The sequence below is a fragment of the Pseudidiomarina aquimaris genome, assembly GCF_003987395.1.
Lineage (GTDB): Bacteria > Pseudomonadota > Gammaproteobacteria > Enterobacterales > Alteromonadaceae > Pseudidiomarina > Pseudidiomarina aquimaris.
The window spans coordinates 173,015-288,357 of record NZ_PIPT01000002.1; the positions used below are offsets into that span (position 1 = coordinate 173,015).

Sequence of the window (115,343 nt, forward strand, 5' to 3'; positions counted from 1 at the left end):
GTAGCTTGTCCATATACCCCTTGAAGCGTTCATTGTGATTACGCTCAAGCAAGTGCACCAATTCATGCACTAGGATGTACTCCAAACACTCCGGTGGCTTTTTAGCAAGCTCTAAATTTAGCCAAATGCGCTTTGCCTGAATATTGCAGCTGCCCCACTTGGTTTTCATCTTTTTAATTCCCCAATCTGCAGCTTTAACGCCGATCTTATCTTCCCAAACAGGCAATAACTCAGCGATTCGCGTTTTAAGTGCATCTCGATAATATGAGTTCAGTACCAGTGCCTTGTTCTCAAGCGTTGTTGCGGGATTGACATATAAATGCAATCGACCACGACCTAGCTTGATTTCATGCTTTCCGGAACGCTCGATAAGATTCAGACGATAACGCCTGCCCCACAGGTAATGACATTCACCGCTAACCATTGCTCGATCAGATTGGCGAGGTTGTTTGGCAAAATCACTCTGCTGTTTCTTGATCCAAGGAATGCGGCTGATCACTGCCATACGGATTGCGGTTTCTGTCATAGATTCAGGAGCAGAAACACGCACACGCCCATCAGGTGGCAACACGCTGATATGAAGGTTTTTAATTGCCTTACGATTTAACTGCATCGCAATAGAACCAATTTCTACCTTAGGCATCAATGGTACTCTTTTTGCGCTTTTGCCAATTCCATTACACCCTGAATATCCACCTCATACCCCGTCGTTTCTTCTCGCACCGCATTGGCAATTTCTCGCTCTTTAAAGCGATCTCCCACCCAATCCGCTTTTTTGGTATAACGAATGGCACTATCTATTTTGGTAGCCAGCAATTCATCTTGACCAAAATTATCGTAAAACGCGCGTTTTGGATTAGAGTCCATCGATGGCGGATAGTTAGCCGCTGTCTGCTCCGGACGTATAACCTTACGAGATAGCTCGCGGATTTTTTCCAGATACTCTTGGTATTCAATCGCTTTTTGGCGACGAAGCTCAATCAGCTCGTCCAATAACACCGACATTTGCTCGTAATACTTGGGGTTAACCGGGTTTTCATCAACGATGGTTTTACGCACGTTATTTTCGATGGTTTCGGCCATGGCTTCCTGATTCTTACGAATACTTTCAGGCAAAGCCTCCACGGCATCAGCACCTTTTTCAACGATAAGCTCAATTAGCCCTAGCTCTTCAAAATCCATCAGTACTTCGCTGTCATCCGCACGAATATACATATCTAACAAGTGGCGCATGGCAGGCTCAAAGCGTTTCATTTCTACCAAATCGCCACTGGCCAGTTTTACTTCGTCACGGACTTTTTCAAAATGAGCAACTTCTGTTCTTATCGAGTCTACATCTTGCGCAGAATAGCCTGCATCAGGCATTTCATTGGCGATATTGGCAAACGCACGCAGCAATTTGGCGACGTTCTGATAAAGCGTTAAACGCAGCGCTTCTTTCTCGGTGAGCTCGTCTTGGTTCAGACCTGACTTGCCACAAAAATAATAAATGTAGTCTTCCGTATTGCGTGGCACTTTTACCGGCTCACACAAGGCGCGCACCATTTCCAGCGCATTATCCAAATCGAGCTTGGCTTGCTCTAAACGATCTTTCAGTAGCCCTGCAACGTCTTCCTTGTCATAACCATCAAATGCGCCTTGAGTATAATCAGAAATCGCTTTATCCAACGAGCGGAACAAATCCTTGTAGTCGATGATATACCCGTATTCTTTATCATCGCCATCCAAGCGGTTCACGCGGCAAATGGCCTGAAACAGATTGTGATCAGCCATCTGTTTGTCGATATACAAATAGGTAGCCGAAGGAGCGTCGAAGCCAGTCAGCAACTTATCGACCACGATCAGTAAGCGCATTTGCCCTGGCTCATCAATAAATTGCTTTTTAACTTCTTTTTCAAACTCTTCGACCCGGTTTGCGGCCTTGTCTTCCGGTTGCTCGAAGTAATCCGCAAGCATCTTGCGGTAAATATCGTACTTAAAGAGCTTTTCCGTTAAACCCTCACCGGTTTCTTCCCCTTTAATGCTTGCAGCAGTCGGCTGAAAACTGGTGACAATAGCCACCTTACCGGCTAAATCTGTTTGGCTGAACATTTCATAAGCTTTACAAGCTTGATAGACACTAGAGCAGACCAACATGGCATTGCCGTAGCCATCCATCAGGCGTGGCTTAGTGTCCATATCCAGCAAGATATCATTCACAATTTGCTGCAAACGCGATTTACTGGACAGCACCTTTTGCATGGTGCCCCATTTCTGTTTCAACTGGGTTTTCGCTAATCGAGATAAGCCGCGAGTTTTGGCTTCAAACCATTCATCGACCTTTTTCTGCGAAGTGACATTTTGGTCAATATCTCGTGCTTCGTAGCGTAAATCGAGCACAACGCCATCGGCCACGGCTTCATCAAATTTATAGGTATGAATGTAAGGGCCAAATACCTCAACCGATTTTTTCTTGTCTTTCTTCATCAGCGGCGTGCCGGTAAAGCCGACAAACATGGCTTCTGGCAGAATGGACTTCATCGCTTCGTGCAACTTGCCCGATTGAGTACGGTGACACTCATCCACAAACACAAACAAATCGCCTTTGGCTTTAAAATCCGATGGTAGCGATTTCTTTAACTCGGCAATAAACTCATCCGTCGCGGTATCGTTTTCCGAATCAGACTGCCGACCAAATTTATGGACTAAAGAGCATACCAACCAAGGGTTGGGCTGATTGAGCGTCGCCACCAAATCGGCACCGCTTTTGGTGCGATAAATATCTTCCTCAACACCGGTGAACACTTTTTCAATCTGCTCATCCAGCTCGGTACGATCGGTCACAATCAATACACGTGCGTCTTTGACATTCTCACGTATCCATTTGGCCAGCCATACCATAGTGAGGCTTTTGCCAGAACCTTGCGTATGCCAAATAATGCCGCCTTCACGTCTTGCGATATGGCGTTTCGCGGCTTCAATACCGAAGAACTGATTGTGGCGGCAGGTCTTTTTGATACCGGCATCGAAAATAATAAAATCATGGATAATTTGTAGCAAGCGCGCTTTGTTACACACGCGGCTCAGGTGGAAATCGAGTTTGTGCTCATAAGGATTGGTAAGGTCTTCCTTCCACTCAAGGTAGTGCTTTTCAGGCGTTTCAATGGTGCCGTAACGCAAGCCTTGGGTGTCGTTACCCGCCATCACTAATTGCATGGTGGTAAAGAAGTTGCGGATGAAGTCTTTCTTTTGGTTATCGAGATTCTGCCGAATACCTTCTGAAACCGACACCGACGAGCGCTTTAATTCGATAACGCCCAGCGCAATGCCGTTCACATAGAGCACAATGTCTGGGCGTTTTTTGTTTTCGCCTTTAATCGAGACCTCTTCAGCAATGGCAAAATCGTTCGCCTGTGGATTCTTCCAGTCAATCAACCATACCGTCTCATTGAGATGGCCAGCGCCTTCTTTGTCTTTCACGCCGTAGCGCAGCAGGCGGTAAACCTCTTTGTTGGCGTAATAGAGCTTTTTACCTTCGCCCAGCGCTGCTGCCGTATCCAATTGGCGAATAGCACGATTGATCAACGCCTCGCTGACACCGCGTTTATTTAGCCAATCAACCAGGATATCCACTTCAATATTTTTATTATTAGCGCGATCCTGCCAATCGCCTAAATAGCGATAACCTAAGTCAGTTTGAAAAAACTGAACGATACGATTTTGGGTAGCGCGCTCACGCTGACCTACGTTACTCATCCTAACCTCTAATCAATTCGAAGCTTGTTCCTCTTGACAGTCAAGCAACGATCAAGCAAATTTTACCCTTTAAAATCAATCTTTTATTACTAATTTAGTTGACTTCAACACCACTCAATCAAGCAGCGGTCAAGCAAAAATTCATTTTCTTCGCCTAGCGATATAACACCGTTTTTAAATGATCATCGGTTAATTCAAACTCTGGCTCTTTACCCGTGAGCGCTTTGGTTAGCGGAACAATTTTTGTTCTCACACCCATTCCTCGATAATCGACATAGCCATAATCACGCAAAACTTCCATGACGATGGTATTCCTTGGTGACCGCTGACCTGCCTTCATTTTTTCAACTGTCATTGAATTTGGCAAAGCACCAGGGCTAATCACTTCAAGGCGATTCGAGTACCCTGACACTTCAATCTCAACAAACCGAGTCCAATCGCGGTGAGCCAGTGAGTTAATCAATGCCTCCCTTACGGCTTCAAGGGGATAAAACCACTTTGTTTCCCGTCTCAGCCCTGCATCTACCTCACCAGACTCCTCAGATATAAAGGGTGTCATCGCTTCCATAAAGCGCTCAATAACGCCGCCATCGACCAGGCGTTTATCACCATTATCGAGATCCCAGCGACCAACCATTGGGCCATCTATAATGTCATCCAGCGCTGCTTGGTATTCCTTATCATCGCCAGTAAATGCCATCACTCTTAATCCAGCTTGCTTTAAGTAACGGCGCGGGCTTTTGCCAAACAGCACCAGTCCTGCAATGGTGCAGCAAATGTTACCTGCCGCCTCCGTTAAAAACCCAAGCCCGAGAAGCCTTGCCTGCCATTCTTCAGGAGACTTCGGTACATCTGGATCACGCAAGATATCCCGAACATAATTCATCAGCCGCGCATCATCCAGACAACTGATATCTGTACGAGGAACGGGCATGACTTCAGTGTGTAACATGCCACCCAATTCAAACAGCCTCATTTGCTGCTCTCTGGTCGCCAGTCTGGACGTTGTGCCTACACGAATGTAGATTTCTTCTTTCCCGCTGTGACGAACGACATAAGGCTTTGAGATACCAATAGGGAAGCTCACAACTGCCACGGTTTTGTCATCATCTAACTTTACCTCTTCATAAAAAGGCAAAATCATAGGATGGATTTTGTTCTGAAAAACATTCATCACCCATTCTTCGAGATCGCCCCTTTGAATACCGCTGATTACCCCATCGTCTTCTACGCCAAGCAGTATTCTTCCGCCTTGGAAGTTGGCCATAGCCACCACTTCTTTTGCCAGTTGTTCAGGGCGAATATCGTCCCGCTTAAACTCCACGCCTGAGTTTTCACCATTGGCAATAATTTCTAATAATTCTGTCTTTAACATGCGTTTCTCCCAAGGGGCACAAGTGCTCAATTAAAACCGTATTTCTCACGGCGCTGATTGAACGCACTTTTACCACCTTCCAAAATATCGGCTGCCAGCTCTTGAACTTTGGGTACATCAATAGCCCCTTGCTGCTCTGACAAAATCATCCCTTTACTATCTTCAACACTCAACACACCGATCCATTCTGCATCACCGAATACGGGGATATTGGCATTATGTGTGGCAAACAGAAATTGGCGGCTTAGTTTTGCTCTGCGAAGCTCTGCGACAATTCGTTCGGCAATAAATGCGTTATCCAAATTGTCTTCCGGTTGATCCAAAATCAAAGGGTCTTGATTGTCCAAAAGCAACAAATGCAAAACAGCGGTACACTGCTGCCCCGTCGATAAGTCATCAATAGGGCGAAATACTGCCTCTCGCTCGCCATGGGTCACATTCAGTTCAATGGCCATCGTATCGGGCAGTTGCAACTCTTCCAGCTCTAAGAGCTTTACTTCTGGCAAACGGGTTAAGGCGGTAATAACCGTACCTGTGACGCCAAAGTTCTGGGCTAATTCTGTTTCTCCCTGGCGAATGGTGGCAGCGAGATTACTGGGTGAAAAGTCGCCATCCAGCACCCAAGCCAAGCGCTTAGGCCCTACGCCCTCTAAACTGCATTCGCTAAGAAAATCAACAAACGCTTGGCGGTTCCCTTCCGGCTGCAAGGTAAGCCGAACCTTTTGTTCCAGCTTGCGCGTTAAGCGTTTCACTGATTTCAAAATACTGGTCGCTCTGGCGCTCGTATACTGATCCAACTCCAACAATAGCTTTTTGCGCTGGCCGTACAACTCGTCAATTTGCGCTTGGCGATGTTGTAACGTGGTTTGCTTGGGTCTGATCTGCTCAATTTGCTTCAGCAGCGTCTGATACTCTGCGCCAATTTGCCGTCCCGTTTTACCTTGGCTTGCCGGAATATCTTTAAAGGCTTTTTCTAAATTCTGCTCTTCAGTCTGCTGTTTTTCCAACAACGCTTTCTTAAGCGGTGCCAGCTGTGTATCCGCATTCAAAGCAAGCTGTTCCAGTTGCACTAGCGTTTGCTGTACACCTGCTTTTAAGGCGTCCAACACCAAGCGCTGCTGCCTAAATGAATCAGCATGCGGCAAGCCATCCAATGCGCTATCACTTAAAAAAACCGTATCGGGCAAGCTGTCTTTAAGGGCTTCAATGGCATCTTTTACGCGAGTCACATCTTCATCGACACGCGCTTTTAACTGCTTTTCTTTTTCCAGCTTAGGAATAATTTTCAGCTTTTCTTCAATCCCTAAGGCTTGATACTGCTTAGCCTGATCCAATAGCTTAGGCAGGCGCTCTACCTCGGCTTCAACATCGTCTTTCTGGCTCAGTGCACGCTTGATGGATTCTCGATTTTCTTTCAGTTTTGCCAGCACCTTGGCAATATCGGCATCAAATTGCTCGTGTTCCCCTTCCAAAAAGCGCTCTATAAGCTGATTACGACTATGTTCATCGCGGGTCATTTCATAGATTTCATTTTGCCCGTAAAGCTCAATGCCCGGCAGCAGATCAGTGGGGTGGTAAGGTGAAACATTGCCTTGTTCATCCACCACCACAGGTTGATTACCATATTTTCGACTCACCGTGAATTTACGACCATGCAGCACGGCTGAGCGCAGCGTAATTTCAACTATCCCCCGCTCTTTGCCAAGGTTAGTATCAATCACACTCTTATGCTGTTTTAACGCGTTTTGCGTTTTAGGCTCTAACGCGAATGCGTAGCGAATACACTCCAACAAGGTTGATTTTCCCGTACCACGTCCACCAATAACGGCGTTAAGATGGTCAGACAACTCAATATCAACGCCGTCCAGATAGCCGCCAACAAAGCGAATACGTTCGATGGCAGAGGCATAGTTTTCCGGCTTATCGGAATTTAAACGAACCCTTGAGCCAGCATCCAAAAAAGCCTGTTTAAACGAGGCAAAACAAGGTTTGGTCATCTTGATTAAACAGGAAGCACCTGCTTCTTTTATTTTTTCAGGTGCCTCAACATCAGCTGCGTTAATCGCGGCCATCTCCCGTTCACGTTTATAGTTAGCGTCTTTGTTCAGGAAAACTTTTCGGTAAAAATCATTTTCAACGCCACGCAAATCTTCTATCGAACCCGGTATCTGCGCCGCTAGAAGATCTTGGTGTTGCCATACATGATTCATCTGACCAATTTTGAGCAAACCATTGTCATTGGTACAGTGTGCCGCGAAGATAAAGCCACCTTGCTGATTCACTTCATCAATCAACTGCTCTGCACTTAACCTCGAAGGGCGAACACCGTCCTGAGGATCCAATAGCCGCAAACTACCCAGAATTCGCTCAAGCTCTTGCGCCGATTTGCTTTCATCAAACAAACAGACAAAATGTATTTTTTCGCTTGAAGCAATCTCAAAGCCGGGAAAAACCACGATACCATGTTGATTAAACAAGGTCCGAATCGAGTCAACACCATCTACCGAGCCATGGTCAGCCAAACCGATAATCTCAATGCCCGCCTCCAGTGCAGCATTTAACAACCGCTGGTTATAGTCAGATTCAGACAGACTCTGTTGTTGGCCACGGTATTGAATATAACCCGCTGGATTGACCTGCAACGCACATTTAAAAAAGCGAGCTTTTTTATAACTTTGCTGTTGGTCAGCCATGTTGTGACTCCTTATTTAGCGGTTGCAGCAAGCGTGTCTTACCCGTCAGCAGCTCCTGCATCATGCCTTGTTTGATTTGGCGGGTTTTGCCAAGGCGTTGTTCCAGCGCCTGAATCTCTTCGTCCATATCGGACAGAATGGTGGCGATGGCGGTTTGTTCTTCTATACAAGGTGCTGAAAATTCAAAATTAACAAAATCCTTTTGATACAAGTGGGTAATAGTCGAGCCTGCGGTAATTCTGTTAATGAAATCGTCAAAAACTCTGGATGTAAGTACGTAGAACAAAAAGCGTTGCATCAAATTATTGTTTTTAGGCCTAACAACGAAAACACCACTATTCAACGTGGCAGGCCGACTGAGTGCAGTGACATAACCAACTTTACCAATAGTTCCATCCTTGGTTATTAATACATCATCATTTCTAAGCTGAATATTTTGATCTTGTTTATAACGCCATTCGCTTACATAGAAACATCTTTCCCATTTCACGGCACCCGAATCAAAATCAGTACCAGTTACTAGATAGATATCTCCTGTTGTTTGGTATTCTTTGGTCGTTAACGCTTGCCAACCAATACGAGCTTTTAAAACCGTATCGCGACCAATTGATATACGTTCCCAATCCTCCGGGATTTCCCCTAACTCACTTGGTTTGGTGCCTTTTGGCTTGCCATCTTCACGCAAAGCAAACTGCGGCAGGCGGGTGCGGCCGGTGAGCAGTTGTTGCATGGTGGCGGTTTTGATGGCCTGTTTTTTGGCGATCAGTTCTTCCAGCTCGCTGACTAGCGCATCAACATCGGATAGCGCATTGGCGATGGCGGTTTGTTCTTGGATTTTAGGTAATGGGATTAGCAAGTCTCCGTATTCATTACCATTAATACCTGGCTGCCCACTTCGCATAGAATTCACAGTGACCCAAGACCAATAGCGTTGAGTCTTTAGGTACTGCGATAGAAATCGTGGCTCTAGTTTTTTTTTGTCTGGAGAAACTTTTATCAAGAACCCCGCATACACCAATACACCATCATCTTCTTTGTATAAGTAAGACTTGCCAACGCTTGCCCCTGTCCTAGCTAGAACAACATCACCGTCAGCTAGTTGGTACAAACCTGAAAACGAGCTTCTAACACCAACCTTTTCAGATGGTTTAAAGTAGCCATCTTCAGAAATATCAGTAATCCGAATGTAGACTGGTAACGTTCCTTCAAGCGGAACGGCTGGCGCATTAATTCCATATTTTGGAGGTTCTTTTAATAAATCTCGCAACCGAGATACCCCCCAATGATCTGGAATTACTCCAACGTCTGTTTGCTTATAGCCCGAGGGAATGGCATTCGTAGCCGCCTCGGCCAGATTCTTTGAACTTTTTTCAGCCACTTCGCTCATAGCGCCCACTCCAAACTCATCGCTTTTATGTGGCCTGCCACTTTATCGCTAAGGTTTTCTACCGATTGGGTAAGGGCAGGCAGGGGTTCGCTATAGCGCTCTTCCAACTCTTTCACACGATTAGCCAGTTGCTGGGTAACTCGCTCGATTTCGGCGACGATATTACTTTCAAGCGTTGCTAGCCATTTGTCGTCCACAATCAGGGTTTTGATGTCAATTTCACTAAGCCGTGGGTATTTCTTAAATACTGCCAAGTCGAGCTCAGCTTGCTTCTCTTTTGCTTTTTTCTTTGCTGCTGCCTCTTTCTTCACTAGAGATAAACACTTTTCTAGAGCATCTATTTCATCAGGATCACTCGGATTAACTTTCAGTTCTTTCAATCGAGCATTGATTAACTTTTGAGTCACCTTATCTTTATCATTTTTAGCTTCCAGCAGCAGGTCTTCTTCGCCGGAATGCAATTCCACAAATTCTTCCAGTGTTTGTGTTGCTGCCTCTACATCAGATTCAAGAATTGAAAGTTGCGCTAGCAAATCAGAAAAAAATCGTTTCTCAACCAATGTGCGTGGTATGACTTCTGCGCGATAGCGCTTCCTGGTTATTTCGAAATCATGACTTTCTTTCCATACATTTTTGCCGTCTTTTTTAGTAGGGAATATTTCACGTATTTGCTTACCACCAGTCCAGCCGTCTTGCACCAGCACATAGACATCGTCTTGCATGGACTCCGCCCAGTAATCCATCAAGATTTGGTAGATGTCGTATTTACTAAGTAGTGGCGTTTGTGCATAGCTTTGCAGCAAATCTTCGCTGATGCGATGGATAATTTGTTTAGGCTGTTCGCCTTGCTCAATGGCGTGCAGATTTGAGCGCTGCGCCCACTCGATAAAGGGTTCAAGGCTTTGTGCAGCAAAAGTTTTGAACTCGTCATGGTTAAGGATGGTGCTTTTCACCTCGGAAGCTTTGACCAAGGCTTCGCTATAACCTTCACGTGATGCTTCGAATAAGCTTGCACGAATACTCGGAAAGACTTGCCAGTAACGCTCTAAAGCATCGATATCGCGGTTTGGAATGCCGCCTTGCAGATGGGCGCTTAAATCGTGCAGGTCTTCGGGTTCGCTGCTGTCGATATAACGCGGAATATTGAGGTTGTAGTCGTTACCAGCGATTTCACTTAACGGTACCATACGCGAGTAACGCGGCAGTTCTAGCTGCTTGGTAAAGACATCGACGATTTTGTGAATATCTTGGCTACGCAGGCGGTTTTTATTGCCGTCTTTGGCAAAGCCTTTGCTGGCATCGACCATAAAGATGCCGCTGCGAGCGTTCGCGTGCTCTTTATCAATCACGATAATACAGGCAGGAATGCCGGTGCCGTAAAACAGGTTGGCCGGTAAACCGATTATGCCTTTGATGTAACCTTGCTTGATGAGGTTTTCACGAATGCGCGCTTCGGCGTTGCCACGGAACAACACACCGTGAGGCAGAATGACCGCGCCTTTACCGGTGCTTTTTAAGCTTTTAATGATGTGCAGCAAAAAGGTGTAGTCGCCGTTTTTTTCTGGCGGAATGCCCCAACTGAAACGGCCAAATTCATCCTCTTGCGGGTTAATGCCGCTGGTCCAGTTTTTGTTGGAAAACGGCGGGTTGGCCACAGCGAAATCAAAAGTCTTAAGTTGGCCGTTTGCCTCTTTCCATTGCGGGTCAGCAATGGTGTTGCCTTTCCAGATTTTGGCGGTGGCGTTGTTGTGCAAAATCATGTTCATACGTGCCAAGGCACTGGTAGCGTTGTCCATTTCTTGACCAAAAATCGACAAGCCACGCGGCGCTTCATCACTGGCTTTTAACAACAGGGAGCCCGAGCCGCAGGTTGGGTCGTAGACGGTGGCATCTTGCGGGGTATTACTATCAATACCAATCACTTTAGAAAGGATGCGTGACACTTCGGATGGCGTATAAAACTGTCCTTTGGATTTACCGGATTCGGTGGCAAAGTGGCGCATTAGGTATTCGTAGGCATCACCCAGTAGGTCATCGCCATCGGCGCGGTTATCGCCAAGGTTTAACCCTTCGAAAATGCCGACCAGCTTACCTAGCCGGTCAACCATTTCTTTGCCTTTGCCAAGCTTGTCTTCATCGTTAAAGTCGGCAACGTCTATCACGCCTTTGAGGTCGTTTTCTTCGGCCAGCGCACTGATGACTTTGTTGATTTTGTCGCCAATTTCTTTGTCGCCTTTCAGCGCAACCATATCGTCAAAGCTGGCACCTTGCGGCACTACAATCATGCCGTAAGGGTCGCCTTTGTATTTGTCAGAGACATACTTCATAAACAGCATGGTCAGCACATAGTCTTTGTACTGGCTGGCATCCATACCGCCGCGCAGCTCATCGCAGCTAGCCCAAAGGGAGGAGTAAAGTTCGGTTTTCTTAATGGCCATGGTTGTTCCTTACAGTACCGAGTATTGGCCCGGCACGATTGAATTTGATTCGTTATAGTTTGGCTGTATCGAGCCCGGCCGCTTTCAGGCGCTGAGTCAGATTGCGCATTTTGCTAAATTCGGTGCCAAAGCTGCTTCGCAGGCCTACCCCCTCACAAAACTCTTTGGCGGTGATGTTCTTTAACTCATCTGCATATTTGATCATTTGCAAATGCAGCTCCGCGGTGTATTGCTTGCGAGGTGCCTCTTGCAGGGCCTTTTTGATTTGTGCGTAGATTTCTTGCTCGTTCATTTGGGTACTTGCCACGGCTGATTTTTATAATTTAGCTAAACTAGCTAAATTTCCTTGCGATAGCAATATATCGGCCTATATTACTAATTATCGAATCACCATCGAATGGAGGCTTTTGTGGCTAAAATTACTGGGCTGGATAATCTGCAGAAGGAACTCAAAAAGGCAGAGAAAGCTTTTAAAGAGCTTGATGGGCACTTAGCACGGGTTGAGTTCGATCCTCACGATCCAAGTAGCGTTGAGGCGGCCATTCAATCTATTCATCAAGAGATCGATAGTCGCATCGCCCCATATGGAAATAGCTCTATCATTCGTCCGCTGGCAGAGCAAATGAAAGAGAAATGTCGTGAAAGTATTCTTAATAAGGCCTCAGAGGCTCGGCTTAAGCACGATGAGGATGAATGATGTCGAGAGATGTATTTTCAGAAATTAATAATGCGGTTTTTGATCTTCAAAGTTCCCATCTACAAACATTTGACAGGCCATTACGGAAACTGGCTCAGTTACTCCGCCCCTCCGACCTAGAGCCTTATAACACTGAGCTCACTAAAGGAGTCGATCTTGAAACCTTCCTTGCAGAGAGTGAAGCATCAGGTGGCAATATGGTTGGAACCGCTAAGCTTGCATTCCCCGACAATGATCGAGAGACGATGGGGTTAACACTGTTATTGATTGAAAAATTAGCTGATGACCCAAGCTTTGCAAGAGGCTTTGCCAATCACTTTTTTTACTCTGGTAATAAAATCATTGCAGGCATACATGCACTTACTGGCCAACTTATTATTCCCTTTGTTCGTGATTACAGAAACTACGTTCAATCAAAAGGGAGCACTCAAACTGTGTTAACTCGACCATTCTCTAAGAAAATATTTATTGTTCACGGCCATGACCAAGGCGCGCGCGAAATGGTGGCTCGTTTTATCGAACGTATCGGTTTAGAAGCAATAATTCTTCATGAGCAAGCAAACCAAGGAAGAACCATCATAGAAAAAGTTGACGCGCACCGTGATGTCGGATTTGCCGTTGTACTCCTGACACCGGACGATGAAGGCCGCGCCAAAGGCGGTAGCCTTGAGCCTCGTGCACGTCAAAACGTTTTACTGGAACTCGGTTACTTTATCGGCTGCCTGGGTCGAGACAAAGTTTGTGCGCTCAAACGCGGTTCACTGGAAATACCTAGCGACTTCGCTGGGGTGGTCTGGGAGACGATGGATGATTCCGGCGGCTGGAAGCAACGTCTTGCTCTTGAACTTGATGCCGCAGGTCACAAAATAGACTGGAATAAAGTTATGCGCACTTGATGTGCGCCTCTCCTAAACCAGCCCAGTTTAAGATCAAACTCGTAAATTCTTATCAGCGAACTTATCTTGGTAATACACGTTTCGAATTACACACGTCCCGAGGGCGGTATTTCCTTATCAAACATTTTCAGTATTTTGGCTGACTCGGTGTTTGACGGCAAATCTGCGCCGTCAGGTGGAGCTTTATCGACACTAGCCATTTGTATACCTTTCTGCCGCACATGAAAGGCAATTTGCTGCCATCGGCGCTGCCAAAGCTCTTCACGTTGCTTGTATACTTCGAGCTCTGTTCTAAGACGTGCTAGCTCTACCTGTAGCTCTTCGGCCTCTTTGGTTGCTTGTTCTTTTGTTTTAACCAAGCCACCCGACAATGCTCGTTTGGCGTGGTCATAGGCTGCCTTAATTTCTGATTTTGCTTGAAGTGATTGGCGACTAAAGCCAAAGCGCTCTTCTGGATAAAACGAACTCATTCGGCAAGGTGATCGGCATACCGTGTGCGTCTAGCATGATTGGTATTTGCTCGCCCGTTTTATGAGTCACATCTTTTATACGCATCGTACCGTCCTTGTTTACAAGGAAATACTAGATAAAACCCTATCTTTACAACTTTTGTATTATACGATTTTATAACGAGGCAACTGAAAGCCAAATAAAAAAGCCCCTTATATGTCTACACACATAAAGGGCGTGAAATTAAAAAATACTTTTATAAAACAGTATTGTCGGGAGTTAATTTAAGTCAAACTCTTAACACTTATAGTTTTATATGATTCAGAACGGAATATCGTCATCAAAGTCATTGTCAGGAATAAACGGGTCATTATTCTGTTGTTGCGGCTTTTGTTGCTGCTGTGCAGGCTGTTGCGCTGGGCGTTGTTGCTGCCCTCCGCCGAAACCGCCACCTTGCGACTGTGCTTGCTGGCCACCTTGATTATATGAGCCGCCTTGCGGTTGCCCTTGGTAGCCAGCGCCACCACCAGCGCCACCACGGCTATCTAGCATCTGCAGATCATTGATCACCACTTCGGTAGTGTAGCGCTCTACACCGTCTTGCCCCTGCCACTTACGGGTTTGCAGGCGACCTTCAACATAAACTTTTGAGCCTTTATCAAGGTATTCGCCAGCGATTTCTGCAAGGCGACGATAGGCCACACAACGGTGCCACTCCGTTTGCTCACGTGGCTCCCCGGTCTGTTTGTCTTTCCAAGTTTCGCTGGTGGCAATCGACAAGTTGGCAATCGCTGTATTGTTTTGCGTGTAACGGATCTCTGGCTTTGCGCCCAAGTTACCGATAAGAATGACTTTATTGATGCCGCGACTGGCCATGCCTTGCTCCTTTCCTCATGATTGATACGGCTTCACGAGCGCCGTAACTTGTTCTTCATTGTAATCAGTTTTGTGTACTTTTAAATAGGCGATTTGTTCGCTGGCAACCAAACGAACTTCTTCGACGCCAGCGCCCTCTGCAAGCTCTGTTGCCAAGGATTCGATCTCTGCATTGCTCAGCTGACGCAATTTGAAACTCACATTTTGCCACTGGGGCGGTGGTGTCATGCCCAAACTGACAAGCAACCAACATAGTAACAGCACCAAGCTAAAAGCGACAACGCCAATCAGGCCTCCCCATTGCAAAATCGCACCGCCTGCTGCACCTCCAACGAACGCACCAGCAAACTGTGAAGTGGCATAGATACCGCTGGCACTTCCTTTGCGGCCTGCAGGAGCAAAGCGCGTTAGTATTGACGGCAGCGTCGCTTCCAAGAAGTTGAACCCAGTAAAAAAGATGAGCACGGCCGCAACATAAATCAGCCAAGACCCCTCACTAAATCCGATAATAGCCACCGCAGCGGCAAGCAAAACAATGGCAATTCGGAAAAACAAAGGTTGCTGGCGACGTTTTTCGGCAATGATCAGCATCGGCACCATAAATACGAACGAGCCCAGTAAAGTTGGCAGGTAGAGCCAAGCATGCTGTTCACTGGCGAGACCACCGGCCACCAACTGGGTCGGAACAACGACAAAAAATGCCGTCAGCAAGCAGTGCAAGATGAAAACACCGACGTTCAGCCGTGCTAATTGTCCGTGTTTGAGAATCAAACCGAATTCTTTGCTACTCGGTAGCAAATCACCACGCGCAGCGCGCACTTCGACTTTAGGAACTGCGAAATAGAACACCAATATGCCAAAGACAGCGCTTATTGCTGTGAACAAGAAGAGTCCAGACAATCCAATGTAGGGGCCCATTAACGGGCCTAATATCAACGCCAAGGCAAATGCGAGACCAATGCACATGCCAATCATCGCCATGACTTTGGGTCGTTGCGAATCGCGAGTAATGTCCGCGGCCAACGCTAATATTGCTGCGGCAATCGCGCCCATACCTTGCAGTGCACGCCCAATCACCACGCCAGCGAGCGAGTCAGCATAGGCTGCGACTAAACTGCCGATGACGAAAACAAGTAAACCACCCATAATCACGGGCCGGCGACCAATCTTGTCGGACAGCATCCCCATTGGGATCTGCAGCAGCGCTTGCGTTAAACCATAAGCACCAATCGCGAGGCCGACCAAGAGTGGTGTGTAATCTGGGTAAGCCTGACCATAAATTGCCATCACCGGCATGATCAAAAACAGGCCTAACATCCGTAATCCAAAGACAGCAGCTAAGGCACCGGATGCGCGGCGTTCGAGGGGACTCAGACGTTGTTCATTCGCAGACTTTGGCATCAATCTCTCATTCTTATGAATTCAATGTGTTCGAGCTAGCGACAAAAATTTGCTGGTGATTGTACCAGAAGGTGGTCACTGTGCGATAATGCTCGTTTCACATTCGCCAACGGAGTTACAGGTTACCCCTATGGACTTTATTGAAGTACGCGGCGCTCGCACCCATAACCTTAAAAATCTGCAGCTTACCATGCCACGCGATAAACTTATCGTGATCACCGGGCTATCCGGTTCCGGCAAATCGTCGTTGGCGTTTGATACGCTTTACGCCGAAGGGCAACGCCGCTATGTCGAATCACTTTCGGCTTATGCACGGCAGTTCTTGTCGCTAATGGAAAAGCCTGACGTCGATAGTATCGAAGGACTTTCACCAGCGATTTCCATTGAACAAAAATCGACCTCGCATAACCCGCGCTCGACGGTCGGCACCATCACCGAGATCTATGATTATCTGCGCTTGATGTTCGCCCGCGTCGGCGAACCGCGCTGTCCGACCCATGACGAGCCGTTAGCGGCACAAACCGTTTCACAGATGGTCGACCAGGTATTGGAGCTGCCAGAAGGCGAAAAGCTTATGATCTTGGCGCCTATTATCCAAGATCGTAAAGGCGAACATACCAAAGTACTCGACAATCTCGCCGCGCAAGGCTTTATTCGTGCGCGCATCGATGGCGAACTTTGTGACCTCAGCGATCCACCGAAGTTGGAGTTGCAGAAGAAACACACCATTGAGGTGGTGGTCGACCGTATTAAGGTGCGCGACGGACTGGAATTACGTCTTGCTGAATCATTTGAAACCGCATTAGAGCTAAGCGGCGGTACTGCGATTGTGGCGCCAATGGACGACGACTCGCAACTCGCTGCGATGATCTTCTCAGCGAACTTCGCCTGTCCGCACTGTGGCTACAGCATGCAAGAGTTAGAACCACGATTGTTCTCGTTTAATAATCCAGCTGGCGCTTGTAGCTCCTGTGACGGTCTCGGTATCGAGCAGTTCTTCGATCCACAGAAAGTCATTAACAACGATGAACTCAGTCTGACCGGCGGCGCCATTCGTGGTTGGGATAAACGCAACTTCTACTATTATCAAATGTTGCAATCACTGGCGAAGCATTATGGTTTCGACCTCAATCAGCCGTTTAACTCGTTAAGTGACGAGCATCGCCAAGTCATTCTTTACGGTAGTGGTCGGCAAGAAATTGAGTTTACCTACATGAATGATCGTGGCGACCGCGTCGTTCGTCGCCACGCCTTTGAGGGCATCATTCCGAATATGCAGCGGCGCTATCGTGAAACCGACTCGACCGCGGTGCGTGAAGAGTTAGCCAAATACCTGGCGGCGCAACCTTGTAAAAGTTGCGGAGGTACCCGTCTACGCGAAGAGGCTCGCCATGTTTATGTGAACAACACCACCTTGCCGGAAGTGGTCGCCCGTTCGATCGGGGATGCGCTAGAATTCTTTACAGGTCTCGAACTCGACGGGCAAAAAGCCCAAATCGCAGAGAAAATCTTAAAAGAGATCAACGACCGTTTAGGTTTCTTGGTGAACGTCGGTCTAAATTACCTCAGCCTGTCACGGAGTGCAGAAACGCTCTCCGGTGGTGAAGCACAGCGGATTCGCTTGGCCAGTCAAATTGGTGCAGGTTTAGTAGGCGTCATGTATGTGCTCGACGAACCATCCATTGGTTTGCACCAACGTGATAATGAGCGTTTGCTCAACACCCTCACCCGCCTGCGTGACCTTGGCAACACGGTCATCGTCGTCGAACATGATGAAGATGCCATTCGCGCCGCCGACTACGTGATCGATATTGGTCCGGGCGCCGGCGTACATGGCGGCGAAGTAGTGGCCGAAGGCCAGCTTGAGGATATCCTAAAAAGTGAGCGCTCGCTTACCGCGGACTACTTGTCAGGTAGAAAGCAAATTGAGGTGCCCAAGGAACGTAATCAACCGAGTGACAAGTGGCTGACCCTTGAAGGAGCAACCGGGAATAACTTAAAAGACGTGACCCTGAAGCTTCCTGTTGGCCTGATGTCGTGTGTAACCGGTGTATCTGGATCAGGAAAGTCAACGTTGATAAACGATACCCTGTTCCGTATCGCACATCGTGATTTGAACAAGGCAACGGCCAACGAACCAGCTCCGTACCGTGACATCGATGGCATGCAGTACCTCGACAAGGTGGTTGATATCGACCAAAGTCCGATTGGTCGTACACCGCGTTCGAATCCTGCAACTTACACCGGTATCTTTACGCCAATTCGCGAACTCTTTGCTGGTACCGAAGAAGCACGTTCGCGTGGCTATAAGCCGGGCCGTTTTAGTTTTAACGTGCGCGGCGGTCGCTGTGAGGCCTGTCAGGGTGATGGCGTCATCAAAGTAGAGATGCACTTTTTGCCTGACGTCTATGTTCCCTGTGATATTTGTAAGGGCAAGCGCTACAACCGCGAAACCTTAGAGATCAAATATAAAGGTCGCAGCATTCACGAAGTACTCGAAATGACAGTTGAAGACGCCCGCGACTTCTTTGCGCCGGTTCCGGCTATTGCACGTAAGTTGCAAACGCTGATGGACGTTGGCCTTAGCTATATTCGTTTAGGCCAATCGGCGACCACACTATCCGGTGGTGAAGCGCAGCGAGTGAAGCTTTCCCGCGAGCTTTCTAAGCGTGATACGGGTAAGACACTCTACATCCTCGACGAGCCGACGACCGGTCTGCACTTCCATGACATCCAGCAGCTCTTGACGGTGCTCCACCGATTGCGGGACCATGGCAATACGATTGTGATTATTGAGCACAATCTCGATGTCATTAAGACGGCGGACTGGATTGTCGATCTAGGCCCTGAAGGTGGTGCTGGCGGCGGTGAAATACTTACAGAGGGAGCTCCTGAAGCGATTGTTAAGTGTGAACGTTCGCATACCGCACGCTTCTTGGCACCCTTGCTAGAGCAGTAAGTAACAAACATTAGGGACGAGCGATGACACACGATGTGATCAGTGGCGGGCAATCGATTCATGCCCCAGATAACCTGAAGAAACTGCTGCAATCCATATTGCAGCAGGCGCTAACCGTGAACGACGGCAAGGTCGCTGATTACATCCCGGCCCTTGCCGAAGTGAAGTCTGATTATTGCGCCCTCACGGTCGCCACACTTGATGGTAAGGTGACCTCAGTAGGGGATGCTTCAACCCCTTTCTCTATCCAGTCGATTTCTAAAATTTTTGGCCTAATGCTCGCAATGGAACGCATGGGCGATAGCTTGTGGGAACGAGTGCAAATGGAACCCTCAGGCCAACCGTTTAACTCAATCGTACAGCTTGAATGGGAACGCGGTATTCCGCGCAATCCGATGATTAATGCCGGTGCGATTTTGGTTAGCGATGTTCTAGTAAGCCATTATTCAGCAAGTAAATCAGCTGTGCTAAGCATGGTGAGAGGCTTATGTAATCGCGACACCGTTGGTGTCGACAGCCGCGTTCACGAGTCTGAGAAAGACCATGGTGCACGCAATGCTGCGTTAGCCTATTTGATGAAGAGCTTTGGCAACATCGAGTCGGATGTCGAAGAGGTGCTTGATCATTACTTTTGGCAATGCGCGCTTACCATGTCAACGGAAGACTTGGCGCGGAGTTTCGCCTTTTTAGCAAATCGCGGCAAATGTCCGCGCAGTGGCAAACAAATCACCTCTCACCGCGACGCACAGCGCATCAACGCACTGCTCAGTACTAGCGGTATGTACGACCAATCGGGGCAATTTGCTTTTACCGTAGGGTTACCGGCGAAAAGTGGTGTCGGTGGTGGTATTGTGGCAATAGTTCCCGACTATGGAGTGATTGCAGCGTGGTCTCCACCCCTCAACAGCTTCGGCAACTCGGCACGCGGCATGGCAATGATCCGGAACCTCGCTAATCAGTTGGGTTTGAGTGTCTACTAGCTTTTAGTGATCGATAAGATATCCACTCGTTTTGGCGGCCAAGGTAACTGATATTTTTTGAGAAGCTGTGTGAGTATTCCCTGCTCAATAAGCGGCTGCAGTACTCGCTGCCAATCCGCCAAGGCAAATCCCTTTTCCGGATTAACCAAGGTGCGAAGTTCGTATTCACCATACGGCGTTGGATTCACAAGTAACCGTTCAAACCAGGGCTGGTCTTGCAACTGTACTAAATACTCATCATGTATCATGACGACGTCCAGTCGGCCATTAAGCAACATACGAATGTTGATCTCATGGCTTAATGACAAATACACGTTGAAGTGTTCTTCAAGCAAGTCTGAATCGGTACGATTGCCTAAGAACGGATAGTGGTAACCGGTAAGCCCGCCAAAACGTAAATCTTTACGCTGGAAAAAAGCTGCGTCGCGTTGATCTTTCTTTTTGACCGCAATAAAACGCTCCGCACCCAGCACCAACACCCTACCCGCCTCGATCTGCGGAAGTTGCTCGTCCCAGCCCCATGTTGGAGATTCAAATAAAATCAGATGGCAACAGCCAGCATCACTTAGGGCTTTAAAACGGGCTTTAGATGGAACGTCATACAGTTCGAAACGATAGTCGTTTTGCGAGGCATTGAGCGCCGTAATAAGGTCACCAACCAGGTGCTCAGTATCGTAGGCAGAGAAATAGGGAGGGAAATCGTACGCAGCAATACGAATTGTCTCTGCGGCGCGACTGGTATTGGTTAATGAAACCGTGAATAGGGTAATGAATAAGATAACTAGGTATCGCACGGCATCCTCAACGAAGCGAAGTCTGCAGCTATATTCGTCAGCACAGCCACAAAAGTCAAGAGCCAAGCAAAGAGCGTTGTTCGATGTTCGCTGTTCGCACGTTCGCTGCGCTCACTTTTCGTTGAAAGCGTTTGATGTTTCATGTTTTGGGTTTAAACGAACAGCGAACAGCGAATAGCAAACATCGCCTTTCACGCATTAAAAAAGGGAGCCGAAGCTCCCTTTTTCATATGCGTCAGATAAACGCGGCGATATTAATCTAAGATTTTAGATACTACGCCGGCGCCTACTGTACGGCCACCTTCACGGATTGCGAAGCGCAAGCCTTCGTCCATCGCGATTGGGTGAATCAAGTCAACAACGAATTTCAAGTTGTCGCCTGGCATTACCATTTCTACGCCTTCTGGCAACTGGACTGCACCAGTTACGTCAGTCGTACGGAAGTAGAACTGTGGACGATAGCCTTTGAAGAACGGAGTATGACGGCCGCCTTCTTCTTTGGTCAATACGTACACTTCTGCTTCGAACTTGGTGTGTGGAGTGATTGAACCTGGCTTCGCCAATACTTGGCCACGCTGGATCTCGTCACGCTTCGTACCACGCAACAATGCACCGATGTTCTCACCTGCACGACCTTCGTCAAGCAACTTACGGAACATCTCTACACCAGTTACAGTTGTCTTCGTAGTATCTTTGATACCTACGATTTCTACTTCGTCACCAGTGCGCACGATACCGCGCTCTACACGACCAGTTACTACAGTACCACGACCTGAGATCGAGAATACGTCTTCGATTGGCATGATGAACGGCTTGTCGATGTCACGCTCTGGCTCTGGGATGTATGAATCCAAAGCTTCTGCCAACTCAAGAATTTTCGCTTCCCACTGCTCTTCGCCTTCCAACGCTTTCAACGCTGAACCTTGAATCACTGGCAAGTCGTCACCTGGGAAGTCGTACTCAGAAAGAAGTTCACGAACTTCCATCTCTACCAATTCCAACAACTCTTCGTCGTCTACCATGTCACATTTGTTCATGAAAACAACGATGAAAGGTACGCCTACCTGACGTGACAACAAGATGTGCTCACGTGTTTGTGGCATAGGACCGTCAGTTGCAGCTACTACCAAGATAGCGCCGTCCATCTGCGCAGCACCGGTGATCATGTTTTTCACATAGTCAGCGTGTCCTGGGCAGTCTACGTGTGCGTAGTGACGAGTAGGAGTATCGTACTCAACGTGTGAAGTTGAGATGGTGATACCACGCGCTTTTTCTTCTGGCGCGTTATCGATGGCAGCAAAGTCTTTCGCGGCGCCACCGTAGGTTTTTGCCAATACGGTTGTAATGGCAGCAGTCAGAGTAGTTTTACCATGGTCAACGTGGCCGATAGTACCAACGTTAACGTGCGGTTTCGAACGTTCAAATTTTTCTTTTGACATGACTTTTCCTTAACTTAAGTTAAAAGTCCGGTCCCGTAGAGAACCGGACCAGACTCTACTTAATCTTTAGTTTGACGAGCGGCAATAACCTGCTCAGCAATGTTGTTTGGTGCTTCAGCGTACTTCAAGAATTCCATCGCATAAGATGCACGGCCCTGAGTCTGCGAACGCAGGTCAGTAGCGTAACCGAACATTTCTGATAATGGAACTTGTGCGCGAACTTCTTTCAAATCACCAGCGGCATCTTCCATGCCTTCGATGATACCGCGACGACGGTTCAAGTCACCAACTACGTCACCCATGAATTCTTCAGGAGTAACAACTTCAACTTTCATCATTGGTTCTAAAATCGCTGGGTTAGCTTGTAATGCACCTTTCTTGAAGGCCATGCTACCGGCGATTTTAAACGCCATTTCTGATGAGTCAACATCGTGGTATGAACCATCATACAACGTTGCTTTTACGCCAAGTAGTGGGTAGCCAGCAAGTACACCATTTTGCATTTGCTCTTGGATACCTTTGTCTACCGCAGGAATGTATTCCTTCGGTACCACACCACCTACGATTTCGTTAATGAATTCGTAGTTAGGCGTTTCGTCGTCAGAAGCGTCAAATTCCATAGGTTCAAGCTTCAACCAAACGTGACCGAATTGACCACGACCACCTGATTGACGTACGAACTTACCTTCCACTTCAACGCCCTTACGGATCGTTTCACGGTAAGCAACCTGAGGTTTACCTACGTTACATTCAACGTTGAATTCACGCTTCATACGGTCAACGATGATATCAAGGTGAAGCTCACCCATACCAGAAATGATCGTTTGACCAGACTCTTCGTCAGTCTTCACGCGGAACGACGGATCTTCTGCAGCCAACTTACCTAAAGCAATACCCATTTTTTCTTGGTCAGCTTTAGTTTTTGGTTCAACTGCAACAGAGATTACTGGCTCTGGGAATTCCATACGCTCAAGCGTGATGACGTTGTTCGGATCACACAAAGTGTCACCAGTCGTAACATCTTTCAGGCCGATCGCTGCAGCAATGTCACCTGCCAAGATTTCTTTGATTTCTTGACGGTCGTTTGCATGCATCTGAACCATACGGCCGATACGCTCACGCTTGCTCTTCACTGGGTTAAATACGGTGTCACCTTGTGACAGTACGCCCGAGTAAACGCGCAAGAACGTCAAAGTACCAACAAATGGGTCAGTCGCGATTTTAAATGCCAACGCTGAGAACGGTTCTGAGTCATCTGATTTACGAATACCTTCAGACTCGTCTTCCAGAATACCGCGAATCGCTTTAACTTCTGTTGGTGACGGAAGATACTCGATAACAGCATCAAGTACAGCCTGAACACCTTTGTTCTTAAATGCAGAACCACACAAAGTAAGCACGATCTCGTTGTTCAAGGTACGCTCACGCAAACCTTGCTTGATCTCTGCTTCTGACAACTCACCTTCTTCAAGGTATTTGTTCATCAGTTCTTCGTTGGCTTCGGCAGCTGCTTCTACCAATTCAGCGTGAAGCTCTTCAGCTTGGTCTTGAAGTTCCGCAGGGATCGCTTCGTAAGTGAAGGTCATACCTGAGTCTTCTTCATTCCAGTTGATAGCTTTCATTTTTACGAGGTCAACAACACCTTTGAAGTTGTCTTCTGCACCGATGTTCAAATGAATCGGAACAGCAGTTGCGTTCAAACGCGTTTTTAACTGACCTACAACACGCATGTAGTCAGCACCAGCACGGTCCATCTTGTTGACGAACACCATACGTGGAACTTCATACTTGTTGGCCTGACGCCATACAGTTTCAGTTTGCGGCTGCACACCAGATGAACCACAAAGCACAACGACCGCACCATCAAGTACACGCAAAGAACGTTCTACTTCGATAGTGAAGTCAACGTGTCCTGGAGTATCGATGATGTTGATACGGTGCTCAGGGAACTGCTGGTCCATACCTTTCCAGAAACAGGTTACGGCAGCAGAGGTAATGGTAATACCACGCTCTTGTTCCTGCGCCATCCAGTCAGTTGTTGCCGCACCGTCATGCACCTCACCCAATTTGTGAGATAGACCGGTGTAGAACAATACCCGTTCTGTGGTGGTCGTTTTACCTGCGTCTACGTGAGCACAGATACCGATATTACGGTAGCGCTCAATCGAAGTTTTACGAGCCATAAATTCCTCTTTAGGTTAACTGTGAGTTTACCAGCGATAATGGGCGAACGCTTTGTTCGCTTCGGCCATACGGTGGACGTCTTCACGCTTCTTCACAGCAGAGCCTTTATTTTCAGATGCGTCTAGCATTTCACCTGCTAGGCGCTGAGCCATGGATTTTTCACCCCGAGTACGCGCGGCATCAACTAACCAACGCATAGCCAGTGCATTACGACGCACTGGACGAACTTCTACAGGTACCTGGTAAGTTGAACCACCAACGCGGCGTGACTTAACCTCGACTGTAGGACGAACGTTGTCCAATGCTTCTTCAAATACTTCTAAGTGCTCTTTCTTGGTCTTTTCAGCCATGATGTCTAAAGCACCGTAGATAATTTTCTCTGCGACAGATTTTTTGCCGTCAACCATGACGACATTGATAAATTTAGCCAACAACTCTGATCCGAACTTAGGATCCGGCAGGATTTTACGTTGACCAATGACGCGTCTTCTAGGCATCTTAATATTCTCCGATTAATTCAGGGTTTTCCCCAAAACATTTAAATTACAGTGTTTGGCCTTACTAACGGAGAACCGTTAAGACTTCGGCCGCTTCGCGCCGTACTTCGAACGACCTTGACGTCGATCGTTTACGCCAGCACAGTCAAGCGCACCGCGCACTGTGTGATAACGAACACCTGGCAAGTCTTTTACACGACCGCCGCGAATCAATACGACTGAGTGCTCTTGCAAGTTGTGACCTTCACCACCGATGTACGAAGAAACTTCGAAACCGTTCGTCAAACGCACACGGCATACTTTACGTAGCGCTGAGTTCGGCTTTTTCGGGGTGGTTGTGTAAACACGGGTACATACACCGCGTTTTTGTGGGCAAGCCTCAAGTGCCGGAACGTTGCTTTTAACAACCGGCTTTTGACGACCTTTGCGCACCAGCTGATTAACTGTTGCCATTCATAACTCCTGATTTTGTTGATGTCGCTCAACAGAGTGAAAAAATCCAATCCCCCGCGACCACGAGCTAAACGCCCGCCAATTACGGGGAGGCCGAATTTTAATGGTCAATAATTGGACTGTCAAGGAAAAGCGACGATTGCAAACCCGAGCAAGCGTCGCTTTACTGTAGGATAACGGTAAGATTTACTCGCTAAGTAGGCGTTTCGCCTGAGAATTCACATCCATGGCTTGGTTGCTAAGTAAGATAACCGCTTCGGATCCATCTGCATAAAAGCCGACGTAACTGGCAAAGCCAGCTGTGCGACCATTATGCCATACCAGCGTGTGGTCTGCGTCGGTTTGTTCGAGCATCCAGCCCAACCCTTGCTCGCAACAAGCGGCGAAATCAACCCGTGGTGTTAACATCAACTCTCGCAATTGACTATCTTCTGCCAGCCTTGCTTGCATACCTTGAACATAGTTAACCATGTCCGGTAAGGAGGCTACCACAGCCCCAGCACCGGCCAAGGCCGAGAAGCGCCACGGGCCGACTTGCTGACCCAAGCTATTGTAGGGAGTGGCGAGCCGAGGCGATACTTCACGATCGGCTGTCGCAAGATAGCTCGACGTCATTCCAAACGGCTCAAAAATCCGCTCCTGCAGCAAACTTTCTAAGCTCATGTCTTGTGCTTTCGCCAACGCCTCACCCAATACCCCGAAAGCGTAATTGGAATAACTATGTTGCTTCTTGCCAAGCGTTTGTTCATTCAGTGCCGCCGTAAGCATGGCAAGGTCATAATGACGATACGGGTCATGTTGATTCGCATTGGCAAACAGATCAGCAGGCAGGCGCGGCAAGCCACTGGTATGGGTCACCAGTTCCAACATAGTGACACCTTCCGGTGCGCCAGGAAAAACGCTGCTTAACTCCGTTTCTAGTTCAAGCACACCTCGCTGCACAGCGTCGGCGAGCAAATAAGCAACGAATGTTTTACTAACCGAGCCAATCTCATACAACGTTTGTTCATCATGGTCCCCAGCATACTCAATGCTAACTTTATCACATAGTAGATGTGCAGTTGCGCCCCCGAAGGTACCGAACTCAGCTGCTTTTACTTGTGGGGCAGGACGCTCGGCGGTGACCTTACTTAAATTTAAAGCGAAAGCCATACCTTGAAACCATACACCTTCATAGACACCTTCATCATTCCGCTCACCTTTGTAAGTGGCTTTCAACATTGGCGCTGACGCAGTGAGTTTCTGGCCGTCGATGTGCACCTCCTGCAACGGTATGCCGTAAGATTCCTGCGCTGGGCTGTCGAGCGTTGCGACGAATCCATCTTTGACTACGGCGATATTAAAGTGCAGCGGCAATTCGGTTCCACTGGCATTCAACACGCCGGCGTACTTGCCCTCAAAAGCGAGGCGTTCACTGTCGGCTGCGGTCAAACGATGCAAGGTAAGAGGCAGTTTAGCTCCCTGCTCAAAGTCCCCAACAATTTGGTCTTGCTGATAAGCACCCGCGAACTTAACACCTAAGTCAGGCACCGCAAAACTTAGTTGCTCATCGGCAAACTTTAGCTCTTGCAGTGGGTACGTTTGCGGACCTTGATTAGGGCTCTGCAACTCAGCGCGTTCTTCAGTCAACGAAAGACCAATCGTCAGCCGCATCCCTTGGGGCAAGTCTAATGTGCCCCGCCACTCGCCGTGAAGCTTGGCAGGTACCTCAGACGCAAAGCTAAAAGGAGCAACCAGCAGTGCCCACACCAGCACCAACCATTTTGCTTGAATCATGTTTCATTCCTTTTGTTAACACTCACTAGGTTCAACATAGCCCAATAAAAAAGGCCAGTCGATGTCGACTGGCCTTTTAATTGTTAGCAGATGTAGCGTGCTAAGTGCTTATTCAGCGTTATCGCCGCTTTCGCCTTCTTCGTTACCGAAGTTCAAAGCGTCGGCCAACTGCTGCTCCGCTTGTTCTGCGGTTAGCTTAGGCGCTTCGCCTTGGGCTAGAGCTTCCATACGCTTGCGCGCACGGTCACGGTGGTAAGCGAAACCGGTACCCGCTGGGATCAAACGACCCACGATAACGTTTTCTTTCAGACCACGTAGTGGATCTTGCTTACCTTGTACGGCCGCTTCAGTCAGCACGCGCGTAGTTTCTTGGAACGACGCCGCAGAGATGAATGACTCGGTTGAAAGTGACGCTTTGGTAATACCCAATAGCTGACGCTCGTAGGTCGCTGGGATCTTACCATCTGCCTCAGCTTTCGCATTCGCAGCCAATACTTCTGAAAGCTCCATCATCTCGCCTTCGAGCAATTCAGTTTCGCCTGGATTCAGGATAATTGCCTTACGCAGCATCTGACGCACGATGGTCTCGATGTGCTTATCGTTAATTTTTACACCCTGCAAACGGTAAACTTCTTGCACTTCGTTAACGATATAGTTCGCCAAGGCGCTGACGCCACGCAAACGTAAGATATCGTGCGGTGCTTCTGGACCGTCGGCAATAACTTCACCTTTGGTCACTTGTTCACCTTCGAAGATGTTCAACTGACGATACTTAGGAATCATCTCTTCGTACTGGTCACCGCCATCAGTTGGGGTGATTAGAAGACGACGCTTACCTTTAGTCTCTTTACCGAAGCTCACGGTACCCGTGATTTCTGCCAAAATTGCAGGCTCTTTCGGACGACGTGCTTCGAACAAGTCGGCAACGCGCGGTAGACCACCGGTAATATCGCGTGTTTTTGAACCTTCTTGTGGAATACGTGCAACCGTATCACCTACTTTCACTTCAGCATTATCTTCAAGGTTGATAATGGCGTTACCTGGCAAGAAGTACTGCGCAGGCATATCGGTACCGGCGATATTCACGTCGTTACCTTTAGCGTCAACCAACTTAACCATCGGACGCATGTCTTTACCGGCACTGGTACGCTGACCGGTTTCTAGCACAACGATGCTCGAAAGACCGGTAAGTTCGTCGGTTTGACGGGTCATGGTGACACCATCAATCAAGTCAACAAACTTCAGACGACCTGCTACCTCGGTAATGATTGGGTGCGTATGCGGGTCCCAGTTCGCAACGATTTCGCCAGCATCCACGCCGTCGCCTTCGTTCTTCTTAAGAACCGCACCGTAAGGTACTTTATAGCGCTCACGCTCACGACCGAACTCGTCGATCAAGGTCAGCTCGGTTGAACGCGACGTGATCACGATGTGACCGTCAGTGTTCTCTACGAACTTAGCGTTGTGTAACTTAAGCGTACCTTTGTTCTTCACCTGTACGCTGTTGGCTGCAGAGTCACGCGATGCCGCACCACCGATGTGGAAGGTACGCATGGTCAACTGGGTACCTGGTTCACCGATAGACTGGGCAGCGATAACACCCACTGCTTCACCTTGGTTAACCAAGTGGCCACGAGCCAAGTCACGACCGTAACAGTTTGAACACACGCCGAAGTCAGTATCACAAGTGATAACCGAGCGTACTTTTACTTCGTCGATTGAGTTCTGTTCCAACACGTCACACATTTTCTCATCAAGAAGTGTGTTGCGCGGAATCAAGACATCGTTTGAACCAGGGGCCAACACGTCGTCACAGACCACACGGCCCAATACACGCTCGCGCAATGGTTCTACAACGTCACCACCTTCAATAAGCGGCTTGATGTAGAGACCTTCTTCTGTACCACAGTCTTCTTCAACGATAACAACGTCTTGTGCTACGTCGACCAAACGACGGGTCAAGTAACCCGAGTTTGCTGTCTTCAATGCGGTATCGGCCAAACCTTTACGCGCACCGTGAGTCGAGATGAAGTACTGCAAAACGTTCAGACCTTCACGGAAGTTCGCCGTGATTGGCGTTTCGATGATGGAGCCGTCTGGCTTGGCCATCAAACCACGCATACCGGCCAACTGACGAATCTGTGCGGCACTACCACGAGCGCCCGAGTCCGCCATCATGTAAACCGAGTTGAACGAGTCTTGCTCTTCTTCTTTACCTTCACGGTTGATCACGATTTCTTTCGAGAGGTTTTCCATCATTGCTTTGGAAACTTTCTCGTTCGCGGTCGACCAGATGTCGATAACTTTGTTGTATTTCTCGCCTGCGGTAACCAAGCCCTGCTCGAACTGTTCTTGGATCTCAGCAACTTCTTCTTCAGCTGCATCAATGATCACTTTCTTCGCCTCAGGGATAACCATGTCATCGATACCTACCGATGCACCCGCCACCATTGCGTAATGGAAACCGGTGTACATAATTTGGTCAGCGAAGATGACAGTTGGTTTCAGACCAAGGTCACGGTATGAACGATTCAACAAGCGGCCGATTTGCTTTTTGCCCATCGACTGGTTGATCATTTCAAACGGCATACCTTCAGGCAAAATCAATGACAAGATGGCGCGGCCCACAGTTGTGTCATACACAGTGGTCGTTTCAGTGCGCTCACCTTCTTCACTGATTTGAACTTCTTGCAAACGCACTTTAACGCGTGCATGCAATTCAGCAACGCCTGTACGGTAAGCTTTTTCAGCTTCCTTAGCGTTTTTGAAGATCATGCCTTCGCCTTTGGCGTTTACTTTTTCGCGGGTCATATAGTACAGACCCAAGACAACGTCTTGCGAAGGTACGATGATTGGGTCGCCGCTAGCAGGTGACAAGATGTTGTTCGTTGACATCATCAAGGCACGTGCTTCAAGTTGTGCTTCTAAGGTCAATGGCAAGTGAACGGCCATTTGGTCACCGTCAAAGTCAGCGTTATAAGCCGCACACACCAATGGGTGCAACTGAATCGCTTTACCTTCGATAAGGACCGGCTCGAACGCCTGGATACCCAAACGGTGCAGGGTTGGTGCACGGTTTAGCATCACTGGGTGTTCTTTGATCACTTCATCAAGCACGTCCCATACTTCTGGGATTTCGCGCTCAACCATTTTCTTGGCTGCTTTAATAGTGGTTGCAAGGCCACGACCTTCCAATTTTCCGTAGATGAACGGCTTGAACAGTTCCAAAGCCATTTTCTTCGGCAGACCACACTGATGCAGACGCAATTTAGGACCAACGGTGATAACCGAACGGCCTGAGTAGTCAACACGCTTACCAAGCAAGTTCTGACGGAAACGACCCTGTTTACCTTTGATCATATCGGCCAAAGATTTCAGAGGACGCTTGTTGGTACCGGTAATAGCACGACCACGACGGCCGTTATCCAATAACGCATCAACCGCTTCTTGTAACATACGTTTTTCGTTGCGCACGATAATGTCAGGTGCGGCAAGGTCAAGTAGACGCTTCAAACGGTTGTTACGGTTGATCACACGACGGTACAAATCGTTCAAGTCTGAAGTTGCGAAACGGCCACCATCGAGTGGTACCAACGGACGTAGATCCGGCGGCAACACTGGCAACACTTTCAGAATCATCCACTCTGGCTTATTACCTGACTGGTGGAATGACTCGAGCAACTTCAGGCGCTTGCTGATTTTCTTACGCTTGGTTTCTGAATTAGTTTCTGGCAACTCTTCACGAAGCTGTTTGATATCGGCTTCAATATCAATGTGTTGCAACAAGCTTAATACCGCTTCTGCACCCATTTTCGCTTCGAATTCATCGCCATGTTCTTCCAACGCATCGAGGTACTCTTCTTCAGTCAGAATTTGACTGCGTTCGAGTGACGTCATGCCGGCTTCAGTTACAACATAAGATTCGAAGTACAGCACGCGCTCGATATCACGCAAGGTCATATCAAGCATCAAGCCGATGCGGCTTGGCAGTGATTTTAAGAACCAGATATGCGCAACAGGGCTGGCAAGCTCGATGTGACCCATGCGGTCACGACGAACTTTAGTGAGGGTGACTTCAACGCCACACTTCTCACAGATAACGCCACGATGCTTCAAGCGCTTGTATTTACCACACAAGCACTCGTAATCTTTGACTGGACCAAAGATACGCGCACAGAACAAACCGTCACGCTCAGGCTTGAACGTACGATAGTTGATCGTTTCTGGCTTTTTCACTTCACCGTAAGACCAGCTGCGGATCATGTCCGGCGAAGCAAGTCCGATGCGAATCGCATCGAACTCTTCAGTCTGGTTTAGCGGTTTTAAAAACTTTAATAAGTCTTTCACGATTTATCTCCTGGCAATTAGCGTCCGGTCTAGTCTCAGTCTTGGTCCAACTCGATGTTGATACCTAGTGAGCGGATTTCCTTCAGCAATACGTTGAAGGATTCCGGCATACCAGCTTCCATGCGCAAGTCGTTGTCGACGATGTTTTTGTACATCTTCGTACGACCGTTTACGTCGTCCGATTTGACCGTCAACATTTCTTGCAACGTGTAAGCCGCACCGTATGCTTCCAATGCCCACACTTCCATCTCACCGAAGCGCTGACCACCGAACTGTGCTTTACCACCCAGCGGCTGCTGAGTAACCAAGCTGTACGAACCGGTTGAACGCGCGTGCATCTTATCGTCAACCAAGTGGTTGAGTTTCAGCATGTACATGTAACCCACGGTTACATCACGCTCGAAGCGTTCGCCAGTACGTCCGTCATACAAAGTGATCTGGCCAGACTCAGGCAAGTCACCAAGTTTCAGGAGTTCTTTAATTTCACTTTCAATCGCACCATCGAAGACTGGGGTTGCGGTAGGCAAACCTTTCTTCAGGTTGTTCGCGAGACGCATAACTTCGTCGTCGCTGAAGGTGCTGATGTCGACTTCTTGACGCGTATCACCTAAGTCATAGACTTTTTGCAGGAATTCACGCATCTCAGCAACTTTAGCTTGTTGCTTCAACATCTTCTCGATCTTGGTACCGATACCACGAGCCGCCAAACCTAAGTGCGTCTCAAGGATCTGACCAATGTTCATCCGCGATGGTACGCCCAGCGGGTTCAGAACGATATCGACTGGGTTACCCTCAGCGTCGTATGGCATATCTTCAACTGGCTGAATAGTTGAGATAACACCTTTGTTACCGTGACGACCGGCCAGCTTATCGCCTGGCTGGATGCGACGGCGAACCGCGAGGTACACCTTAACGATTTTCAACACGCCTGGCGCAAGGTCATCACCTTGGGTGATCTTACGGCGCTTGTTCTCGAACTTGCTGTCGAAGTCGTTACGCAGTTCTTCATACTGTTGAGCAATTTGCTCGAGCTGCTGCTGCGCATCTTCGTTCTTCAGGTTTTGTGTGAGCCACTTGCTTTGCTCAAGACCGGCAAGTTTTGACTCGTCAAAACCGTTGGCCAGCAACAAGCTACGTGCACGCTCATAGATACCGCGCTCAAGGATCTTGAACTCGTCGGTCAAGTCTTTCTTAACCTGTTCAAGCTGCATGTTCTCGATGTCGAGGGCACGCTTATCTTTTTCGACGCCGTCACGGGTGAAGACTTGTACGTCAATAACAGTACCGGTCACGCCGTTAGGTACGCGCAGTGAGCTGTCTTTAACATCAGACGCTTTCTCACCAAAGATGGCACGTAGCAGCTTCTCTTCTGGGGTCAATTGCGTTTCGCCTTTAGGCGTCACTTTACCTACCAGGATGTCACCACCGCCTACTTCAGCACCTACGTAAACAACACCTGATTCATCAAGCTTGTTCAGCGCTGATTCACCCACGTTTGGAATATCTGAAGTAATTTCTTCAGCACCCAACTTGGTGTCACGAGCCACACAACTTAATTCTTGGATATGGATAGTGGTCAAGCGATCTTCTTGTACCACACGCTCCGAGATCAAGATGGAGTCCTCGAAGTTATAACCGTTCCAAGGCATGAACGCGACGCGTAAGTTTTGACCCAAGGCCAAGTCACCCATATCGGTTGATGGACCATCTGCCAATACATCACCACGCATCACCGGTTCACCAACGTTAACGTTAGGAATCTGGTTAATACAGGTGTTTTGGTTCGAGCGGGTGTACTTAACGAGGTTGTAGATATCGATACCGGCTTCACCAGGTACCATCTCTTCTTCGTTAACTTTAACCACGATACGGCTGGCGTCGACTTTATCGACCACACCGCCACGCTTGGCGACCACAGTTACACCTGAATCCACAGCTACTGTGCGTTCAATACCGGTACCTACGAGCGGCTTATCAGCGCGCAAGGTTGGTACCGCTTGACGTTGCATGTTTGAACCCATCAAGGCACGGTTGGCGTCATCGTGCTCAAGGAACGGAATCAAGCTTGCAGCGATTGAAACGATCTGCTGTGGTGAAACGTCCATATATTGGACTTGTTCTTTCGACATCAATGTCGTCTCACCTTTGTGGCGACACGGCACGAGGTCTTCAGTCAACTCACCTTTATCGTTGGTCTTCACGTTCGCCTGGGCGATTACGAATTGACCTTCTTCGATGGCTGACAAGTAATCTACGTCATCAGTGACAACACCATTGTCTACGCGACGATACGGAGTTTCTAGGAAACCGTATTCGTTGGTACGCGCAAAGGTCGACAAAGAGTTGATCAAACCGATGTTTGGACCTTCAGGGGTTTCGATAGGACATACGCGACCGTAGTGCGTTGGATGTACGTCTCGAACCTCAAAGCCTGCACGCTCACGGGTCAAACCGCCCGGACCAAGGGCAGAAATACGACGCTTGTGCGTCACTTCTGACAACGGGTTGTTTTGGTCCATGAACTGTGACAATTGGCTTGAACCAAAGAACTCTTTCACCGCAGCACTAATCGGCTTGGCGTTGATCAAGTCTTGCGGCATGATGCTATCAAGGTCACCAAGGCTTAGGCGTTCTTTAACGGCGCGCTCTACACGAACCAAACCAACACGGAATTGGTTCTCAGCCATTTCACCTACTGAACGGATACGACGGTTACCGAGGTGGTCGATATCGTCCACTTCGTCGACACCGTTACGGATTTCGATCAGCTTACGCATGACATCGATGATGTCTTCGTTGGTCAAGGTGCCTGGGCCAGTTAAGTCATCACGACCTAAACGACGGTTGAACTTCATACGACCTACCGCTGACAAGTCATAACGGTCATCACTGAAGAACAAGTTATCAAACAAGGCTTCCGCCGCTTCTTTCGTTGGCGGCTCGCCTGGGCGCATCATGCGGTAGATTTCTACCAACGCTTCCAAGCGGTTGTTGCTTGGATCGATACGCAGGGTTTCGCTCATGTACGGACCATGATCAAGGTCGTTCACGAACAAGGTTTCAAATTTCTTAAAGCCAGCTTCACGCAGCTCAGCCAACAACTCAAGCGTTAGTTCAGAGTTTGCTTCTGCAACCACTTCGCCGGTCTTCTTGTTGACGTAATCTTTCGCGAGAACTTTGCCAACCAAGTACTCAAGTGGTACTTCCATTTCTGGCTGGTTAAGACCTTCGATTTGCTTAATGTGGCGCGCAGTAATACGACGACCTTTTTCGACGATCATCTCGCCGTCATCGTTCTTGATGTCAAATTTCGCGGTTTCGCCGCGGAGACGCTCTGGCACCAACTGCATGAATACTTTCTTACCACGGAACTGGAAGTACGTGGTTTCGAAGAACATCTCGAGGATTTCTTCCGTCGTGTATTCAAGCGCACGCAAAATGATCGACGCCGGTAATTTACGACGACGGTCGATACGTACAAATACGTTGTCCTTTGGATCGAACTCAAAGTCTAACCAAGAACCACGGTATGGAATCACGCGTGCGTTATAAAGTACTTTACCTGACGAATGGGTTTTACCCTTGTCATGGTCAAAGAACACGCCCGGCGAACGGTGTAACTGAGAAACGATAACACGCTCGGTACCGTTAATAACAAAAGTACCGTTTTCAGTCATCAATGGGATTTCGCCCATATAGACTTCTTGCTCGCGCATATCTTTAACGGTGCCTGCCGCTGCTTCTTTATCATAAAGAACCAAGCGCAGTTTCACTCGCAATGGAGCAGAATAAGTAATACCACGAATTTGACACTCTTTGACGTCAAAAACTGGCTCACCAAGGTGATAGCTCACGTACTGCAATTCCGAATTACCTGAATAAGCGGCAATCGGGAATACTGAGCGGAAAGCTGCTTCCAGACCATTATTACCTTCTGGATCCAGCTCAATAAATTTTTTGAATGAATCTAATTGGATTGACAACAGGTAGGGTACCTCGAGTACATGAGGTCGTTTACCAAAATCCTTGCGAATACGTTTTTTCTCAGAGTAGGAGTACGCCATGGGGTTCCTCAGCTAGCTGATTGATGACCCTAACCACCGGGGAGTCGATGGTTAAAAACAAACTAGTTACAGCTTGTCGTTCCCGTTTTTGTCACCGCGAGCATGCACCCCAATAACGGGCAAAAATGATACATGCTTAACAGCGCAAAAAGCCTGGTGACTCAAAAAGTCACCAGGCCTAGGCCTATGCGGCCAGTTTTTGTGTCAGTCGTTGATTATTTAACTTCAACTTCTGCACCAGCTTCTTCAAGCTGCTTTTTCAGTTCTTCAGCTTCGTCTTTCGCGATGCCTTCTTTAACGGCTACCGGTGCAGACTCAACCATAGCTTTCGCTTCTTTCAGGCCAAGACCAGTTGCTGCGCGAACTGCTTTGATTGCGCCAACTTTGTTTGAACCAGCTGATTTCAATACTACGTCGAATTCAGTTTTCTCTTCTGCAGCAGCGTCGCCGCCTGCAGCTGGGCCAGCAGCTACTGCAACAGCAGCAGATGCGTCAACACCGAATTTCTCTTCAGCAGCTTCGATCAGTTCTACCAGTTCCATTACTGGCATTTCAGCGATTGCATTCAAGATATCTTCTTTAGTAAGAGCCATAACTCTAAACTCCTGGGTTAAAAATTACAAAAAAATTGGTTAAAAAACCGCTTCTATTTAGCGTCTTTAATTGCCGCCAACACACGCACAAACTTAGTAGGTACTTCGTTAACTGTACGAACGAACTTACTAACAGGTGCTTTGAAGGTGGCCAGCAATTTCGCCAATGCTTCGTCACGCGTCGGAAGTGATGCAACTGCATCAAGTTTGTCTGCGCCCATTACACCGCTACCGATGTGGAGTGCAGTTACTTTAAGGTGCTTGTTCTCTTTAGCGAAGTCTTTGAACAAACGAGCAGAAGCGCCCGGTGCATCCAAAGAAAAGCCGTAAACAAGTGGACCTTTCAGTACTTCGTCCATGTCTTCGAACTGCGTACCTTCAAATGCGCGCTTCGCTAGAGTATTCCGAATAACCTTCAGATATACGCCTTGCTCACGAGCTTGACGACGCAGGACAGTCATGTCCGCAACTTCCATACCGCGATACTCAGCAACAGCGACGGATAGAGCGTTCGAAGCAACTTCGTTAACTTCTTTAACGATTGCCTTTTTTGCTGCTAAACCTAGTGCCACTGATATCACCTCTTTTTTTAGTTCTTGGCAGAGCCGCGAACTATCGTTACACATAGGTAGACCGGAATTGCATCTACCACGTTGTCACGGTGAATCTCTTACCCAGAGAGTCTGAGCCGGATTTCACCATCTGCGCAGGAAATTAAGTGTCGCTAATCATTTCTTCTCAGAAATCACCGCGAGACACCTGCGGTCTTGGACGGGAGCCACATTCACTAAGCTATTACACGAAGTGGCGACTCCAACCCACAAACCTTAGTTGCTGCCGAGTGAACCCTGGTCGATGGCAACGCCAGCGCCCATAGTTGTCGACAAGCTAACTTTCTTGATGTACTGACCTTTCGCTGAAGAAGGCTTCGCTTTCTTCAATGCAGCCAGCAATGCTTCCAAGTTTTCTTTCAATTTGTCGTTATCGAAATCAACTTTACCGATAGTCGCGTGGATGATACCCGCTTTATCGTTACGATAACGAATCTGACCCGCTTTCGCGTTCTGAACTGCCGTCGCAACGTCAGGTGTTACGGTGCCAGTTTTAGGGTTTGGCATTAGGCCACGTGGACCTAAGATTTGACCCAACTGACCGACTACACGCATTGCGTCAGGTGAAGCGATAACAACGTCAAAGTTCATTTCGCCTTTTTTCACTTGCTCAGCAAGATCTTCCATACCGACCAAGTCAGCACCAGCTTCTTTAGCTTTGTCTACGTTTGCGCCGCTAGTAAAAACAGCTACGCGAACGTCACGACCGGTACCGTTTGGCAATACAGTTGCGCCACGAACGTTTTGATCAGATTTACGAGCGTCGATGCCGAGGTTGACTGAAACATCAACGCTTTCTTTGAATTTTGCAGTTGCCAATTCTTTCAACAGAGTGATTGCTTCGTTGATTTCGTAATCACGAGCTTCAACTTTCTCTTGAATCAGGCGAGCGCGCTTGCTTAATTTAGCCATCTTACAGACCCTCCACATTCAGGCCCATCGCACGAGCAGAACCGGCGATAGTACGTACTGCTGCATCAAGGTCAGCCGCTGTTAAGTCTGGCTCTTTAACCTTGGCAATCTCTTCCAACTGAGCACGGGTAACAGTACCCACTTTCTCAGTGTTAGGACGACCTGAACCACTCTTGATACCTGCAGCTTTCTTCAACAAGAATGCAGCTGGAGGAGTCTTAGTGATGAACGTGAAAGAACGGTCTTCGAATACTGTAATTTCAACAGGAACTGGTGCGCCTTTTTCAAGCTGATCAGTTGCTGCGTTGAACGCTTTACAGAATTCCATGATGTTCACACCGTGTTGACCAAGTGCTGGACCAACAGGAGGTGACGGGTTTGCTGCACCAGCTGCAACTTGCAGCTTGATGATAGCGCTAACTTTCTTAGCCATGTTATATACCTCTTGGTTTGGGTCTAACGCCTTGTAAGTCTTCAATTTTTGCGACCATCAACAGGCCTCAAAAACCAAGGGGTGACTTACTCAAACGGCTCCCCGACGTAAAAAAGGAGGCGAAGTATAGCCGTTTTCGCACTCCAATGCAATACAAGGCGGACAAAAAACGTCCGCCGATGTTCGATGTTCGATGTTCGATGTTCGATGTTCGATGTTCGATAGTAACGAGAAACGCTTTAGTCTCAGCTTTCAACAAACATCAAACAGCGAATAGCAAACAACGCTTTTGTGTTTTAGGCTTTTTCTACTTGGCCGAACTCGAGTTCTACTGGCGTTGCGCGACCGAAGATCGAAACAGAAACCGTCAAACGGCTCTTCTCGTAATCTACGCTTTCAACGGTACCATTGAAGTCAGCAAACGGACCATCATTGACACGCACCACTTCACCTGGTTCAAACAAGGTTTTCGGCTTCGGCTTGTCTACAGACTCTTGCAGACGGTTAAGAATGGCGTCGGCTTCTTTCTGCGTGATTGGCGTTGGGCGATCTTGTTTACCACCGATAAAGCCAAGCACACGAGGGATGCTTTTAACCAAGTGCCACGACTCATCGTCCATCGCCATTTCTACCAAGACATAACCCGGGAAGAATTTGCGTTCGCTTTTGCGACGCTGGCCGGCTTTCATCTCAACCACTTCTTCGGTTGGCACGAGGACTTCACCGAACTTGTCTTCCATGCCATGCATTTTGATGTGCTCACGCAGAGACTGCGCTACACGCGATTCAAAACCTGAAAAGGCTTGTACTACGTACCAACGCTTCTTAATTTCGCTCATCGCTTAAAACTCCAGTCCGGTGAAGAATCCTACTACGCGTACCAGAATCGCATCCATGCCCCACAGAATCAATGACACAATCGCAGTAGCAACTACCACGATAATGGTGGTCTGAGTGGCTTCTTGGCGCGTCGGCCATACGACACGGCGTACTTCGGTGCGGCTTTCTTTGGCAAAGCTACGGAAGCGGCGACCCTTACCGGTCATACCCGCTACGATACCTGCAACAGCCACCAATACGACGACTGCGATAGCGCGATAAAGTACAGAAACTGTTTCACCGTAATAGTAATTACCTAATACAGCGGCAGCCAAAAGCGCGATAGCGATAATCCACTTGATGCTATCGAAAGAACTGCTTTGCGTTTCGGAAGTAGCACTCATTATTCAATCCTGTATTTAGAAAAACCGTTGTTTGCTATTTGCTGTTTGCTGTTCGAAAAAGCGTTCTCAACAAACAACGAACAGCGAATAGCAAACAGCGAATTTATGTTGGCAGGGGTGGAGGGATTCGAACCCCCAACCGTCGGTTTTGGAGACCGCTGTTCTACCAATTGGAACTACACCCCTGCAATTCACCGTCAGATGACGGAAAATGGACGCTGTATTATACCGATCAAGGCGCTTAAAACAAGAGCAAACGAAGGGCGTTGTTTGCTATTCGCTATTCGCACGTTCGCTGCGCTCACTCTTCGTCTAAAACAAAGAGCGCTTTGGCTTTAAACGAACAGCAAACAGCAAATAGCGAACAACGCTTTAGGTTTAAACGAACAGCAAACAGCGAATAGCGAACAACGCTTTTCCGAAATTAAAAAAGGGAGCCGAAGCTCCCCTTTTATAGCCTGACCCGTAGTAGAACTACGGGCTACGCGGCGATATTAATCTAAGATCTTAGATACTACGCCGGCGCCTACTGTACGGCCACCTTCACGGATTGCGAAGCGCAAGCCTTCGTCCATCGCGATTGGGTGAATCAAGTCAACAACGAATTTCAAGTTGTCGCCTGGCATTACCATTTCTACGCCTTCTGGCAACTGGACTGCACCAGTTACGTCAGTTGTACGGAAGTAGAACTGTGGACGATAGCCTTTGAAGAACGGAGTATGACGGCCGCCTTCTTCTTTGGTCAATACGTACACTTCTGCTTCGAACTTGGTGTGTGGAGTGATTGAACCTGGCTTCGCCAATACTTGGCCACGCTGGATCTCGTCACGCTTCGTACCACGCAACAATGCACCGATGTTCTCACCTGCACGACCTTCGTCAAGCAACTTACGGAACATCTCTACACCAGTTACAGTTGTCTTCGTAGTATCTTTGATACCTACGATTTCTACTTCGTCACCAGTGCGCACAATACCGCGCTCTACACGACCAGTTACTACAGTACCACGACCTGAGATCGAGAATACGTCTTCGATTGGCATGATGAACGGCTTGTCGATGTCACGCTCTGGCTCTGGGATGTATGAATCCAAAGCTTCTGCCAACTCAAGAATTTTCGCTTCCCACTGCTCTTCGCCTTCCAACGCTTTCAACGCTGAACCTTGAATCACTGGCAAGTCGTCACCTGGGAAATCGTACTCAGAAAGAAGTTCACGAACTTCCATCTCTACCAATTCCAACAACTCTTCGTCGTCTACCATGTCACATTTGTTCATGAAAACAACGATGAAAGGTACGCCTACCTGACGTGACAACAAGATGTGCTCACGTGTTTGTGGCATAGGACCGTCAGTTGCAGCTACTACCAAGATAGCGCCGTCCATCTGCGCAGCACCGGTGATCATGTTTTTCACATAGTCAGCGTGTCCTGGGCAGTCTACGTGTGCATAGTGACGAGTAGGAGTATCGTACTCAACGTGTGAAGTTGAGATGGTGATACCACGCGCTTTTTCTTCTGGCGCGTTATCGATGGCAGCAAAGTCTTTCGCGGCGCCACCGTAGGTTTTTGCCAATACGGTTGTAATGGCAGCAGTCAGAGTAGTTTTACCATGGTCAACGTGGCCGATAGTACCAACGTTAACGTGCGGTTTCGAACGTTCAAATTTTTCTTTTGACATGACAGCCTCTCTTTGGACAACGTACGGTGGTTAAACACCTAAATTGAGTCAAATTTACGTAACCGATGAGAATGTTTTCGAGGGGGCTGGCCGAAGAGATGGTGCTGATAGGCGGATTTGAACCGCCGACCTCACCCTTACCAAGGGTGCGCTCTACCAACTGAGCTATATCAGCACTTACAGATTATTGGAGCGGGTAGTGGGAATCGAACCCACATCATCAGCTTGGAAGGCTGAGGTAATAGCCATTATACGATACCCGCATGCCTTGAATCGGGCCACCTCAAACCATTCTGAACTCACCGCATTCAAACAGACAATGCAAATTGGTGGAGGGGGCAGGATTCGAACCTGCGAAGGCTGAGCCGTCAGATTTACAGTCTGATCCCTTTGGCCACTCGGGAACCCCTCCAAACAAATTTTGAGTTGGTGCCGGCAGAGAGAGTCGAACTCCCGACCTACTGATTACAAGTCAGTTGCTCTACCAGCTGAGCTATGCCGGCACCCCGGTTAGGTGGAGCGCATTCTATTGTATCGATTTTGATGATGCAATAGTAAATGCTGATTTTTTTACGATTCCGCGACTGTTTGGTTAATTTGCGAACGGATGTTGCAAAATAATCGTTTCAGCGCGGTCTGGGCCTGTTGAAATAATATCCACAGGAACCCCAGTAAGTGCTTCGATTCGCTTGATATAAGCAAGCGCCTCGGTTGGTAAATCTTTGTGCTCAGTAATGCCTACTGTGCTTTGTTCCCAGCCTGGCATACTTTCGTAAATCGGCTCGACACATTCGTAGTCTTCAGCCGCCATCGGTGGGTACTCAGTGATAGTACCATCAGGTAACTTATAACCGGTACAAATTTTTAATTCTTTTAAGCCATCAAGCACGTCAAGCTTGGTCAAGCAGAAACCACTGACAGAGTTAATTTGTACTGCACGTCGTGCGGCAACAGCATCAAACCAGCCAGTGCGACGCTTGCGACCTGTGGTCGCGCCGAACTCGTGACCTTTCACGCCCAAGTGTTGACCTACATCGCAATCGAGCTCGGTAGGGAATGGGCCACTACCGACACGCGTGGTGTAGGCTTTGACGATACCTAATACATAATCAATGTAACGCGGGCCAAAACCGGCACCGGTCGATACGCCACCAGCGGTGGTGTTTGACGATGTCACGTACGGGTAGGTACCGTGGTCGATATCCAGCAATGTACCTTGCGCACCTTCAAACATGAGATTCTCGCCGGCTTTGCGAGCGTCATCAAGTAGCGCTGGAATATCTGCAACCATGCCTTCAAGTTGCGCTGCCACTTCGCGACAGTAAGCGAGGACTTCGTCTACATCTACCGCATCAACTTTGTAGTAGTTGACCAAGGTAAAATTGTGGAACTCAACCACTTCACGCAATTTTCCTTCGAAGCGCGCAAAGTTGAACAGGTCGCCAACGCGTAAGCCACGACGCGCCACTTTGTCTTCGTATGCAGGACCAATACCACGACCGGTGGTACCGATGGCTTTATTGCCACGAGCTTTTTCGCGCGCTTGGTCGAGCGCAATATGATAAGGCAGAATCAATGGGCACGCTTCGCTGATCAGCAAGCGCTCACGAACAGGAACACCACGCTTCTCGAGCATGGCAATTTCTTCCATCAAGGCTTCTGGCGATAAAACCACGCCATTACCGATGACACACTTCACGTTGTCACGCAAAATGGCCGATGGAATAAGATGAAGTACGGTTTTCTCGCCCTCGATCACCAAGGTGTGTCCGGCGTTGTGTCCGCCTTGATAACGAACTGCCAACGAAGCTTTATCGGTAAGTAAATCAACAATCTTACCTTTACCTTCGTCACCCCACTGCGTGCCGAGAATTACGACGTTTTTACCCATGATTAGTGCTACCAGCGTTACTGTTGAAAAAACAGGCGGCGATTTTAACAGGTATTTGCCGCCTTCGGTAGCCCATCAAGCTCAGCTTAACGCTTTTTTCAAACGCTGATAGTCATCAACATCATGGTAAAGCGCAAAACCAAATCTAAGCCGCTTGCCGCGGTAATCGGTTTCGACACCAGCTTGCTGTAACTTATCAGCAAGTTGCGCAACTTCTTCTGCAGACGAGAGCTGGAAAGTTAAGAAATGTCCGTGATGACTAAGATCATCGACCAACAGGTTCTCTCGCTTCAATAGTGGGTGTGCAAGTGAATCAATCACTTGCAAGAAGGCTTGTTGAAGGTGCTGCACATACTGGTGGATCTGAGCAACACTGATGTTGTCTTCACGCCACCACTGTAATACTGCTTCAAGGCGATATAGCGCCGTAAAATCCATGGTTGCTCCTGCAAAGCGCAGGCCATCGTTCGCATATTCCACGCGTTGCTGTTGCGGCTTCGCCAAATTAGCAAAATCGGCGAACCAACCTGTATATTCAGGTCGCAAAGGCGTGTTACGCGGCACACTCATAAAGCAACACCCCTCGCCGGCCTGCAAATACTTGTATGCACCGGCAACATAGAAAATCCGGTCAGCAACCGCGCGTAAACGGGTTGGCAGCGCCCCACAGCCGTGATAGCCATCGATGATCACTTGTGTCGTTGTTGGTATTTCGTCGATCCAGGTTTCCACCCAGGGGGCAACTACCCCCGAATTAAAAAACACCTGACTACAAAAGACCAAATCGAAAGGCTGTGATTGCAAAGCCCGTCGCCAGCGTTGTGCAAAATCGCTGTAGGGCTCACAGGCAATGCGCACTACCTCAACGTTACCGCGCTCTTCGAGGCGCCGAACTTGACGCGAAAAACTGTGAAACTCACCGTCGCTCGTCAAAATCCGCAGCGGCTGCGCAGGGTCGCAGCAAGTGATGACGCGATACAGTAGTTCATGGGTGTTACCAGCAAATACAAACTGCTCCGGTGCAGGATGGTCAAGTAGCTCAGCAAGCAAGTGCTGAACACTCGGAATACGCTCACCGAAAATTGTGTTCCACTTATGGTCGACGCCTCTGGCGCTGTCGTCCCAATACGCAAGCTGCGCCGCACGGGTCACGTCAGGCCAATAGTGATGGCTATGAGGTGAGCAGTGGAGCGAGTCAGGATGCTGCTCAAGAAAATACCGATAATGCTTCTTATACGACATAAAAGATCCAAGAGCGATGTTTGCTGTTCGCTGTTCGTTGTTTGTTTAAACCAAAAAACTCGGAAGTAACAATATCCTGCTTTCAACGAAAAGTGAACGCAGTGAACGTGCGAACAGCGAACATCAAACATCGCCTTTCGCTCATAAAAAAAGCCGGCGCGGGGCCGGCTCTCGATTAACTTCCTGAAATGCTCTTCAGGTACTTGAAGAAATCGCTATCGGGCTCGAGAACGATCACATCATTACCCTTCGCAAAACTCGTCTCATAAGCTTGAAGGCTGCGCAAGAACTGGAAGAATTCCGGATCTTGTTGATAGGCTTCAGCGTAGATACCTGCTGCTTCTGCGTTACCTTCACCGCGGATTTGGCGCGATTGACGCTCTGCATCGGCAAGCATAACCGTAACACGGGCATCGACGTCTGCGCGAATGAACTCAGCCTGCTCACGACCTTCTGAACGGTGCTCACGAGCAACTGCTTCTCGCTCGGCGCGCATACGCTGGAAGATCGACTGGCTGACTTCGGTCGGCAAGTTGATCTGCATCACGCGTACATCGATAACTTCAATACCCAGCTCCTGTGCACTGTCGGCGCCACGAATCAAAGCTTCACGCATCAAGTTATCGCGCTCACCTGAGACAATTTCCTTGATGGTGCGACTACCGAACTCGGCACGCAGGCCACTGTTCACACGTCGCGTTAACAATGCTTCTGCTTGTGCTTGGTTACCGCCGTTGGTCGACAGGTAATAAGTAGCAAAGTCTGAAATGCGCCACTTCACGTAGGTATCTACGATAAGGTCTTTCTTCTCGCTTGTTACAAAGCGGTCCGGGTCGCCGTCAAGGGTTTTGAAACGAGCATCTAGTCGCTTCACTTGCTCAATGAGCGGCAATTTGAAATGAAGACCCGGTTCGTAGACCGTCGGCATACCGGTATCAGCATCACGCTGTACTTTACCAAATTGAATCACGATCGCCCGTTCACCTTCGTTCACCACAAATAGTGAGCTGAAGCCGAGGATAACGGCGATGATTACAAGTACTGCAATTAAGTTTTTCATAGCTTAGCCTCGACCTCCGTCGTACCGATCACTGGTGCGGCCGGTTGAATTCGTTGATGTCCCCTGACGGCTACTGTTATTGCGCGTCGAGTTACTTGAGGTTGAGTTTTGTCCTTCGTTACCTGACATGCTCGGTGCGCTGTCGGTATTGCGACGTTGCTGTTCAAGGATCTTGTCGAGCGGTAGATACATCATGTTGTTGCTACCTTCGACGTCGACCATCACTTTCGCAGTGTTGGCATAGATCTTTTCGAGCGTTTCGAGATACAAGCGGTCACGGGTAACTTCTGGTGCTTTCTTGTATTGCGGCAACAATTCGTTAAAACGCGCGACTTCACCCTGCGCTTTCAACACCTGCTCTTCGCGATAGGCTTGCGCTTCTTGGAGTACACGGCGTACTTGACCACGCGCTAGCGGCTCGACTTCACGTGCGTAAGCTTCGGCTTCACGAATGAAGCGTTGCTCGTCCTCTTGTGCAGCGATGGCATCGTCAAACGCATCTTTTACAGCTTCTGGTGGCCGCGCTGGCAACAGGTTAATGTCAACGATTTGGATACCAAGCTGATAAGGTGCGATGATATTTTCCAGTAATTCAAGGGTGTTGGTGCGAACATTTTCACGACCGACGGTGAGCACTTCATCCATCGTAGTGTGGCCAACGACATAACGCAGTGCACTATCCGTCGCTTGGGCAAGACTGTTATCGGCATTCTCAACGGCATACAAATAATCGCGTGGGTTGATAATGCGATACTGCACGTCAAGCTCGACATGCACGACGTTCTCGTCTTGGGTCAACATAAAACCTTCAGACTGGAACTGGCGTACGTTGCTCACGTCAACGGTTTCCACGCTATCGATAAAGACTGGACGCCAATGCAGACCAGACTCAACGAGGTTGTGGAAGTTACCAAACCGCAAGACAACGCCGCGCTCTGCTTCTTTTACGGTATAAAAGCCGGCAATAAACCAAACGACTACTAACAACACAGCAATGATGCCGAAGCCTTTGCTTGGGAAACCGCCACCAGAAGATGACGAACCGCCGCCTTTTTTACCTGAGCCGCCGATACCAAATTTGCTTAAAAGATTGCGTACCGCTTCATCAAGATCCGGTGGACCTTGATCGCGACCGCCTTGGTTTTTCCATGGATCACGGTCGTTATTGTTACCGTTTCCCGGTTGATTCCAGGCCATTGACTACTCCAACTGTAGGTCGAACTATAAATGAATTTTGTCGTCTTTAATGAGCTATTCTACAAAGCCTTGCAAACTATCGCCATACTCATCGGCAACTTGTTTGCATAAACGTTGCCAATCGACCGCTGACATGCGCACTTTTAATGCCAGTGCGCCATCGTCACAGGCGGCTTCTTCAGTGACGCTATTCAAAGCGTAGAGTCGCCCTCGTAACTTGCCCATCGACGGCGGAATTTTAAGCGCAACGTTAACCATGGCGGGTCGTAACCGTTGCTCCAGCGCTTGTTTCAGTAACTCAACACCCTCGCCGGTTTGCGCCGACAGCCAGACCCGAATCGGTTGGTTCTGATCGTCGTAATCAATCCGCGCTTCGCCCGCATCAATGCGGTCGATTTTGTTACAAATTAATAATTGCGGCACTTCATCTGCGCCAATCTCATGCAATACTTCGGTGACCTGCTCAACATTCTCTTGTTGGCGCTCATCACTTATATCGATAACGTGCAGCAAAAGATCAGCGTCTTGGGTCTCTTGTAAAGTTGCCTTGAATGCAGCTACCAGTTCATGTGGTAGATGCCGAATAAAGCCTACGGTGTCGGCCAAAATAATCGGGCCCACGTCAGGGAGCTCGAGCTTACGCAAAGTTGGATCGAGCGTTGCAAACAATTGGTCAGCAGCGTAGACATCCGACTCAGTAATGCGATTAAACAAGGTCGATTTGCCAGCGTTAGTATAGCCAACCAGCGATACTGTTGGTATTTCAGCTCGTTGCCGCGCACGGCGACCTTGTTCACGTTGCTTTTGTACCTTTTGCAAGCGCCCTAAAATATTTTTAATCCGTCCACGAATCAAACGACGGTCGGTTTCCAGCTGCGTTTCACCTGGACCCCGTAAGCCGATACCACCTTTTTGCCGCTCCAAGTGTGTCCAGCCCCGCACAAGACGCGTCGAAATGTGTCGCAACTGCGCCAGTTCGACCTGCAACTTACCTTCATGGGTGCGTGCCCGCTGGGCAAAAATGTCCAAGATGAGTCCGGTGCGATCAAGCACGCGACACTGACAGAGCTTTTCTAAGTTACGCTCTTGGGTAGGTGACAAACTGTGATTAAAAATGACAATGTTGGCGTTATGCAACTTCACGGCTTCAGCGATTTCTTCCGCTTTACCGCTACCAACAAAAAACCGCGAACTCGGTGTCGAGCGCGCGGCAGTGACCACCGCTAGCGTCTCTACGCCTGCGGAGGAAACAAGTAATTTGAGTTCAGAGAGGTCTTCCCGATCGTTTTCAGCCGGGAAATCAACGTGCACCAGGATAGCCTGTTCACCACTTTCAAACCTATCAAACAAGCTACCACTGCTCCTTCAAGAATCTTAGGTTAGTCAATCGCCTCATCACCCGCCGCTTCTTGCTGCGGCAAGTAGTTTTGCGGAATTCGCGCCGGTACTACGGTCGAAATCGCATGTTTATAAACCATCTGACTGACTGTATTTTTCAGCAAGATAACAAACTGATCGAACGATTCAATTTGCCCCTGCAACTTAATACCATTTACCAAATAGATAGATACCGGTACGCGCTCCCGACGCAAAGCATTCAAAAACGGGTCTTGTAAAGTTTGCCCTTTAGCCATTTTCGCATCCTTTTTCTTTTTATTGTTTTAGTCCGGCAGCTTACTACAGACCACAGATGCCAGTCCGCTCTACTATAGTCTAACGTTTTTCAATTACCAGCTGCGCTGATGTTGTTTTTCGAACTTACCTTAACTATAAGGCCTAATTGCCCGCTTTCAAGGTTTGTATTAGGTAAAGTTTTGCTGCGCTTCGCCGCAGTAGCCCAACACTTGCTCGACAAGGTCCGGAGCCAAGCTATCGAACCAGCGAACATCATGCCATTTGCGTAACCAGGTCAGTTGCCGTTTGGCCAACTGGCGGGTCGCAAAAATGCCCTTATCAACCATGGTCTCGTAATCGATATCGCCGTCTAAATATTGCCATGCTTGACGATAACCAACGCTCCGTAGTGCTGGTAAATCAAGATGCAAGTCACCACGTTCACGCAACGCTTTGACCTCATCTAGAAAGCCTTGTTCCAACATTTGCCGAAAACGCAATGCGATACGCTCGTGCAGAACTTTTCGATCAAGCGGTGCTACAGCGATTTGCACCGCCGGATAGGGCAAGGCTCCACTGCGGGTTTGACTAAGCTCAGTTAATGACCTGCCACTAATTTCGTAAACCTCTAGCGCACGAATGAGTCGCTGGGGGTCATTTGGGTGAATACGCGCAGCACTCGTGGGGTCTATACGGCTGAGCTCGGTATGCAAGGCCTCGCTGCCTTCGTCGTTGAGCCGCTGCGTCAATTTTTCACGCACCGCAGGATCAGCCTCCGGCAGCTTCGACATACCTTCCAATAGGGTTTTGAAGTACATCATCGTACCCCCCACCAACAAGGGAATACGACCCGCAGCAAGAATCGACTCGATTTCGCGCCGCGCATCGAGGGCAAATTGCGCTGCTGAATAGCGCTCACCGGGATCACAAATATCAATTAACCGATGCGGGGCTCGGGCAAGTTCCGCGGCTGTCGGTTTCGCAGTACCAATATCCATACCACGATAAATTAAGGCCGAATCAACCGAGATAATATCAGCGCCCAGTTGCTGACTTAACTCAATCGCCAGTCCTGTTTTTCCGGCTGCGGTTGGGCCATAAAGACAAATCACATAGGGCTGGCTCATCGTAGCGACTCCGGTAGTTCAGGTAGATCGACCGCAAGTGTGTAAGCTCGACTTGAGCTTAACTGTTGCTGCCAAACCTGCCACCAGTGCTCAGCTTGTACCTGGCTGTAAAATTGGTTGAGTTGTAAGCGCGCGAACCATTGCCAAAACTCAAGTGGTGGTTCAACGCTTTGCTCCAACATTTCAATGACCGTCTCAAGGCTCTTGCTGATGTCACTATGGCGCAGTGCGCTCGGTACTTGCTTTACCTGCCAATGACGGCCCTCTTGCGCTAATAATAGGCCCAATTGAGCAAGTCGTGATGACTCAATTTTTTCGATGCGCTCCACGAGCTCAGGATTCGTCAATTTCACCGGAATCAACAAAGGTTGCCCAGCTAGGCCGACTTGAAACTGTTGTTGCCACTTTACGGCATTTGCCTGTTGTTCGACCGCTTGTAAATTGAGAAGTGCGAGCGGTTCTACTCCACCCACCTCATGAGCTTGTTCCTTAATCAGTGCGAATCTACCGGCCAGCACCGTTATGACGCGCGCCTCGTCTGTCGCTTCCCGCGTCGCCATCGGCGGGCTGATGGGGTGGCTTGATTCCGTCGGCACGCCGTGTTTCGCAGGCTGTAGCCCGGGCAAGGGTGAATTTGAGCGCGGTTGCAGCTCCGCGACTTGTTGCCGCAATCTTTCCGGCGCAGCTTGATAGTGGTGCGCTGCGCTTACGTTGTGCTGCGTCCGCAAGCCTTCGCGCACTGTTTGTAAGACAAAGTCATGGATCTGTCGCGCATGATGAAAGCGCACCTCATGTTTGGCTGGGTGCACATTCACGTCGACGTCTTGCGGCGGCAGCTCTAAGTACAAAACAAATGTCGCAGAGCGGTCATCGTTCAGGCTATCACCGTAGGCTTGGCGAATGGCGTGATTCAGCATTCGGTCGCGCATCATGCGGCCGTTCACATAAAAATATTGGGCGTCACCCTGATGGCGGCATTGCTCAGCCGCAACGACCCAGCCCCATAACCGCACACCCAAATGTTCCGCCTCAATAAAGCTTGCATGGTCGGTAAAGCTGCTGCCAATGACCTTGGCGATGCGTTGTAGTGCGTCCGCATGAGTCACTGCCGGATAGTTACGCACGGTTTTTTGGTTATGATTGAGAACAATACGCACATCATAGCGGCTCAGGGCAATGCGCTTCAGCAGATCGTCAATGTGCGTGAATTCCGTTTTATCCGTGCGCAAAAACTTACGCCGTGCGGGCGTGTTGAAGAACAGGTCCTCGACATCAACGGTAGTGCCATCGGGATGACTTGCCGGCGCCAGCTCGGCACTCATGTCACGCCCTTCAACCCAAGCGCGCCAAGCTTGCGCTTGCGCGGCTGGTTTTGAGGTAAGAGTTAACCGCGCCACTGAGCTAATACTCGCTAGCGCTTCCCCACGGAAACCGAGACTTTGAATCGCCTCAAGATCTGCCAGTGAGCGGATCTTGCTGGTCGCGTGACGCGCCAGCGCGAGTGCGAGCTCATCTTTCACAATACCCGCACCATTATCGCGAATACGGATGCGCCGGCGTCCCCCTTTTTCGATATCGATAATGAGCTGATCTGCACCGGCGTCGAGACTGTTTTCAATGAGCTCCTTCACCACTGATGCGGGACGCTCGATGACCTCGCCTGCGGCGATTTGGTTTGCCAGGCTAATCGGGAGTAACTGTATGGGCATGGCTAAACCTATTCGGGACTCGGGATTTCGAGCACTTGGCCAATTTGAATGACCGAACTGTTTAAATTATTCCGCGCTTTAATGGCCGCGATAGAAGTGTTATAGCGCTGCGCTAGGATCGATAATGACTCACCCGAACGCACGACATGACGACTGGCACGGTTGTTTGCAAACATGGTGCCATCCGGTGGACGACGCATAAAGTAACTGCGCACCCCCTGATATATCGCTCGTGCGAGCTTTTGTTGGTGTTGATTACTACGCAACAATTGTTCTTCAGTGGGATTCGTAATAAACCCAGTTTCCACCAACATCGACGGCATCGCCGTTGAGGTAAGTACTGCTAAGCTAGCGTGTTGGGGTTTCGACTTGTGCATGCGAGTGATCTGTTTTAGCTCACGCAACACATCGTTGGCTGCTTCGTAGCCACTTGCCATGGCATGATCCATGCTCATCGAGATCAGCGTCTCGTTGAGAAAGTTGTCCTCGTTCTCAACCGCTGGCACACCGCCGAGTACGTCTGAAAGGCGTTCTTTGTTCTCCAACAAGCGACCCATTTCGGTGCTTGCGCGACGATTCGATAATACCCAAATCGATGCACCGCGCGGCTGCGGAGATGTAAAACCGTCGGCATGCACTGATACCAACAGATCGGCTTTAATGCGCTCGGCCTTACGCGGGCGCTCATTCAAATTGATATAGTAATCATCGCTACGAATAAGGTATGCCTGCATACCTGGGTCGTCGTTAATCATTTTCGCGAGGGCGCGCGCGACTTTTAACACCACATCTTTTTCATAGGTACCCGAAGGTCCAATTGAGCCGGGGTCCTCACCACCATGACCGGCATCTATCGCTATCGTCACTTTGCGCTCTTGCAAGTCGTCTGCACTTAACGCTGCGGCATCGCGTTTTAACGAAGCTCCCGGTAGGTCTACCACCAAACGATGCCCGTGCATCTGTTGCGGCGGTAAAACTTGAATCACTGGGTCAACTTGCTTATCGAGCTCAAGCACGATGCGCGTGCTACCAGGCAGCTTAGGTGTGCTGGTTCGAATCTTACTGAGTAGCAGCGACTTTGACTCAAGCTGCTCGAGGTTCACGTTCAGTTCGGTACTTGGGAAGTCGATGACGAGACGATACGGATGCGATTGATTAAGTGAAAAGTAGCTATACTCTGGTGCACCAGCCATGTCAAAGACCACTCGGGTGTTATCTGGCGACGGCCACATCCGAATGTTTTTGATTGTATTTGCCGCTTGCACGGGTAGCACAAAAGCCACCAACACCAGCGTCATGACCTTAGCAAAAAAACGTTGCATTAGAGTGTTTCGAGGAGCTCTCGACCTCGTGTAGTTAGCGCACCTATTGTCATATCACGTGCTTCATCAGCATAGGCGATGACAATCTTAAGATCTGGCTCTGGTAGCACGCCTTTTCCGCGTTGCGGCCACTCCGCCAGAATTATTGTATTACTGTCAAGGTAATCACGAATGCCCATAAATTCAAGTTCTTCAGGATCAGCCAAGCGGTACAAGTCAAAGTGATGCACCTGCCAAGGCGTCAAGTCATAACTCTCAACCAAGGTATACGTCGGGCTTTTCACTTTCCCTGCATGTCCGAGAGCTTGAATAAAACCCCGACTAAAGGTCGTTTTACCAGCACCCAGCTCACCGATTAAATGAATCGTTAGTGGCGCTTCACCCTCACTTTTCTTTTCTTTTACCGCATTTGCAAGACGCGTGGCCAAGGCCAATAGGTCGCCTTCTGACGCCAAGAAAAACTGCTTTTCACTCATGGATTAACTAACTTCCGTAACGGCCCAAATAAATCACTCGGTAGTGTACCACGTTCCCCTGCAATTGCAGCGTGCTCACCTGCTACCGCATGCAACCAGGTCGCAACTGGCAACACTGCCTCAGCAGGCAAACCCTGCCCCACGAGGCTACCAACGATACCGCTCAGCACATCGCCTGCGCCCCCTACGGCCAGCGCAGGACTGCCACGCTGACAAATTCTCAAGCGCTGTGCATCGGCATGAGCCATCAGCGAACCCGCCCCCTTCAACACAACAAACGCCTGAAAACGATGACTTAATTCTTCGACCGCAGCATAACGATCTTGTTCCACATCGCGGGTTTCACATTCGAGTAGACGTGCAGCTTCGCCCGGATGTGGCGTCAGCCATAAAGAAGCGGAGCGCGGCAACCAAGCGTTATGCTGACTCAGTAAGTTCAAGCCATCGGCGTCGAGCACTACAGGGAGGTCACTTGCTAATACCCATTTGCACAAACGCTCAGCCCAAGCACTGGTACCTAAACCGGGTCCCATCACCACCACATCACAACCGTTGAGCAAGGCCATGACTTGTTCGCGCGTTTCGGCTTGGGTTTGTTTCACCATAAATTCAGGTTGTGCGCTGGCGATAATCGCCTGACTTTCCGGTTGTGTCAGGATTGAAACTTTACCCGCACCAGAACGTAGCGCTGCTTGGCCGGCGAGCACTGCCGCCCCAGTCATGCCGAGACTTCCGCCGATAATAAGCACGTGCCCATGTCGACCTTTATGACTGCTACGCTGCCGCGGCGGCAAGTGGCGTGCGACCTCTTCTTGTTCGATGAGCGTGGCGAACGGGCGCTCTAATTGGCGAAAAGCCGCCGCAATACCAAGTTCGGCAAGCTCTAAGCGCCCCGCAAAATGTCCACCCTGGCCAGTCAAAAGTCCTGGCTTCCAGGCAATAAAGGTCACCGTATAGTCCGCCTCCACGGCTATCGGACAAGGCATACCGGTATCGCTTTGCAGCCCCGTCGGACAGTCGATACTCATCACCCATAATTTGTGAAAGCCCTTGGCATCATTAAGCGTTTCCACGACGCGGGCATACAACGGGTCCAAATCACGTGTTAATCCTGTTCCCAGCAGGGCATCAACAATGACATCTTGTTCAGCGAGATGCGTGCGATCGAGTTCTTCCAGCGGCTCAACTTGACCCTGCTGATCGCGCCACGCTTGCGCGGCTTGTTGAGCTAACTCGGTTTTTGCTTCACCGGCCACAACGGTAACTTTATAACCCACACGACTGGCGAGACGCGCAAGTACCCAGCCATCGCCGCCATTGTTTCCCGGACCACACAAAATCATGACGCGGGCGGGCGCCGGATGCTCTCGCTCGAGTGCAGCCAAACAGCTCTGAGCGGCACGCTGCATCAGTTGCGAGGGACTCACCCCAAGGTTCTTCGCTGCTTCTAATTCACGCTCACGAACTTGTTTGGTACGAAAGACCAACTGCTGCATACTTAATTGCATCGGTGCATCTCCACTGTTTTTTTGTTATTTTTGAGCACTCGCCTGTAAGCATAAGACGAATTACATGGATTTCCAGCAACTTGCGTTAGATATCAAAAAATGGGGCCAAGAACTTGGCTTTCAAAAGGTCGGTATCACCGATCTTGATCTAAGTAGTGAACGCGCTGCGCTGCAACAGTGGCTGGATGCTGGCATGCATGGCGAAATGGACTATATGGAGCGTCACGCCGAGCTAAGGACCCGTCCCGACCAGCTCCATGAGGGCAGCGTGCGTGCTATTTCGGTGCGGATGAATTACTTGCCCGCCGAAGCTGGCTTTGCGAAAACCCTGAAAAACCCACGCCTAGGCTACATCAGTCGTTATGCCCTAGGGCGCGACTACCACAAGCTTATGCGTAAACGTCTGAAGCAATTAGGCGAGCGGATTAAAGCGGCCTGCGCAGACTTGGACTATCGGCCCTTCGTCGACTCCGCGCCTATTCTCGAACGCCCTCTTGCAGTTAAAGCAGGATTAGGTTGGACCGGAAAGCATACGCTTGTGCTGGATGAGCAAGGCGGCTCTTGGTTTTTCTTAGGCGAATTATTGGTAAACCTGCCGCTACCCGTTGACGAGCCGGTCGAAGAAAAATGCGGTAGCTGCAAAGCTTGTATCACCATCTGCCCAACCCAAGCCATTGTCGAACCTTATAAACTCGACGCACGCCGCTGTATTTCATACCTGACGATTGAATTGAAGTCGGCGATACCGGAAGAATACCGTCCACTTATGGGCAACCGTATCTACGGCTGTGATGATTGTCAGCTGATCTGTCCTTGGAACCGTTATTCGCAACTCACCGCAGAGGACGATTTTGCCCCGCGTAAAGATCTTCATGCTCCAGAACTCCTCGAATTGTGGAGCTGGGACGAAGAGACCTTTCTGAAGCGTACCGAGGGCTCTCCCATCCGTCGCATCGGCTTTGCCTCTTGGCAGCGTAATTTGGCTGTGGCGCTGGGCAATGCACCACATGACCCAACGATTATCGAGGCGCTACAGATGCAACGCGGCAATGTGAATGACATGGTAGATGAGCATATCGACTGGGCGTTGCAGCGCCAGCATAATAAAGCGGCCACCACCACCAAACAGTTGCTTCGCCTAACGCGAGCTATTGAAAAAGGCTTGCCGCGCGACGCTTAATTGGATGGCCTACCTAATCGCGTTGCTGCAAACGCTGTAATAGGTCACGAAAGTAATCTGCGCCCTGCTCGTCTGCCACTTCGATATTGCGCTCGGGGATGGTTTCAGGATTGGGATAGCGTGCAAGCACCTTTTCTAAACTCTCCTCTCTTAACAGGTGTAAAACAGGGAAAGGGGCTCGATTGGTATAGTTGCTGACATCGTCCGCCGCCGTATCAGCGAATTGATAGTCGGGATGGAAACTAGCGATTTGCAAAACACCTTCAAGGTTAAACTCACGCAAAGTAAGCTGCGCATAGTCGAGTAAATCGAGGTAGTCCTCGAAGTCTGTAAAGCCTTTACCAAGCACCAGCAACGTCGTTTCGATGTGATCATTTTCGAGCAACTCTTGCATCGCACTAGCCAAGTCGGTGAGCGCAACCTCAACCGTTTGTGCGGCACTTTCGCGGTAAACAACCCGTTGCTTTTCGACTTCGCGGTGCGCAAAGGGGCAAAAATTGAGGCCTATGACCACTTCTGCAACCCATTGCTGCACCGCGCTGCAGGCCGGACTTAATTCGCTGGTGGCGGTGTGCCCCTGACTAGGTCGCGATAAATCTTCCACTGTCCGTCCTCTTTCTTCCAGCTCACACTGCCCGCACAAATGCAAATTAGAGCGCTTTAGCAGCGTACTCTAGAGCTCCTTTTATCGCCGCTACCTGTGCATCAACGCATTCGACTGGATTGGTGTTGGCGCTATCTGGGTAGACCTCGGTCGTGGTTACGAAACGCGCGTCAGTAAGCCCCATGCACAAGCCTAAACCTTTGCCGTCGTATTCAATCACCCCTTCTTGCACCATTGGGGCGCCGATTAAGCAGCCATCTTCGTCTGCCGGAGCGATATGCGTGACTGGCTTGACGGTTTCAATAATTGCACGCTGGAAATCGGGCTCTGAGCGTTGACTATCAGCCACTAAATAAAAGCCATCAGGAATGTTCCAGTTAGTATTGACGGTACCGTCGCGTGCCGCTTTGGCCGGACGGAATTCGCTGTTGTCGGTGTCTGTTGTTTCGTGCAAATCAATATGCACATCAGGCGCAAGCTTATGTTGATTCAAGTAGGTCATAATCAAGGCACATTCTTGCGCTGGGCTGTTCGCTTTGAACGAACGGTTCGGATCAATAGCGTCGGGGTTCCAACGGTTGATCGTCTCGTAACCCCAAGGACTCAAACAAGGGGCGACGATAATATTGAAACGTGCTAAGTGATTGACCGCCTCGGTTTCAAGAAAATACAAGGCTCCATGTACGCCGCTCGTTTCGTAACCATGTACCCCGCCAGTAACTAATACCGTCGGCAACTCTGCACGCCACTTGCGACTGCGCACTACGAACAATGGATAAGAATTACCCGCGTAGTTCAACTCACCGTAGGTTTCCACATCGAACTGTTCACGCAAGTGATCGATACGGCGTATCACATCATTTTCATAGTCACGCTGTTTGGTTTGCTGCGCGTACCATTCTTGCTTTTCTGCTTCGCCCCATGGCTTTCCTTGGGTACCGATTGGATAATCTTGGCTCATATTGCTTACCGCTCCTTTTTGCAGGTTCGCTAACGCTCAAACTGTGGCGCTATAGTCTAGGCGATTTCAGCTAAAGCCTCCAGTACTCGCGTCTGTACTTACAATTGCACCCACCAAATGAACCAGCCGGCAGCCAGTGCGCAACCAGCAATAGCGCCGCTGGCGAGGCGCATATTTGGATGGCCTAAAGTCGCCACAAGCCCAACCTTCACTGCGGTATTGACACTGGCAGCAAGCAATATCGCGGGCACCGCTACCGTATTCGAAAGACCATTACCGGACATCTTGGCCAGCGAGAGCGTGATAGCATCGACATCAGTCAAACCGGAAATGGCTGCTACGGCATAGATACCAAGCGCATCAAAATATTCATGGGCATAGTGAGCAAGGATAAGAATCACCACAAGGAGCGCAGCAAACTTGAGTGCTGTGACAATATCAAACGGGTTGTCGATACCAATATGCACCGCCTTGGCCCCTTGCCGTGCGCGTCGAATTAGGTAGAACACACCCACATAGGTCACCAACATCATCGCCGTCAGTGGCCAGAACAAGCTGCGTAATAACTCTTGGTTAAGCACGGCGACTTCGAGAAGCATACGCGGGAACATGGTCCCTGCAGCAAGTAAAATCGCAGCTACGAGTAATTTATGGCCCTGTTGTTGCACCTTACCGATTCGACTCAAACTCAGTGTTACTGCGGTTGACGAAGCCAAGCCCCCAAGGAGCCCCGTTAATAAAATACCTCGGTGGCTACCGAGGACTTTAATGGCAAAATAACCAACAAACGAGATGCCGGTAATCAGTACCACCATCCAGCCAACCAAGTACGGATTGATAACATTGCCAGGGCCAATACCCTCATTAGGTAGCAATGGCAATAACACCACACTAATTAGCAACATCTGCAGAATCGCAAATAATTCACGCTGCTGTAGGCGTTCCAACCAACCGTGCAAGAGGGGTTTCAAACTCAGTAAGAAGGCCGCAATAACGGCGGCAGGTACGGCGATCTCAACCAAGCCGATGGCACATAATGACCCCAATAGGAAGGTCAGCAGCAACGCGAGCTCGGTAGTGATACCAAAATCGGACGTTTGTCGCGCTTCGAGCAAATGTGCGACAACAACTAATGCGGTGATACTAAAGAAAACAGCAACCCACAACACCAACACAAAAGTTTCGGGTAGAACATGCGTTAGCAGCGGCAATAATCCGCCTAACAGGCTGGTTATAGCGAAGGTTCGCAGGCCAGCAAACCGCTGGCCTTCACTTTTGTCGCGCTGGCTCCAGCCGCGCTCGAGGCCGATGATGAGACCCACTGCGAGCGCATAAGCGAGCGCAAGAAAGTCCATGCACTAGGCCCACAAAGCCATAGCGCACTGCACTAATACGGCGATGTTCGCCACCGCACCTAGCACAAAGAACCAACTCCGCGGGCTCGGGTTCTTTTCGGTCGCTATCGCATAGTAGAGCACCATGTGCAGAATTCGCGCCAGTGCGAATAACATGACCCAATAACCAAACCACACTGAATCTAGGCCAATAAACATGCCTAAAAACACGGTGAACAAAAACATCGGGACATTTTCGAGCGAGTTCATAAACGTACGGTGGGTACGAAACACGAGTGAATCATGGCTAATATCTTCCGGCACCTTACCCGGTATCGCACCAGGTTGTTTGGCTTTCACTGCGGCAGCGGTTGCCCACTGCACCAATAATGTAGCGATAATTATCCAAATTCCGGTGAGTACGACAGGATCATAGGTGTTCATAGCTGTTCCCTTATTCGAGTGTGATTATTCGGGTTTAAATAAGCCGATCAACGTATCGTCGTTGTTTGTCGCTTGTTGTTTGGGTTCTTCTTTATCTTTAAACGTATGCTGACAGGCCACACACTGCACCTGTTCTTCACGCACATTCCCCTCTGGGTCAGTACTGATGGTTAGCTGCAATGTATCTGCAGCACCGCAAGCTGGGCATTCAGCGCCAGCAATAAATCGTTTCCGTGTGCGTGCCATATTCACCTCGTGTTGCTTCAGGTATAATTGTCGCAGATTCAAAGATCAACACCAAGCACAAGGTTCTGCATGATTTCTATCCGCGGCATGGCGCTAATGCGCGGCGGCAACGTCCTGCTCCAAAATACTGACATTACGATTTTCCCCGGCCATCACGTTGGCGTAGTGGGACGTAATGGCACCGGCAAGTCCTCGTTATTTGAGTTGCTGCGCGGCGAATTGCAAGTCGAGCAAGGTGACTGTGAGGTCCCCAAACAATGGCGTATTGCCAGCGTCAAACAAGAAACGCCCGGCCTTGATCAAGCAGCCTTAGATTATGTGCTTGATGGTGATACTGAACTGCGGGCGTTGGAAGATCAATTGAAACAAGCGGAAGCTGCAGATGATGGCCACGCCATCGGGCGTCTGCACGACCAGTTAGCAACAATTGGTGCTTACGAGGCCCCAGCTCGGGCCGCTTCATTACTGGCGGGACTCGGCTTTAGTGACGCACAATTCCAGCAGCCCGTGAAGGCCTTTTCGGGTGGTTGGCGCATGCGCTTAAACCTTGCCCAGGCATTGATTGCGCGTGCGGACTTGTTATTGCTCGACGAACCGACGAACCACTTAGACGTCGACGCTATTTTTTGGCTGGAAGATTGGCTACAAAGGTTTCCAGGAACCCTGCTGCTGATTTCGCATGACCGCGATTTCCTCGATGCGGTCTGCCAACAGATTGTTCACATTGAACAGCAAACTGCGACGTCCTACAGCGGAAACTACTCAAGCTTCGAGCGACAGTACGCTGAACAAATTGCCCAGCAACAAGCGCAGTTTGAGAAAGAACAAGCGCAGCGTAAGCATTTACAAAAGTACATCGACCGTTTTCGTTACAAAGCTAGCAAGGCACGGCAAGCACAAAGCCGCATCAAAGCCCTAGAACGGCTAACTGCAAGTGCTCCTTTGGTAGCAAATAGCCAGTTTCAGTTCCAGTTTCGGCCCCCCGAACAACTGCCAAACCCACTCCTTACCCTCGATAATGTGCAGGCGGGTTATGGTGACACGGTGATTCTGCAATCCATTAAATTCAATTTGGTACCCGGCAGCCGTATTGGCCTGTTGGGGCGAAATGGTGCCGGTAAATCAACCCTAGTCAAGCTGCTTGCCGGTGAAATTAAACCACAAAAAGGCACCTTAGAACTTAACTCCGGAATCAAGCTGGGCTACTTTGCGCAACATCAATTAGAGCTGTTGGATAGTAACGCGACCCCACTTCAGCATATCCAACGTCTTGATGCGCAGGCCACAGAACAACAATTACGTGACTTTCTGGGCAGCTTTGGTTTTTCCGGTGATCAAGCCACGCGGCTGGTCGCGCCCATGTCGGGCGGCGAGAAAGCACGCTTGGTTTTAGCCATAATCGTGTATCAAAAGCCCAACCTACTCTTGCTCGATGAGCCGACCAACCACCTTGATTCCGTCATGCGAGAAGCCTTGGTCTATGCCTTGCAAGACTTTGAAGGCGCTATGGTGATTGTTTCCCACGATCGGCACCTGTTGCGCACGACGGTTGACGAATTCTTCTTAGTTGCCGATGCCCAAGTGCAACCATTCGACGGCGACCTTGATGCCTACCATGAGTGGTTACAAAGCCAACAGAAAGCCCCTGCAGAAACACAAGAAAGTCCATCATCGCCGAAAGTTGACCGCAAAGCGGAAAAGCGCGAAGCGGCTGAGCGACGCCAACGCCTCAAGCCATTTAAAGATGCGGTCGCAAAATACGAAAAAGAAGTCCACAAACATGAGCAAGCACTGGCTGAAATTAACGCTAAGCTTGCCGACAATAGTTTGTACGAAGCTGAGAACAAGCCCAAACTCACCGAGCTATTGCAGCAGCAGGCCAAACTCCAACAAGCGCTGGGACAAGCGGAAGAACAGTGGATGGAGGCAGAAGAAAATTTGCAGTCAGTAGAGGCGGAAGACTAATGCAGATCCCATGGCAACAACTTGACGAAGCGACCCTCGAGGCAATCATTGAAGCCTTTGTTTTGCGCGAAGGCACTGATTATGGTTTAGATGAAAAGTCCCTCAACGAGAAGGTTGAAGACGTACGCGACCAACTTCGCAGCGGCGAAGCAATTTTGGTGTGGTCGGAATTACATGAAACCGTGAATATCATGCCTCGGGCGGATTTTCAGGATGCCCCCGATGACGAATGAACACGTCCTGCCACGGCACTTTAGGATCGCCTAGTATCAGGAAGTTGGGATTGCCTAATTCGACTTCTTCATTGTAGGTCAGCGGCTTAAAGGCTTCACTGACAATACTGCCGCCAGCTTCGCCCACAATCACATCGGCCGCCGCTGTATCCCATTCGCCGGTTGGCCCGACGCGTAAAAAACAATCCGCTTGCCCTTCCGCTATCAGACAGGCTTTTAAGGAACAACTGCCAGCCGGCAGCGTGCTTAGGTCGCGGTCGGGATTCATGCGTTGCATCACCCGTTCACGGGGTTGGCGACGACTAATAGCGAGGATGACAGGGTCCGTTGCAGGCTGCCGCAGTTGCCGCACCTGTAATCGCTGCTCACCGTTAATATCACGCCGAAAAGCTCCTGCCCCACGCTGCGCAAGATAAAGCTTGTCGCCCGCAGGCCAATAGATGACACCTAAATGCGGTTGATGTTTTTCAACCAAGGCAATAACCACGGTAAAGTCGCCACTGCGTGCAATGAACTCTTGCGTACCGTCAATCGGATCGATTAACCAATAACGTTGCCACTTTTGGCGTTCCGCAAGACTCAGATGCGCTCCCTCTTCCGAGAGTATAGGTATATCAGGTGTGAGCTCGGTTAATTTTTCAGTAATCAAGCGATGCGCCGCATAGTCAGCGCTAGTTACCGGAGACTCATCAGCCTTTTCATAGGTGGCGTAAGCCTGTTCTTCGTAGAGCTCCATAATCAAGTCGCCGGCGCTTTGCGCGATACGCGCGGCGCCTTCAAGTAATTCTGTGTACTCTTTGGGGCTCACTTTTCTAATTCCCTCAAGGTCATTAACAGCGCCGCAATGCTTCGCGCTTCAGTAAAATCCTCTTGCGCCAACAGCGCTTCAGCCTTGCTTAAGAGCCATGGCACTTGCTCAAGTGGCTCCGGCTCATCCCCTTCCAACTTCTCTGGGTAGAGGTCCCGCGCGATAAAAATATGCATGGTCGCTGAGAAAAATTGTGGCGCCATAGTTACACTTTTCAGTGGCGTCAGTTCCCGAGCACCAAAACCGATTTCCTCTTTGAGTTCTCGGATGGCGGCCTGCTCTGGCGTTTCACCTGGATCAATGAGGCCTTTGGGAAAACCCAATTGGTAATTATGTAAGCCAGCGGCGTACTCACGCACCAGCATAATTTGCTCGTCATCAATAAACGGCACAATCATCACTGCGCCACGACCGCTGCTCTGCATACGTTCAAACTGCCGCTCCACGCCATTACTGAACTTCAAATCCACCGCCTCAATGCGCAACAGGCGACTACGAGCTACAATTTGACGTTGTAGGATTTCAGGAATTGGTTTTCGGGCCATGCTTTACCGCCAACGAAATGTTTTCTGGAAATAGCCGGAATAAGCTTGCCTTACTAGCTCTGCACCGGCCGTTTCGGTTACTATAGCGGCTCGTTATAGGCGGTACAACCAACAGGAGCTTTTCATGAGCGAAGTTACGACACAATTTGACGCTGTGGTTATCGGCAGTGGACCTGGCGGCGAAGGCGCAGCCATGCAGCTGGTCAAAAAAGGTCGCAGTGTTGCCATGATCGAAAAACATGATTCGCTCGGTGGTGGTTGTACGCATTGGGGAACCATCCCATCAAAAGCCCTACGCCATTCGGTCAGCCGTTTAATTGAATACAATACGAATCCGCTATTTATGGGAGCCTGCGCACCGCATAGCATGTCTTTTGCAGCGATTCTTAAACATGCCCAAGGCGTGATTCAGAAACAGGTACAAATGCGCAGCGGATTTTATCAGCGCAATGGCGTTACCGTACTCCACGGCACCGCCAGTTTCGAAGACTCCCATACCATCAAAATCACCCAAGACGATGGTACGGTCGAGTATATCGGTACTAAGCAAATCGTCATTGCTACAGGCTCGCGCCCTTATCATCCACCTGATGTCGACTTTTCTCACGAACGAATTTACGACTCAGACACGGTACTGTCGCTGAAGCACGAGCCAAAAAGCATCATCATTTATGGTGCAGGTGTCATTGGTAGCGAATATGCCAGTATCTTTCGTGGGCTAGGCGTTAAAGTTGACCTTATAAACACCCGTGATCGCTTGCTGTCGTTCCTTGATGCGGAAATTTCTGACGCCCTAAGCTACCACTTACGCAACAACGGCGTAGTGATCCGCCACAACGAAGAATACGAACGCATTGAAGGCCATGCAGACGGGGTGACCCTGTTCACCAAGTCAGGCAAGCGTTTGGATGCGGATTGCTTGCTCTATGCCAACGGCCGTTCAGGTAATATCGAAGAATTGAACGTTGCCGCTTTAGGGTTGAAGCCGAATTCACGCGGCCAACTTGAGGTTTCAAATCAGTATCAAACCGAAGTTGAGAACGTCTTCGCCGTCGGCGATATTATCGGCTATCCTTCACTTGCTTCAGCTGCGTATGACCAAGGCCGCATTTGCGCTACCGCTATGCTAGAAGGCGACTGCGAAAAACGCCTTATCAGTGATATTCCGACTGGCATTTACACGATTCCGGAAATCAGTTCAGTTGGTAAAACCGAAGAAGAATTGACGCAACAAAAAGTGCCTTACGAAGTGGGCCGCGCACAATTTAAACATTTAGCGCGTGCACAAATCTCAAACATGGCGGTCGGTAGCCTGAAAATTCTATTCCACCGTGAAACCAAAGAAGTGCTGGGGATTCATTGTTTTGGTGAGCGGGCTGCGGAAATCATTCACATCGGCCAAGCCATTATGGAACAAAAAGGTGAAGGCAACACGATTGAGTATTTCGTCAACACCACCTTTAACTATCCAACCATGGCTGAAGCCTACCGGGTCGCCGCACTAAATGGTTTAAATCGCATTCGCGACTAACAGTTCGCGGCTTTGATGCTTGGTAGTTCGATGCGGACTGCCAAGCCACCCAGCTTACTGCTGCGGCCAAAGGTGATGCGTCCTCCGTGGCGCTCAACGATACGCTTCACAATCGCTAAACCAAGCCCTGAACCTTTACTCGCGCGAGCTTTGTCACCTTGCGTAAACGGCTGCAAGACATGCTCTATTTGCGCCGCTGGAATGCCTTCGCCATCATCACTTACGGTGACCCAAACTTTTTCTTTATCCGCGCTGTAGCCGGTTTCAATCAGCACGCGGCCACCGCCATAACGCTCAGCATTTTCCAGTAAATTCAACAGCACTCGTTTGATTGAGATGGCCCGCACCGGGATCTCTGGCATCTCGCCATAATTCACCATAATATCCGCTTGCCAGGTTTCAGGGACGTGGCCGACGACGTCCTCAACGAGGTAATTCAGGTTCTCACAATCTGAATCGGCATGCGTGTCAATCCGCACGTAATCAATAAACTGGTCGATGATTGCATTCATATCATCTATATCACCGATGATTCCTTCGGCGAGATAGTCTTCATTGGGCGGCATCATTTCGGTGGCCAGCCGAATCCGTGTTAACGGCGTGCGCAGATCATGTGACACTCCCGCCATGAGCAGTGCGCGATCTTGCTCAAGTTGTTTCACGCCTTGCGTCATCTGATTAAAGGCCCGCGTCACTGCAATCACCTCGGTTGAACCACGCTCCGGCAACTCATCTGGGTATTCGCCACGACCGACTTGCGCAGCCGCAGCCTCCAAAGATTTCAATGGCTTATTCTGCCAGTTGGTAAACCACATCCCCCCCAACACGCTCAGTCCACCAATCAAAATAAGATAAAACAACAGCGGGGAAAAACGCGCTTCATCAAAGGTATCGAGACGAATGCGTAGCCAATAGCCATCGAGAGATTCGGTGCGGATCCACACATAATAAATCTCCCCTTGGGCGATACGTACTTCAGTGTCGGCCGCAAGATATTGACTCATTTGGTCGGAGAGAAAGTTGTACGTCGAGGCGTTGGTCAAGTCATTGGCCAGTGCCTCACGCTCGGTGAAGCCATCAATTCCGACCGCGTCGGTATAGCGCTTCGCCAACAATCGCTTTTCAGCTGTTGAGAGATCTTGCTCGCCAAGCCAGCGGTCGAGTACGATAATACCTTGTACCTGTTTGGCGACCACGGAACTAATTTGCTGCAAGCTGGGTTTGACCACATACAAGCCAACCATCACGTAGGAAACGATTTGGTTGATCAGTAGCAAGAATGCGATCAGCGCTACGGTTCGCGCAAACGCTGAGCGCGGAAAGAGTCTCATAAGCTAGGCTTTTTTACTGCCATCAGGCACGAATACATAGCCGAGTCCCCATACGGTCTGGATGTAACGCGGGCTGGTTGGGTCAACTTCTAACATGCGGCGCAGGCGTGATACTTGTACGTCGATGCTGCGCTCTAACGCGCTGTAGTCACGACCGCGTGCTTGATTCATCAGTTTATCGCGAGACATCGGCTGACGGGGGTGTGTGACGAGGGCTTTCAGGACCGCAAACTCGCCGCTGGTCAATGGCATCGGTTCGTCACCTTTGAACATTTCCCGCGTGCCCAAGTTCAAGCGAAATTCGCCAAACACGATCTCCTCATCATCGGCACTTGGCGCCCCCGGAATTTCTTTACCACGACGCCGCAATACCGCACGAATGCGCGCCAACAACTCCCGAGGGTTGAAGGGCTTCGCCAAGTAGTCATCTGCACCGAGCTCAAGACCAATGATACGGTCGACTTCATCGCCTTTGGCCGTCAACATCACAATTGGAATTTCGTTATTGGCGTGCCGTAAACGTTTGCAAATCGATAAGCCGTCTTCGCCGGGCAGCATTAAATCCAATACCATTAGATGGAAGTTTTCGCGTTCTAACAGTCGGTCCATTTGCTCACTTTGCGCTGCCGAACGCACGTAAAAGCCTTGCTCAGTGAGGTAACGTTCCAGCAAACCACGCAGCCGAGCGTCATCATCGACCACTAAAATTTTGAATGTTTCTTGTGACATGCGAGCGATGCTCCCAGTGTTATCTTGTTGTTGTCACTATAAAAGAAGGCACCCGTTTTGCCAACGCATCAACTGTGTCGGGCATCCTGTTTTTGTATCTAAATATGTTAACTATGCCAGCTCGTGCTTTAAAACCTTGCCATTGGCATTGCGCGGCAGGGCATCTAGTTCCAAGTAACTGCGCGGCAACTTGTAGTCGGCGAGACGTTGCGCGAGAAATTCGGTCAGTTCGTCCTGCAGATTGCTCATTTTTTCGCGCAATACGACGTACGCTTTAACCGACTCGCCCCACTGCTCATGCGGGATGCCTCTAACCGCCGCCTCTGCCACCGCAGGGTGCTCACTTAGAGCGTCCTCAATTTCGCGAGGATAGATGTTCACACCGCCACTGATGATAATGTCTTTCTTGCGATCTTTAATCCAATAGAAGCCATCTTGGTCACGTACCGCAATATCACCGGTTTTCAGCCAACCATCGCTGGTGAAGGTGGCTTGCGTTGCTGTAGGGTTTTGCCAATAACACTGCATCATGCCCTCGCCAAAAATCTCGACTTCACCTGGTTCTTCCACCCCAGGTTCATTGCCCGCCTCGGTGCGCAGTCGTACTTCGGTGTTAAAAGCCGCACGGCGACCGACCGAACCAGCCTTCTCGGCATGCTCGTCAGGTAGTAATAGAATTCCTGAGGGACCCGCCTCAGTGAGTCCGTACACACAATAAAAATCTGAAGAGCGGAAGGCGCGTTGCACTAACTTCGTGTGTTCGGTGGACATCGCCGCGCCGCCATAGATCCAGTGCGTCACGCTACTCAAGTCAGTCTGCTCAATGGCGGGCTGCTGTGCGGTAAGCAAGTACGCCACGGGCGCGCCAAAAAAGTGCGTCACGCGATGTTTGGAAACGAGGTTTAAGAGTAAGTCTGGAGTGAACGTTGGCGCGACTACATGCGTGGCACCGACCAAGGTACCAGCTAAAAGAAATAGGTTCAGCGGCGCCGAATGAGTAAAAGGCATTAAGTGCAATAACTTGCTGCGCGGCGACATCGCCATTTCGAGGGCAATCATGGTCGCCACCGATTGAATGGCCTTTTGTTGAAACAGTACACCTTTCGGCCGTCCGGTAGTACCAGAGGTGTAGAGCAGAATACATGGGCTTTCAGCACTTGCTTCAGTCTTCGGCAAAGACGTTTCTTTTGCCCAGCCAGGTTGCCATTCATCCAACCACAATGCCGGCAATCCAGAGGTAACCAACGTTTTTAACGCTTGATCTGTCATGCTGCAAGTAAGCACTAACTTAGCGCCTGAGTCCTCCATGATATAGCTTAGCTCTGGTGTTGTGAGTCGAACATTGATAGGTACGGCGATCGCATCCAAGCGCTGAATGGCAAAGAAGCCAAGCACGAAGGCAATTGAGTTGGGGATCACCAAGGCCACGCGATCGCCGGCCTGCACCTGATATTCCTGCTGCAGCCAAGCGGCTAGCTCTTCTACTTGGGTATTGAGTTCAGCCCAACTTAACTGCTTAGCATCATCAGTGATGGCCAAGGCATCGCCGTATTTGCGAGCATTACGCGCGAGCATTTCCGATAGAGTCATGGAGAGTCCTTGTTATTCTTCATTGTTCTCAGTTATTCATGAGGCCACGCGCGACGTAAAATCGTCTTTGCCGCTGTTGCGTCAGTCAACCTACCATAGCCCATATGAGATACCTCACCCAAGCGACTTTGACAAAAGGCGTCGGCGACAGCATTGGGCGCATGTTGTTGTAACAGAGCGGCTTGCATCGTGCGCGCCATATGCTCCACCCATTGCCGGGCGAAGAACGGTTGCGCCTGCGCTTGCGCAAGGCGTTTGGGTAACTCAGCAATTGCTTTATCAAGGGCTTTATTTGCGCCTTTTACCTGTAGTAGCTCAGCTTGCAGGGCAGCGTAGGACTCAGGCTGTCGCTCCACCGCCCGCAGAGCATCCAGACACTGAACGTTACCACTGCCCTCCCAAATTGCGTTGATCGGAGCTTCACGATAGAGCCGCGGCATGATGCAGTTCTCCATCACGCCGCTACCACCAATCACTTCCATCGCTTCATAGGCATGTTCCGGGGTACGCTTGCAGATCCAATATTTGCCCGCCGGAACCACGATCCGCGCCAGCGCTTGTTCATGTTCATTGTCACGCTGATCGAGCGCAGTGGCCATGCGCATTGTCAATGCCAGTGCTGCCTCACTTTCTAGGGCTAGATCGGCAAGTACGTTTTGCATGAGTGGCTGGTCAATGAGTTGGGCACCAAACGCCGCACGGTGCTGACAATGGTGCAGCGCCTGCACTGTCGCCTGGCGCATACCGGCGGAGGAGCCGATCATGCAGTCGTAGCGGGTCATTGCCACCATTTCGATAATGGTTCGAACGCCGCGCCCTTCCTCGCCAATCATCCACCCCATAGCACCGCGCAGCTCGGCTTCGCTTGAAGCATTCGCTACATTGCCCATTTTGTCTTTCAAACGTTGAATTTGCAGTGGGTTCTTCGTGCCATCGGGGCGCCAGCGTGGCATGAGGAAGCAACTCAAGCCGTGTTTAGTTTGCGCCAGCACCAAGAACGCATCGCACATTGGTGCCGAAACAAACCATTTATGCCCCACCAGCTCATAGAGTTGTCCTGGCCCTTCAGTGCCCACCGCATAAGCACGGGTGGTGTTGGCGCGCACGTCTGAACCGCCCTGTTTCTCGGTCATCGCCATCCCTATAGTGACCGCCTGCTTTTGCTGATCGGGAACGTTACGCGGGTCATAGCTAGGCGCCAAGAGTTTCGGCAGCCACTGCTTAGCAATGTCTGGCTGGTGTTGCAAGGCCGGCACGGCGGCAAAAGTCATGGTTATGGGACAGCCGTGCGCCGCCTCAACTTGCGTGTGCATATAGTATTGCGCCGCCCGCGCTACATGGGCACCAAGCTGCGGTTTTGCCCATGGCGACGCATGCAACCCATGCGCGGTAGCTATCTGCATGAGCTGATGATAAGCGTCATGATACTCTACAAGGTCCACCCGATGGCCAAAGCGATCGTGGGACTGAAACTGCGGCCTATGGGCATTTGCCTGAAAGCCCAAGGCGATGGTGTCCGCTTGCCCAGCCAAAGCTCCCATCGCGGCGATATCAGGCTCTGCCCAATTCGCATGTCCGCGCTGCACTGCCTCTTGCAGGGCTAGATCCGCATGGAAAAGGTTATAATTTTCCAATGCCGGTGGCTGGTTTAATACCTCATGGGTCGTCGCTAAAAACTGCTCAGCTTTTTGCCACTGGGTCATGACGCCTCCAATCCTTCGTTTGTATCTGTTGAGTAAACTATAACTTAGGCCTAGGCTTGTCACTTGTCGAACGAGATATCCATTCGTTTGCGCTAAATTAAGATTTGCTTAAGTTTCGAAATGTAGCATTGTTATAGACATCACTTGAATCGTGGAGAAACTATGCGCCTGCTGCTCGTGGAAGACGACACCCTGATCGCTGAAGGCATCGTTACTGGACTCAAAAAGCTAGGCTATCATGTGGATCATTGCGTCAGCCAACGGCAAGCCGAAAGCGCCCTGAGTACCGATACATTTCAACTGCTGATTCTTGATTTAGGCTTACCCGATGGGCTTGCCATTCCTCTCATTGCAAAACTTAAAAGCCGCGGTTTGCCAACTCCAATCCTCGTTCTCACTGCATGGGACGACGTCGAAAAGAAAGTTGCAGCGCTTGATGCCGGAGCCGATGACTATGTCGTCAAGCCCTTCGATTTACGCGAACTCGAAGCACGTATACGGGTGTTGGTCCGGCGTCACCAAGGTCGTCAATCGGATGCGATTCACTGGCGCAACTTAACCATGGATCTCGCCAGTCATGATGTACGGGTGGATAACGATATCGTCGATCTAACGCGACGTGAGTGGCTTTTACTGAAAGAGTTCATGCTGAATCCCAAACGGATCTTATCGCGCGAACACTTAGAGTCTGTACTCTACGGTTGGGAAGCTGAAATTGAGAGCAACGCAATTGAAGTCCATCTGCATCACTTGCGCAAAAAGCTGGGCCGCGATTTACTCCGCAACGTCCGTGGTGTCGGCTATATTTTGAACCAAGATTACCAAGGACAGCAAGTATGAAGTCCTTATCTTTAAGACGACAACTCTTAATCAGTACAAATATCGTGGTCATTGCGGTCTTGGCATTAGGTGCATGGCTCAACTACCGCATGACCCTACATGAGCTAGACGAAGTCTTCGATGCAGAGTTGGCTCAAACCACACGCGTTTTGAAAAGCCTGATCCACGACCCAGGCTTTCTCGATCAAACCGGTTCATTGCGTATCATCGAATTGCCTCAGCTACCCGGAAATTACGAAGAAGAAGGTGACGAACGCCAAACGGACGGACACCCTTATGAGCGTAAGCTAGCCTTTCAGGTCTGGGACACAAAGGGTAATTTATTATTGGCGAGTGAAAATGCGGTTGGCACACCGCTTTCCCAGCCCACGCGCGGCTACCACGAAGTCGTGCGCGGCGATTATACTTGGATCGGCTTCAGTTATTTCGACCGCCAGACACAAAGTTGGATCTATACCGCACAGCGTGAAGATGTACGCGGTGAACTTTCCGCCTATATTACCGAAAACCAGCGCTGGATAGTATTACTCACATGGTTGCCTTTGTCGCTGGCCATCCTCTTGACGATTATCTGGTTTATGCGGCCAGTCAAGCAGTTCGCACAACAGTTGCAGCAACGCGATGCCCATGACTTACGACCACTCAATGCGCACCTACCGAGCGAGCTAGAGCCTATTCAGGCGAATATGAATGCGCTGCTTGCACGCGTGCACACTTACCTAGAGCGCGAGAAAAACTTTATTGCCGACGCCTCGCATGAATTACGCACGCCACTCGCTGCGTTGCGCTTGCATGCGGCCCAAATCGACCCTGCGGATCCCGCTAGCATTCGCGCGGTACAGCAAGCGACGGAACGATTAACTCATCTGGTGAATCAATTACTGCTCTTAACCAAGCTAGAGGGTACTCAGCTAAGTCGCTCGCAACTCACCCCAGTATCACTCGAAGCCTTGGTGCATGAAAGCATTGCTGAGTTACCGGAGGCCGTTACCGCAGAATGTGAATGGCAGTTAGCTGTTGCGACACAGCCACAAGTATTGGGGTTACCGACCCTCCTGGCCGTGATGCTTCGCAACCTATTACAAAATGCCGCTAAATATGCTGGCCCGCAAGGTCAAGTGACCGTTAACACCCAACCAACACCAAACGGCGTGTCTCTGCTGATTTGTGATAACGGACCGGGCGTTCCAACGGCAGATCTTAACCGGCTCGGCGAGCGCTTTTATCGGCATCCAGAAACCCGTCATATCGAAGGCGCGGGACTCGGCTTATCCATTGTCAAACGCATCGCCGAGTTGCATACTATCGAGCTGATTTTTTCCAGCCCAAAAGATAGCGGGCTGTGTGCGCAACTCAACTTTAATTTGCTCGTAGACAATTAAACACAACGTCCATTATGCCTAGAACCAATCTCATCACCCGCAATGGCTATGCCAAACTTCAGGCAGAACTCGATCATCTATGGCGTGTTGAGCGACGTGAAACCACAGAAAAAGTTGCCTGGGCTGCCAGTCTGGGCGACCGCTCGGAAAATGCCGACTATAAGTACAACAAGCAGAAGCTGCGGCAAATCGACCGTCGAATTCGGTTTTTACGCAAGCGCCTAGAAGTCCTCAAAATAGTTGATTATGCGCCTGCACAAGATGGCAAAGTGTTCTTTGGTGCGACCGTAACGGTGGAAAACGAAGACGGTGATGAAAAGCGTTTTTCCATTGTTGGACCGGACGAAATCTACGACGATAAATCTGTGGTTTCCATCGATGCCCCCATGGCGCGCGCGGCACTTGGTAAAGGCATCGACGACGAGTTTGCGGTTCGTACACCAACGGGTCAGCACTTTTGGCTGATTACCGCTATCACCTACGAACGCACCCGCACCGCCAAATAAAAGTGTAACTTAAGCTTTTCTTAAGTCTTCTCGCACAAACTCTGCTCAGTGCTATCAAAGGAGCAACGGTTTGCGAGCAGCGTTACAACACTTTTTTCATGGCTTAAATGCCTATCGGCCACTCTTATACATACTTTTGCTGGGCTTGCTAGGACTTAGTCTGAGCCGCATGGCGCTATTTGCAGCTTATGCGGAACGCATCCAGCAAATACCTGACTGGCCACTACTTTTGTTGACCGGCGTACGTGCCGACTTAATCGTCATTGGCTACATGTTGGCAATACCACTGCTCATTGCACCACTGCTTTTGTTGCCCCCGCTACGAAGCCTCTGGCAACGCTTTTTACAAGCTTGGCTGGTGGTTAGCTTGCTACTATTGTTTTTTATGGAGGCCGCGACCCCCGCATTTATTGCGCAATATGACGTGCGCCCTAACCGTCTATTCATTGAATACTTACTCTATCCACGCGAGGTCCTTGGGACGCTTTGGAATGGCTTTCGCGGCTGGTTGCTGCTGACACTGTTGTTCACTGTGGTTACCGTTTGGCTCTTGCGCCGCTTGGCACGTAGCCAGCGTGTACAACCCAAGTGTACACGGTATTCCGCCGCAATTTTGGTGTGGCCTTTCCTCGTTGTGCTCACGGTCATCGCAATCCGCTCGACCTTCGATCATCGCCCCGCGAACCCAGCCTTTTTTGCCCGCACCGGTGACGCGCTGGTAAATTCATTAACCATTAGCTCAGCCTACTCGGTCGAATTTGCGCTCTACAACATGCAACACGAAGCATCCGCTAGCGACCAGTATGGCAAAGTAGACGCCGACGATTTAAAAGCTTTTGTCGCAGATATCGACTATTTGCAAGAAGTTCAGTTTCCTTACCCTGAATATCCCACAGTACATTGGCAACAAGCTTCGCGAGACCGCACACAACCGCTTAACATTGTCATTATTTTGCAAGAAAGTTTGGGCTTTGGCTTTTATGAACGCGGCTTGACGCCCGAGCTCGCGCGTTGGTCGGAAGAAGGCTGGTGGTTTGAGCAGCTCTATGCAACGGGTACACGCTCCGTGCGGGGTATTGAAGCTGTGGTCGCTGGCTTTTTGCCGACGCCAGCCCGCAGCACCGTCAAATTAAGCTTGTCGCAACGCAACTTCTTTACCCTAGCTGATGTGTTACAGCGCCAAGGCTACCAAACGGAATTCATTTACGGCGGTGAATCGCATTTCGATAACATGCGCAGCTTCTTTACCGGCAATGGCTTTTCTTCGATTATCGATGAGAACGATTACAGCGCACCTCAATTCGTTTCAACCTGGGGAGTCAGTGACGAGGATCTCTTCAACAAGGCGCATGAACGCTACAACGAATTGCACCAACAGCAAAAAGCTTTCTTTTCGTTGGTTTTCACCTCATCCAATCATGAGCCCTTTGAGTTGCCACAAAACAAGATCACGCCGGTAAGCGGTGTTCCACTGCAAAGTGTCGAAAATGCTGTGAAGTATGCGGACTATGCCTTAGGCAACTTTTTGCAGCAGGCGAAAAATAGTAGCTATTGGGATAATACCTTGTTTTTAGTCGTGGCTGATCATGACAACCGAGTCTATGGCGACGCACTGGTTCCAGTGGATAAGTTTCATATTCCAGGCCTAATTCTAGGCGCAGACATTAAGCCACAACGTCTTCGCACCATCGCTAGCCAGGTTGACCTTGCGCCAACCCTATTATCACTTGCCGGCGTTTCGGCCTACTTACCCACATTAGGCCAAGACCTCAGTGCTGAAACGGCTCCGGCCAACCGTGCCTTTTTGCAGTTTAATCAAACCTTTGCCTATTTAGATGGCAGCACGCAACCGGCCAAAATAACTGTTTTACGACCCGACGCAGAACCGCTCGCTAGTACCTATGATGTTGCGCAACGACAACTTGGCGAGCTTCAGCCCGCTCCAGCCGAAGAAGCAGCACAAGCACTGGCATGGGCAGCTTTACCTTCGTGGTTGTACCGCGAGCAACGCTACTTTGTGCCACTCGCCGCAGAGGATGCGACAAATCAACGTAAGGAGGTCGCAAGCAGCGCAGAATGACTGCTATACTGCGCGGCAACTCAAGAAGACGTAACCAAGAGAGATTTTTTATGAGCTCGATTTCTCAGCAAATCGCGACCGAATTAGCAGTGAATGCCCAGCAGGTCCAAGCGGCCATTGCCCTGCTCGACGAGGGTGCAACGGTGCCCTTTATTGCGCGTTACCGAAAAGAAGTAACCGGCGGATTAGACGATACGCAACTGCGTAATTTGGCCCAGCGGTTAACCTATTTACGTGAGCTTAATGACCGCCGTGACGTGATTTTGGCTAGTATTCGTGACCAAGAAAAACTTACTCCAGAGCTCGAAAAAGCCATTCTTGCCACACAATCCAAAACTGAATTAGAAGACCTTTATCTACCCTACAAACCGAAGCGTCGTACGAAAGGCCAAATTGCGATTGAAGCAGGTCTAGAACCGCTTGCCGATCAGCTACTGCAAGACCCCAGCCAAGACCCGGAAGCACTCGCTGCAGGTTTCCTCAATGCTGACGCAGGTTTTGCTGACAGCAAGGCGGTGCTTGAAGGCGCGCGCTTTATTTTGATGGAGCGGTTTGCTGAAGATGCCGCATTATTGAAGAAAGTTCGCGATTATCTGTGGAATAACGCTGAAATTACTAGCACTGTCGCAGCAGGTAAAGAGCAAGAGGGCGCCAAATATCGCGACTACTTTAGCTTCAGCGAAGCCCTGAAAAAAATTCCTTCGCATCGTGCGTTGGCGCTGTTCCGTGGCCGTAATGAAGGCATCCTGCAATTAAAGCTCGATGCCGACCCGCAACAGGAAGACCCGAAAGCGCGGAGCTACGGTGAGCAACTGGTCGCAGAACACATTCAGTTTAGCCCTGCAGATCGCGCCGCCGATGCTTGGCTGCAACAGACCATTCAGTGGACCTGGCGCATCAAGCTGCTCTTGCACATGGAAACTGAACTATTTGGCAGCGTGCGCGAGCGCGCTGAAGCGGATGCAATTAAGATCTTTGCCAATAACCTCAAAGATCTGTTGATGGCAGCACCCGCCGGGGCGAAGACCACCATGGGTCTTGATCCGGGCGTTCGCACAGGCATCAAGGTTGCGGTAGTAGATAGCACCGGCAAGGTACTGGGCACCAATACGGTATTCCCGTTCCAGCCGCAAAACCAGGTCGACAAGGCTATGCGAACGCTCGCTGGTATGTGCAAACAACACAAAGTCGAACTGATTGCTATCGGTAACGGTACTCACTCGCGTGAAACCGATAAACTTGTTACTGATATGCTTAAAGCGCAAAGCGATTTGAAAGTAAATAAAGTGATTGTGAATGAGGCAGGCGCGTCGGTTTATTCGGCTTCTGAATTGGCCGCACAAGAGTTTCCAGACCTTGATGTATCACTACGTGGCGCCGTGTCGATTGCTCGTCGCCTGCAAGATCCACTCGCCGAGTTAGTGAAGATTGAGCCGAAATCTATCGGTGTTGGGCAATACCAACATGACGTAAGCCAAGCGCAGCTTGCCCAGAGTCTTGATGCTGTGGTTGAGGACTGTGTTAACGCTGTGGGTGTCGATGCCAATACCGCATCGGTTGCCTTACTTGCGCGCGTAGCCGGTTTGAATAAAACGCTCGCCCAAAATATTGTTGCCCACCGTGACAGCAACGGCCGGTTTGCCGATCGTAAAAGTCTACTCGACGTTGCCCGCATGGGGCCGAAATCGTTTGAGCAAGCGGCTGGCTTTCTACGCATCATGGATGGCACCCAACCTCTCGATCGCTCGGCCGTGCACCCTGAAGCGTATTCACTGGTAGAGAAAATCGCCGCTGACCATGACAAACAAGTGGCCGAACTCATAGGCGACAGTCCATTCCTGAAAGGTTTGAATGCGCAAAACTACACCGATGAAAAATTCGGTTTGCCGACCGTCCGCGATATCTTGCGTGAGCTTGATAAGCCGGGTCGTGATCCGCGCCCCGAGTTTAAGACCGCGACGTTTAAAGAGGGCGTTGATACCCTGCAGGACTTGCGTCCTGGCATGACACTTGAAGGGGTTGTCTCAAATGTAGCTGCCTTTGGCGCGTTCGTTGACATCGGTGTGCATCAAGACGGCTTAGTGCATGTGAGTGCGCTGTCGAACAGTTTCGTCAGCGACCCGCGTGAGGTCGTGAAAGCCGGCGACATCGTGAAGATGAAGGTGCTTGAAGTTGACGTTCAACGTAAGCGCATCAGTCTCACCATGCGTTTACAAGACGACGCACCTGCTGCACCGACGCAAAAAGCTGAAACGTCAAAGGGCAAAGCGCGCCCTACGAATAAGCAGCCAAAACCTCGTTCTGGGGGCAAGAGCCCGCAGCCGGCTGCTAATTCAGCAATGGGCTCTGCGTTTGCGGAAGCTTTTGCGAAGGCAAAAAAATAGCCCGATACAGCAATACCGAGCTATCTTGACCGACAAGGCGAGGCTTTTTAGCCTCGCTTTTTTATTGCTGCCGTTTAAGCAGCGAGCTGTGGACTGCGCAACATTTGCTTAAAGTTACGCTTATGCTCCTCGAATGCTGAGCGCAGCTCGGCGACCTTGGCCTGCATGTCATCCATGCTTGGTACGTGGCCAGCCAAAGCTTTGGTCTTGCTGTCGAGCAGTTGTTTCCGTGCCAGATAATACTCACGTAAACGTAACATCAAGGCGTCGTATTCATCATGCAATTTTTGCAGGGTTGTCTCGCAGCCAATAGCGGCTTTTGCCTTGGCTTTTTTAAACTGCATTTCCAGCTTGGCTTTTTCAATCTGGTAACCATTGGTACGCTTGAGGTTACGCGTCAGCCCTAACCAAGAACAACTACGAATTAGCCATTTGGTCGGGTCAAACTGCCACCAGCGGATACCGTTGCGATAATCAGCCGAGAAAATATGGTGGAAATTGTGGTACCCCTCACCAAAGGTCAACAGCGCCAGTACACCATTGTCGCGCGCAGTGTTACGGTCGGTGTAGGTCTGCTTGCCCCAGATATGCGCCAAGGAGTTAATAAAGAACGTGGTGTGATGGTTAATCACCAGCCGCGCGAAGCCAACTAAGATAATCGCGCCCCACACATCACCAAGCATCAGACCAATCGCCAGCGGCCAACCAATCGTGGTCAATAGGGTCAATGCTAAGTAGTGACGGTGCTGCCACATAACCACTGGATCTTTCTGCAGATCTTTGACGTTGTTGTAGTCATGATAACGCGAGGCTTGATATTCACGCAGCATCCAGCCGATGTGCGAGTACCAAAAGCCGCGCTTCGCTGAATAAGGGTCATTGTCGTTATCGTCGACATGCTTATGGTGTTCTCGGTGATCTGACGACCAATGTAAGGCACTGTTTTGTACAGCAAGCGCACCACCTAAGGCAAATAGTATGCGCAGTGACCAATGCGCATCATAAGTACGATGTGACCATAAACGGTGGTAACCCGCGGTGATTGAAATTCCGGCAAAGGCGATGGTGCCAACCAGTGCAAACCACATTCCTGCGGAAAAACCATGGGTCAATCCGTACCATGGAACACCAATGGCAGCGACAAGAAATGTGATGGCAAAAACAAGGGTATTGAGCCAAATGACTTTTGGCTTAGCAACTGAAGACTTCGACATAAAAAACCTATATTAAAAAAGCGGCATGTCCGTATTTCCGAAGAAACAAATTTTTAGCGAACATGTGTACGCTGAATTTACGCATCTTTGCTCCGCCTTGCAACCATTATTTGCTCTAAATCGACGAATTGCGTGTACAAGCGTTCACTGACATAATCTCTCTTTTAGGCATCAAAGCACAAAGGAAGTTCAACTATGGCAGGTGTACGCGCCGCGCAAAAAGAAAAAACTCGGCGAGCTCTGATTCAAGCAGCAATGAATCAGCTCAGTGCTGAGCATGGGTACGCGTCGTTGAGCTTGCGGGAGGTTGCACGCGAGGCGGGTATTGCCCCTACCTCGTTTTATCGCCACTTTCAAAACATGGAAGAACTTGGGCTTACTTTGGTCGATGAAGGCGGTCTTGCATTGCGCCAACTCTTACGCCAATCACGTCAGCAAATTGCCAAAGGCGGCTCCATCATTCGCGCTTCGGTGACGACCTTTATGGAGTTTGTTAGCCATAACACGGCTATCTTTCGGCTATTACTGCAAGAAAAATCCGGTAACTCGCGTGAATTCCGATTGGCCGTGCAGCGTGAGGTTGAGCACTTCACCGCCGAACTCGTCGACTATCTGGTCGATGAACAAGACTTTGAGCGCAACCTTGCCGAACTGCAGGCTGATGCCATTGTCCGCATCGTTTTTAGCGTAGGTGCCGATGCGCTTGATGCCTCCGCGGCCGAACGTCAAGAACTCTTAGAAAACACTATTGCTCAAGTACGTATCGTCGCGCGCGGAGCTGCTGTTACCCGTACATTGGCCAAGTCAGCGAAATCATAATCAGCGCCACAACGGACATGACGGCTGATAGCGGTAGACCTAAACGCCAGTAGTCAGAGAATTTATAGCCGCCAGGTCCCATCACCAAAATATTCGATTGGTGACCTATCGGCGTTAAAAATGGCAACGATGCACCAATCGCGACCGCCATGAGGAACGGGTCTTGCGACGCTTCCAACGTATTCGCCATGCTCAATCCGATCGGCGCCATTAACACGGCAGCCGCAGCATTGTTGATGATATTCGACAGCAGCATGGTCACCACGAGCAACAAACTGATGGCCACCATACCTGGGGCGTCCTGACTAACCCATAGCGCCATGCTTGCTATGGTATCCGCCGCACCACTACGCTCAAGCGCCCCGCCGAGTGGAATGGTGGCGGCCAAAAGAACGATGATTGGCCATTCGATATGTTCATAGAGCTCTCGAATAGGGATGACGTTCGCAAGCACCATCAATCCCGCCGCCATGCTAAAGGCCACGGGAACACTTAAAAAGTTCAAAGCACTTGCTAGGATTGCCCCAGCAAAAATACCGAGCGGCATGAGTAATTGACGCTTTTTCCCGAGGCGCAAGCTACGTTGCGCTAAGGGAAAACAACCAAAGCGGTTAAACACATCGTTTAAGACTTCGGCGTCACCTTGCAGGAGTAGCACATCACCAGGCTTAAACCGCACATCCGACAGACTGGGCTTTAACGGCTGGCCTTCACGCGCGACGGCAAGCACATTCACGCCGAAGCGGTGACGTAGTCGCAAGTCGGCAGCCGAACGCCCTATCAAACGCGAATCATGGCCAACGATTCCCTCAATGACCTTGATTTCGTCAGAAACTAAAAACCGCGTGTCGATTTCTTCTTCGGCGTTGAGTTCAAACTTAGTGACATCCAAAATTTGTTGCAGGGTACTCGCGTCCGCTTCAACAATCAGCACGTCTTCCGCCCGCAAGCGTTGATAGCGCGGCGGGGCGGTAATCATCTGCTTACCACGTTTAAGCGCCACGACAGCAAAGTTCTCTTTGATCTTCGACTCAAATTCAAACAGCGTATGACCAACTAATGTTGCCCCTTCAGGCAAATAGAGTTCGGTCAAGTAAGCACTCACGTCATAGGGCGAGGTTGACGTATCACGACTTTTACTGCGCGGCACCAACCAATGTGCGGTCAACCACATCATCAACAAGCCTGCGACAGCAACGGTAAGACCCACCGGGGTGAAGTCGAAAATACCAAAAGGCTCTGCGCCATGGCTGGCTCGAATGTCAGAAATGATGATATTTGGCGGCGTACCGATCATAGTGATGGTCCCCCCCAAGAGCGAACCAAACGCCATTGGCATCAACATCAAAGAAGCGTGCCCTGCACCATTGCGAGACAACTGCAGAGCCACCGGAATCATGATGGCCATCGCACCGGTGTTGCTGATAAAAGCCGAGACAAAGGTCGTAAGGCCCGTCAGCACGATCATCTGTAGCCAGACGCGGTCACCCATTTGCTTAACGCCGCTAGCCATGGTGTCGACCACACCGGAACGCCACAACGCATGGCTGATAACTAAAACTGCCGCAACGGTAATAACCGCTGGGTTGCCGAAGCCTGAGAACACTTCTTGCCGCGGCACCAAGCCGGCAATATAGGCAGCAAAAAGCGCGCCCATTGCGACAAAGTCATAGCGCCAGCGGTCCACCACAAAAAGCACCAAAGCTGTGATGAGGATGACCCCAATCCAGATTTGATCGGCCATACTAAGTTTCCTTGTTATGCTTGGTTATGCATAGTCTTGCTTAGAGTGGCTTGATTTCGTGGGAAGTCAACCATTTTACTGCTACTATGTTGAAGAAAAATAACACTATAGGAGAGAAAGATGTTCCTTCGTATTGGTCTCACAGCGCTTTGTGCAAGCCTTAGTTTGTCAGCGTTTGCGCGTGACATAACACTACAAGAAACCGTCACCACGCAGTCGATCAACAGCGTCGCGGTAAGTGAAGACGGACAAGTCGCAGCTTTTACTCGGGTCCTACCGCGTACCCCCTATGTCGATGAAGATGGCGGCAGCTACGTTGAACTGTTGGTCGTGCGCGGCGAACAAGACCCTGTGCCATTTATTACTGACAAGCAAGGCGTGGGTGATGTCAGTATTCATGGCGACGCGATCTATTTCACCAGTAAACGAGATGGTGACGACCATACCAGTCTTTATAAAATCTCTCTCAACGGTGGTGAAGCGCAAAAAGTTTTCAGCCATAGCAACAGTATCTACAGTTACGCACTGAGTGCAGATGGTCGTTACTTGGCATTTCGCGCCCGCTCTGAGGCCGACAAGAAAGCTAAGGAACTGGCGAAAAAAGGCTTCAAAGCTGAAGTATATGAAGAAGAGAACGAATTTACCCATGCCTGGCTCGTCGATCTAACCAACGAAGAGCCGATGGCCGCGCAAATTACCAATGACCGTCAGGTTCATTCGATTGCGTTTCGTCCTGGCCATGAACAACTTCTTCTGCGCACCGCACCAACCGCGCTGGTTGATGACAATTACATGAGCAGTCAGTACGAACTGGTTTCTTACGCTGGCGCGCAAGAAAGTGCATTTGAGACGGTAGGTAAACTAGGCAAAGCTGAGTTTTCTCCAGATGGCCGTTACTTGGCGGTGATCGGCTCAGCGGACTATAACGACCCATCAGATGGCCGTTTGTTTGTATTTGATTTACAAAACCAAAACACTGTGCGCGAGGTTTTGCCTGACTATCCGGGTCATGTGCAAGACATCGACTGGCGCCGCAACGACGAGCTTATCTATCTCGGTCACATGGGAACCGAAAGTGAAGTGCGCGCGATCACCATGCAATGGCTCGAAACCCGCACGCTCCTTGAGCCCGGCGAAGCTATCGTGGTCGATATTGAAGCAACGCCACAACAGCCAGGTGTGTATGCTCGCGCTCACCGCGCAACGCATCCTACCGAATTATTCCGTATTGAAAACCAAAGCATGATTCGCCTAACTGACTCCAATCCTTGGTTAGCCGACATCACTATGCCCCGCCAAGAAACCATCACCTACGAAGCACGTGATGGACTTGAGTTAGAGGGGATTTTGGTTTACCCAACGGACTATCAGGAAGGCACGCGCTATCCGTTGATCACCGTCGTGCACGGCGGTCCAGAAGCGCATTACAGCAACGGTTGGCTGGATCGCTACGCTAGCCCAGTGAAGTATGCAGCGCAACAAGGTTATGCACTGTTCTTCCCTAATTACCGTGGCAGCACCGGTCGTGGTGTCGAGTTTTCCAAACTTGGCCAAAACGATTATGCCGGTAAAGAATTCGATGACATTGTCGATGGCAAAAACCACTTGGTTGAGTTGGGATTAGTCGACGGTGAGAAAGCCGGTATCACTGGCGGCTCTTACGGCGGCTTTGCTTCAGCTTGGGGCGCAACGGCACAAACCGAACATTGGGCGGCGAGCGTCATGTTTGTCGGTATTAGCGATAATATTTCGAAGTTCGGTACCACCGATATCGCCAAAGAAATGCATGCAGTGCATGCTCGTAGCTATCCGTGGGAGAAATGGCAGTGGTATCTCGAGCGTAGTCCTATTTATCACGCCGAGAAAGCCCGCACGCCGATTCTAATCATGCATGGCAAGGAAGACACGCGCGTGCATCCAAGTCAGTCCATGGAACTCTACCGCTATTTGAAAACACACGGTAATGTTCCGGTGCGCTTGGTACTCTATCCTGGTGAAGGCCATGGTAACCGCCGCGTTGCCGCGCAGCTGGATTACAGCATGCGTTTGATGCGCTGGATGGATAGTTTCCTGAAAGAAGGCGCTACTGAGGCACCTGCTCATGAACTCCCGCACGCAGAGCAACTTAAGTAATACTCCACAGGACCCGCTTTACCGGCGGGTCCAATTTCTTTGGGCCCTCCTTTGGGTCATGCTCATTACATTTCTAATTCTGGGGGCGTTCAATTACGCCTTGAACGATATCCGCTGGATCGCTCACATGCATTGGACGACCAGTATCTTGAGCGTTGTTCTTATTTATTGGCATTGGCAACGCCCCGACCAGACTTTCTATGTTTCGTGGGCGGTCGTCATTGTCTGCGCTCTTGTATTAGCAGCGTATGTTGTTGTAATGGAAGGACGTGACTACTCACTGATTTGGTTAACTATCTATCCACCCGTGGTGTTTTTCCTACTGGGTCGCCGCTGGGGCTATATCTTAAGTGTCTTGGTTGCCGGGGGGGGCCTTATTTATGCAGGAAACTCAGCGCCCAGTTGGCACCCTGCCGAATTTACTGGTAATTCTTTACTGAATATAGTCCTAGCACTTGCTGCTCTGATCACTATGTTGCGCCACATTGAACGCACCCGTTCAGAGGCGTTCCATTATTTGCATGAGCACAGTCAGCGGCTGGAATATATTGCGGTTACCGACCCGCTAACAGGTCTCGTCAATCGTACCAAGCTTGACCACGCGCTTTACCGCGGGCTGCAGAGTGCGAGGCAAGAGCAAAAAGCTTTGTCGGTTATCATTTTGGATATTGACCATTTTAAGAAAGTGAATGACACCTACGGGCATCAAGTGGGCGATCGTATCCTTATTCAGCTTGCCCAAGTTCTGCGCAGTAATACACGCGGCTCAGATACCCTAGGCCGTTGGGGTGGTGAGGAGTTTTTATTGATTGCCGAAAGTTGCTCGCGCCCACAAGCAAAAGTGCTTGCCGAAAAGATTCGCCACGCCGTTGCCGCCTTTATTTTTTACGATGACATCCGCATTACCGTAAGTTTAGGCGTCGCTAGCTTTCAGCCCGACGATGATGAAAGCTCACTAATGCGACGCGCAGATAAAGCTCTGTACGCCGCAAAAGCAAATGGCCGAAACTGTACGATTACCGAAGCAGAACTAACTCAGCTTGCGCCCAATTAAGGCGCGCCCCATCATGCGCCAAGAGGGCTCTTTGCCGTACATCGTGATCCCCATACGGAACACCCGTACTGCTGCCGAGCGAATCAGGTAGGTTGCTAACACCAATACGGCGAGGCTACCAGCGACTTCCCACCAGGCAACGCCGCCATCGGCAACGCGCACAGGCATGACCGCAAACGAGGTTAACGGGAACCAGCTTAACACTTGCGCCAAAATGCCTTGTGGACTGTCCATGATGCCGAAACCAGCGCCAACGAATAAAGCCGGAATCAACATCACCGCAGTACGACCCGAGTGATTAGGATCGTCGATGGTCGCAGCAAAGCCGGCCATCATGGCATTAATCATTACTAAGCCAATCAGCGCAAACAGTACACTGATAGTAACTACGCTTGGGCTAATCGGTGGCAGATTAGTGACGCCACCTTTGATGACACTCATGAGCACCGTCACCAACACCATAATGATGACCACCGTCAGCATGCTTTTTAGGCAATGCAGCGTGATACCAAGAATCTTCCCGTCCATCCATTCACTGGGGGTGATGAGCGTCAATAATTGCTCGGTAACCCGTTGTTGCTTTTCTTGGGTAATCGCCGTCATCATTAAGCCGAAACTACCAAAGACACCGACCATAATACTGACGAGAATCAGTAACGGAATCGCTGTACTTGCCTCAACATCTTGCGACGCATCATCGCGACTTATTGTGACTGTGACAGCCACAGGGGTATTCACCAGCTGCACTTGCTCGGGACTTAATGGCAAACCACTCAACTTGCGTTGTTGCAATACTGCCTGCACCACTTGCTGCACACGTTCTTGCCAACTCGCACGGTTGCTCGCCCACAATTGAGCGCCATAGCCTTGCTCAGCGTCAGCACTTATCTCCAGCACACCGCTGTAGGTTTCATTGGCTAAAGCTGTGCGTGCCGCCTCTAGGTCAGTGACTGGCTGCCACTGGATTTGCGGTATATTCGGTAATTCAAAAGGCGCCACGACCGCCACCGTATGAGTCTCTTCCAATGAAGATTTGAGGACACCCCAACCGGCTGAAATACCGAACAGTGCAGCCATTAACACCAGCGAAAACAGCTCTTGCTTCCATTTAAAGAAACGACGAAATTCAAAACCGCCTATTTGCGCAACTTGTTGCCAACGTTTCATGCTTGCACCGCCTGTAAATAAAGTTCATGGAGACCATAATGCTGTCGACTGAACTGCACCACTGGCGCCAGAGACTGCAACCGCGTCAGCAGTTGCGCTAAGTCAATTTGCCCGCCACAAGTAAGTTCAAAGGTGTTGTTGGGATGAGCAACAACCGTGTTCATATCGCCCTCTAGTTCAGCAAGTTGCGCTTCATCGATGGTGTCAGCAAACTGCACACGGATGCTCTGCTGCGGCTGTAATGTCGCACGGACCTCGGCTAACGAACCTTGCGCGATAACACGACCGCGATTCATCAACACCAGTTGGTCGGCCATGCGTTCTACCAAGGCCATTTGATGCGCACTTAAAATCACCGTTTTACCGGCGCTTCGCAGCTCTTCTAACACGCTTAAAACGAACTCTTGATTGACCGGATCTAAACCTGAAAAAGGCTCATCTAGAATCACCAATTGCGGACTGTGCAACAAGGTAGCGATAAGTTGTACCTTTTGCTGATTACCCTTGGAGAGTTGGCGCATCGGCTCACTCGCACGTTCGCTTAGATCGAAGCGTTGAAGCCAATTTGCGATGCTTTTTTGTGCATCATCTCGAGCCATACCACGAAGCTTAGCAATGTAGCGCAAGTTATCCTGCACTGTGCGGTCGAGGTAGAGCCCGCGGTCTTCTGGCAAATAGCCGAATTGAGTCGTTGCCAGTGTGGCGCTGGCCACATCACCCGTTTGGTAAGAAATACTGCCGCTATCAGGCTGCGTCAAGCCGACCATCATGCGCACCAGCGATGACTTCCCTGCACCATTCGGCCCCAGTAGCGCGAGAATCTCACCACCGCGTGCGCTTAAACTTACCTCATCGACCGCACGGACCGTAGCGTAATCCTTGCAAACGCCTATTACATCGACCTGCATTGCTTCTTCCCTCATTCGCCTTTTTGAAAGTAACGGTTGGTAGTTTAAAGGAAGGAAGACGCGCTTGGGTTAATAAAATGTGAACAAGTATGTCAAAAAAAAGCCCCGCTTGGTGCGGGGCTCTTCGCAGTAACCTTGTGCGAGCTGTTACAGTTGCGGACCTGCAGCAACCAATGCTTGACCTTCTTCGTTGTCAGTAAACTTCTCGAAGTTAGCAACAAAGCGACGCGCCAAATCATGCGCTTTTAATTCCCACTCGCCAGCATCCTCGTAGGTGTTACGCGGATCAAGAATTGAAGTGTCTTCAACGCCGGCCAATGCGCTTGGCATGGCTAAATTAAAGTATGGCAGATTAACGAATTCTGCATCTTCAATGCTGCCGTCAAGAATCGCATCAATGATGGCACGCGTTGCTTTGATCGAGATCCGTTTACCGGTACCGTTCCAGCCAGTGTTTACCAAGTAAGCCTCAGCACCAGCTGCTTCCATGCGCTTCACCAACACTTCTGCGTATTTGGTTGGATGCAATGACAGGAATGCCGCGCCAAAACAACTTGAGAAAGTGGGTGTTGGCTCGGTGATACCTCGCTCGGTACCTGCGAGTTTCGCGGTAAACCCTGATAGGAAGTGATACTTGGTCTGCTCTTTAGTCAGCTTAGAAACTGGCGGTAATACACCAAATGCATCAGCGGTTAAGAAGATGACCTTCTTCGCATGACCCGCTTTTGAAACTGGTTTTACGATGTTATCGATGTGATAGATGGGGTAAGAAACGCGGGTGTTTTCAGTCTTCGAACCATCATCGAAATCGACTGTGCCGTCATCAAGAACCGTTACGTTCTCAAGCAGCGCATCACGGCGAATCGCATTGTAAATATCTGGCTCGGCTTCTTGCGATAAGTTAATCGTCTTCGCATAGCAACCGCCTTCGAAGTTAAACACGCCATCGTCGTCCCAACCGTGCTCGTCATCGCCGATAAGCTGACGCTTAGGATCGGTCGACAAGGTGGTTTTACCGGTACCAGAAAGGCCGAAGAAAATGGCCACATCGCCTTGCTCGCCAACATTCGCTGAGCAGTGCATTGAAGCAATGCCTTGGAGCGGCAAAAAGTAGTTCATCATTGAGAACATACCTTTTTTCATTTCGCCGCCATACCAAGTACCACCGATAAGCTGGATACGCTCGGTAAGGTTAAAGGCCACGAAGTTTTCTGAATTAAGGCCGTGTTCTTGCCACTTCGGGTTAATACACTTAGCACCATTCATCACCACAAAGTCAGGCTTAAAGGTTTCCAGCTCTTCTGCAGTAGGACGAATGAACATGTTTTTGACGAAGTGCGCTTGCCATGCAACTTCAGTAATGAAACGTACTGATAAGCGAGTATCAGCATTGGCACCACAGTAGGTGTCCACAACAAATAAGCGCTTACCTGACAATTGTTCGGTAACAGTACCTTTCAAGTCAGCCCAGATTTCTGGTGAGATAGCTTTGTTATCGTTTTTGCCTTGGTCAGCCCACCACAGGGTGTCTTTTGTCGTCTCGTCACGGACGATGTATTTGTCCTTCGGAGAGCGACCGGTAAAAATGCCGGTATCAACGGCAACTGCACCAAGTTTGGTTACGGTGCCTTTTTCATAGCCTTGAAGGTCGCTGCGGGTTTCTTCTTCGAACAACACATCATACGAAGGGTTATGGACAATTTCAGTGACGTCTGTGATGCCGTATTGGCGTAAATCCAGATCAGTCATGTCATGGACTCCTGCGGGTCTGGTCTGAGCAAATTAAAATGAAACGAAAACGGGCCGCGATTTTACCTCGAAACGCGCAAAAATGGTAGCCTACGAGGCCGGCCACCATTTAACTTATCGGTTTCTTTACGATTTTTGTTTCGCTGCAATTTTTTGCTGGAGTGCTTCCGCGACCTCAGGAGCCGTAAATTGACGTACATCACCATGATGCAGCGCCACTTCTTTGACTAACGTCGACGAGATGAATGAATTCTCTTCTGAAGGGGTCAGGAACACGCTTTCTAGGCCGGGGTAGAGGCGTCGATTCATGTTTGCCATCTGGAATTCGTACTCAAAATCCGAAACGGCACGCAAACCACGGATCAGCACCGTCGCGCCGTATTCTTTGGCAAAATCCACCAACAGACCGCTGAATCCAACCACAGTCACATTCGGTAAGTCAGCGGTGACTTGACGCACCAGTTCGACCCGTTCCTCTAGGCTGAACATAGGATTTTTACTGGGATTGTTCGCCACACCAACGACAATTTCACTGAACAAGCTTGCAGCCCGTTCAATCAGGTCAGCATGACCATTGGTGATAGGATCAAAGGTTCCTGGGTAGATAGCACGCTTGTGCATGAATTTCCTCCAACACAAGAAATGAGGATGCGCGATGCCCCGCAAATCAGGTAAACTATAGCTAATTTCTAGCGATTACGTCTGCGTAAGCTTAATTCAAGCTCGGAGAATTACATGAAGAACGATTTTTATCAACAGCTCGACGCCCAACTTGAAGAACTCCAACAAGAAGGGCTCTACAAAAAAGAACGCATCATCACCAGTGAGCAAGCAGCCGAAATCAAGGTTGGTGATGGCCAATCGGTGCTTAATTTCTGTGCCAATAACTACTTGGGCCTTGCCAACCACCCTGACCTCATTGCAGCGGCCAAAAAAGGTTTGGATGAACACGGCTTTGGTACCGCTTCAGTGCGTTTTATTTGCGGCACGCAAGATATTCATAAAACCCTAGAAAAGAAACTAAGTGATTTCTTGGGTACTGAAGACACCATTCTTTACTCATCATGCTTTGATGCGAACGGCGGTCTCTTTGAAACGTTGATGGGCCCTGAAGACGCAATTATCAGCGATGAGCTTAACCATGCTTCAATCATCGATGGCATCCGACTAAGTAAGGCGAAGCGTTATCGTTACAAGAATAACGACATGGCGGACCTCGAAGCACAGTTACAGCAAGCCAAAGCCGATGGCGCACGCCATATCCTGATTGCCACCGATGGCGTATTTTCGATGGACGGCGTCATTGCCAACATGAAAGGTATATGTGACCTCGCGGACCAGTATGGCGCTTTGACCATGATGGACGATTGCCATGCTACCGGTTTTCTTGGTGCCAAGGGTAAAGGTACCCACGAGTACTGCGACGTCATGGGTCGCGTTGATATTATCACCGGCACCTTAGGTAAAGCCTTAGGCGGTGCCTCTGGCGGTTACACCTCGGGCAAAAAGCAAGTCATCGATTGGTTACGTCAGCGTTCACGCCCCTACCTATTCTCGAATTCTGTAGCACCAGCGATCGTCCAAGCCTCGATTCGCGTACTTGAGATGTTGGAACAAGGCGACGAGTTACGCCAACGTTTGTGGGATAACGCTAACTATTTCCGTAGCGAAATGACGAAAGCGGGCTTTACTCTGAGCGGAGCCGACCATGCCATCATTCCAGTCATGATTGGTGACGCTAAACTTGCTTCGGAAATGTCCGACCGCTTGTTAGCCGAAGGCATTTATGTGATTGGCTTCTCGTTCCCAGTAGTGCCACGCGGAAAAGCACGTATTCGTACGCAGATGTCTGCGGGGCATAGCCGCGAACAATTACAGCGTGCTATCGACGCCTTTATTCGTATTGGTAAAGATCTCGAAATTATTTAACCGGTCGCTGCACCTGCGGAGGCAATTTTTATGAAAGCTTTAGCCAAATTACACGCCGAACCTGGTATTTGGATGACCGATGCCGAAAAACCTGAGTACGGTTACAATGACTTGTTGATCAAGATTAAAAAGACCGCTATTTGCGGTACTGACGTGCACATCTACAAATGGGACGAATGGTCGCAACAAACTATTCCGGTGCCTATGGTCGTCGGGCACGAATATGTCGGTGAAGTCGCCGCAATGGGCGATGGCGTCCGAGGCTTCGAACTTGGCGACCGCGTCTCCGGCGAAGGACACATCACCTGTGGCCACTGCCGTAACTGTCGCGCTGGGCGTCGCCATCTGTGCCGCAACACAGTTGGTGTTGGGGTAAACCGCCCTGGCGCTTTTGCCGAATATCTGGTTATTCCTGCGGAAAACGCATTTAAATTACCAGACGATATCAGCGATGATTTGGCTGCCATCTTCGACCCATTTGGTAACGCCGTGCATACAGCCCTGGCCTTTGACTTGGTTGGCGAAGATGTACTTATTACCGGTGCCGGCCCTATCGGCATCATGGCCGCAGCCGTTGCGCGTCATGTTGGTGCCCGTCATGTGGTGATCACCGATGTGAACCCTTACCGCCTCGACTTGGCACTCAAAATGGGCGCCACTCGTGCGGTTGACGTAAGCAAAGAAAAGCTCAAAGACGTCATGACCGAACTTGGCATGAAAGAAGGCTTTGATGTCGGCCTCGAAATGTCTGGCGTACCGTCAGCCTTTTCACAAATGCTTGAAACCATGAACCATGGCGGCAAGATTGCCATGTTGGGAATTCCGCCGCAAAGCGTTGCTATTGACTGGAACCAAGTGATCTTCAAAGGTTTAACTATCAAAGGCATCTACGGTCGCGAAATGTTTGAGACCTGGTACAAAATGGCAAGTCTCTTACAATCGGGACTCGATTTATCGCCGATTTTGACGCATCATCTACCTGTAGATGAGTTCGAAAAAGGCTTTGAAATCATGATCTCAGGTCAATCAGGAAAAGTCGTTCTCGACTGGGAAAACGCATGAGTGACTGGACCCATATGAATGTCGCCACAGCCTTTGAGCTGTGGCAGCAAAAGAAAGCAGCATTTGCCGACATTCGCGATGCGCGCTCGTTTGCTATGGGCCATATACCCGGCGCGGTACATTTGACGGATGCCACGCTGAACGACTTTCTCGCGGAACTTGAAGACGACCAACCGGTCATCGTCGTTTGTTATCACGGCAACAGTAGCCAAGGGGCCGCTGAATATCTCGCCCATCAAGGCATCGAACCGGTCAGCAGTATGGATGGCGGGTTTACCGCTTGGGCCCAACAACACCCGGACGCCGTGGAGCGCAGCTAGCCATGCAAAAATTACTGGTAACCCGCAATGCAGAAATGATGAAACGCCTGCACACTTATCTACAACGCCGCGGGATACCAGTCACAGTTAGCGAACATGGTAACCAGCTTGAGTTATGGCTTACGCAGTCCAGTTACAGTGCGCTGGCGAAAGATCTAATCAACGAATTCAAAGCCGATCCAGATGCCGCGGAAGCCGAACTCGAAAGTGCCCCTGCAGCAACGCAACCCGCGAAAGTCAGCGCATCAATGACCCAGCAACTGCTACAACAAGCAGGTCTCGTCACTATTATTTTTGCCGCGTTGGTCAGCTTGATTTTTGCCCTGCTCAATACGCAGCTCGCGACCGCTGTGTTCGATTCACTGCGTATTAGCGATACCTTCACCGACTTGCCATGGAACCAGCCGTGGCGTTTTCTGACGCCAGTGCTGCTGCACTTTAGTTTGTTGCACTTCTTATTCAACGTGTTCTGGTGGTGGTATTTAGGGGGGCGCTTTGAGCGTTTTTACGGCTCCACCTATCTGCTAATTGCCTTGGTTTTCTGTGGCGTGTTCTCGAACGTCATGCAATTTATGGTCAGTGGACCCTATTTTGGCGGCCTTTCCGGCGTGGTCTACGGGTTGTTTGGCCTAGCCGTAGTGGTTTCATGGCAACGCCCTCGCCATCCGCTCTTTCTGCCGATGGGACTGATCGCTTTCATGCTCGTCTGGTTACTGTTGGGCTATACCGATTTACTTTGGGTAAGTGTCGCCAATACCGCCCACTCAGCTGGTTTGATTGCCGGCCTAGTACTAGGTGTAGCCCTGCGCTACATTGAATATTTCCGCAAGAAAAAACAGATCTCCTAATGACAAGCTTCCCAGATATTACATTTCCCGTGGTCACCACGGGTGGTGAGGCCGCATGGCAACACACTTCGAGTGAACATTGGTCGCGCTTGGCAAGTGATTGGTTGTTGGATCCCAGTTCACTGACTGCGAAGTTGAAAGAGCAGTGCCAGCAGTTTCAAGTGCAACTTCTTGGTCAACGCGAAGCGCCTCTGCTAGCTGACGAACAAGCTTGGTTGGGTCCGCAGAAAAGCTGCATTGTGCGCGAAGTCATTCTGTGGTGCGACGGCCAACCCTGGGTGTTCGCCCGCAGCGTATTTCCATTTAGCGCCCTCGCCCAACAACAGCTACGCTTAGAAGACTTGGGAACAAAGCCGCTTGGAGAGCATTTGTTTAAGCAGCCCGATCTGACCCGCAGCGCGGTCGAAGTTTCAAGCTTCGACCCTCACACCAAAGTCGGGCAACTCCACCAGCAGCTTGGTTTTCCCTCGGCGACCTTGTGGGGGCGCCGTAGTCGCTTCACCGCCGCTGGGCAGCATGTCTTGGTTGCGGAAGTTTTTATTGGCGCCTCTCCACTGGCGCAGGAGTATGTAAATGATTGATGCATTGTGGCGCCTGATGCGCGCTGACCGCCCAATTGGTACGCTGCTTCTAGCTTGGCCGATGCTTGCCGCATTGCTCATTGCGGGAGAAGGCAATCCTCCATTAAAAGTGGTTGTGCTATTTTTGCTTGGTGCCTTCGTGATGCGCTCTGCCGGCTGTGTCATCAACGACTTTGCTGATCGCGCTATCGATGGTCATGTCACACGCACTAAGACGCGTCCACTGGCAACCGGCGAACTGCAGAGCTGGCACGCATTAGCACTCTTTATTGCCTTGCTGGTGATCGCTTTCGTCATCGTTTTACAGTTTAACAAGGCCACAATTCTCTTGAGTTTTGCCGCTGCGGGGGTTGCCACCCTGTACCCATTTTGCAAGCGCTTTACACAGTTGCCACAAGTGGTGCTAGGTATTGCCTTTAGCTTCGGTATTTTGATGCCATTTACTGCCTTAGACCAGGGACTTCCGCTCAGCGCCTGGTTGCTGTTTGCGGCCAATATTTGTTGGACGGTTGCCTATGACACCGAGTATGCAATGGCTGATCGCGAAGACGACCTAAAGATCGGCGTTAAGTCGACAGCTATCCTCTTTTCCGGCTATGACCGCATTGCTATCGCGGTTTTGCAAATCGCGACACTCGGCTTACTGTTTTGGCTGGGCCATTTGTTGCAATTGGGTGTGCTATTCACGGCCGGTCTGATTATTATTGCGCTCTTGTTCGCTTGGCAGCACCGCTTAATTTGGTACCGCGAGCCGAGCAAATGCTTCCATGCCTTTTTACACAATAACCATGTTGGCTGGGTGCTTGCGGCGGCAGTCGCCGCAAGCTATTGGTACGGGTCTTAATTTTGCGCCTGTAGACGGCGCTGCACTGATTGGCGAATGGTTTGCATTACCGCAGTATCAAGCAACCGATCGATAGTGTCACTTAAGGCAGCCACGTCGCTATGCGCAACGAAATTACCATCGCTATTCACCTCAATAAGATCTTCACGTTTCAAGGTGGAAATCAAAGCACTGAGTAACTTCTTATCGAAGAATTCCGGCGCATTGACCCCATGCATGGCACTTAAGCGTTCGGCGAGTTCAACCGATGCTTGCTCAAGCTCAGCTCGGCCTTGAGCGCCACCTTGCTGTAATAATTCAAAGAGGATCGCATAGCGTTGCAGCGTTTCACTCGCCGCGCGAGCCAACAACTGTAGTTGGAAAAATTCTGAACTCTCCCGTGACGCCGCACGATAATGCTCATTATCTAGCGCATGTAGCAATCCCGCGTTGACCATGTGTTCAACGATGGCTTGCGACCATAACGCCATGGCATCGGCGTCATGACTTAGGAATAGTTCCTCTTTCAACAATGGCTGCAGTTGTCGTAGCAAATCACTAAGCTGCTCGACTTTGAAGGTCCGATGGGCACAAGCAAACGCCGCGATCATGGCTGGCACAATCACCATGTGCATAATGTTGTTGCGGTAATAGGTCATCGCAATGGCAGTGGTGCCATCAAGACGAATCATTTCGCCCATGGTATCGCTCACCACGGTGAACTTATCGTGCCGTTTCGCTAACTGCCAAAGCTCCTCGCCCGACTCTGCCGGCACATAGGCAAATTTACTATAGGGAACGTCACGAAGCAGACGGGTGTAAACATCCAACTGCGCTACCAACTCCTCGCGCGACAGCGTATGTTGCTCAGCGCTGAGTAAAGCTAGCGCAGTCAGGTTTACGCTGTTCATGCCAGCGGCATCGTTGATGCGTTGCATGATTTGCTCAGCAAACAAGTTCACTGTCGGGGTTAGCCAACGCGGACGTGCGGGCTCTTCTGCGCCGAGGGTGATCGACTCGCGCCAACTCGGAGTTAATTTGTCGAGGGTCTGCCCCACATTAATGGGTTCGCCAAAGGTCACATAACCATGGCCAAAGTTACGTAAATGGCGAATGCTGGAAAGCACCTGCCAAACAGACTCTTTCTCTTTTGACTTCCCTTTCAACTCTTTTAGGTAGGTCCCGACTTCCATCACATGTTCATAGCCCAGATAGACTGGAACGATCGACATTGGCCGCTGCTGGCCGCGCAGCATGCCTTGCAACGTCATAGCGATCATACCGGTTTTCGGTTGCAACAAGCGTCCGGTCCGACTACGTCCACCCTCGGTAAAGTATTCTACGGGATAGCCTTTTTGGAACAAACGGTCGAGGTATTCGCGGAAAATGGCCGAGTAGAGCTTATTGCCTTTAAAGCTGCGACGAATGAAGAAAGCACCACCGCGGCGGAACAACGGCCCCGCTGGGAAAAAGTCGAGGTTCACGCCCGCTGCGATATGCGGCGGCACCAAACCTTCTTTGTAGATGACATAGCTGAGTAGCAGGTAATCCATGTGGCTGCGATGACAGGGTACATAGATAACTTCGTGCCCAGCTTGCGCTAAGGCACGAATACGATCGCCACCTTCAACATGGATGCCGTTATAAATGCGGCTCCACATCCAGCCCATAATTCGGTCGAGCATGCGCACTAACGTATCACTATAGTTGGCGGCAATTTCGTCTAAGTATTCGTAAGCGCGTTTGGTCGCCTTTTCGTGAGTGATTTTTTTGCTGCGCGCCTCGTCGGCAATGGCCTTTTGTAAGGCTGCACTTTGCAGTAGCTCTTGAATGACCCGCTCACGGTTAGCGACTTTCGGTCCAGCCACCGCATGGCGCAGTCGTACGAAATGTACGCGTGCAACTCGCGCCAGCTTGTGCGCGACTTTGCGCTCAGCACCAAACTGATCAGTCATCTGGCGCAAACTCACAGGGCGGCTGCCCCGCACTAATATATTGCGCCCAGAAAACATGACGAGCCAAAACTTACGCCAGCGCCCTGGATTATCAAGATCCGCCACCATGGTATTGCCTTGGCGTGGCTCCTGACCAGCTTTACGGCCCCAGAACAACCCAATCGGCACCAATTGAACGTCGAGCTGACGCTCTTTTTGGTGACTCTTTAGTAAATGTAGAAACTCATCGATTGCCGCTTCGTTAGTATCGGCTTTAGCCTGCTCTAAAAACATGACGCGGGCATGCCGTTCACCGTTGATCAAAAGCGGTTCAAATAACTCGGGTAGTCCCGCCTTTTTTAACGCCCGATTGGCGACAATAAGGTCGGTAATAGAGGTTGAGCGCATCACGTAAACGACGTGTTGCGGATCGCCTACAGCAGCAATGTTTTCATCAAAAATCGTCTCAAACCGCGTCAACCAACGAATCGGCCAGTACAATACCTTCGCGACAAAGGCTTTCCAACGCATGCTTTTCCCCTACTATTTCTACTCTATAAAAGGATACCATCGATTGCCTCGATTTGCTGTTAGAAAAAAAATGCACAAAAAAGTTGCGATTCAAAAACACCTGTATATACTCACAGTATTACTGTATGAATAAACAGGTACTGATATGCGACCTTTGACGCCCCGACAGCAAGAGATTTTGAACCTCATTAAGGACACGATTGAGGCAACTGGTATGCCGCCAACCCGTGCAGAAATCGCACAACGGTTGGGCTTCCGTTCACCTAACTCAGCTGAAGAGCATTTAAAAGCCCTCGCCAAAAAAGGTGTGATTGAGATGCTCCCAGGTATGTCACGAGGTATTCGCCTGATCGGTGCCAACGATGAAGAAATTCCCGAAGGTTTGCCACTGATCGGCCAGGTCGCTGCCGGTGAACCTATTCTGGCGCAACAACACATCGAAAGCCATTATCAAGTCGATGAGAACCTTTTCCGCCCGCATGCAGACTTTTTATTGCGTGTAAACGGCATGAGTATGAAAGATATCGGAATCCTTGATGGCGACTTACTCGCTGTCCACAAAACCCATGAAGCACGCAACGGCCAAATTATTGTCGCCCGAGTTGAGGACGACGTTACGGTCAAACGCTTCGAACGCAAAGGAAACATCATTCTCCTACATCCAGAAAATGAAGAGTTTTCACCCATTCAAGTCGACCTTACCCATCAATACTTTACTATCGAAGGGTTAGCGGTTGGCGTGATCCGAAATGGAGCCTGGTTATGAGATACAATTATCCACACGCAAACCTCGAGTTTGCCGTAGAAGCCCTCAACATTAGCGATGAGAGCACCTTATCAAGCGAAGATTTTGCAACCATGATGCCGCGTATTCAGTCACTTGCTCTGCGCACCAAACAGTGGGTTACGGTGATTGGTGGCTCCCGTCAGGTGATTCAGCAGTTGGTTAACGCGGGCGTAAGTCGATCGCGTATTCGTTGGGTCGCAGGGCGCGATGCTGACCAACGGGAATGGGCTACGGAGCAAGCGCTGCTTGCCGGTACCTCCAGTGTTGTATTGAGCTTTTTAGACGCTCTATCGTCGCCGCGCGTTGCACAGCGATTGAAGATGGCCAGTAAAGTCAGTCAAACCCACAGTTTCGTTTTCCGCTCTCTACCTTCTCAATCCCCACTCCACTAAAATTGGGAAGGTTCCCTGCAAGGCTGCTTCGGCAGCCTTTTTTTTCGCCGTCAGCTAAAAAATTCTTAACTTTAGCGGTGGCTTTTTCAGCTACTCATGGTATTTTGATCGAGCAGCTTACTGCTAACACAATAAATAACAATAATTATTGATACAAAACAACAAAGGGTTAGTAGGGAAAGCGATTTTCTTGTCTGAAATGCTGTTCCTTTTTCTGCTCACCTCGTTGTTCTTCAGGCTCGCACTTCGGTGTATTCGCGGTAAAGTCCGCGTCGGAAGAATGAGAGGAGATGTCGCGTGAGTATTAAACTCATCACTGCGCTAACAGCTATGATCCCCATGGCTGCGCAAGCTCGTTCTCAGTTAAACCTCCCACAGGGGGTCACTGAGATTAGTAATCGTGTTTACGATCTGCACATGACGATATTTTATATCTGTTGTGTGATAGGTCTCGTTGTCTTTGGGGCCATGTTTTGGTCCATGATCCGCCACCGCAAGTCTAAAGGTCGCAAGCCAGCGACGTTCCATGAGAACGTCAAGGTCGAAATCCTTTGGACTGTCGTACCTTTCTTGATTCTGATTGGTATGGCCATTCCTGCTACCTCTACGTTGATTGCGATGGAAGACACTTCCGAAGCGGAGCTCACAGTATTGGTGACCGGCTCGCAGTGGAAATGGCATTACAAATATTTTGATAGTGATGTGGAGTATTTCAGTTTACTCGCCACGCAGCGTGAGCAAATTGAGAACAAGTTCGATAAAGGTGAAAACTACCTACTCGAAGTTGACCGCCCACTGGTAATCCCTACCGACCGTAAAGTTCGCTTCCTAGTGACTTCAGATGATGTTATCCACTCTTGGTGGGTTCCTGACTTCGCAGTCAAGAAAGACGCCAACCCTGGTTTCATCAATGAAGCTTGGACCAAAGTTGATGAGCCTGGCATCTATCGTGGTCAGTGCGCTGAACTCTGTGGTAAAGACCACGGCTTCATGCCGGTTGTCGTTATCGCCAAAGAGCCAGCAGAATTTGATGCTTGGTTGAACGAGCAAGAAGAAATCGCACGCCGAGAGAAAGAAGAAGAGCAACGTCTGCTGGCCATGTCGATGGACATGGACGAGTTGATGGAGCTTGGCGAACGCGTCTATCTCGGTAGCTGCGCAGCTTGCCACCAAGGCAACGGCGAAGGTATCCCAGGAGTCTTCCCAGCGCTTAAAGGTTCACCCATGGCATTGAATGACATGCAAGGCCACATCGATATCGTGGTTAATGGTAAGTCAGGCACGTCAATGCAGGCCTTTGGTAACCAGTTAAGCCTGCGCGAGCTTGCCGCAGTTATTACCTATGAGCGTAACGCTTGGGGCAACGATACCGGTGAAACGGTCCAAGCCGCTGACGTTAACGCATTCATGAACGAATAAGGGAGACCTGACTATGAGCACAGTTGTTGGCGAAGTTGATCAGCACGACGATCACCATCATCATGCGCCGTCGGGTATTACCCGTTGGCTATTTACTACGAACCACAAAGATATTGGCTCACTGTATCTTTGGTTCTCATTTATTATGTTCCTTGTGGGCGGCTCGATGGCGATGGTTATTCGCGCCGAGTTGTTCCAGCCTGGACTGCAACTTGTAGATCCGCACTTCTTTAACCAGATGACCACTGTTCACGGCCTTATCATGGTCTTCGGTGCTGTTATGCCAGCCTTTACTGGCCTAGCGAACTGGATGATTCCAATGATGATTGGTGCGCCTGACATGGCGTTACCACGGATGAATAACTGGAGCTTCTGGATCCTGCCATTCGCATTTGCCATCCTTTTGGCCTCATTGTTTATGGAAGGTGGCGGCCCTGCATTTGGTTGGACGTTCTACGCACCCCTGTCGACCACTTACAGCAGCGACTCTACCGCGTTGTTCGTGTTCTCAGTCCATATCATGGGTATTTCATCGATCATGGGGGCGATCAACGTCATCGTCACCATCATGAACATGCGTGCGCCTGGCATGAGTTACATGAAGATGCCGTTGTTCGTCTGGACTTGGTTTATCACCGCGTTCCTGCTTATAGCTGTTATGCCAGTCCTGGCCGGGGCGGTGACCATGGTTCTCACCGACAAGTATTTCGGCACCAGCTTCTTTGATGCGGCCGGTGGTGGTGACCCCGTATTGTTCCAGCATATATTCTGGTTCTTCGGACACCCCGAGGTGTACATCATGATCTTGCCGTCGTTCGGTATCATCTCGGCAATTATTCCCGCTTTCTCCCGTAAACAGCTGTTTGGCTATGCCTCGATGGTTTACGCCACCGCAGCGATTGCAGGTTTGTCCTTCTTAGTTTGGGCTCACCACATGTTTACCACCGGGATGCCGGTCTTTGCCGAACTGTTCTTTATGTACTGTACGATGCTGATTTCGGTGCCCACGGGGGTCAAAGTCTTCAACTGGGTTGCGACTATGTGGCGTGGTGCTATTAGCTTTGAAACACCCATGTTGTTCGCCCTTGCCTTTGTGATTCTATTCACTATCGGTGGTTTCTCAGGCTTGATGTTGGCGATCACCCCAGTCGACTTCCAGTACCATGATACCTACTTTGTTGTGGCTCACTTCCACTACGTACTGGTGAGTGGCGCTATCTTCTCGATTATGGCGGCAGCTTACTATTGGCTACCGAAGTGGACCGGTCATATGTACGACGAGAAGTTGGCGAAAACACACTTCTGGGCATCACTCATTTCCGTTAACGTGTTGTTCTTCCCAATGCACTTTGCCGGACTCGCGGGTATGCCACGTCGGATCCCTGACTACTCCATTGCCTTCGCTGACATTAACCAAATCGTCAGTATTGGTGGCTTTGCCTTCGGTCTTTCACAGCTGATCTTCCTTTGGGTAGTTATCAAGTGTGTGAAAGGCGGCGAGAAAGCACCGGCGAAGCCTTGGGAAGGCGCTGAAGGCCTTGAGTGGACAGTGCCATCACCCGCGCCATACCACACCTTCGATACTCCACCAGAGGTGAAGTAAAATGAGTGAACGACCAACTCAACCTGATAACACGCGTATCGTCCGTCGGCTTTTGCTGACGGTCGTAGGCATGTTCGCGTTCGGTTTTGCGTTGGTTCCACTGTACAACGTGTTCTGTGATATCACTGGATTTAACGGTCGCTTTACCGATGGGCAAGCGGCCGCCAACACTAAAGCAGTGGATACTAGCCGAACGATTAATGTGCAATTTATTACACGTGTGAATAAAGGCATGCCATGGGGCTTTGAACCTGAGGTTCATTCGGTGCGCGTGCACCCGGGTGAAACCAAAGTGGTGAACTTCTTAGCCAAGAACCCGACTGGGCAAAATATGGTCGCGCAAGCGATCCCGTCCGTCGCGCCTGGTGAGGCTTCGCTCTATCTCAACAAAGTCGAGTGTTTCTGCTTCAACCAGCAGCCACTTGCGGCAGGTAGTGATACGGCAATGCCGATGCAGTTCTATCTCGACCCCGAGATCCCCGAACATATTCACACGGTTACCCTGTCTTATACGATGTATGACATGACAGAAAACGCTCAACCTGATGCACTGGCTGCGCTCGCGCAACCAGTGAACTGAGGATTTTGCAATGGCAGAACAAAAACACGAAAAATATTACGTGCCAGCCTCAAGCCCATGGCCGATTGTCGGCGCCATTGGCTTAGGTCTCATTGCTTTTGGTGCCGGCCACACAGTGATCGACGCCAGTAAGGATGCTGACGGCTGGGGTATTAATGTCTTACTCGGCGGCATCGCCGTCATTTTAGTTATGTTATTTGGTTGGTTCCGCGACCAAATCAATGAGTCCATGTCAGGACTCTACAGCAAGCAACTTGGTCATTCCTATCGCCAAGGTATGGCATGGTTTATCTTCTCCGAAATCATGTTTTTCGCGGCTTTCTTTGGCGCCTTATTCTACGCCCGCGTGATTGCCGTTGAATGGCTCGGTGGCGCCAGCAATAACGCCATGACCAACGAAGTCTTATGGCCCGGATTTGAAGCTATTTGGCCGTTAACCGAAACGCCTGGTGGTACTGAGTCGGGCGCGATGGGTTGGACCGGCTTACCGCTGTATAACACCATAATCCTGATCATCTCTTCATTTACCTGTCACTTTGCCCATGTCGGCTTAGAAAAGGGTAAACGTAAACAGCTGACAGCTTGGTTGGGTATTACCATCATTCTCGGCTGTATCTTCCTGTACTTGCAGGGCGCTGAGTATGTTCACGCCTATGAAGAGCTCGGTTTAACTTTGGATTCAGGGATATACGGTAATACCTTCTACATGCTTACCGGTTTCCACGGCATGCACGTTACCTTAGGAACGATCATGCTTATCGTGATGTTCTTACGGGTACTGAAGGGCCACTTCACGCCAGAAAGCCACTTTGCTTTCCAAGCAACCAGCTGGTACTGGCACTTTGTTGATGTGGTTTGGGTGTGCTTGTTTATCTTTGTCTACGTACTTTAACGAATTGCGCATGGCCGTACTAAACCACGTACTAAACCAAGGGTTTAGTACGGTCGCGGATTCGGATCGAGCAAGCCAGTTGCGAGAAGAATAACAATAATAAGTATGGCGAGAGCCGATGCGCCCACGCGGCGCCCTAAATAACGCGTCATGGATGGTTTATTTGGATCGTCGCGCAGCATCGCTAATAACGCGCGCATCAGATTGAAAACCATAAATAACATGAGTAGTACTAAGATGATTTTTGCAGTAACGACCATTCTTCATTCCTATTTCGGTAAGAGCTGATGCGCCGTAGCACCCTTCTGGTTTCGCTCACCACTGTGCTGGCAATTGGCTTTCTGGTCAAGCTTGGTTTTTGGCAGCTCGATCGCGCTGCTGAGAAGCAAACACTGTTCGATGACTTTGCCACCGCCAAGAACCAAGCCGAGTCAGTGGACTTCGCAATGTTACCGCGGCAGACCCAAAGCTTAGAGCGCTATCAACCAGTGCAACTCACAGGAACCTTCGTTGATACCTACTTACTGCTAGATAATCAAATTTATCAAGGGCAGGCCGGCTACCATGTGATCGGCTTGCTAAGCGCCAATGACCGGCCGCAACTGGTACCTGTCAACATGGGCTGGGTGCCTGTTGGATTGGACCGAACCCAGCTGCCACAGTTGCAATTGCCAAGTGACACCATTACCGTCAAAGGCTGGTTTTATCACGCATCTACTGCCGGCTTTTCCTTAGCCGATCAGATCGTGGAGCCAAATGGGCCACCGTGGCGCGTGCAGCAGCTAGATTTTGCTGTGATTAGCGACATGCTTGAGCTTCCCATGGCTACCTTTGTGGTGCTACTCTCCGAAGCAGAAGATTACGGCTGGCCAAGAGATTGGCAGCCACAGGTGATGCCACCCGAGAAACATCAAGCCTATGCTTTGCAATGGTTTTCGCTGGCTGTTGCCTTACTTATTGTGGTACTTCTCGTCCGCCGTTCCATAACGAAAACAAAAAAGGAAGGGACATGACTTCAGTTAAAAAATCCCGCGCCACCCTGATAGGCGTGGTACTCGCCTTTGCGCTACCCGTCATTGGCGCTAAGTTTGTGCTCGATCAAAGCTGGTATCAAGGCGCGGCAACCAACAAGGGAACCATGCTGGTGCCACCTATTAAATTAGGTGAACAACTCAACGCGCGGTTACCCGAAGGCTGGCATGTAGCATTAATTGCCGATGACAATTGCGGCGCCCAATGCGAGCAAGGCCTGTATGCGATGAACCAGCTTGATGTAGCGCTCGGGAAAGAGAGTGACCGCGTTAAGCCGCTGGTATTCAGTCGTGCGCAGCTGGCTTTTGATTTGGGCCAGACGCCAATGGTGCAGCCTTTTAATGATAAAGAGATTATCGACAACTTAAGTGCACTGCCGCCGTATCGACTCTTTATTATCGATCCGTTGGGCAACGTTATGTTGCACTACCCCACTTTTGCTGACGAAGAGCAAATGCGCGCTGAAGCGAAAAATCTGCTCTCTGATCTGCGAACTTTATTGAAGCTTTCTCGAGTAGGATAACCTCATGCGTCTTCTGGTTAATATTAGTATTGCTTTAGCGCTTGTTGTGATTGTACTTGGCGCCTATACGCGCCTTACCGATGCAGGCCTAGGCTGTCCGGATTGGCCGGGTTGTTACGGTCATCTAACCGTCCCGACTGGCGAAGAAAAAGTGAGTGCCGCACAGCAGTTGTTTCCGGATACTCCGCTGGAACACCAGAAAGCATGGAACGAAATGATTCACCGTTACGCTGCTGGTTTACTTGGTTTGATGATATTAATCATCGCTATTACGGCAGTCGTGCGCCAACGAAAGCGTGCTGAAACGCCGGTTAAGCTGCCGTTGCTATTGCTAGCCTTAGTGACCTTCCAAGCAGCTCTTGGAATGTGGACGGTCACCTTAAACTTGCAACCCTTGATTGTTATGGGGCATTTGCTTGGTGGCTTCACTACCCTATCGTTGCTCTATCTCTTGCGCTTACGTTTGCAACGACTGCACCTACCTATGGGCGATCCTAAGGCCCGCGCGATTAGTGGCTTGGCGCTTGTCTCCCTGCTGGTCGTCGTCGCCCAAATTGCTTTAGGTGGTTGGGTCGCCGCGAACTATGCAGCGCTCGCCTGTACCGACTTGCCGATTTGCGAAGGTAATTGGTCCGCAAATCTTGATATCGCCGGTGCTTTCTCTGTGCCAGAGGCTGTTACCTATCAATATGGTGCGCATGATTATGCGGAACGCATGACCATGCACGTTACCCACCGAATTGGTGCGATTGTTACGCTGTTAGTCGTTGGTTTTATGCTGATTCGCGGCTACAAATCTGCGCAATCGTCGAAGATTCGTAGCAGCCTCAATTGGGTTACGATCGCCTTAATCCTACAAATCGCCTTAGGGATTAGTAACGTGGTACTCATGCTACCCATCGGCGTTGCTGTCGCACACAATCTAATGGGTGCATTACTCCTACTAAGTTTGGTAGGCTTAAATTATAAAATCGCACGACACGCTTAATTAGCAGTCAAAATAATAATAATAGGTCAGTGCGTAAGGAAGTTAGTTGTATGACCGAGATGACATATAAACGTCACGCCCAGTGGCGCGACTATTTAGAACTTACAAAGCCCCGGGTGGTATTGTTGCTATTGTTGACCGCACTCGTCGGTATCTGTTTAGCAAGTCCTACCTGGGTCGGCTGGGATATTGTTGTTCCTGCCATGGTAGGCATTGGCCTGATGTCGGGCTCCGCCGCTGCCGTGAACCACTTGGTCGATCGACATATCGACGCGCGTATGGCGCGTACACTGCGCCGGCCGCTTCCATCAGGGAATCTCTCACCACGCCACGTGTTAACTTTTGCGGCACTCATTGGCGCCTTAGGTTTCGTCGTTTTGGCGCTGTGGGTCAATATGCTCACTGCATGGCTTACCTTCGCTAGCTTGGTTGGTTACGCTATTGTCTACACCATGTACTTGAAGCGGGCGACGCCACAAAACATCGTGATTGGCGGCTTAGCAGGAGCAGCCCCCCCGCTACTTGGTTGGACCGCTGTAACTAACGAGATTCATCCACACGCAATCTTGCTAGTAATGATCGTTTTCACTTGGACGCCCCCGCACTTTTGGGCCTTAGCCGTGCATCGTGCGAAGGATTACGCCAAAGCAGAAATCCCAATGCTACCGGTAACCCACGGCATCGAATTTACCAAAACTTGCATACTGCTCTACACCATCTTGCTCGCGATCATCTGTCTGTTGCCTTATATTGTTGGCATGTCAGGTTTGATTTATTTGATCGGCTCTAGCGTTCTCAGCATTTGGTTTTTGGTCTATGCTTGGAAACTCAAATTTGCGCCAGAAAAGCACACAGCCTATCGCATGTTTACCTTCTCGATTTGGCAGCTAATGGCACTCTTTGTGCTATTGTTAGTAGACCACTATGTTGCAACACCAGCACTTCAGTTGGCTAGTTAGCAAAAGGATATGAGGTTTTCGGAATGCAAAAATTATTAGTTTCGGTGGTTGCCATTATTGCGCTGGTTGCAGGCGTTGTGATTTTTAATAGCTTACCCAAACCACAACCACAGGCTTTGGTGTACAACCCACCTCGCGCACTTGAGCCATTTATGCTTGAGGGCCATAACGGTTCACAGCTCACAAACGCTGACTTGACCGGGCAATGGACGCTGTTATTCACGGGGTACACCTCGTGTCCAGATATCTGCCCCACCACCATGGCAGATCTGCGCAAAATAATGCCGCAGTTGACCTCGTTTACCGAACGGGACGTGCGGGTGTGGATGATTAGTGTCGATCCTAAGCGCGATACGTTGCAGAAACTTGCTGACTACAACACTTATTTTGGCAAAGAATTTATGGGCGTACGTGCGGAACACAAGAACTTGTACCCATTTGTTAACGGCTTAGGTTTGATGTATTCAATCCCAAGCGAAGGCGAAACAGATTATTTAGTCAATCATAGCTCCGCTATCGTCTTAGTGAATCCAGACGGCGAGCGCCATGCCATCTTCAAAGCGAGCCATGAGGCCGGCCAACTACCAACCGTCGACATGGAACAATTGGTGCAGGATTTCCAACTAATTACCCAACAGTATAATTAATCCGGCCAGCGCCCCTGTGCATTGGGGCGCACTAACGGCACCGAATACCAATAGAAACGTCCACTTTCACTCAGGCTTGGAACCGTGCAGTTGACGCGCGAACGCCCTACCGGAATGTCCTCTACAGTAAAGTAAGCTTCTTCGTCCTGCCATTCAGGCTGAAATTGCTGACCTTGATAGAAACAGTTCATTTGCGCCGCTCTAAAGTCCTCGATAATCGCCGCAAAACGGATCTCAACCGAATTCTGCTCATGACCTAGAACCATATTTTTCGGTTCTACGCTTCGAACGGGTAACGGTAAGCTGGCAATCTTGGTCGCAAGGGTCTTCAAGTCAGCGTATTGAGCGGAAGCCGGAAAGCGTGGCACTTGCGCTAACGGGCTGTGTGTACCCCACGGGCCGCTATGTTGACCAAACGCCACGAAGTCATGCTCAATCAATAACTCAGCCAGCGCTGGATTGTACTCGCCGTAAGGATAAGCGAAGAAACGCGGCTGCGCGCTGCCCATACCCTCCTCCAGCGCCTGCTGGGCCGCCAAAATATCGTGCTCTTGCCGTGCTAACCATTGCGCTTCAGATTCGCCGTCGCGGCGCCAGGTCATGTGTGCATGACTATTGGAATGATTGGCTATCTGCGCGCCATAGCTTTCCAATTCTCGTAACTGTTCCCACGTCATATAGAGCCGCGGTGTCTCGGCCATGAGCGCAGGATTTACAAAAATCGTGAATGGGTAGCGATAACGCTTAAACACTTCAAGACCATTGTCATAGACATTGCGCCAGCCATCGTCAAAGGTCAGCGCGACTAACTTGTCCGGCACTTCACCTGACGCTATAAGTTGTTGCGCTTCGCCTAATGAAACGACGTTATAGTCATGCTCTTTAAGATAAGCAAAATGCGCTTCAAGCTCTGCCGCTGTTACCGAAGTCACACGCGGTGTATCATCACCGATATGGTGATATTGCAGCACGACGACTCCATGTGCTGTTTGCGTCTCATTTGCTTGTAAAGGACCTACTGCTCCAATCATGACCAAAGCTAGCAGAACAACTACCAATCGCATTGTCGATCTCCGAAAGTTTTGGGGTACTTGGCCGGCGCACAAGAAGATCGTTGCCATCGCCTTACCGATGATTATCTCCAACATTGCCGCGCCCCTATTGGGCCTCGTTGATACTGCCATCATAGGTCATCTGCCCGACTCAATCTACCTGAGTGCAGTCGCACTCGGCGCGATGATCGTGAGCTTTATCTTTCTGCTGGCGGTATTTTTGCGTATGACCACCACCGGCGAAATCGCGCGGGCGTTTGGTCGCAAAGATGAAAGCCAACAACGCTTGATAGCGATCCATGCACTGACCTTCGCGTTGCTATTAGGTGGTGCTATTTTGCTCGCCAAACCATGGCTCATCGATTTCGCTTTCTGGCTGATTCAACCCAGTACTCAACTCGCAGGTTACGCTGCTGACTATATCGCCATTCGTCTATGGGCCGCGCCTGCAGCACTTATTAACCTCGTTGTCCTTGGCGTATTACTCGGGCGCCAGCAAAGCAAACAAGCCATGCTGCTCGTGATATTTACCAACGCAGTCAATGTCGTTGCCGACGTCATCTTAATCATTGGTTTAGGGCTTAACGTTGAAGGTGCGGCCTGGGCTTCTGTTGCCGCTGAAGTCAGCACCGCGATACTCGGCCTTTATATGCTGCGGGGTCTGCTACGACTGGAGTTGAGCTGGCAATTACAAGGCAACTATTTCGCGCGTTTTTTTGGCATGAACCGTGACGTTTTTATCCGCTCGCTGGTCTTGCAGTTGTGCATGGCCACCATGACCGGTTATGCCGCCCGTTTTGGCGACCTTTATGTTGCCGTCAATGCCGTGCTGATGCAGTTTTTGATGTTAATTTCATTAGGCTTAGATGGCATAGCGTATGCAGTCGAAGCTCTGGCAGGTGCAGCTGTCGGTCGCCGCCGTAGGGCCGAGGTTAATTATTGGCTGCGCCTCACGCTGCTATGGTCAGTGGTGTTTGCCGGCATTTATAGTCTGACCTTTGCCATGGCCGGTGAAGCCATTATTCGCTTGCTGACCGATCTTCCGGACGTGATTACCACCGCTTTACGGTATTTACCATGGGTGATTCTGCTGCCCCTGCTTGGGCATTGGAGCTACTATTTTGACGGGGTATACATTGGTCTTGGTTGGACTCACGCAATGCGTGACACGATGCTTATAAGTGCTTTACTGGTATTTTTACCAAGCTGGTGGCTCGGTCAAACATTACTGACAAAAGAAAATGCCAACCACGGTTTGTGGTTGGCATTGAGTGCTTTTCTTTTAGCCCGTGGGGTTACCCAGTGGCTATTTCTACTCGCTCGCCGGCGCCAAATCATCCAATAAGATGAGGCCTGGCGGCAAACCACCACCGGTCGCATCAACTGCTGCCGCAGTATAGATACCACCACCTTCAAGTGTTAGTGGTACTGGGCCAATCGCAGCTGTCTTGGTACCGGTTGCAGTGACAGTCACGACATAGTCACCCGGTAGCAATGATACATAGCCTGTTGACACTAGACCTTCAGCGTTAAATGGAATGTCAGTGAAAGCTGGATCTGCAGTGCTGATGTCGTCGGTTGCGGTAACATAGATATCAACGTTACCCGCGCTTGGTGATGCGTGCACCAACTGAATTTGCGCGTCCGTCGCAATACGACGCTGCATTTCAGTGACTGCGGCTAAGGTCAACGAACCGTCAGCAACAGCACCTACCGCATAGACGCTTAGCTTGTCACTGGTTGCCAAGCTTAACGGCACGTCATCAAGTACGGTCGCACCGCCAGCAACATTTACATCAACAACATAGTCGTCGGCTGGTAGGTTAATAAAGCCAGTCGCTTCCGTGAAAGCTAAGTTAGTGATCGCTGGATCGCCATTATTTACCGCTACATCCACAGCTGGGGCATCGGCACTTGCGTGGACAACACGAATCTCAGCACCCGCATTGACGTCAGGTAAAATGGCCGCGCCCTCACCGTCAGCAACTTGCAGCATAATCGGTGAGCTACCCGTCATGGTATTGGCGACTGCGGCAACAACTAAGTCAGCACCATCAGGTAGTGTGATCGTACCGCTGTCATAGACAACTGTTGCTGGCTCGCCAGCTACAGTAATACGCACTTGGTAGTCCGCTGCTGGCACTTCAACTTGACCAGAATTATCTTTGTAAGCCAGCGTTGTAACCGCTGCTTCAGCGCTTAAATCAGCACCTGGTGCAGTTACATAAATATCCACCAACGGAGCATCAGGAGCAGCGTGTACAACTTCAACCCGCGCATTACCTGCGGTGACGTCAGTATCTTCATTTGCAAAAATCAGCGGCTCGATCGAACCGTCGCCGACTTTACCTACCGCGAAAACTTCATAGCGTAAGTTTTCACCCAAGTTAACGTCAGCAGGTCCAATCACGGTTGCAGTTGATGCGTCGGCGAGAATACCGTCGACTTGGATGCTGTAAGAGCCTTCATCAAGCTCGAGTACGCCAGAAGATGCACCGTAAGGTACGCCTTCGAGTACTGCGTTACCATCCACTAAAACGTTTACGTCTGGAGCGTCCGCAACACTATGGTGTACACGAACAAAGGTTGATTGCGGGGGTGGTGTTGGAATATCAACGACCGGATCTGGGTCGTTACTATCACTACCACAAGCTGCTAGCATAAGCACCGCGACAGCGGGTATACTAAGTTTTGTGATCCCATTCATAGTTTGTTCCTCGTTGTGTTATCGGCAAATTCCACATACGCAGGGACAAATTGTTTGGGATCACTTTTTCACTTATACAACTTTTAAAATTTACACAGTCTTAATAATAAGAATGTTCGCCATGCTGGTGTTCAGTAACGTCTTTCACGCCTTTCAACTCTTCAGGAAAGCGCTGTAACAACTCTTTCTCAATGCCTTCTTTAAGCGTTACATCGACCATGCTACAGCCGTTACAACCACCACCAAATTGCAAGATTGCGAAACCGTCGTCAGTGATCTGGTTAATCGCTACCCGTCCACCATGGTTGGCCAACTGCGGGTTAATTTCCGCTTGAATCACGTATTCAACGCGTTCAATCAACGGCGCGTCGTCATCAACCTTTTTCGCTTTCGCGTTAGGTGCTTTCAAGGTGAGCTGCGAGCCTAATTCTTGCTCTTCAAAATCAATAACAGCATCTTGCAAGAACGGCGCACTGCCTGAGTCCACCACCGCATCGAAACCGCTAAATGGCAAGGTTTCGTCGTCCGGTTCGACCGAGTCAGGCGGGCAATACGAAACGCCACACTCTGCTGACGGCGTCCCCGGGTTCACCACAAACACACGGATATTAGTGTTATCCGGCTGTTCGGCAAGCAATTTGCGAAAATGCGCTTGCGCGCTTTCAGTAATACGAATCATGGGGTTACCACCTCACTGCTATACTTGAGTGTTTTAGTAAGGTATATCTTATCGCAAAAATCGGTCATTGCATAGTAAGCAGCTTGGGGTAAGGCGTGTCTTTTGCTAGCTTAGAGCGGTGTTTCAATCATTTAGGAAAGAATTATGCGTTTGCTCAAGATGTTTGCAGCAGTGCTTCTTTTGGTTTCAGTGTCAGCCTCTGCCACTACGTTAAAAGATTATCTGCCGACCGATGTGACTTATGACCCAAGCATTCCAACGCCTAAGGAGATTTTAGGTTATGAAGTTGGAGAATGGCACGTTCGCCATGATCAGTTGGTGCGTTACATGGAGGTTCTTGCAGAGAAAAGCGACCGCTTCACTATTGAAGTAACAGGTCGCACGCATGAGCAGCGCCCATTGCTGCTCTTAACGGTAACCACTCCAGAAAATCACGCAAACATCGATAGCTTACGCGATGCGCACACTGCAATTGCAGACCCGAACCGCAACGGCGATCCGGAAACAGCTCCCCTAGTCCTTTACATGGGCTACAGCATTCATGGTGACGAGCCGAGCGGCAGTAACGCAGCCTTACTTTATGCCTACTACTTAGCGGCGGCACAAGGCGAGAAAATTGAGGCGGTACTGCGCGATACCATCATCTTGCTCGATCCTAGCTTGAATCCTGACGGCTTGGCTCGTTTCGCGCAGTGGGCAAACCAGCATCGCAGTCAAAACCTAGTTGCCGACCCACAGCATCGCGAACACGTACAAGGCACGCCGCGTGGCCGGGTCAATCATTATTGGTTTGACTTGAACCGTGACTGGTTGTTGTTACAGCATCCGGAGTCGCGCGCACGCATCGCTAACTTCCAAAAATGGAAGCCAAACGTGTTAACCGACTTCCATGAAATGGGTACCAACAGCACGTTCTTCTTTCAGCCGGGCATTCCGACGCGTCGCAACCCAAATACCCCAGAAGAGAACGTAACACTTACTGCTAAACTGGCCGAAGGCCATGCAGCTGCGCTTGATGAGCAAGGCCGCTTGTATTTTACCGAAGAATCTTTTGATGACTTTTACGTCGGTAAAGGTTCAACTTATCCCGACGTACAAGGCGCCATCGGTATCTTGTTTGAGCAAGCCTCGAGCCGCGGACACGCGCAAGACTCCATCAATGGCTTAGTTGAGTTCCCGTTCACTATCCAGAACCAGTTCACCACATCGTTGACCACCATGTACGGTGCGCACGCCAACAAGGTGGCGTTCTTGGATTATCAACAACGCTTCTTTGACAGTGGCCTAGAGCTTGCTGATGATGCAGATTTCAACGGCTACGTGTTCGGTGACAGTACCGACCCTGCGCGGTTAGCTGGTATGTTAGAGATCCTCGACCAGCATGAGATTCAAGTGTACCCGCTGACCTCAGAGGTCAAAGAAAACGGCAAAACATTTAAGCCGGGTTCGAGCTACTATGTGCCACTAGAGCAGCCGCAGTACCGCCTGATTCGGGCCATTTTTAGCACCCAGCAAAGCTTCCTAGATAACACCTTCTATGATGTTTCAGGTTGGACCTTGCCATTAGCCTTCAATGTTGAATTTGCCGCCACTGACAGCCGTGTGCGTCATAGCGAGCAAACTTGGCAACAACCGCAAGCGCCAGCCGTTAGCATCGCAGCTGACGCCTATGCTTATGGTTTCGATTGGCACAGCTACTTTGCACCACGTGCGCTGCAGGAATTACTCGCAGCAGATATTCACGTGCGCCAGGCTGCACAAGGCTTTACCGCAAAAACCGGCGACGGTCAGCACCAGTTTGCGTCGGGCGCCGTTGTTGTTACCAAAGCTTACCAAAGCAAACCTTGGCAAGAAGTTCAAGAACAGCTGCTTGAAATCGCCACGCGCAATGGCATTGCCTTACATAGCATTAGTTCTGGCCTAACGCCGCAGGGTATGGATCTTGGTAGTCGCAACCTGAGCCCAGTCGAGCCCGTAAGCGTAATGATGCTGGTAGGTGATGGTGCCAACATGTACGAAAACGGCGAAGCATGGTACTACCTCGACCGCCATGTCAGCATCCCCGTCTCGATGATTGATACCGACCGCTTTAACCGTGTCGACCTTGAGCGTTACACTCACATTCTCTTGGTGGATGGCAGCTATCGTACACTGGATGACCGTAGCGTATCGCGCCTACGTGATTGGGTGCGCGCAGGCGGTACCGTCATCGGTCAACAAGGCGGCGCGAAGTGGCTTGCCGAGCAGAAATTACTGGCGGCTAAGTTTGTCGAAGGCGCAGCTTTTGATGAGAAATTTGATAGCAGCGCACTGAGCTACGCTGATCGCGATAGCTACTATGGTAAGCGTCGTGTTGCCGGTGCCATCTTCGGTGCTAAACTCGACTTGAGTCATCCACTGGCTTTCGGCTTCCCACGTACCAAGTTGCCGGTTTTCAAAGATAGTCTAAACGCGATGGAGATCCCTGAATCGCCGTTTATTACGGTGGCTCGTTACCAGGAAGAGCCGCTATTAAGTGGTTATGCTGCAAAAGAAAACCGCGAAGTCATGAGTGAGAAAGCAGCCATTGTTGCCCACCGCTATGGTAGTGGTCGTGTGGTTGGTTTGGCTGATGACATGAACTTCCGTGCCTTCTTCTGGGGTACAGCTAAGCTACTGAGTAATGCCATCTTCTTATCGCCAGCCATTGACGCCTACGCTCAAAGCGATGAAGATGCCGCAGCGGCAGCAGCCGAGGCAGCAGAAGAGAGCCACTAAGCACACCCTGACGCATGCGGCTCGGTATAACATAACGTCCATGCGTCAACGGCCTTTGCACCCCGTCGCTGTAGTGCTGCAGCGGCGGCGGTCACCGAAGCACCACTGGTCAGCACGTCATCGACCACAGCAATCGTCAAACCACGCACATCTCGAGTGCAATGCATCGCATTTTGCATACTGACCCAGCGTTGCTGACGCCCTAATTTATGCTGCGCAACCTCATCGCGAAGTCGCCTGAGTAACCCCGCACTATAGGGAAGTTGCAGCTGCTCCGCTAAGACGCGGGCTAATAACCCAGCTTGATTGTAACCACGACGTTGCCATCGTCTTCGGGTCATCGGCATTGCCACGATCAGATCTGGCCAGGCCACCTGATACTTCTGATAACACGCAATAAGCTGGGCTGTCATCAGCGGCGCTAACCAACGCACAAGCTCGGGTGAGCGATGAAATTTATAACGTTGCACTAAGTGCCGGCTTTCTGCTTGCCATGCCAAGACAGCGAACCAATGCCGACCAAAGCTTTGTGCTTGCCGTTGCCCGCGCCAATGCAAACAGGCTGGAGGTAAACGCGGTAAATCGGCAAAACACGCCTTGCAAAAACCATTGTGCTCATTGGCTTTCAGTGGTAGTAAACAAAGCCAGCAGCAGCCCGTTTGCAGCTTGGCAAAAAACCTCGGTAAAGTTACCATGTGCTCCTCCATGAGCGGGTTGGAATATCTAATGGTAGATCAGGTTTGGACTGAGGTCAGTGGTAGCGGGGAGGATATTGTCGTCCTCCATGGCTGGGGCTTGAATGCGAATATTTGGACACCTATCGTGTCACAGCTTAGCCAACAAGGACGCCTGACGCGGCTGGATTTACCGGGTTACGGCGAGTCACCATGGCCGCAAAACGAAGCCATTACCTTTGCCAAGCTATGCCAGCTTACCTTAGCGGCGTTACCTGAGCGCTGCCACTTAGTAGGGTGGTCGCTCGGCGGCTTGGTCGCAACGCAGCTGGTGCTTGATGCGCCTGAGCGCTTCCAGAGCCTAACCACAGTCGCCTCCTCGCCGTACTTCCCAGCGCAAGAGCCAGATTGGCCTGGAATTGAGCCCAGCATTCTGAATCAATTCGGCAAGCAGCTCAGCAAAGACTTTCGCCGCACGGTTGAGCGGTTCTTAGCGCTGCAGTCGCTAGGAAGCCCGCATGCGAAAGCGGATGTAAAAGCAATCAAAGAGTGGCTATTTAGCAAGCCTATGGCGAGCGTTGAAGTCTTAGATGCTGGACTCGATATGCTTGCACAAGTCGATTTACGCGCGCAGTTGAAACATATCGAGATACCCTTTTTTCGCATCTATGGGCGTTTGGATGCGTTAGTACCAGCAAAGATCGATAAACAAGTGCAGCAACTGGCGCCAGCAAGCCAAAGTTACATTGCCCCGCATTGCAGCCATGCGCCTTTTATCAGTGACCCTGAGGCTTTTTTAGCGGCTTGGACAAGCTTCTTTCAGGACCTTTCTCAACGTTGACACTGCGCGCAGTAAACGGTACTCCGCTGGCCTAAGCGAATTTCTTTTAATTCGCTTTTACACACCATGCATTGCTTGCCACCGCGTCCGTAGACGTTTAAGTGCTGCTTGAAATAGCCTGGGCTACCATCAGCTTGGGTAAAGTCCTGTAAGGTGGTTCCGCCTTGCGCTATCGCCGCAGTCAAAATCTCTTTAATAATTGGAACCAGCTTCTGGTAGCGCGCAAGGCTAACTTTCCCTGCCGCGCGCTTCGGATGGATCCCCGCTTTAAACAACGACTCATTGGCGTAAATATTGCCGACCCCAACGACAACATGGTTGTCCATAATGAAGGTCTTGATGGACTGCTGCTTGCCCCGTGACTGACGATGCAGATAATCTGCCGTAAAAGCTTCGGTAAGTGGCTCGGGGCCAAGCTCACGAAGTAAAGGATGGTCTAGGCCGGGATGTGCATCACTCACTAACACACAGCCAAAACGGCGGGCGTCATTGAAACGTAGACATTGGCCATTCGTTAGCTGTAAATCAAAGTGATCGTGCTTTACTACCAAACTATCACTTGGCACTACGCGCAACTTACCCGACATGCCCAAATGCAGAATTAGATAGCCCTTATCTGTATGCAAAATAAGGTATTTCGCTCGCCGCTCCACCTGAGTAATCAGCGCACCAGCAAAGTTTTCCACGTGCTCAGGTATGGGCCAACGCAGGCGCTTATCTCGCACCACGACTTTATCGATCTGCTGCCCTTCAAGATGCGGCGCAATGCCCATCCGGCTGACTTCAACTTCGGGTAACTCTGGCATTTAATTTCTCTTGTGTTTAAGCTCGAGGTTCATTATATTCCGCCGAAAATTCGGAGGTACATCGCTCATGACTTTAACGGATGCTCGACTTGCGGCCGACGACTTCGCCACCGACGCGATTGATATCGACCAATTGGCTGAGCACGGCTATGTCATTGTACCGAATTTCCTGCCACGCTCCCAATGTTCGGCGCTTTATGACTATGCGCAACAATTGGCACCGCAGGCCTGGCAGCAGGCGGGCATCGGCCGCTCCGACAACTACACCACCAATACCGCGGTACGCCAAGATAAAATCCGCTGGTTAAGCGCACAAGAACCCTTAGAGAACGCATATCTAGAGATGATGGATCAGCTTCGGGTGCAGCTTAATCGTGAGCTATTTATGGGCTTATTCGACTATGAATGTCACCTAGCCCATTACCCGCCAGGTGCGTTCTATCGTAAGCACTTAGACGCATTCAAAGGGCGCAGCAATCGCATCTTGACCACGGTCTTTTATCTCAATTCTGAATGGCAAGAAGCCGACGGCGGCCAGCTTGTTATCTATGGCGAGCGTGGCGAAGTGCTTGAGACTGTACTACCGGAAGCCGGCAAGCTAGTGGTGTTTCTCAGTGACGTGTTTGTTCATGAAGTTCTCGCGGGCCTGCGAGATCGCTTCAGTATTACCGGCTGGTATCGTCTTAATACCAGCATCGGTGGCTTGGTCGACCCTACTTCATAAAGTCAGCTGGCAGATACAAAAAACCCAGCCG

General features: G+C 50.0%; 97 protein-coding genes and 5 tRNA genes (1 of these 102 cut by a window edge). 37 read left to right on the forward strand and 65 right to left on the reverse strand.

All coding sequences use genetic code 11. The annotated features are described in order from the left end of the window. The 7 genes from CWE21_RS03815 to CWE21_RS03845 all read right to left on the reverse strand — a co-directional run. Positions 1-643, reverse strand: partial view of a M48 family metallopeptidase gene (locus CWE21_RS03815; RefSeq protein ID WP_126833143.1) — the 5' portion only. Its footprint begins 71 nt before the window's first position; the window shows 643 of its 714 coding nt (coding positions 1-643); it begins with the start codon at positions 641-643; the stop codon falls past the left edge of the window. Next, positions 643-3,735, reverse strand: coding sequence for a type I restriction endonuclease subunit R (locus tag CWE21_RS03820; RefSeq protein WP_126833144.1), 3,093 nt, complete (start codon positions 3,733-3,735; stop codon positions 643-645). Before CWE21_RS03820 ends, CWE21_RS03815 begins: the two co-directional genes overlap by 1 nt. A gap of 154 nt (positions 3,736-3,889) precedes the next feature. Further along, positions 3,890-5,110 carry an RNA-binding domain-containing protein gene (locus tag CWE21_RS03825; protein WP_053034688.1) on the reverse strand — a complete coding sequence of 407 codons (1,221 nt, stop codon included), beginning with the start codon at positions 5,108-5,110 and terminating at the stop codon, positions 3,890-3,892. Between the two features lie 26 nt (positions 5,111-5,136). Then, positions 5,137-7,803, reverse strand: coding sequence for a TrlF family AAA-like ATPase (locus CWE21_RS03830; protein WP_126833145.1), 2,667 nt, complete (start codon positions 7,801-7,803; stop codon positions 5,137-5,139). Next, positions 7,796-9,190, reverse strand: coding sequence for a restriction endonuclease subunit S (locus CWE21_RS03835; protein ID WP_126833146.1), 1,395 nt, complete (start codon positions 9,188-9,190; stop codon positions 7,796-7,798). The genes CWE21_RS03830 and CWE21_RS03835 overlap by 8 nt, the downstream gene beginning before the upstream one ends. Beyond that, positions 9,187-11,628, reverse strand: a complete 2,442-nt coding sequence (locus CWE21_RS03840; RefSeq protein WP_126833147.1) for a type I restriction-modification system subunit M — start codon at positions 11,626-11,628, stop codon at positions 9,187-9,189. The genes CWE21_RS03835 and CWE21_RS03840 overlap by 4 nt, the downstream gene beginning before the upstream one ends. Positions 11,629-11,680: 52 nt before the next feature. Continuing rightward, the gene (locus CWE21_RS03845; protein WP_126833148.1) at positions 11,681-11,920 is read right to left on the reverse strand and encodes an HTH-like domain-containing protein; all 240 of its coding nucleotides are present in this window, start codon (positions 11,918-11,920) and stop codon (positions 11,681-11,683) included. A gap of 117 nt (positions 11,921-12,037) precedes the next feature. On the opposite strand from CWE21_RS03845, the gene CWE21_RS03850 reads away from it, so the two are divergent. Both CWE21_RS03850 and CWE21_RS03855 read left to right on the forward strand, forming a co-directional pair. Next, positions 12,038-12,325: a hypothetical protein gene (locus tag CWE21_RS03850; RefSeq protein WP_126833149.1), complete on the forward strand. Its 288-nt coding sequence runs from the start codon at positions 12,038-12,040 to the stop codon at positions 12,323-12,325. Continuing rightward, positions 12,322-13,221, forward strand: coding sequence for a TIR domain-containing protein (locus tag CWE21_RS03855; RefSeq protein WP_241970214.1), 900 nt, complete (start codon positions 12,322-12,324; stop codon positions 13,219-13,221). The genes CWE21_RS03850 and CWE21_RS03855 overlap by 4 nt, the downstream gene beginning before the upstream one ends. Positions 13,222-13,307: 86 nt before the next feature. On the opposite strand, the gene CWE21_RS03860 is transcribed toward CWE21_RS03855, so the two are convergent. From CWE21_RS03860 to CWE21_RS03875, 3 genes are all read right to left on the reverse strand, one after another. Then, positions 13,308-13,691 (reverse strand): protein kinase, encoded by a 384-nt coding sequence (locus tag CWE21_RS03860; RefSeq protein WP_126833150.1) that lies wholly within the window; start codon positions 13,689-13,691, stop codon positions 13,308-13,310. Between the two features lie 301 nt (positions 13,692-13,992). After that, the gene (gene ssb, locus CWE21_RS03870; RefSeq protein WP_126833151.1) at positions 13,993-14,547 is read right to left on the reverse strand and encodes a single-stranded DNA-binding protein; all 555 of its coding nucleotides are present in this window, start codon (positions 14,545-14,547) and stop codon (positions 13,993-13,995) included. 15 nt (positions 14,548-14,562) lie between these two features. Next, positions 14,563-15,948 (reverse strand): MFS transporter, encoded by a 1,386-nt coding sequence (locus CWE21_RS03875; RefSeq protein ID WP_126833152.1) that lies wholly within the window; start codon positions 15,946-15,948, stop codon positions 14,563-14,565. A gap of 130 nt (positions 15,949-16,078) precedes the next feature. On the opposite strand from CWE21_RS03875, the gene uvrA reads away from it, so the two are divergent. Both uvrA and glsA read left to right on the forward strand, forming a co-directional pair. Continuing rightward, positions 16,079-18,907, forward strand: coding sequence for an excinuclease ABC subunit UvrA (gene uvrA / locus CWE21_RS03880; RefSeq protein ID WP_126833153.1), 2,829 nt, complete (start codon positions 16,079-16,081; stop codon positions 18,905-18,907). A 23-nt stretch (positions 18,908-18,930) separates the two neighbouring features. Continuing rightward, the gene (gene glsA, locus CWE21_RS03885; RefSeq protein WP_126833154.1) at positions 18,931-19,887 is read left to right on the forward strand and encodes a glutaminase A; all 957 of its coding nucleotides are present in this window, start codon (positions 18,931-18,933) and stop codon (positions 19,885-19,887) included. On the opposite strand, the gene CWE21_RS03890 is transcribed toward glsA, so the two are convergent. The 31 genes from CWE21_RS03890 to CWE21_RS04040 all read right to left on the reverse strand — a co-directional run bounded on the left by CWE21_RS03890 (position 19,884) and on the right by CWE21_RS04040 (position 54,038). Beyond that, positions 19,884-20,681, reverse strand: a complete 798-nt coding sequence (locus tag CWE21_RS03890) for a type 2 periplasmic-binding domain-containing protein (RefSeq protein WP_126833155.1) — start codon at positions 20,679-20,681, stop codon at positions 19,884-19,886. The two genes, glsA and CWE21_RS03890, sit on opposite strands and share 4 nt — an antisense overlap. A gap of 254 nt (positions 20,682-20,935) precedes the next feature. After that, positions 20,936-22,120 (reverse strand): elongation factor Tu, encoded by a 1,185-nt coding sequence (tuf, locus tag CWE21_RS03895; protein WP_126833156.1) that lies wholly within the window; start codon positions 22,118-22,120, stop codon positions 20,936-20,938. 59 nt (positions 22,121-22,179) lie between these two features. Continuing rightward, positions 22,180-24,303 carry an elongation factor G gene (gene fusA, locus CWE21_RS03900; protein ID WP_126833157.1) on the reverse strand — a complete coding sequence of 708 codons (2,124 nt, stop codon included), beginning with the start codon at positions 24,301-24,303 and terminating at the stop codon, positions 22,180-22,182. Positions 24,304-24,330: 27 nt separating this feature from the next. Next, positions 24,331-24,801, reverse strand: coding sequence for a 30S ribosomal protein S7 (gene rpsG, locus CWE21_RS03905; protein ID WP_126771749.1), 471 nt, complete (start codon positions 24,799-24,801; stop codon positions 24,331-24,333). 78 nt (positions 24,802-24,879) lie between these two features. Beyond that, the gene (gene rpsL / locus CWE21_RS03910; RefSeq protein WP_126833158.1) at positions 24,880-25,254 is read right to left on the reverse strand and encodes a 30S ribosomal protein S12; all 375 of its coding nucleotides are present in this window, start codon (positions 25,252-25,254) and stop codon (positions 24,880-24,882) included. 186 nt (positions 25,255-25,440) lie between these two features. After that, a complete protein-coding gene (locus CWE21_RS03915) occupies positions 25,441-27,030 on the reverse strand; it encodes a serine hydrolase domain-containing protein (protein ID WP_126833159.1) in 1,590 nt (529 codons plus the stop codon). Positions 27,031-27,138: 108 nt separating this feature from the next. Next, positions 27,139-31,377: a DNA-directed RNA polymerase subunit beta' gene (rpoC, locus tag CWE21_RS03920; protein WP_126833160.1), complete on the reverse strand. Its 4,239-nt coding sequence runs from the start codon at positions 31,375-31,377 to the stop codon at positions 27,139-27,141. A gap of 35 nt (positions 31,378-31,412) precedes the next feature. Further along, positions 31,413-35,441, reverse strand: coding sequence for a DNA-directed RNA polymerase subunit beta (rpoB, locus tag CWE21_RS03925; protein ID WP_126833161.1), 4,029 nt, complete (start codon positions 35,439-35,441; stop codon positions 31,413-31,415). A gap of 215 nt (positions 35,442-35,656) precedes the next feature. Further along, complete coding sequence (gene rplL / locus CWE21_RS03930; protein WP_126771758.1) at positions 35,657-36,034, reverse strand: 50S ribosomal protein L7/L12; 378 nt, start codon at positions 36,032-36,034, stop codon at positions 35,657-35,659. Between the two features lie 53 nt (positions 36,035-36,087). Then, positions 36,088-36,606 (reverse strand): 50S ribosomal protein L10, encoded by a 519-nt coding sequence (gene rplJ / locus CWE21_RS03935; RefSeq protein ID WP_126833162.1) that lies wholly within the window; start codon positions 36,604-36,606, stop codon positions 36,088-36,090. Positions 36,607-36,861: 255 nt separating this feature from the next. Then, the gene (rplA, locus tag CWE21_RS03940; RefSeq protein WP_126833163.1) at positions 36,862-37,557 is read right to left on the reverse strand and encodes a 50S ribosomal protein L1; all 696 of its coding nucleotides are present in this window, start codon (positions 37,555-37,557) and stop codon (positions 36,862-36,864) included. Position 37,558: 1 nt separating this feature from the next. Then, positions 37,559-37,990 carry a 50S ribosomal protein L11 gene (gene rplK, locus CWE21_RS03945; protein WP_126763538.1) on the reverse strand — a complete coding sequence of 144 codons (432 nt, stop codon included), beginning with the start codon at positions 37,988-37,990 and terminating at the stop codon, positions 37,559-37,561. A gap of 296 nt (positions 37,991-38,286) precedes the next feature. Next, positions 38,287-38,829: a transcription termination/antitermination protein NusG gene (gene nusG, locus CWE21_RS03950; RefSeq protein WP_126833164.1), complete on the reverse strand. Its 543-nt coding sequence runs from the start codon at positions 38,827-38,829 to the stop codon at positions 38,287-38,289. 3 nt (positions 38,830-38,832) lie between these two features. Beyond that, positions 38,833-39,213 (reverse strand): preprotein translocase subunit SecE, encoded by a 381-nt coding sequence (gene secE, locus CWE21_RS03955; protein WP_126771766.1) that lies wholly within the window; start codon positions 39,211-39,213, stop codon positions 38,833-38,835. 109 nt (positions 39,214-39,322) lie between these two features. After that, positions 39,323-39,399, reverse strand: a tRNA-Trp gene (locus tag CWE21_RS03960). A gap of 308 nt (positions 39,400-39,707) precedes the next feature. After that, positions 39,708-40,892: an elongation factor Tu gene (gene tuf / locus CWE21_RS03965; RefSeq protein ID WP_126833156.1), complete on the reverse strand. Its 1,185-nt coding sequence runs from the start codon at positions 40,890-40,892 to the stop codon at positions 39,708-39,710. A gap of 99 nt (positions 40,893-40,991) precedes the next feature. Then, positions 40,992-41,067 (reverse strand) — tRNA-Thr (locus CWE21_RS03970). Between the two features lie 13 nt (positions 41,068-41,080). Continuing rightward, positions 41,081-41,155: transfer RNA gene (locus CWE21_RS03975), tRNA-Gly, on the reverse strand. Between the two features lie 64 nt (positions 41,156-41,219). Then, positions 41,220-41,304, reverse strand: a tRNA-Tyr gene (locus CWE21_RS03980). Between the two features lie 15 nt (positions 41,305-41,319). Continuing rightward, positions 41,320-41,395 (reverse strand) — tRNA-Thr (locus CWE21_RS03985). A gap of 89 nt (positions 41,396-41,484) precedes the next feature. Next, positions 41,485-42,783: an adenylosuccinate synthase gene (locus CWE21_RS03990; RefSeq protein WP_126833165.1), complete on the reverse strand. Its 1,299-nt coding sequence runs from the start codon at positions 42,781-42,783 to the stop codon at positions 41,485-41,487. Between the two features lie 81 nt (positions 42,784-42,864). Beyond that, positions 42,865-44,025, reverse strand: a complete 1,161-nt coding sequence (locus tag CWE21_RS03995; protein WP_126833166.1) for an aminotransferase class V-fold PLP-dependent enzyme — start codon at positions 44,023-44,025, stop codon at positions 42,865-42,867. 175 nt (positions 44,026-44,200) lie between these two features. Next, positions 44,201-45,085, reverse strand: coding sequence for a protease modulator HflC (hflC, locus tag CWE21_RS04000; protein WP_126833167.1), 885 nt, complete (start codon positions 45,083-45,085; stop codon positions 44,201-44,203). A 3-nt stretch (positions 45,086-45,088) separates the two neighbouring features. Then, positions 45,089-46,282, reverse strand: a complete 1,194-nt coding sequence (hflK, locus tag CWE21_RS04005; protein ID WP_126833168.1) for an FtsH protease activity modulator HflK — start codon at positions 46,280-46,282, stop codon at positions 45,089-45,091. A gap of 54 nt (positions 46,283-46,336) precedes the next feature. Further along, on the reverse strand, positions 46,337-47,632 hold the full coding sequence (gene hflX / locus CWE21_RS04010) for a ribosome rescue GTPase HflX (RefSeq protein WP_126833169.1): 1,296 nt from the start codon (positions 47,630-47,632) through the stop codon (positions 46,337-46,339). A 29-nt stretch (positions 47,633-47,661) separates the two neighbouring features. Continuing rightward, the gene (gene hfq, locus CWE21_RS04015) at positions 47,662-47,916 is read right to left on the reverse strand and encodes an RNA chaperone Hfq (protein WP_126753540.1); all 255 of its coding nucleotides are present in this window, start codon (positions 47,914-47,916) and stop codon (positions 47,662-47,664) included. A 168-nt stretch (positions 47,917-48,084) separates the two neighbouring features. Further along, the gene (gene miaA / locus CWE21_RS04020) at positions 48,085-49,023 is read right to left on the reverse strand and encodes a tRNA (adenosine(37)-N6)-dimethylallyltransferase MiaA (RefSeq protein ID WP_126833170.1); all 939 of its coding nucleotides are present in this window, start codon (positions 49,021-49,023) and stop codon (positions 48,085-48,087) included. Further along, on the reverse strand, positions 49,020-50,732 hold the full coding sequence (mutL, locus tag CWE21_RS04025; protein WP_126833171.1) for a DNA mismatch repair endonuclease MutL: 1,713 nt from the start codon (positions 50,730-50,732) through the stop codon (positions 49,020-49,022). The genes miaA and mutL overlap by 4 nt, the downstream gene beginning before the upstream one ends. A gap of 8 nt (positions 50,733-50,740) precedes the next feature. After that, positions 50,741-52,054: an N-acetylmuramoyl-L-alanine amidase gene (locus tag CWE21_RS04030; protein ID WP_126833172.1), complete on the reverse strand. Its 1,314-nt coding sequence runs from the start codon at positions 52,052-52,054 to the stop codon at positions 50,741-50,743. Continuing rightward, a complete protein-coding gene (tsaE, locus tag CWE21_RS04035; protein WP_126833173.1) occupies positions 52,054-52,530 on the reverse strand; it encodes a tRNA (adenosine(37)-N6)-threonylcarbamoyltransferase complex ATPase subunit type 1 TsaE in 477 nt (158 codons plus the stop codon). Before tsaE ends, CWE21_RS04030 begins: the two co-directional genes overlap by 1 nt. Next, positions 52,527-54,038 (reverse strand): NAD(P)H-hydrate dehydratase, encoded by a 1,512-nt coding sequence (locus CWE21_RS04040; RefSeq protein WP_126833174.1) that lies wholly within the window; start codon positions 54,036-54,038, stop codon positions 52,527-52,529. The genes tsaE and CWE21_RS04040 overlap by 4 nt, the downstream gene beginning before the upstream one ends. Positions 54,039-54,102: 64 nt before the next feature. On the opposite strand from CWE21_RS04040, the gene queG reads away from it, so the two are divergent. Then, positions 54,103-55,218, forward strand: a complete 1,116-nt coding sequence (gene queG / locus CWE21_RS04045; protein WP_126833175.1) for a tRNA epoxyqueuosine(34) reductase QueG — start codon at positions 54,103-54,105, stop codon at positions 55,216-55,218. Between the two features lie 13 nt (positions 55,219-55,231). Here queG and CWE21_RS04050 read toward each other — a convergent pair whose 3' ends face one another. The 5 genes from CWE21_RS04050 to CWE21_RS04070 form a co-directional block, all read right to left on the reverse strand. After that, positions 55,232-55,822 (reverse strand): DUF1415 domain-containing protein, encoded by a 591-nt coding sequence (locus CWE21_RS04050; protein WP_198675053.1) that lies wholly within the window; start codon positions 55,820-55,822, stop codon positions 55,232-55,234. A gap of 46 nt (positions 55,823-55,868) precedes the next feature. Next, positions 55,869-56,783 carry a M14 family metallopeptidase gene (locus tag CWE21_RS04055; protein ID WP_126833176.1) on the reverse strand — a complete coding sequence of 305 codons (915 nt, stop codon included), beginning with the start codon at positions 56,781-56,783 and terminating at the stop codon, positions 55,869-55,871. Between the two features lie 98 nt (positions 56,784-56,881). Then, positions 56,882-58,138, reverse strand: coding sequence for an MgtC/SapB family protein (locus CWE21_RS04060; protein WP_126833177.1), 1,257 nt, complete (start codon positions 58,136-58,138; stop codon positions 56,882-56,884). Between the two features lie 3 nt (positions 58,139-58,141). Continuing rightward, positions 58,142-58,561 (reverse strand): MAPEG family protein, encoded by a 420-nt coding sequence (locus CWE21_RS04065; protein ID WP_126833178.1) that lies wholly within the window; start codon positions 58,559-58,561, stop codon positions 58,142-58,144. Positions 58,562-58,585: 24 nt separating this feature from the next. Next, entirely contained in the window at positions 58,586-58,807 is a 222-nt protein-coding gene (locus CWE21_RS04070; RefSeq protein WP_126833179.1) for a YheV family putative zinc ribbon protein, read from the reverse strand. Positions 58,808-58,876: 69 nt separating this feature from the next. Between CWE21_RS04070 and CWE21_RS04075 the strand changes: the two genes are divergently transcribed. Further along, positions 58,877-60,772 (forward strand): ATP-binding cassette domain-containing protein, encoded by a 1,896-nt coding sequence (locus CWE21_RS04075; RefSeq protein ID WP_126833180.1) that lies wholly within the window; start codon positions 58,877-58,879, stop codon positions 60,770-60,772. After that, complete coding sequence (locus CWE21_RS04080) at positions 60,772-61,005, forward strand: YheU family protein (RefSeq protein ID WP_126833181.1); 234 nt, start codon at positions 60,772-60,774, stop codon at positions 61,003-61,005. The genes CWE21_RS04075 and CWE21_RS04080 overlap by 1 nt, the downstream gene beginning before the upstream one ends. Here CWE21_RS04080 and cysQ read toward each other — a convergent pair. Both cysQ and nudE read right to left on the reverse strand, forming a co-directional pair. Then, the gene (gene cysQ, locus CWE21_RS04085) at positions 60,962-61,813 is read right to left on the reverse strand and encodes a 3'(2'),5'-bisphosphate nucleotidase CysQ (protein WP_126833182.1); all 852 of its coding nucleotides are present in this window, start codon (positions 61,811-61,813) and stop codon (positions 60,962-60,964) included. The genes CWE21_RS04080 and cysQ overlap by 44 nt on opposite strands. Further along, positions 61,810-62,358 carry an ADP compounds hydrolase NudE gene (gene nudE / locus CWE21_RS04090; RefSeq protein WP_126833183.1) on the reverse strand — a complete coding sequence of 183 codons (549 nt, stop codon included), beginning with the start codon at positions 62,356-62,358 and terminating at the stop codon, positions 61,810-61,812. Before nudE ends, cysQ begins: the two co-directional genes overlap by 4 nt. A gap of 124 nt (positions 62,359-62,482) precedes the next feature. Here nudE and sthA point away from each other — a divergent pair, with 124 nt between their 5' ends. Then, positions 62,483-63,889 carry a Si-specific NAD(P)(+) transhydrogenase gene (gene sthA, locus CWE21_RS04095; protein WP_126833184.1) on the forward strand — a complete coding sequence of 469 codons (1,407 nt, stop codon included), beginning with the start codon at positions 62,483-62,485 and terminating at the stop codon, positions 63,887-63,889. Here sthA and envZ read toward each other — a convergent pair. The 4 genes from envZ to CWE21_RS04115 all read right to left on the reverse strand — a co-directional run bounded on the left by envZ (position 63,886) and on the right by CWE21_RS04115 (position 69,242). Further along, positions 63,886-65,220 (reverse strand): two-component system sensor histidine kinase EnvZ, encoded by a 1,335-nt coding sequence (envZ, locus tag CWE21_RS04100; protein WP_126833185.1) that lies wholly within the window; start codon positions 65,218-65,220, stop codon positions 63,886-63,888. The two genes, sthA and envZ, sit on opposite strands and share 4 nt — an antisense overlap. Before the next feature lie 3 nt (positions 65,221-65,223). Next, positions 65,224-65,949 (reverse strand): osmolarity response regulator transcription factor OmpR, encoded by a 726-nt coding sequence (gene ompR / locus CWE21_RS04105; RefSeq protein ID WP_126833186.1) that lies wholly within the window; start codon positions 65,947-65,949, stop codon positions 65,224-65,226. A 111-nt stretch (positions 65,950-66,060) separates the two neighbouring features. Further along, positions 66,061-67,539: a class I adenylate-forming enzyme family protein gene (locus CWE21_RS04110; RefSeq protein WP_126833187.1), complete on the reverse strand. Its 1,479-nt coding sequence runs from the start codon at positions 67,537-67,539 to the stop codon at positions 66,061-66,063. A gap of 32 nt (positions 67,540-67,571) precedes the next feature. Beyond that, the gene (locus CWE21_RS04115; protein WP_126833188.1) at positions 67,572-69,242 is read right to left on the reverse strand and encodes an isovaleryl-CoA dehydrogenase; all 1,671 of its coding nucleotides are present in this window, start codon (positions 69,240-69,242) and stop codon (positions 67,572-67,574) included. A gap of 162 nt (positions 69,243-69,404) precedes the next feature. Here CWE21_RS04115 and CWE21_RS04120 point away from each other — a divergent pair, with 162 nt between their 5' ends. From CWE21_RS04120 to CWE21_RS04140, 5 genes are all read left to right on the forward strand, one after another. Next, on the forward strand, positions 69,405-70,082 hold the full coding sequence (locus tag CWE21_RS04120) for a response regulator (RefSeq protein WP_126833189.1): 678 nt from the start codon (positions 69,405-69,407) through the stop codon (positions 70,080-70,082). Next, positions 70,079-71,464, forward strand: coding sequence for an ATP-binding protein (locus CWE21_RS04125; RefSeq protein ID WP_126833190.1), 1,386 nt, complete (start codon positions 70,079-70,081; stop codon positions 71,462-71,464). Before CWE21_RS04120 ends, CWE21_RS04125 begins: the two co-directional genes overlap by 4 nt. Positions 71,465-71,478: 14 nt before the next feature. Continuing rightward, positions 71,479-71,970 carry a transcription elongation factor GreB gene (gene greB, locus CWE21_RS04130; protein ID WP_126833191.1) on the forward strand — a complete coding sequence of 164 codons (492 nt, stop codon included), beginning with the start codon at positions 71,479-71,481 and terminating at the stop codon, positions 71,968-71,970. Positions 71,971-72,040: 70 nt separating this feature from the next. Further along, on the forward strand, positions 72,041-74,050 hold the full coding sequence (locus tag CWE21_RS04135) for an LTA synthase family protein (RefSeq protein ID WP_241970215.1): 2,010 nt from the start codon (positions 72,041-72,043) through the stop codon (positions 74,048-74,050). A 50-nt stretch (positions 74,051-74,100) separates the two neighbouring features. Further along, on the forward strand, positions 74,101-76,434 hold the full coding sequence (locus CWE21_RS04140) for a Tex family protein (RefSeq protein ID WP_126833192.1): 2,334 nt from the start codon (positions 74,101-74,103) through the stop codon (positions 76,432-76,434). Positions 76,435-76,508: 74 nt separating this feature from the next. On the opposite strand, the gene CWE21_RS04145 is transcribed toward CWE21_RS04140, so the two are convergent. Further along, the gene (locus tag CWE21_RS04145) at positions 76,509-77,648 is read right to left on the reverse strand and encodes an acyl-CoA desaturase (RefSeq protein ID WP_126833193.1); all 1,140 of its coding nucleotides are present in this window, start codon (positions 77,646-77,648) and stop codon (positions 76,509-76,511) included. Between the two features lie 195 nt (positions 77,649-77,843). Here CWE21_RS04145 and fabR point away from each other — a divergent pair, with 195 nt between their 5' ends. Beyond that, positions 77,844-78,467: an HTH-type transcriptional repressor FabR gene (gene fabR, locus CWE21_RS04150; RefSeq protein WP_126833194.1), complete on the forward strand. Its 624-nt coding sequence runs from the start codon at positions 77,844-77,846 to the stop codon at positions 78,465-78,467. Here fabR and CWE21_RS04155 read toward each other — a convergent pair. After that, positions 78,433-80,211 (reverse strand): SLC13 family permease, encoded by a 1,779-nt coding sequence (locus tag CWE21_RS04155; RefSeq protein ID WP_126833195.1) that lies wholly within the window; start codon positions 80,209-80,211, stop codon positions 78,433-78,435. The two genes, fabR and CWE21_RS04155, sit on opposite strands and share 35 nt — an antisense overlap. Positions 80,212-80,331: 120 nt before the next feature. On the opposite strand from CWE21_RS04155, the gene CWE21_RS04160 reads away from it, so the two are divergent. Both CWE21_RS04160 and CWE21_RS04165 read left to right on the forward strand, forming a co-directional pair. Beyond that, a complete protein-coding gene (locus tag CWE21_RS04160; RefSeq protein WP_126833196.1) occupies positions 80,332-82,344 on the forward strand; it encodes a S9 family peptidase in 2,013 nt (670 codons plus the stop codon). Continuing rightward, a complete protein-coding gene (locus CWE21_RS04165) occupies positions 82,313-83,398 on the forward strand; it encodes a GGDEF domain-containing protein (RefSeq protein ID WP_126833197.1) in 1,086 nt (361 codons plus the stop codon). The genes CWE21_RS04160 and CWE21_RS04165 overlap by 32 nt, the downstream gene beginning before the upstream one ends. Here CWE21_RS04165 and CWE21_RS04170 read toward each other — a convergent pair. From CWE21_RS04170 to coaD, 4 genes are all read right to left on the reverse strand, one after another. Beyond that, positions 83,375-84,565: an ABC transporter permease gene (locus CWE21_RS04170; RefSeq protein WP_126833198.1), complete on the reverse strand. Its 1,191-nt coding sequence runs from the start codon at positions 84,563-84,565 to the stop codon at positions 83,375-83,377. The two genes, CWE21_RS04165 and CWE21_RS04170, sit on opposite strands and share 24 nt — an antisense overlap. Beyond that, the gene (locus tag CWE21_RS04175) at positions 84,562-85,473 is read right to left on the reverse strand and encodes an ABC transporter ATP-binding protein (protein WP_126833199.1); all 912 of its coding nucleotides are present in this window, start codon (positions 85,471-85,473) and stop codon (positions 84,562-84,564) included. Before CWE21_RS04175 ends, CWE21_RS04170 begins: the two co-directional genes overlap by 4 nt. Positions 85,474-85,620: 147 nt before the next feature. Next, positions 85,621-87,222: a phosphoenolpyruvate carboxykinase (ATP) gene (pckA, locus tag CWE21_RS04180; RefSeq protein WP_126833200.1), complete on the reverse strand. Its 1,602-nt coding sequence runs from the start codon at positions 87,220-87,222 to the stop codon at positions 85,621-85,623. Positions 87,223-87,348: 126 nt separating this feature from the next. Next, on the reverse strand, positions 87,349-87,843 hold the full coding sequence (gene coaD / locus CWE21_RS04185) for a pantetheine-phosphate adenylyltransferase (protein ID WP_126833201.1): 495 nt from the start codon (positions 87,841-87,843) through the stop codon (positions 87,349-87,351). Positions 87,844-87,957: 114 nt separating this feature from the next. Here coaD and CWE21_RS04190 point away from each other — a divergent pair, with 114 nt between their 5' ends. The 6 genes from CWE21_RS04190 to ubiA are packed head-to-tail and all read left to right on the forward strand — an operon-like array spanning position 87,958 to position 92,806. After that, a complete protein-coding gene (locus tag CWE21_RS04190; RefSeq protein WP_126833202.1) occupies positions 87,958-89,151 on the forward strand; it encodes a glycine C-acetyltransferase in 1,194 nt (397 codons plus the stop codon). Positions 89,152-89,181: 30 nt separating this feature from the next. Continuing rightward, a complete protein-coding gene (tdh, locus tag CWE21_RS04195) occupies positions 89,182-90,213 on the forward strand; it encodes an L-threonine 3-dehydrogenase (RefSeq protein WP_126833203.1) in 1,032 nt (343 codons plus the stop codon). Next, positions 90,210-90,533 carry a thiosulfate sulfurtransferase GlpE gene (glpE, locus tag CWE21_RS04200; RefSeq protein WP_126833204.1) on the forward strand — a complete coding sequence of 108 codons (324 nt, stop codon included), beginning with the start codon at positions 90,210-90,212 and terminating at the stop codon, positions 90,531-90,533. The genes tdh and glpE overlap by 4 nt, the downstream gene beginning before the upstream one ends. Before the next feature lie 2 nt (positions 90,534-90,535). Then, positions 90,536-91,381 carry a rhomboid family intramembrane serine protease gene (locus CWE21_RS04205; RefSeq protein ID WP_126833205.1) on the forward strand — a complete coding sequence of 282 codons (846 nt, stop codon included), beginning with the start codon at positions 90,536-90,538 and terminating at the stop codon, positions 91,379-91,381. Then, a complete protein-coding gene (locus tag CWE21_RS04210) occupies positions 91,381-91,962 on the forward strand; it encodes a chorismate--pyruvate lyase family protein (RefSeq protein ID WP_126833206.1) in 582 nt (193 codons plus the stop codon). The genes CWE21_RS04205 and CWE21_RS04210 overlap by 1 nt, the downstream gene beginning before the upstream one ends. Continuing rightward, positions 91,955-92,806: a 4-hydroxybenzoate octaprenyltransferase gene (gene ubiA / locus CWE21_RS04215; RefSeq protein WP_126833207.1), complete on the forward strand. Its 852-nt coding sequence runs from the start codon at positions 91,955-91,957 to the stop codon at positions 92,804-92,806. The genes CWE21_RS04210 and ubiA overlap by 8 nt, the downstream gene beginning before the upstream one ends. Here the strand turns inward: ubiA and plsB are convergent. Beyond that, a complete protein-coding gene (plsB, locus tag CWE21_RS04220) occupies positions 92,803-95,250 on the reverse strand; it encodes a glycerol-3-phosphate 1-O-acyltransferase PlsB (protein ID WP_126833208.1) in 2,448 nt (815 codons plus the stop codon). The two genes, ubiA and plsB, sit on opposite strands and share 4 nt — an antisense overlap. A 145-nt stretch (positions 95,251-95,395) precedes the next feature. On the opposite strand from plsB, the gene lexA reads away from it, so the two are divergent. The 6 genes from lexA (at position 95,396) to CWE21_RS04250 (ending at position 100,923) form a co-directional block, all read left to right on the forward strand. Continuing rightward, entirely contained in the window at positions 95,396-96,016 is a 621-nt protein-coding gene (gene lexA, locus CWE21_RS04225) for a transcriptional repressor LexA (RefSeq protein WP_126833209.1), read from the forward strand. Beyond that, positions 96,013-96,429, forward strand: coding sequence for an SOS-response cell division inhibitor (locus CWE21_RS04230; RefSeq protein ID WP_126833210.1), 417 nt, complete (start codon positions 96,013-96,015; stop codon positions 96,427-96,429). Before lexA ends, CWE21_RS04230 begins: the two co-directional genes overlap by 4 nt. 330 nt (positions 96,430-96,759) lie before the next feature. Beyond that, on the forward strand, positions 96,760-97,848 hold the full coding sequence (coxB, locus tag CWE21_RS04235; RefSeq protein ID WP_126833270.1) for a cytochrome c oxidase subunit II: 1,089 nt from the start codon (positions 96,760-96,762) through the stop codon (positions 97,846-97,848). Positions 97,849-97,861: 13 nt separating this feature from the next. After that, positions 97,862-99,451: a cytochrome c oxidase subunit I gene (ctaD, locus tag CWE21_RS04240; RefSeq protein WP_126833211.1), complete on the forward strand. Its 1,590-nt coding sequence runs from the start codon at positions 97,862-97,864 to the stop codon at positions 99,449-99,451. 1 nt (position 99,452) lies between these two features. Continuing rightward, entirely contained in the window at positions 99,453-100,031 is a 579-nt protein-coding gene (locus CWE21_RS04245; protein WP_126833212.1) for a cytochrome c oxidase assembly protein, read from the forward strand. Positions 100,032-100,041: 10 nt separating this feature from the next. After that, entirely contained in the window at positions 100,042-100,923 is an 882-nt protein-coding gene (locus tag CWE21_RS04250; protein ID WP_126833213.1) for a cytochrome c oxidase subunit 3, read from the forward strand. Between the two features lie 44 nt (positions 100,924-100,967). On the opposite strand, the gene CWE21_RS04255 is transcribed toward CWE21_RS04250, so the two are convergent. Next, the gene (locus tag CWE21_RS04255; protein WP_126833214.1) at positions 100,968-101,183 is read right to left on the reverse strand and encodes a DUF2909 domain-containing protein; all 216 of its coding nucleotides are present in this window, start codon (positions 101,181-101,183) and stop codon (positions 100,968-100,970) included. 27 nt (positions 101,184-101,210) lie between these two features. Here CWE21_RS04255 and CWE21_RS04260 point away from each other — a divergent pair, with 27 nt between their 5' ends. Genes CWE21_RS04260 through CWE21_RS04280 form a run of 5 tightly spaced genes read left to right on the forward strand, consistent with a single transcriptional unit; the run spans position 101,211 to position 105,072 of the window. Further along, complete coding sequence (locus tag CWE21_RS04260; protein ID WP_126833215.1) at positions 101,211-101,936, forward strand: SURF1 family protein; 726 nt, start codon at positions 101,211-101,213, stop codon at positions 101,934-101,936. Further along, positions 101,933-102,478, forward strand: coding sequence for a hypothetical protein (locus CWE21_RS04265; protein ID WP_126833216.1), 546 nt, complete (start codon positions 101,933-101,935; stop codon positions 102,476-102,478). Before CWE21_RS04260 ends, CWE21_RS04265 begins: the two co-directional genes overlap by 4 nt. Positions 102,479-102,482: 4 nt before the next feature. Beyond that, a complete protein-coding gene (locus CWE21_RS04270) occupies positions 102,483-103,466 on the forward strand; it encodes a COX15/CtaA family protein (RefSeq protein ID WP_126833217.1) in 984 nt (327 codons plus the stop codon). Between the two features lie 50 nt (positions 103,467-103,516). After that, positions 103,517-104,425, forward strand: a complete 909-nt coding sequence (gene cyoE, locus CWE21_RS04275) for a heme o synthase (RefSeq protein ID WP_126833218.1) — start codon at positions 103,517-103,519, stop codon at positions 104,423-104,425. A gap of 23 nt (positions 104,426-104,448) precedes the next feature. Then, positions 104,449-105,072, forward strand: coding sequence for an SCO family protein (locus CWE21_RS04280; RefSeq protein WP_126833219.1), 624 nt, complete (start codon positions 104,449-104,451; stop codon positions 105,070-105,072). Here the strand turns inward: CWE21_RS04280 and CWE21_RS04285 are convergent. Further along, on the reverse strand, positions 105,069-106,136 hold the full coding sequence (locus tag CWE21_RS04285; RefSeq protein ID WP_157982727.1) for a polysaccharide deacetylase family protein: 1,068 nt from the start codon (positions 106,134-106,136) through the stop codon (positions 105,069-105,071). The two genes, CWE21_RS04280 and CWE21_RS04285, sit on opposite strands and share 4 nt — an antisense overlap. Here CWE21_RS04285 and CWE21_RS04290 point away from each other — a divergent pair. Further along, positions 106,102-107,469 (forward strand): MATE family efflux transporter, encoded by a 1,368-nt coding sequence (locus CWE21_RS04290; protein WP_126833221.1) that lies wholly within the window; start codon positions 106,102-106,104, stop codon positions 107,467-107,469. The two genes, CWE21_RS04285 and CWE21_RS04290, sit on opposite strands and share 35 nt — an antisense overlap. Here CWE21_RS04290 and CWE21_RS04295 read toward each other — a convergent pair. Together CWE21_RS04295 and nfuA are read right to left on the reverse strand one after the other, a co-directional pair. Further along, positions 107,437-108,831 (reverse strand): DUF4397 domain-containing protein, encoded by a 1,395-nt coding sequence (locus CWE21_RS04295; protein ID WP_126833222.1) that lies wholly within the window; start codon positions 108,829-108,831, stop codon positions 107,437-107,439. The genes CWE21_RS04290 and CWE21_RS04295 overlap by 33 nt on opposite strands. Before the next feature lie 100 nt (positions 108,832-108,931). Beyond that, positions 108,932-109,510: a Fe-S biogenesis protein NfuA gene (nfuA, locus tag CWE21_RS04300; RefSeq protein ID WP_126833223.1), complete on the reverse strand. Its 579-nt coding sequence runs from the start codon at positions 109,508-109,510 to the stop codon at positions 108,932-108,934. Positions 109,511-109,654: 144 nt separating this feature from the next. Between nfuA and CWE21_RS04305 the strand changes: the two genes are divergently transcribed. Continuing rightward, positions 109,655-112,267 (forward strand): M14 family zinc carboxypeptidase, encoded by a 2,613-nt coding sequence (locus CWE21_RS04305; protein WP_126833224.1) that lies wholly within the window; start codon positions 109,655-109,657, stop codon positions 112,265-112,267. Here the strand turns inward: CWE21_RS04305 and CWE21_RS04310 are convergent. Next, on the reverse strand, positions 112,264-112,962 hold the full coding sequence (locus CWE21_RS04310) for a ComF family protein (protein ID WP_157982728.1): 699 nt from the start codon (positions 112,960-112,962) through the stop codon (positions 112,264-112,266). The genes CWE21_RS04305 and CWE21_RS04310 overlap by 4 nt on opposite strands. A 31-nt stretch (positions 112,963-112,993) precedes the next feature. Here CWE21_RS04310 and bioH point away from each other — a divergent pair, with 31 nt between their 5' ends. Then, positions 112,994-113,782, forward strand: coding sequence for a pimeloyl-ACP methyl ester esterase BioH (gene bioH / locus CWE21_RS04315; RefSeq protein WP_126833226.1), 789 nt, complete (start codon positions 112,994-112,996; stop codon positions 113,780-113,782). On the opposite strand, the gene mutM is transcribed toward bioH, so the two are convergent. Beyond that, the gene (gene mutM, locus CWE21_RS04320; RefSeq protein WP_126833227.1) at positions 113,773-114,588 is read right to left on the reverse strand and encodes a bifunctional DNA-formamidopyrimidine glycosylase/DNA-(apurinic or apyrimidinic site) lyase; all 816 of its coding nucleotides are present in this window, start codon (positions 114,586-114,588) and stop codon (positions 113,773-113,775) included. The genes bioH and mutM overlap by 10 nt on opposite strands. Before the next feature lie 67 nt (positions 114,589-114,655). Here mutM and CWE21_RS04325 point away from each other — a divergent pair, with 67 nt between their 5' ends. Further along, a complete protein-coding gene (locus CWE21_RS04325; protein WP_126833228.1) occupies positions 114,656-115,312 on the forward strand; it encodes a 2OG-Fe(II) oxygenase in 657 nt (218 codons plus the stop codon). The last annotated feature ends 31 nt before the right edge of the window (positions 115,313-115,343 follow it).

What these genes read in the sequence shown, in the direction of transcription:
- CWE21_RS03820 (WP_126833144.1), bottom strand. Translation starts at nt 3,735, where the DNA reads ATGAGTAACGTAGGTCAGCGTGAGCGCGCTACCCAAAATCGTATCGTT.
- CWE21_RS03825 (WP_053034688.1), bottom strand. Translation starts at nt 5,110, where the DNA reads ATGTTAAAGACAGAATTATTAGAAATTATTGCCAATGGTGAAAACTCA.
- CWE21_RS03830 (WP_126833145.1), bottom strand. Translation starts at nt 7,803, where the DNA reads ATGGCTGACCAACAGCAAAGTTATAAAAAAGCTCGCTTTTTTAAATGT.
- CWE21_RS03835 (WP_126833146.1), bottom strand. Translation starts at nt 9,190, where the DNA reads ATGAGCGAAGTGGCTGAAAAAAGTTCAAAGAATCTGGCCGAGGCGGCT.
- CWE21_RS03840 (WP_126833147.1), bottom strand. Translation starts at nt 11,628, where the DNA reads ATGGCCATTAAGAAAACCGAACTTTACTCCTCCCTTTGGGCTAGCTGC.
- CWE21_RS03845 (WP_126833148.1), bottom strand. Translation starts at nt 11,920, where the DNA reads ATGAACGAGCAAGAAATCTACGCACAAATCAAAAAGGCCCTGCAAGAG.
- CWE21_RS03855 (WP_241970214.1), top strand. Translation starts at nt 12,322, where the DNA reads ATGATGTCGAGAGATGTATTTTCAGAAATTAATAATGCGGTTTTTGAT.
- CWE21_RS03860 (WP_126833150.1), bottom strand. Translation starts at nt 13,691, where the DNA reads ATGAGTTCGTTTTATCCAGAAGAGCGCTTTGGCTTTAGTCGCCAATCA.
- ssb (WP_126833151.1), bottom strand. Translation starts at nt 14,547, where the DNA reads ATGGCCAGTCGCGGCATCAATAAAGTCATTCTTATCGGTAACTTGGGC.
- CWE21_RS03875 (WP_126833152.1), bottom strand. Translation starts at nt 15,948, where the DNA reads ATGCCAAAGTCTGCGAATGAACAACGTCTGAGTCCCCTCGAACGCCGC.
- uvrA (WP_126833153.1), top strand. Translation starts at nt 16,079, where the DNA reads ATGGACTTTATTGAAGTACGCGGCGCTCGCACCCATAACCTTAAAAAT.
- glsA (WP_126833154.1), top strand. Translation starts at nt 18,931, where the DNA reads ATGACACACGATGTGATCAGTGGCGGGCAATCGATTCATGCCCCAGAT.
- tuf (WP_126833156.1), bottom strand. Translation starts at nt 22,120, where the DNA reads ATGTCAAAAGAAAAATTTGAACGTTCGAAACCGCACGTTAACGTTGGT.
- fusA (WP_126833157.1), bottom strand. Translation starts at nt 24,303, where the DNA reads ATGGCTCGTAAAACTTCGATTGAGCGCTACCGTAATATCGGTATCTGT.
- rpsG (WP_126771749.1), bottom strand. Translation starts at nt 24,801, where the DNA reads ATGCCTAGAAGACGCGTCATTGGTCAACGTAAAATCCTGCCGGATCCT.
- rpsL (WP_126833158.1), bottom strand. Translation starts at nt 25,254, where the DNA reads ATGGCAACAGTTAATCAGCTGGTGCGCAAAGGTCGTCAAAAGCCGGTT.
- CWE21_RS03915 (WP_126833159.1), bottom strand. Translation starts at nt 27,030, where the DNA reads ATGATTCAAGCAAAATGGTTGGTGCTGGTGTGGGCACTGCTGGTTGCT.
- rpoB (WP_126833161.1), bottom strand. Translation starts at nt 35,441, where the DNA reads ATGGCGTACTCCTACTCTGAGAAAAAACGTATTCGCAAGGATTTTGGT.
- rplL (WP_126771758.1), bottom strand. Translation starts at nt 36,034, where the DNA reads ATGGCTCTTACTAAAGAAGATATCTTGAATGCAATCGCTGAAATGCCA.
- rplA (WP_126833163.1), bottom strand. Translation starts at nt 37,557, where the DNA reads ATGGCTAAATTAAGCAAGCGCGCTCGCCTGATTCAAGAGAAAGTTGAA.
- rplK (WP_126763538.1), bottom strand. Translation starts at nt 37,990, where the DNA reads ATGGCTAAGAAAGTTAGCGCTATCATCAAGCTGCAAGTTGCAGCTGGT.
- nusG (WP_126833164.1), bottom strand. Translation starts at nt 38,829, where the DNA reads ATGAGCGAAATTAAGAAGCGTTGGTACGTAGTACAAGCCTTTTCAGGT.
- secE (WP_126771766.1), bottom strand. Translation starts at nt 39,213, where the DNA reads ATGAGTGCTACTTCCGAAACGCAAAGCAGTTCTTTCGATAGCATCAAG.
- tuf (WP_126833156.1), bottom strand. Translation starts at nt 40,892, where the DNA reads ATGTCAAAAGAAAAATTTGAACGTTCGAAACCGCACGTTAACGTTGGT.
- CWE21_RS03990 (WP_126833165.1), bottom strand. Translation starts at nt 42,783, where the DNA reads ATGGGTAAAAACGTCGTAATTCTCGGCACGCAGTGGGGTGACGAAGGT.
- CWE21_RS03995 (WP_126833166.1), bottom strand. Translation starts at nt 44,025, where the DNA reads ATGTCGTATAAGAAGCATTATCGGTATTTTCTTGAGCAGCATCCTGAC.
- hflC (WP_126833167.1), bottom strand. Translation starts at nt 45,085, where the DNA reads ATGAAAAACTTAATTGCAGTACTTGTAATCATCGCCGTTATCCTCGGC.
- hflK (WP_126833168.1), bottom strand. Translation starts at nt 46,282, where the DNA reads ATGGCCTGGAATCAACCGGGAAACGGTAACAATAACGACCGTGATCCA.
- hfq (WP_126753540.1), bottom strand. Translation starts at nt 47,916, where the DNA reads ATGGCTAAAGGGCAAACTTTACAAGACCCGTTTTTGAATGCTTTGCGT.
- miaA (WP_126833170.1), bottom strand. Translation starts at nt 49,023, where the DNA reads ATGAGCCAGCCCTATGTGATTTGTCTTTATGGCCCAACCGCAGCCGGA.
- mutL (WP_126833171.1), bottom strand. Translation starts at nt 50,732, where the DNA reads ATGCCCATACAGTTACTCCCGATTAGCCTGGCAAACCAAATCGCCGCA.
- CWE21_RS04030 (WP_126833172.1), bottom strand. Translation starts at nt 52,054, where the DNA reads ATGCAACGTTTTTTTGCTAAGGTCATGACGCTGGTGTTGGTGGCTTTT.
- tsaE (WP_126833173.1), bottom strand. Translation starts at nt 52,530, where the DNA reads ATGAGTGAAAAGCAGTTTTTCTTGGCGTCAGAAGGCGACCTATTGGCC.
- CWE21_RS04040 (WP_126833174.1), bottom strand. Translation starts at nt 54,038, where the DNA reads ATGCAATTAAGTATGCAGCAGTTGGTCTTTCGTACCAAACAAGTTCGT.
- queG (WP_126833175.1), top strand. Translation starts at nt 54,103, where the DNA reads ATGGATTTCCAGCAACTTGCGTTAGATATCAAAAAATGGGGCCAAGAA.
- CWE21_RS04055 (WP_126833176.1), bottom strand. Translation starts at nt 56,783, where the DNA reads ATGAGCCAAGATTATCCAATCGGTACCCAAGGAAAGCCATGGGGCGAA.
- CWE21_RS04060 (WP_126833177.1), bottom strand. Translation starts at nt 58,138, where the DNA reads ATGGACTTTCTTGCGCTCGCTTATGCGCTCGCAGTGGGTCTCATCATC.
- CWE21_RS04065 (WP_126833178.1), bottom strand. Translation starts at nt 58,561, where the DNA reads ATGAACACCTATGATCCTGTCGTACTCACCGGAATTTGGATAATTATC.
- CWE21_RS04070 (WP_126833179.1), bottom strand. Translation starts at nt 58,807, where the DNA reads ATGGCACGCACACGGAAACGATTTATTGCTGGCGCTGAATGCCCAGCT.
- CWE21_RS04075 (WP_126833180.1), top strand. Translation starts at nt 58,877, where the DNA reads ATGATTTCTATCCGCGGCATGGCGCTAATGCGCGGCGGCAACGTCCTG.
- CWE21_RS04080 (WP_126833181.1), top strand. Translation starts at nt 60,772, where the DNA reads ATGCAGATCCCATGGCAACAACTTGACGAAGCGACCCTCGAGGCAATC.
- nudE (WP_126833183.1), bottom strand. Translation starts at nt 62,358, where the DNA reads ATGGCCCGAAAACCAATTCCTGAAATCCTACAACGTCAAATTGTAGCT.
- sthA (WP_126833184.1), top strand. Translation starts at nt 62,483, where the DNA reads ATGAGCGAAGTTACGACACAATTTGACGCTGTGGTTATCGGCAGTGGA.
- envZ (WP_126833185.1), bottom strand. Translation starts at nt 65,220, where the DNA reads ATGAGACTCTTTCCGCGCTCAGCGTTTGCGCGAACCGTAGCGCTGATC.
- ompR (WP_126833186.1), bottom strand. Translation starts at nt 65,949, where the DNA reads ATGTCACAAGAAACATTCAAAATTTTAGTGGTCGATGATGACGCTCGG.
- CWE21_RS04110 (WP_126833187.1), bottom strand. Translation starts at nt 67,539, where the DNA reads ATGACTCTATCGGAAATGCTCGCGCGTAATGCTCGCAAATACGGCGAT.
- CWE21_RS04115 (WP_126833188.1), bottom strand. Translation starts at nt 69,242, where the DNA reads ATGACCCAGTGGCAAAAAGCTGAGCAGTTTTTAGCGACGACCCATGAG.
- CWE21_RS04120 (WP_126833189.1), top strand. Translation starts at nt 69,405, where the DNA reads ATGCGCCTGCTGCTCGTGGAAGACGACACCCTGATCGCTGAAGGCATC.
- CWE21_RS04125 (WP_126833190.1), top strand. Translation starts at nt 70,079, where the DNA reads ATGAAGTCCTTATCTTTAAGACGACAACTCTTAATCAGTACAAATATC.
- greB (WP_126833191.1), top strand. Translation starts at nt 71,479, where the DNA reads ATGCCTAGAACCAATCTCATCACCCGCAATGGCTATGCCAAACTTCAG.
- CWE21_RS04140 (WP_126833192.1), top strand. Translation starts at nt 74,101, where the DNA reads ATGAGCTCGATTTCTCAGCAAATCGCGACCGAATTAGCAGTGAATGCC.
- CWE21_RS04145 (WP_126833193.1), bottom strand. Translation starts at nt 77,648, where the DNA reads ATGTCGAAGTCTTCAGTTGCTAAGCCAAAAGTCATTTGGCTCAATACC.
- fabR (WP_126833194.1), top strand. Translation starts at nt 77,844, where the DNA reads ATGGCAGGTGTACGCGCCGCGCAAAAAGAAAAAACTCGGCGAGCTCTG.
- CWE21_RS04155 (WP_126833195.1), bottom strand. Translation starts at nt 80,211, where the DNA reads ATGGCCGATCAAATCTGGATTGGGGTCATCCTCATCACAGCTTTGGTG.
- CWE21_RS04160 (WP_126833196.1), top strand. Translation starts at nt 80,332, where the DNA reads ATGTTCCTTCGTATTGGTCTCACAGCGCTTTGTGCAAGCCTTAGTTTG.
- CWE21_RS04165 (WP_126833197.1), top strand. Translation starts at nt 82,313, where the DNA reads ATGAACTCCCGCACGCAGAGCAACTTAAGTAATACTCCACAGGACCCG.
- CWE21_RS04170 (WP_126833198.1), bottom strand. Translation starts at nt 84,565, where the DNA reads ATGAAACGTTGGCAACAAGTTGCGCAAATAGGCGGTTTTGAATTTCGT.
- CWE21_RS04175 (WP_126833199.1), bottom strand. Translation starts at nt 85,473, where the DNA reads ATGCAGGTCGATGTAATAGGCGTTTGCAAGGATTACGCTACGGTCCGT.
- pckA (WP_126833200.1), bottom strand. Translation starts at nt 87,222, where the DNA reads ATGACTGATCTGGATTTACGCCAATACGGCATCACAGACGTCACTGAA.
- coaD (WP_126833201.1), bottom strand. Translation starts at nt 87,843, where the DNA reads ATGCACAAGCGTGCTATCTACCCAGGAACCTTTGATCCTATCACCAAT.
- CWE21_RS04190 (WP_126833202.1), top strand. Translation starts at nt 87,958, where the DNA reads ATGAAGAACGATTTTTATCAACAGCTCGACGCCCAACTTGAAGAACTC.
- tdh (WP_126833203.1), top strand. Translation starts at nt 89,182, where the DNA reads ATGAAAGCTTTAGCCAAATTACACGCCGAACCTGGTATTTGGATGACC.
- glpE (WP_126833204.1), top strand. Translation starts at nt 90,210, where the DNA reads ATGAGTGACTGGACCCATATGAATGTCGCCACAGCCTTTGAGCTGTGG.
- CWE21_RS04205 (WP_126833205.1), top strand. Translation starts at nt 90,536, where the DNA reads ATGCAAAAATTACTGGTAACCCGCAATGCAGAAATGATGAAACGCCTG.
- CWE21_RS04210 (WP_126833206.1), top strand. Translation starts at nt 91,381, where the DNA reads ATGACAAGCTTCCCAGATATTACATTTCCCGTGGTCACCACGGGTGGT.
- ubiA (WP_126833207.1), top strand. Translation starts at nt 91,955, where the DNA reads ATGATTGATGCATTGTGGCGCCTGATGCGCGCTGACCGCCCAATTGGT.
- plsB (WP_126833208.1), bottom strand. Translation starts at nt 95,250, where the DNA reads ATGCGTTGGAAAGCCTTTGTCGCGAAGGTATTGTACTGGCCGATTCGT.
- lexA (WP_126833209.1), top strand. Translation starts at nt 95,396, where the DNA reads ATGCGACCTTTGACGCCCCGACAGCAAGAGATTTTGAACCTCATTAAG.
- CWE21_RS04230 (WP_126833210.1), top strand. Translation starts at nt 96,013, where the DNA reads ATGAGATACAATTATCCACACGCAAACCTCGAGTTTGCCGTAGAAGCC.
- coxB (WP_126833270.1), top strand. Translation starts at nt 96,760, where the DNA reads ATGATCCCCATGGCTGCGCAAGCTCGTTCTCAGTTAAACCTCCCACAG.
- ctaD (WP_126833211.1), top strand. Translation starts at nt 97,862, where the DNA reads ATGAGCACAGTTGTTGGCGAAGTTGATCAGCACGACGATCACCATCAT.
- CWE21_RS04245 (WP_126833212.1), top strand. Translation starts at nt 99,453, where the DNA reads ATGAGTGAACGACCAACTCAACCTGATAACACGCGTATCGTCCGTCGG.
- CWE21_RS04250 (WP_126833213.1), top strand. Translation starts at nt 100,042, where the DNA reads ATGGCAGAACAAAAACACGAAAAATATTACGTGCCAGCCTCAAGCCCA.
- CWE21_RS04255 (WP_126833214.1), bottom strand. Translation starts at nt 101,183, where the DNA reads ATGGTCGTTACTGCAAAAATCATCTTAGTACTACTCATGTTATTTATG.
- CWE21_RS04260 (WP_126833215.1), top strand. Translation starts at nt 101,211, where the DNA reads ATGCGCCGTAGCACCCTTCTGGTTTCGCTCACCACTGTGCTGGCAATT.
- CWE21_RS04265 (WP_126833216.1), top strand. Translation starts at nt 101,933, where the DNA reads ATGACTTCAGTTAAAAAATCCCGCGCCACCCTGATAGGCGTGGTACTC.
- CWE21_RS04270 (WP_126833217.1), top strand. Translation starts at nt 102,483, where the DNA reads ATGCGTCTTCTGGTTAATATTAGTATTGCTTTAGCGCTTGTTGTGATT.
- cyoE (WP_126833218.1), top strand. Translation starts at nt 103,517, where the DNA reads ATGACCGAGATGACATATAAACGTCACGCCCAGTGGCGCGACTATTTA.
- CWE21_RS04280 (WP_126833219.1), top strand. Translation starts at nt 104,449, where the DNA reads ATGCAAAAATTATTAGTTTCGGTGGTTGCCATTATTGCGCTGGTTGCA.
- CWE21_RS04290 (WP_126833221.1), top strand. Translation starts at nt 106,102, where the DNA reads ATGACCAAAGCTAGCAGAACAACTACCAATCGCATTGTCGATCTCCGA.
- CWE21_RS04285 (WP_157982727.1), bottom strand. Translation starts at nt 106,136, where the DNA reads ATGCGATTGGTAGTTGTTCTGCTAGCTTTGGTCATGATTGGAGCAGTA.
- CWE21_RS04295 (WP_126833222.1), bottom strand. Translation starts at nt 108,831, where the DNA reads ATGAATGGGATCACAAAACTTAGTATACCCGCTGTCGCGGTGCTTATG.
- nfuA (WP_126833223.1), bottom strand. Translation starts at nt 109,510, where the DNA reads ATGATTCGTATTACTGAAAGCGCGCAAGCGCATTTTCGCAAATTGCTT.
- CWE21_RS04305 (WP_126833224.1), top strand. Translation starts at nt 109,655, where the DNA reads ATGCGTTTGCTCAAGATGTTTGCAGCAGTGCTTCTTTTGGTTTCAGTG.
- CWE21_RS04310 (WP_157982728.1), bottom strand. Translation starts at nt 112,962, where the DNA reads ATGGTAACTTTACCGAGGTTTTTTGCCAAGCTGCAAACGGGCTGCTGC.
- bioH (WP_126833226.1), top strand. Translation starts at nt 112,994, where the DNA reads ATGGTAGATCAGGTTTGGACTGAGGTCAGTGGTAGCGGGGAGGATATT.
- mutM (WP_126833227.1), bottom strand. Translation starts at nt 114,588, where the DNA reads ATGCCAGAGTTACCCGAAGTTGAAGTCAGCCGGATGGGCATTGCGCCG.
- CWE21_RS04325 (WP_126833228.1), top strand. Translation starts at nt 114,656, where the DNA reads ATGACTTTAACGGATGCTCGACTTGCGGCCGACGACTTCGCCACCGAC.